The following is a 102,834-nucleotide window of genomic DNA, read 5'->3' on the forward strand; positions in this document are numbered from 1 at the left end:
TCACCTCCGGGCAGTCAGCCTGCGGCCGGCTCGACTCGGCATCCATGCCTCGGTTCGCCTTATTCCGCCGTCCGGGCGGAATAACCTTGTCTTCCTTTCTCCGGTTCACCGGTCTTACGCGACACAACACTCGCTGCGAGTAGCTGTTTTTTTGTGTTGTGCTGAGTGGCTGTAAGTTCTGTGTCTGGTCTGTCTTTTTGATGTTTTTTGCTGCGATATTACAGGCGGGTGTGGGGTGTGGCCTCTAAATCGTTGAGGCGTGCCTGGCGGCAACTGCAAGTCTGCCAGTACAGTATTGCCATTAGTCAGTTGCGCTCTTCATCCCCTTTACATCCCCCTGCTTCCTGCCCCACAATGGTTAGATTGCTAACTGATTCTTGTTTGCGTTCTGTCTCTCTGGCCTTGCCGGCCATATACCTGATTCTGTTTTGTGAGGCGAGTTATGAAGCTTTTTATTTACCAACATTGTCCGTTTTGTTTGCGTGCGCAGATGATTGTCGGGCTGAAAAGTTTGCCCGTCGATATCGATATCATTATGGAAGGCGATGCTGAAACCCCAACCCGCATGGTGGGGCGCAAAGTGGTGCCTATTTTGCAAAAAGAAGATGGCAGTTATATGCCAGAAAGTATGGATATTGTGCACTATCTTGACAGCAAGCAGGCACCTCAGGTGGCAACGGGAACGGTAGATGCGGCGATAGAAGCCTGGTGCAAGCAGGTATCAAAAAGCGCGTTTAACCTTGCTGTGCCGCGTTTTACTAAGGGTGATTTTGCCGAGCTGGCAACCCCGGCCGCTCGTGAGGCTTACCGCCTGCGTGAAGAAAAAGCATTTGGCGACCTGGAGCAACTGATTGCTGATACACCCGCGTTACTGGCAGATGTGGAGCCTCAACTGGCTGCACTTGAACCACTGGTTGCCGAACGCGACACCATTGATGTTACTGATTTTATTCTGTTCCCGGTATTGCGCAGCCTGACCATTGTGAAAAATATCCACTTTGGCGACCAGGTGCAGGCCTACCTGGCTCGTGTTGCGGGGGCAACAGGCGTCAGCCTGCTGACTGAGCAGGCCATATAACGCCCAACGCAACCAGGCCGCAACACTGTGCGGCCTGGTTGTTATCCCTGAACACTCAGGGCAAATAAAACACCGGTTTGAGCGTATCGCTTAACGGGCTGTTATCTGAGTGAGTTGGCATTACATCCCGCATATGCTTCCACCACCGCTGGCAAACCTCAGTTTGTGCAACGGCGTCCCAACGTTCTTCTGATTCAATCTCTACCGTGGCAAACAGGAGATGGCGCTCAGCATCGAGATAAATAGCATAGTGATGAGCACCGTGCTGTTTAAGAACCGTTTCCAGCTCAGGCCAAATCGGCGAATGGCGTTGTTGATACTCTTCATGTGCATCGGGGTTCACCTGCATAACAAATGCTTTACGGATCATAATGCCTCCAGATAAAGCGCCCGCACTTCTTCTCGTGTCGCGGTGCGTGGGTTACACGGCGCACAAGGGTCTGCCAGAGCTTTATCCAGCCAGCCTTCTATATCTTCCTGGGTAACACCCAGTTTGCTGAACCCGGTGGGAATGCCAACGCGGGCAGACAATTCGCGAATCGCTTCTATCGCTTTCTCACTGGCTAACTCTTCACTCATTCCCTGAGTGTTTACACCCATGGCTTCGGCAACGCGCACAAAACGGGCTGCGGCCGCCGGGCGGTTAAAGTTTTCAATGACAGGCAGAAGAATCGCATTGCACACACCATGTGGCAGGTCGTGAGTTGCGCCTGGCTGGTGCGCCAGTGCATGTACCAGCCCCAGACCGGCGCTGTTAAATGCCATGCCCGCCAGGTACTGGCCATAGGCCATCATTTCCCGGGCTTCCAGGTCTTTGCCGTTATCAACTGCTTTTGGCAACCAGGTGCTGATCAGGCGAATCGCTTCCAGCGCATTGGCGTCTGTCAGTGGGTGTGCGCCAATCGACACATAGGCTTCAATGGCGTGGGTCAGCGCATCCATCCCGGTAGCGGCGGTAACCGATGCCGGAATGTTGAGCATCACGCTGGCATCATCCACAGCGATATCCGGAATGATATTCGGGTCGATAATCACTTCTTTGACTTTGCGTTCACTGTTGATAATCACCGCGTTGCTGGTCATTTCAGCGGCAGTACCTGCGGTGGTGTTGATTGCCACCAGGTGAACGCCCGGGTTTTTCACTTTGCCTACCCCGGAGTAATTGGTCGAAGGTGCCGGGTTGGCAGTCAAAATTTTAATGGCTTTGGCGGTATCAATTGGGCTACCGCCGCCAAAGGCGATAATAAAATTACATTTTGCGTCCCGGAACGCTTTGAAGCCTTGTTGTACCAGTGCTTCTGTTGGGTTAGGGAATACCGCATCGAATAAATGGTATTCCATATTGTGGTGTTTCATGGCGGCGAACAGGGAATCGAGCAGGCCCAGTTTCACCAGTTGCCCGTCAGTGACTATCAGCGCTTTACCCCACTGTTTTCCTGACACCATATTGACCATGTCCCCAATCGCGCCTGCACCATGCAGACTGATTTTGGGTAATGCCAGCATAAAACTCATGATTGTGCTCCTTACGCATTAAGGGCTTCGGCCATTGGCGTGACGCCAAAGCGTTTGCCAAGGGCTATCAGTTGTTCTGTGGTGATGGTTTGTTGCATTCCGCCCATCGACAATACTTTCACCAGAATTTGCGAAGATTTCTCTGCGGTATCTATCAAACCGAATGCTTCGTCTAAATCAGACCCGGTACCGAAGACGCCGTGGTGCGGCCACAGCACCAGGCTGTGAGATTTCATTTGTTCTGCAGTAGCACTGCCAATGCCATCTGTGCCAGGCACCATCCATGGCACAATGCCGATGCCATCCGGGAACACCACCAGGCATTCTGTGCTGCCTTCCCACAATTTGCGGGTAAAGCTGGCAGCATTGAGCGGCAGAACATAAGTCAGGGCAATCAGATTAGTGGCGTGGCAATGCATGATTACCCGGTCACGGCCACCTGAAAGCTGTTTACGCACGGCATGAGATTGCAGGTGCGCGGCCAGTTCAGAGGTGGGCAGCCCGCCTTCACTCAGGCCCCAGTGAATGTGGTAAGCCATGCCGTCATCGGTAATGCGCAGCAGCACCAGGTTCGCTGCCGGGTCAACCTGTACATTACGGAAGAATTTGCCGGAGCCAGTGACCAGGAACCAGCATCCTGCCAGTTCTTTCGCCGGCTGAGTCAGCTCTTCGCAGCGTGGTTCTGCATAGAAATCACTGCGGTAAGCTTCTGCATCCTTAGCGTCCACACGCAGGCTGATATTGCCGCCATTACGCTCATCCCAGCCTTTGAGCCACATATCACTGGTGGCTTTAACCATTCCGGTAACAAACCAGGAAGAAAGAATAGATTGCATGTGAACTCCTTAGCGTTGACGTAAAACGTCGTTTTCATAATGGCGAACGGTGGTGAGCCAGGAGGCATCAGCCGGGGTATCGTGTTGCTGGCAATAACGTTCCCAGACTGCCTGCCATGGCAGCGATTTTTGCTCTTCGAGCAGAGCCAGGCGCGCTGTATAGTCGCCTTCCAGCTCTAACTGGCGCAGTTTGGCTGTAGGTTCCAGTAAGGCGCGCAACAGGGCTTTTTTCATATTGCGGGTGCCAATCACCCAGGCGGCGATACGGTTAATCGAGGCATCAAAGAAATCGAGGCCAATGTGTACGCGGTCGAACAAGTCGTTGCGTACAATTTCACTGGCGATGGCCTGGGTTTCATCATCGAGCAGCACCACGTGGTCGCTGTCCCAGCGTACCGGACGGCTGACGTGCAGTAACAGGCGCGGCACATACAACATGGCGGCGGAGATTTTGTCGGAGATAACTTCGGTTGGGTGGAAGTGGCCGGCATCCAGGCACAGTGCGGTCTGGCGGCTGGTGGCGTAACCCATGTAGAACTCGCTGGAGCCCACGGTGTAGCTTTCTGCGCCAATACCGAACAGTTTGCTTTCCACTGCGTCGATATGGTGAGCCGGGTTGAGTTTTTCGCTGATGATTTCATCCAGCGCGGCCAGTAAACGCTGGCGCGGGGCGAGGCGGTCTACCGTGATGTCTTTCATGCCATCCGGGATCCAGATATTCATCACAGATGGTGTGCCCAACTGTTCGCCAAAATAGGCGGAAATACGGCGGCTGGCTTTGCAGTGATCAATCCAGAACTGGCGGATTTTGTCGTCCGGGTGTGACAGCGTAAAGCCATCTGCACTCAGCGGGTGCGAGAAGCAGGTGGGGTTAAAATCCAGCCCCAGTTTTTTCGCTTTCGCCCAGTTCACCCAGTTGGCGAAATGTTCTGGTTTTATCTCATCGCGTTCAACAGGTGTTGCCGATTCCAGATAAATAGCGTGCAAATTCAGGCGTTTCGGCCCGGGGATCAGGCTCATCGCTTGCTCTAAATCAGCACGTAATTCTTCGGCGGTGCGTGCTTTTCCGGGGTAATTACCGGTGGCCTGAATGCCGCCAGTCAGCGCGCCTTCAGGGTTTTCAAAACCCACGACATCATCGCCCTGCCAGCAGTGCATGGAAACAGGCAGGCGGTCCAGTTGCTGCAGGGCTTTTTCAGCATCCACACCCGCTGCAGCAAAGCGTTGTTTTGCCAGTTCCCAGGCTTGATCAAGTTGAGTGCTCATGCGCAAAGCTCCTTATTCGGTTGAAGTTGTTGTGGAAACTGCGCGACATAGCGGGCAATTTCACTGTCTGAATCGGGTTGAAAATGGATAAGTGGTTGGCTGCTGAACACCACATAGCGGAAGTCATCGACATCGTGGATGTCATCCAGCGCCATGAGCTGGCAGCCGATATTGCCCAGAGTCGAGGCTTCTGTTGGGCCAGCGATAACAGGTATGCCGCAGGCGTCAGCACAAAGCTGGTTAAGGAAATGGTTCTGGCTGCCACCGCCAACAATATGCAGTGCATCGAACGGGCGGTTGCGCAGGTGAGCCAGTTCACGCAGGGTATCTGCGTAGAGCAACGCCAGGCTGTCGAAAATGCAGCGCGCCAGTTGGGCATCATCTTCCGGAATCGCCTGGTGGGTTTCCCGGCAGGCGGCCTGAATTTCCCGCCCCATATTGTCCGGGTTGATAAAACGGTCATCGTTAGGGTTAATTAGCGAGCGGCAGGCGGGGAGCGCTTTTGCCCGCTCAATCAGGCCTGGTAAATCAGTAACCTGGTATTCACGGCAGATTCGTTGCAGTAACCACAGGCCCATAATGTTTTTCAGCACCCTGTAGCGCCCTTCAGCACCGCCTTCATTGGTGATGTTTGCGGCCAGTGCTGCCGGGTTGGTCCAGGGGCGACGGCTTTCAAAGCCCATCAGAGACCAGGTGCCAGACGAAATCCATGCGGCGTTTTTGCTTTGCAGCGGCACAGCAAGCACTGCGCTGGCTGTATCATGAGTGGCGACAGAAACCAGCGGAATACGTTTCCCTTCGCGGCACACCCAGTAGCCAATCAGGTTGCCGGGGTGTGTGGGTGCGCCAAACCAGTGGGCTGGCACACCTGCCCAGTCCAGTAGTTCCTGGTCCCAGTTATCGGTGTTGATGTTCACCAGCTGTGTGGTTGTGGCGTTGGTGTATTCCCAGTTGAGGTTGCCGGTCAGGCGAAACGCCAGGTAATCGGGGATCAGTAAGGCATGGGCTACCTTGTCCTGCAGTTCCGGTTGTTGTTCAGCCAGTGCTCTTAGTTGGTACAGCGTATTGAATGGCAGAAACTGGATGCCGGTTTTGCGGTAGATAGCTTCTTTACCCAGAGTATGGAATGCTCCGGCCATCACGCCATCTGTGCGGCTGTCACGGTAGGAAACCGGCAGGCCAACCCGCTGGCCGTTGGCGTCAATCAGGACAAAATCCACGCCCCAGGTATCAATGCCAATGCTGTCTACGGTAATGCCGCGGTCGCAGACTTGTTGCAGGCCTGTGCGAATTTCCTGTTCCAGCTTATCCACATCCCAGGTGTCAAAGCCATCAACCGCTTTCAGGCAATTAGTAAAGCGGTGAATTTCTGTTAACGCCACCTGGCGCTGAATGTTGTCGTAAGTTGCCAGCATTACCCGGCCACTTGAGGCGCCCAGGTCAACCGCGACGCAATGGCGAATCGTCATGATGGGTATCCTTTCTGAAGTTGATACCCGCCAGTCTACGGAGTGGCTACCTTTGCCACCTTTTTACCAATGACAACGGAAAATTGGGGCTGGCAAACAGGTAAAGTTGAACGTGAGGCACTTCACAGTTTGCTGTTTATCCGTGAAAAGTCTGGGGTGTGATGCTTTCCACAGTTTCGAAGAATACCGGCTGTTTCTTGAAAAAACGGCGCAGAACCGCGTTTTTCACGTCAAAAACTTAAGGTGACAATAACGGCGCTTATCTACTATCAGTCCACCTTAACTGAGTGTGGGAGGTAATGATGACGGTATTACATAGCGTTGATTTTTTCCCATCGAAGGGGGCTTCAGTTGCCATTGAACCCCGGCTTCCACAGGTGGCGTTTCCGGAACATCACCATGATTTCTGTGAAATTGTGATTGTTGAGCACGGAACTGGCACCCATATCTTTAATGGCCAGCCTTATACCCTGAGTGGTGGTTCGGTGTGTTTTGTGCGTGAGCATGACCGGCATTTATATGAACATACTGAAAACCTGTTTCTGACCAATGTGTTGTACCGTTCTGCTGGCGGGTTCAGCTTTATTTCCGGGCTGGAAAAGCTGTTGCCGCAGGAACAGGATGGTTTTTATCCTTCACACTGGCGCGTCAGCCAGAACGTATTGCAGCAAATAAAACCCTTATTGAGCCAACTGGAACTTGCGGGCGATAACGCGGAAATTAATGCGGTGGCCTGTAGAGAAATGGCGTTTATGCAACTGCTGGTTTTGTTACGCCAGGGCAGCCTTGCTCAGAACCATCCCAGCCCGGACGGCCGGGTGGACCAGCTTCTGAGCTGGCTGGAGCAGCACTTTGCAGAAGATGTTTGTTGGGATGAACTCGCAGAGCAGCATGCGCTTTCATTGCGCACACTGCACCGCCAGCTTAAACAGCGCACCGGGTTAACTCCCCAGCGCTATTTGAACCGCTTGCGGTTGATCAAGGCGCGCCATTTATTGCGCCATTCTGAAGACAGCATTACTAATATTGCCTACCTGTGCGGGTTTGGTGACAGTAACCATTTTTCGACACTGTTTAAACGTGAGTTCACCTGGTCGCCACGGGATATTCGTCTGGGGCGCGACACACAACTTCAGTAACGCGAAGGTTATCACCGATTTTTTAGTGGGAAGCATCAATAATGCCCGTTGCGTGATAACCGGAGCGGTACTGTGTCCTGCCATTTGATCCTGAAAAAAAATGATTTTTTCACTTCCGCTACTCAGCCTGTAGTAGTGGCGGACCGCTATCCGCAAAATGTCTTTGCCGAACATACCCATGAATTTTGCGAACTGGTGCTGGTGTGGCGCGGCAATGGCCTGCATGTGCTTAACGATCGGCCTTATCGCATCACGTGTGGTGATCTGTTTTATGTCCGGGCGCAGGACCGGCACAGCTATGAAGTGGTAAATGACCTGGTGTTACACAATGTGATTTATTGCCCGGAACGGCTCACGCTGAATGTGAACTGGGGGGAATTACTTCCAGGCGAGAGCGCCACCTGTTCTGATCCTCGCTGGCGGCTGGACAGCCAGGGAATGGCACTGGCAAAGCCACTGATTGACCACCTGGAAAATGAAACCTTGCGCCAGGAAGACAACCTTTCTGGCTATGCTGTAGAGAGTTTGTTTTTGCAATTACTGGTAACGCTGAAACGCCACCGTTACCAGCCAGCCCAGACCCCAAACTCAGGGGAAAACCTCGATTTCCTGATGGCTGCACTGGGTCAGAGCCTGGATTCACCCTTTGATTTAGGTGAGTTTTGTAACCGCCACCAGTTATCTGAACGGGCCTTGCGCCAGTTATTTCGCCAGCGCACCGGCATGAGCATCAGCCAGTACTTGCGCCAGCAGCGCTTGTGCCACGCACAATATTTATTACGGAATACGGAGTTGTTAATCAGTGATATTGCCACGCGTTGTGGCTTTGAAGACAGCAACTACTTTTCAGTGGTTTTCACGCGTGAAACAGGCATGACGCCACGGTTGTGGCGCCAGCGTTAAGTTTGCGGCAGGGCCGGATATTCGCTTTATTGCGCCATACCCAGGCCCACAATATTGGCGGCGATGATAATTACCACACAACCCACACTCAGTACACCCACCGGGCGGCGGCCCGCATTGTTCCACTCTTTGAGCACCAGCCCAACCAGCCCACCGCACAGCACATAGAAGCTCATATGCAACATCCAGCTCATGTAGTCGTACTGTGCCGGGATTTTGGCGTGACCCCAGGCATAGAAGAAGAACTGCAGGTACCACATTAATCCGCCCAACATGGAAAGTAACACGTTGGTGATAATCAGTGGTTTTGCCAGTGAGAAATCGGCTTTCACAGAAAGGTCTTTCACTTTTGCCAGGCGAACAAAGCAGAAGCCAAGGTTCACTACTGCACCACCGCCCATGATGATGACATAGCTCGGCAGGGCAACATATAACGGGTCAACACCCAGTGCCGCTGCGGCTTCATGCATCGGTTTGGCGGCATCCATAGCGAATGACATCCCGGCAGAGAATATCCCGCACATTACGGCGAGGATCAGACCTTTTTTCAGGTTAAAGTCTTCTGCCTTGATGCCCATTTTGCGTTCTTTTAACTGGCCTGCACGGGTAACAATGGCAACGCCAATAACAGCGACCAGAACACCTGCCAGAGTCATTCGGCCGCCTTCAGTCCCAATCAGCACATCAAATTTGCCATTGAGAATAGGCGTCATTAGTGTACCGACAATCAGAGTAATACCGATGGCGATTCCTATCCCCATCGACATGCCCAGGTAGCGCATCGTCAGGCCATAGTTAATGTTCCCGATGCCCCACATTGCGCCGAACAGGAATACTGGCAGCAGTGTCGACAGGCTGAATGAACTGTAATAAGCCCAGAAGTGAGGTAACAAAATAGCGCTGACCAGCCAGGGCAGCACAATCCATGAAACTATCCCGCCGACCGACCACATGGTTTCCCATGACCAGTTTTTTACTTTCTTAAAAGGGGCGTAAAAGCAGGCAGCGCTGGCTGCGCCAACCAGATGCCATAAAATCCCCATGGTAATGGCGTCATTCATCCTCAAACCCTCGTTGTTATTGAATGCCGGGCGCGTAAATGCACCTGATACTGGCGAGTGTATGGGGCGGCGTCATTATGAACCTTCAGGCAAATGACGCGGGGTGATGAAAGCTGGCAAAAATCAGTGGGTGGGCGCGATGAAGATCACAATTCAGTATTTTGGTGAATAATTTGCGGTAAATTCGATGCTTTTCCCAGGCAAAACACGCTCCCCGTTGCCAAAGGGCCCGCCAGTAATATGAGCTGGCGGGCAGCATTCATTACATCACACCCAGTAAGCGGGGCAGGAATAGTGTGACTTCAGGTACAAAGGTAATCAGCAGCAGCACACCGATGATTGCGGCGTAGAAGGGCATTAACGGGCGGATGACGTCTTCCACTTTTACCCGGCCAACACTGGCACCGACGTACAACCCACTGCCAACGGGGGGCGTGATCGTCCCGATCGCCAGGTTGTAGATCATAATGATCCCAAAATGCACCGGATCGACACCCAGTTTCACCATAATCGGCAACAGGATCGGTGTGAAAATCAGAATGGCCGGGCCGATATCCATAAAAGCGCCAATCACCAGTAAAAATGCAGTAATCACCAGAAGAATAACGATTTTGTTCTCGGATATGCCCAGTAATAATTTGCTGAGCGCCGCCGGAATACTGGTTATCGACATGGAAAACGACATGGCGGAAGAGGTGGCAAGCAGGAACATAATAATGCCGGTCATAACCACGGTTTGCACAAAGACGCCGGGTAAATCTTTCAGTGCCAGGGTTTTGTACAACACCAGGGTCAGAAACAAGGTGTACACCACAGCAATGGCGGAGGCCTCAATGGCGGTAAAAATCCCCATCACAATGCCGCCTACGATAATCACAATCAGCAACAGGCTGGGTACGGCCTCCAGCGTTACTTTCCAGGCGACCCCTTTTTGCAGGGCGAAAAAGACACGGTAGTTGTTACGCTTAGCCACCACAAGTGTTACCAGCATGCAGCCCACACCCCACAGGCAACCTGCCACCATACCGCCAGCAAACAAGGCGGCAATAGATGTTCCGCCGCTTGCCAGTGCATAGAGAATGAATGCGGTAGTCGGCGGGATTAGCATCCCCGTGGGCGCGGAAGCAATATTAACGGCTGAAGCAAAGCCCCGGTTATAGCCTTCTTTCGCGCTCATTGGCACCATCACACCGCCAATAGAAGTAGAAGCGGCGATGGCTGAGCCGGAAATTGCGCCAAACATCATATTGCCAACGATGTTGGTATACGAGAGGGAGCCTGGCAGCCTGCCAGTGAACAGTTTGGCAAAATTTACCAGCCGGGTGGCGATGCCGCCGCTGTTCATGATGACCCCGGAGAGAATAAAGAAAGGGACAGCCAGCAAAGAGAAGCTGTCCAGGCTGGAAAACATTTTCTGTGCGGTGGCAAACATGGCGATATCAAAGGGCAGCACCAGCAGCATGGTGCTGCAGGAGGCCACCACAATACAGATACCAATGGGCGCACCTAACCCCAGCAGTACCACAAACACAGCGATTAACAGCCCGGAGGCCAGCACGGGATCAATCATGGTTTTCCTCCAGAGACGGGGCTGCACTGTGTGGCACGCCACGTAAATTTTTAACGGTCGCAGTAATGTTCAGGATGCTGTAAATGATGATAAGCAGGCCCGAAACCGGCAGGGCGTAGTAGACCTGGCCCATGGGAATTTGCAGTACAGGTGATACCTGGAGCATGGAAATACCGGCGATTTTTAACCCGCCAATAATCAGGATATAGAGTGAGAAGAGCGCAAAAGTCAGTTGCAGCACCAGCATCCACCAGGCACGCAGGTGATCTGGCGCTTTATTAAGCAGCAGTGTCAGGCTGATATGCTCCTGTTTCCCGCACACGTAGGCCATGCCCAGCATAGAGAGCCATACCAAAGAAAAGCGCAGCAGTTCCTCAGTCCAGATACTGGGCGCGCCCATTACATAGCGGCTGATGACCTGCCAGCAAACGACTACCACCATCATGGCGAGCAGTGTGCCACCAACAATTTCCAGACCACGGTCCAGCATGCGTCGGATGTTATTCATAACCCCTTCCTCTTGTGTTATTCCATTGCGCGGATTTGTTGATACAGGTCATTCAACGCAGGCTTGCTCTCCAGGTTTTGGTAAATGGGCTGGACAGCTTGCTGGAATGGCGCGAGGTCAATATCGTTGAACACCACACCAAACTGGCTGACGGCGAGCTGTTTGGTTTCTTCAATGGCTTTATCCCACGCCGCTTTTTCGAACTCGATTGCGTCTTTCACGGCCTGTTGCACAATCGCCAGTTGTTCCGGGGTCAGCTTTTCTTTGGTGAGGTTGCTCATCAGCAGGATATCGGGAATGCGGGTGTGCATATCGTAGGTGTAATAGCGTGCCACTTCGCCGTGGCGGGCGATAGTCAGCGCGAATTCGTTATTCTCGGCACCATCCAGAATGCCTTGCTGGAGCGAGGTGTAAACTTCAGCCTGGCCCATGGCGATGGGTGATGCACCCAGTAGCCGCAACGTGGTGATGGCGGTTTCACTCTGCATTACGCGGATTTTTTTCCCTTTCAGGTCGTTAATGCTGCGAATGGGGCCTTTGCTCATATAAAAATTGCGTGCGCCGGAATCGAACCAGCCAATACCGGTGAACCCTTGTGGCGCGGTGGACTCATACACCGGCCGCATGATGTCCGGGTTGTCCATCACGGCATAGAAATGCGCTTTGCTGTTAAACAGATACGGCAGAGAAAACACGCCGTAGTAAGGCGAAAAGCTTTCCAGTAAACCCGAAGAGACTTTGGTGATGTCCACAACGCCTACCTGTGCCAGCTCCACCAGTTCACGCTCGCCCCCCAGTTGCCCGTCCGGGAACCAGAGCACTTTAATATCTCCATGGGTGCGTTGTTCAATCTGCTCGCCCAGGTAGTGCAGGGCGTCTTTAACTGGCTGGCTGTTTTCTGCATAAGCAATGCGTAACACAGTTTCTGCGTGGCCGGGCAGGGAGAGAAACAGGGCGAACAGGCAAGGTAAGATGTTTCTGATATTTGGTTTCATATAAATCAGTCCGTTATTTTATTTTCGCCATTGAGGTGAAATGTACGTTGAAACCGGGGGGAATAACCTTTGTAGTTTTGCCAGCAACAGGTAAAAACTGGCGAGAAAAACAGGGTACTGGCGGGGGTTGTCACACTTTTACTTTTCACTATACATGGTGTTTTTTTCATCATGGTGATGAAAAACCACACACTCTATACGGCATTGATAATCATTTTCAATATCATTTAAATAACTATAATGACCAAACTGATTACGCGGCGCTAACAGCCGCCCGACAATAATGGAGATGAGAACGATGAGTTATACACTGCCATCCCTGCCTTATGCTTATGACGCGCTGGAACCGCACTTCGACAAAATGACGATGGAAATCCATCACACTAAGCACCATCAGACCTACGTGAATAACGCGAATGCTGCGCTGGAAAGCCTGCCAGAGTTCGCTTCACTGTCTGCTGAAGAGCTGATCACCAAACTGGCTGAATTACCGGCAGACAAGCAAACCTTTCTGCGTAACAACGCGGGTGGCCATGCTAACCACAGCCTGTTCTGGAAAGGCCTGAAAACCGGTACCACTCTGCAGGGCGACCTGAAAGCGGCCATCGAACGTGATTTTGGTAGCGTTGAAAGCTTCCAGGAAACATTTGAAAAAGCCGCTGCAACCCGTTTTGGTTCTGGTTGGGCCTGGCTGGTGGTAAAAGATGGCAAACTGGCCGTGGTTTCTACCGCTAACCAGGACAGCCCGCTGATGGGTGAAGCTATTTCTGGCGCTTCCGGCTTCCCGATTGTTGGCCTGGATGTGTGGGAACACGCTTACTACCTGAAATTCCAGAACCGCCGCCCGGATTACATTAAAGCATTCTGGAACGTAGTTAACTGGGACGAAGCTGCTGCCCGTTTCGCGTCAGTGAAATAATCGCGGCTCAGTGAGACCAGAGCGGTACAGGAACCGGCGTTCGGCACAGTGACAGCACCACAGGGAGTGTGGTGAACAGGCAATGGTATGCCAGCCAGCTCCGGGGATTGTCCCAACGTAAAAGAAGAAGGCCCGCATTTGCAGGCCTTCTTCTTTTTATCGAGCGGGATTAAATATCATTAAACTCACGTACCAGACGGCCTGCCAGTTTTTTGCGAAGCAGTGTGGCAGATGAGTGTTTCCTGCTTTCTGAAAACAGGGCCTTATCCACATTCAGCAGCCCGGATGTATTGGAATAATGTGTTATCAGTTCTGCTGCCAGCTGTGCCTGTAACTGTTTTTTATCGTTGTTCAACAAAGCGGAAAGTGTGGCATGTTGAATATTATAAGATGACATAACAGGCTCTCCCTTTGGTGACAGTTTTATATGCACGTAGATCTTCAGGTATCAGCCGCCGCGGAATTTTCTTCGGCAACCCAGTTTTTGAATTATAGCGTGGTTCATTTTTTAACCCAGGAAGGTAATCATAGATCTCCTCAAGTGAGGAACGACGACCAGAGTCAACAATACTGCCGGACGCTGCCTGAAAAACAAAACCACCCGGCACGAACCCCACAGCCACACCATACAACACAAAAAACCCGCCACTCACAGCGAGGCCTGCTCGCGTAAGACCGGTGAACCGGAGAAAGGAAGACAAGGTTATTCCGCCCGGACGGCGGAATAAGGCGAACCGAGGCAGGGATGCCGAGTCGAGCCGGCCGCAGGCTGACTGCCCGGAGCTGAACGCAGTGCGCAGCACCGGTCGCCCGCGAAAAACCGGATTGTTAAGGGGCGAGCCCCTTAACACGTTCACAGGCCGTGAAGCCACATTAACCACATCACTTCAGGTGAACGGAAACCGCCACACTGACACAGTAAAAAGTGAACACAACAGTCACCGCAGTAACAGTAATCTGCCAGCGCAGAGCCAGTTGCGCGCCGTGTCAGCAACACTGCTTTTACTCACCCCCTGCGCCCGGCGCCCGCAGGGGGCACTGGCCCGCCAGGCACGCCTCAACGATTTAGAGGCCACACCCCACACCCGTTTGTATGCTCACAGCAAAAAACATCAAAAAGACAGACCAGACACAGAACTTACAGCCACTCAGCACAATACAAACAACCCACCACTTGCAGCGAGGGTTGTGTCGCGTAAGACCGGTGAACCGGAGAAAGGAAGACAAGGTTATTCCGCCTGGACGGCGGAATAAGGCGAACCGAGGCATGGATGCCGAGTCGAGCCGGCCGCAGGCTGACTGCCCGGAGGTGAACGCAGTGCGCAGCACCGGTTGCCCGCGAAAAACCGGATTGTTAAGGGGCGGGCCCCTTAACACGTTCACCGGCTGTGAAGCGACATTAGCTTCATCACTTCAAGTGAACGGAATTTTCACCAAACCAGCATCAGCGCAAAGTGAACGACACTCTCACCACCACACCCCCACCTTAAATCCCTGCTAACAAATTCATGCTAACTAAATTCCTGTTGCAATCCATCACCTGACAAGCGAGCCTTTGTGAAGACCGCCCGTGCTTGCAAGGAGAGTAGTATGCGTTACCCCGTTCAGGTTTATACCGGCACCATCAAGGATTACCCCGGCAGCCGCCCCAGTGCGATTGCCAAATACCAGCGTGAAGGTGAACTATTACTGACTCCTTTGGGCCTGGAAGGCGACAGTCAGGCAGAGGTTGGTATTCACGGCGGGCCAGACCGGGCGTTGTGCCACTACCCCCGGGAGCATTATGAAGCCTGGGCTCAGTCTTTCCCTGAACAGGCCGGTGTGTTCGCGCCACCGGCTCTGGGCGAAAACCTTTCCACCACCGGGCTGACCGAGCGCAATGTGCACATTGGCGATATTTTTTGCTGGGGTGATACGCTGATCCAGGTCACTCAGCCCCGTTCGCCATGTTTTAAACTGAACTTTCACTTCGGCATTAGCGACTTTTCCCGGCAAATACAGGAAACCGGGCGCTGTGGCTGGTTGTATCGTGTGGTCAGCCCCGGAAAAGTGTATACGGATAAGCCGCTGGAACTGGTCTCTCGCGTGAGTGATATCTCGGTCTACCAGGCCGCAGCCATTGCCTGGCATATGCCGTTCGATGATGAACAGTACCACCTGTTGCTAAGTGCTGCCGGGTTGTCTGCTTCCTGGACGAACACCCTGCAAAAACGCCGCCTGACAGGAAAGATTGAAGACTTCTCGCGCCGTTTGTGGGGTAAGAAAAGCTGAAATCAGTGGGGTGTGTTGCCATTGAAAAGCGCCCGGTGCGGACATGAGGTTTGTCATCAGACTCAAGCGCCCGATACGGGCGCTTTGGAAAAGGTGAGTATCAGGCGGCATCCGGGTGGTGGGGTACACTACTGAGCGTATGGCGGATTTCCGCACCAGCCTGCACCAGTGAATCTCGGCTGATATCCTTGATGGTGTTGGCACCAGTCAGAGTCATGGCAACCCGCATCTCTTTTTCAATTAACTGCAACAGGTTTGCCACACCCGCTTCGCCGTGGGTTGCCAGCGCATAGAGATAAGCGCGCCCCAGCAAGGTACTGTCGGCCCCCAGAGCAATCATGCGCACTACATCCAGCCCACTGCGAATGCCGCTGTCGGCCAGAATAGTGATATCCCCTTTTACCGCATCGGCAATGGCGGGCAGGGCGCGGGCGGAAGAGAGCACGCCATCCAGTTGGCGTCCGCCATGGTTAGAAACCACAATGCCATCGGCACCAAAACGCACTGCGTCACGGGCATCGTCCGGGTCGAGGATCCCTTTGATAACCATTGGGCCATCCCAGAACTCACGGATCCACTCCAGGTCTTTCCAGCAAATTGACGGGTCGAAATTCTTTGCCAGCCAGCCGATATAATCTTCGAGACCCGTGGGTTTGCCCAGATAAGCCGAAATATTCCCTAAATCATGAGGGCGGCCAAACAAGCCGACATCCCATGACCAGGACGGGTGTGTTACCGCCTGCCAGTAGCGGCGCAATGCAGCATGGGGGCCGCTCATACCTGAGTGGGCATCACGGTAGCGCGCACCAGGTGTTGGCATATCTACGGTGAACACCAGCGTTGTGCAGCCTGCAGCTTTGGCACGCTCCAGAGCATTACGCATAAAGCCACGGTCTTTTAACACATATAACTGGAACCACATTGGCCGGTTAATCGCCGGGGTGACTTCTTCAATAGGGCACACTGAAACGGTGGAAAGCGTAAACGGAATGCCGTGAGCCGCTGCCGCGCGCGCTGCCTGAACTTCGCCACGCCGGGCATACATGCCACACAAGCCCACCGGACCAAGGGCGACTGGCATGCTGAGGGTTTCGTTGAACAGTTTCGTTTCAAGGCTCAGTTCAGCCATATTGTTCAGTACCCGCTGGCGCAGGGCGACGTCCGATAAGTCTGTGACATTGCGTTTGAGTGTGTGCTCTGCGTAGGCCCCACCATCAATATAGTGAAACAGAAATGGGGGTAGTTTGCGTTGCGCGGCGGCGCGATAGTCGCTGGCGGCAGAAATAATCATGCTTCATTCTCCCTGGGATAATCAGTGTCGGTATCAGGCAGGCGGGTAACCCGTGCCTGGCGGGCTTCGTCTTCATCCAGCTGTTTGATGGTGGTATGCACGAAGCCTAAATGGTGAGTGGCGGCTTTGCGCGCAGCTTCCGCGTCACCCTGCAGAATGGCGCCCAGCATCATCTGATGCTGCTCTGTTAACTGGGCGAAAATCGGCGGGTGGGTGTACATCCGCTGGCGGCTTTGCATGACCGAAGATTGCAGTAAATCGAAAAAACCTCGCATGGTTTGCAGCAACACAACGTTGTGCGACGCTTCTGCCACGGCAAGGTGAAAGCGCAGGTCTGCCTGGGCTGCAAGATTTGGGGCATCGCTCTCTTTAAATTGTAGCGTGGCGTCAAAACAGTATTGCAGGCGTTCTTTATCGGCAGGTGTTGCCCGCATTGCTGCGTGCCAGGCGGTACTGGCTTCAATAGCGTAACGGGCCTCCAGAATATCGTAACGGTAGTCCGGGTCATCGGCCATCAGGTGGCGAATGGGTTGCACAATACGTTGCTCAGACCAGGGCTCAAGTTGATAGCGAATAAAGGTACCGCCCCCGCGCCTGCTTAACAGCAGGCCTTCACTAATCAGCATTTGTAGTGCTTCGCGCAGGGAATTGCGCGAAACACCCAGTTCAACCGCCAGCTGGCGTTCCGCGGGCAAACGCATGCCCGCTTCCAGTTGGTGTTCACGAATATAACCGCGCAGGCGTTCAACCAGTTGCCCGGCGCGGCGGGGTAAAACTAACGTCATGGAATCATCCAGGTTAAGACATAAGCCTGCAGTGTGGTAATCACGCCCACCATGCAGGTGAAAATCAGGCTGTGTTTCACCGTGAAGCGGAACAGGTCAGCTTCTTTACCCACCAGGCCCACTGCCGCACAGGCAATGGCGATGGATTGCGGCGAGATCATCTTGCCCGTAACACCGCCAGTAGTATTGGCTGTCACCATTAACAAGTCAGAGACGCCAATTTGCTGGGCCGCCGTTGCCTGTAATGCGGCAAACAGGGCATTGGATGAGGTGTCTGAGCCTGTCAGGAACACACCAAGCCAGCCCAAAAAGGGTGAAAAGAAGGTGAAGGCAGGCCCGGTGTGGGCGAGCGCCAGTGCCAGAGTGGACGACAAGCCCGAGTAATTCGAGATAAATGCGAAAGCCAGCACCATCCCAATGGAGTAAATCGGGAGCAACAGGTCGCGCACCGTTTCGTTGAAGGTTGCCAGTGCTGCGCGTGGCTTCATTTTCAGCCAGATAATAGAGAGCAACGCGGCGAACAAAATGGCAGTGCCGGTGGCAGACAGGTAATCAAATTTAAACACCGCCGGGTAAGGAGTGCTGCTGGCCACAACGGGTGGCATACGTGCCACCAGGTTATCCAGAAACGGGACAGAAATTTTGACCATCCAGTGTGCCAGTGCGCCATCGGCTGCAAACAGGGCTTTAAAGGGCGGAATGCTCCACAGTGTTACGGTCGCGGTTAAAAACAGAAACGGGGTCCAGGCACGAATCACCTGGCCACGGGTATAATTCTTGCGAGCCAGTGTCTGGTCTACAACAGCGGCAGACACATCGCCGAAGCGGAAAATGCGGGCAGGTTTCCAGCGGCGCAAAAACAGCGTCAGGCACACCAGCGATACCAGTGAAGAGATGATATCCGGCAATTCCGGGCCCAGCAGGTTAGAGCTCAGGAACTGGGCAACAGCAAATGACCCACCGGCTACCACAACTGCAGGCCAGGTCTCTTTAATACCGCGCCAGCCATCCATAATCGCCATAATCCAGAACAGCACAATAATGGTCAGGAAAGGTAACTGGCGGCCCACCATCTGTCCGATATGGAAACTGTCCAGCCCGGTTACCTGGCCGGCAACCAGAATTGGAATGCCCATCGCGCCAAATGCTACCGGGGCGGTGTTAACAATCAGGCACAGGCCTGCCGCATACAGCGGGTTAAACCCCAGCCCAACCAGCAATGCTGCGGTAATGGCGACAGGTGCGCCAAACCCGGCAGCCCCTTCCAGAAACGCACCGAAGGAGAAACCAACAATCAGCATTTGCAGGCGCTGGTCTGGTGTGATGGAGAGAATCGAGGCCCGGATAATATCGAACTGGCCGGTTTTTTCAGAAATACGGTACACAAATACTGCGGCGATAATTATCCAGGCAATTGGCCACAGGCCATAGAAGAAACCATATCCCACCGAAGCAAGCGCCCGGTCAACGGGCATCCGGTAGAAAAACAGCGCCACGACCAGGGCAATTACCACAGTGAATGTTGCCGCCTGGTAGCCTTTCATTTTGAGTTTTATCAGAGCGAAGAAGAAAAACAGAATCGGCAGCGCGGCTATCAGGCTGGACAGCCAGATATTGCCTGCGGGGTCGTAGTTCTGATGCCATAGATGCATTGCAGGTGTCTCCCGGGAACCCCTTTTTTGCCTTCAGGCTCGCGTTTTACCCAGTGATGCTGGTTACGCTTTTTGTAAAAGTGGTCCCACCAATGTAGGGTTGTAGGTTAAATGCCAATAAATAGTTAACCTTGTGCTAACGGAAAGCAACGCTATTGCGACAGTTTTTTGGCTTATGTGAAGAGGAGAGAATATTCAGGGAAGATTGGTAGGACCAAAGCGCCCACTCCATGCCGGACAGAGTGGGCAGATAACTTAGAATTCAGTGCGGGAGAAACCGGTCATCGCTTTCAGGCCCATTTCACGGCCAAGTGCCGTCATTGGGTGCACAACCACCAGGCCCCGGGCGCTTTTTTTGAGTTTGCCCATATCTGCCTGTTCTTTTTTGGTGATTTCACGGCGAAACGGCATAGCCAGTAGTTTCTGGGCTTCTTTGCTCAGCTTTTGGTTAACCACCTGGTGTAACCGGGCTATTTCAGTTTCCAGTGTCTCTTTTTCTGCCGCCAGTTCACTGTATTTCTCAGCATCGTTGACCAGAGAAAGACTGGCCTGCTGGTGGTTAATGGCGTCGAGGCGGTCGCTCAGGCGCTTGATTTCGTTTTTTTCTACATCTTTCATGTTGCTTACTCAGGGCTGTCTGGTTTGTGGCAAGAATACACTATTTCCGCACAAGCTGCCTGTTATGGCGCAAGGGAGCGGGAGAACGGTGAAGTGGCGCAGGTGTTGCGGCGCAGTTGAGCCGCAAAGATATTACTTTTTTTGAAAGGCTTTTTTCAGGCTAATGGTGGAAATAAGCTCAGTTAACGAAAGCACCATGGTGGACCGCACCATTTGCTGGTAACGCTGGCGTTGCATGGTCAGCAGGCTGGCATCGGCACCTTCCAGTAACACTGGCGCGGGAGGTAGTGCAGCAACACAGTGTAATTCACCAAACGGGCCGAGAATTTCGTCATCAGTAAAACTGTACTCATTGCCATCGTGGTTCAGCTCTTCACGCAGGGCAATAAGCAGTTCGCAGTCTTCATACTCCAGGCGGTTCAGTACACCCAGACCATAAATCAGCTTTAACCGTACCGCGAGATCGCCCAGCGGACCATCGCCATGCAGCAAGGGTTCCACCGCGTATTTCACAGCATAATCGTCTTTGCGAAAGACCTGGAGCACCAGAATATTGACGGCTTCCGTTAATAACTCAACGGCCGCTATCAAGAAACTTCTTACGGTTTTGCCAGCATTCAGACGCTCAAGCACACGGTTTTCAAATGCCTGTGGTTCTTCCATCTTTGCCTGCATACCTGACAATCTTCCAGGGCGCGTGACCGCGCCCGTTATTTCATCTTCAGGCGTTAAATGCGGCGACGATATCATTGGCGACATCGCTGTTCGCATCGAGCCCGGAAACGTCTGCCAGGGCAGCGCGAGGGCCTTTTTCCGCCAGTAATTTTGCCAACTCCTGGGCTTGCGGGTCCTGTTCACTGTGGTAGTGCATTGCGGCTGCAATACCTTTCACCAGGTTCGGGTGGGGCAGACCATATTCCAGCGTCCCCAGCAGCGGTTTGATCAGGCGGTCACCCGCACTTAATTTACGCAATGGCTGGCGGCCAACACGTTCCACATCATCTTTCAGATACGGGTTCTCAAAACGACCAAGGATTTTCTGGATATAGGCTGCGTGTTTCTCTGCATCAAAGCCGTAACGCTTGATGAGCACCGCGCCGCTCTCTTCCATTGCGCCTTTCACAACAGCGCGGATTGCCGGGTCAAGAATGGCATCACGAATCGTCTGGTGACCCGCCATTTGACCAAGGTAGGCGGTTATAGCATGCCCGGTGTTCAGCGTGAAGAGCTTACGTTCAACAAATGCCATCAGGTTATCAGTTAATTCCATTCCTTTGATGGCAGGCAGCTCGCCAACGAACTGGGTTTTGTCCACAATCCATTCGCTGAAGGTTTCAACAGTGACTTCCAGTGGGTCATTGGTGGCTTCGGAAGGGGGAACAATACGGTCCACGGCAGAGTCAACAAAGCCGATGTGGCTTTCTACCCAGGCTTTGTCCTCGCCACCCAGTGCATTGAACACATGGCCTTTCAGCTGCGTGGTGCCGCGCACCATGTTTTCACAGGCAATAATGTTGAGTGGGGTATCGTTACCCTGGGTTTTACGTAACACCAGGCCTTTAGCAATAGCTGGTGCGATACGCTCCAAAATTTGTGGGCCTACCGCGGTAGTTACCAGGTCCACACTGGCAATCAGTTTCACTACATCGTCACCGATGCTACTGACGGCATCCACACCGGTAACGGTATCGATTTGCTTTTGTTCGCCAACAACATGCACCTGGTAGCTGTGGCGTGCGTTTAATGCATCCAGTACTACCTGGTTAACATCTGCGAATGTCAGGCTGATACCGGCATCTGCCAGAAGTTTGCCGATAAAGCCACGACCGATATTACCTGCGCCGAAATGTAATGCTTTCATGTGTAAACCTTCTCTAAATTATGGCTCCCGAAGAGGGCTAAGGTGAGTTACGTGAGTCAGGCATCGCCTCACCGTAACCCTCTCCTGTAAAGGAGAGGGGAGATACGTTTTTTATTGCCACCGTAGCGTAACGCCACTTCAGGCTATTATGTTGCTTTGTGCTGGCGAAGGGGTGTGCCATAGCCAGCGGTGCATCTGTTGCGCGTTTACCTGGTGTTGGCTGTTGCGCGATGCGTACTGTATGCGGCGGCGAACCACCGCATACGAGTATTACGCAGCCTGTTTGCCAGACAGCAGGTCCAGTACTTCCTGAACACTGGTGGTGGCAGCAAGGCGCTCAATCACACTCTCATCATCCAGTGCGTTGGTAAGGCTGGTGATAACCTGAATGTGCTCGTTATTGCGGGCAGCAATACCGATAACCAGACGGGCGATATCATCTTCTTCTTCACCAAAACGCACGCCTTCCGGATACTGGCAGAACACCACGCCGGTTTTCAAAACGCGGTCTTTGGCTTCTACTGTACCGTGCGGTACTGCAATAGACTCACCCAGATAAGTCGGGGTCAGTTTTTCACGCTCCAGCATGGCTTCAACGTACTCTGGCTGGACATAGCCCCCTTTCACCAGTTGTTCACCGGCAAAGCGAATGGCTTCTTCTTTGGTGGCAGCTTTGCGGCCAAGGAACACGTTGTCTGCACCCAGGCGGAACAGACCTTCTTCACTGGAGGTGAAGCTGTCTTCCAGGCTGTGCATCACTTTGGTTTCTTTCTCACTCAGGTGCTGGGATTCCAGCAAACGGTCAGTGAGGTTGGCATACAGGCTGCTGTCCAGGAAGTTGGTCAGTGAAATATGCTGTGCCTGAGGAGCCTGGCGCATAGCGCGCTCTGTCAGGTCGCGGTGCGTAATCACAATATCCACATCGTCTGGCAGGCTGTTGATTGCGCAGTTGGTTACAGAAATATGGTTCAGACCGGCATTCTGCACTTTCTTACGCAACACGCCCGCGCCCATTGCGCTGGAACCCATACCGGCGTCACAGGCAACAATGATTTTGCGCACATGGCTCAGGTCGTTGCTCAGGCCTGCACCTACAGCCAGCGGCGCGCCAGCACCTTTGGACTGTGCTTTCATATCCTGCATACGTGCAGTTGCTGCTTCCAGGTCGTCTTCTTCTTTCACTTTGCTGGTTTTCAGCAGAATAGAAGCAATCACGAAGGAAACTGCCATGGCGGCGAAAATCGCAGCAATGTTAGCGAAGTATGTGCCTTTCGGCGTCATTGCCAGTACAGCCAGAATGGAACCCGGAGATGCCGGAGAAACCAGGCCGCCGTGCAGCACGGTCAGTGTGAACACGCCAGTCATACCACCGAGGATAACAGCCAGCAGCAGACGCGGGTTCATCAGAACATACGGGAAATAAATTTCGTGGATACCACCCAGGAAGTGGATGATAGCAGCACCGCCAGCAGACTGTTTGGCACTACCACGGCCGAAGAACATGTACGCCAGCAGGATACCCATACCCGGGCCCGGGTTGGCTTCAATCAGGAAGAAGATAGATTTCCCGATTTCATGAGATTGCTGGATACCCAACGGTGAGAAGATACCGTGGTTGATGGCGTTGTTGAGGAACAGGATTTTTGCCGGTTCAACAAAGATGGACGCCAGCGGCAGCATGTCGTGCACGACCATGAAGTTAACGCCAGCAGCCAGCACTTTAGACAGCACTTCAACCGCCGGGCCAATGCCGAGGAACGCCAGCATTGCCAGTAACATACCAATGATACCGGCAGAGAAGTTGTTCACCAGCATTTCGAAGCCGGAACGAATCTTACCGTCTACGAAACCATCGAATTTTTTAATGCAGTAACCGCCCAACGGGCCGGCAATCATTGCACCAAGGAACATCGGAATATCGGCGCCAACAATCACGCCCATGGTGGTAATTGCACCCACCACACCACCACGCTCATTGCCCACCAAACGGCCACCGGTGTAACCAATCAACAATGGCAGCAGGTAGGAGATCATCGGCCCTACCAGTTTTGCCATAGTTTCGTTAGGCAGCCAGCCTGTCGGAATGAACAACGCAGTGATAATACCCCAGGCGATAAATGCGCCAATGTTCGGCATTACCATATTGCTGAGAAAACGACCAAAGCTTTGCACCTTGATCTTGATATCGGATGACATAGAACACCCCTTCTTCTGTTTACGCGCTGGGATTCAACCCGGGTTTTATTGTTAACTGTGTCGGCAGAGGTAAGCGCCGAATTGATTCAGTGACGCGAATCTGGCACTTAACCGCGAATCTGTCCAGTCACCGGATATTTGTGTGATCAATATCACTATTTTCACTGGTGTGCATGGGGGTGTTAAGTGATCTTGATCACAAAAAATCAGTGTAAAAAAAACACAATGCGGTAAAAATACGCAAAGCCGGCATGTAAATGTGATGTTAATCACGTTTTAACACGCGTTGTTTGTTTGTATTTTGTGATATTGATCACAATCTATTTTTTGCGGTTTTTCCTGATTGTGATCAATAGCAACCTCGTGGTATGGCCTCGCGGAACTGGGTGAAAGTAAATTACATGTTAAATTTTTTCTGCAGGGCATGCCGTGCTGCAGGGGAATAGCGTATGATTTGAGATAACGCTCACTTTTCATGATGTACTGGCATTTCACAATGCTCATTCACTGATGAGGGTTCTGCGCATGAAACTGGTCGGGAGTTACACAAGCCCTTTTGTTCGTAAAATATCGGTGCTGTTGCTGGAAAAAGGCATTGCCTTCGACTTTGTTAATGACTCGCCGTGGAATGAAAATAACCATGTTGCGCAGTCTAACCCATTGGGGAAAGTACCGGTTCTGATTGCCGATGATGGTGCCTGCTGGTTTGACTCACCGGTTATTGCCTCTTTTTTGGAGCTGACTCAAGGCGTGCCAGCCTGCATTCCATCAGACCCGTATGCGGCTTTGCAGGTGCGCCAGCTCGAAGCACTGGCCGATGGCGTCATGGATGCCGCTATTCTCTCTTTTCGTGAACAGCAGCGCCCGGCAGCACACCAACTGGAAAGCGAACTGGTGCGACAGCGGGAAAAAATACTGCGTGGGTTAGATGCACTGGATGAAGCCGCCAAAAACGGGGCATTCAATACGCAACAACTGGATGTTGCCACTATTGCTGTGGGTTGTGCGATGGGCTACCTGAATTTTCGCCGTATCGCCCCCGGCTGGTGTGTGGACCGCCCGCATCTGGTTAAATTGGTAGAGCAACTCTTTCAGCGTGACAGTTTTGCCCGCACAGAACCGCGCGTCGCTTGATCTCCACTCAGGAAACCGGGGAAATCCCCCGGTACACTTTACTTTTGTCTTTTCAATGGCACTGAACACACTATGACTCAGGATCTCCGTCAGTTATTCAGCCAGATTCCGGCTATTGACCGCTTACTGCATGACCCGCAGATTATTCCGTTGGTGGAGCGGTTTGGGCACACGCAAGTGGTGAATGCACTGCGTGAACGGGTACAGCAGGCCCGGCAATTCATTCTTCAGGAGCAGGTGTTACCTGCCTGGGCACAAAATTGGTCCACTGCCGTAGCGCAATACCTTGAGCAGGCAGGCCAGCCTGCTATTCGCCGCGTATTTAACCTGACAGGCACTGTGCTGCACACCAACCTGGGGCGCGCATTACAGGCCGAAGCGGCAGTACATGCCGTGTGTGATGCCATGCGCTACCCGGTGACGCTGGAGTACAGCCTGGATGGCGCGGGCCGCGGGCACCGGGACCAGGCGGTGGCCGGTTTGCTCTGCCAGCTCACTGGCGCGGAAGATGCCTGTGTGGTCAATAACAATGCCGCTGCGGTGCTACTTATGCTGGCGGCGACCGCCGCAGGGAAAGAAGTGGTGGTGTCTCGTGGGGAGTTGGTCGAAATCGGCGGGGCTTTCCGTATCCCCGACGTTATGCGCCAGGCTGGATGCCAGTTGGTGGAAGTGGGGACAACCAACCGTACCCACAGCAAGGATTACCGCCAGGCTGTGACAGAAAACACCGCATTATTAATGAAAGTGCACACCAGTAACTACCAGGTGATGGGCTTTACTGCCAGTGTCAGCGAAGCGCAACTGGTGGCGGAAGCTCAAGCGTACGGCATTCCGGTGGTCACTGATCTTGGCAGTGGTTCGCTGGTGGATATGCGTACCTGTGGTTTACCGCCAGAGCCGATGCCGCAGCAACTGATTGCCGATGGGGTTAGCCTGGTGAGCTTCTCAGGCGATAAACTGCTCGGCGGACCACAGGCCGGGATTATTGTCGGCAAGAAAGAACTGATTACAAAAATCCAGCAACACCCGCTTAAACGCGCCTTGCGTGCCGATAAAATGACGCTTGCCGCTCTGGAAGCCACCCTGCGTTTGTATCTGCAACCCGAAACGTTGTTCGAGAATTTACCTACCCTGCGTTTGCTGCACCGTGACGCGGCGGCGATTCATGAGCAAGCGCAGCGCCTGCTGCCTGCACTGGCGGCTCATTACAGCCCTGAGTTTACTGTGGCGGTACAGCCTTGCCTGTCTCAGCCCGGGAGTGGTGCTTTGCCAGTAGATTCCCTGCCCAGTGCCGCACTGACTTTCACCCCGGTTTCCGGGCAGGGTAGTGAGCTGGAAGCACTGGCTGCGCGTTGGCGTGGGTTACCGGTGCCGGTAATTGGGCGCATTGCTGGTGGCGGGCTGTGGCTGGATTTACGTTGCCTGGAAGATGAAGCAGGATTACTGGAGATGTTACTGCAATGATTATTGCCACTGCGGGCCATGTCGACCATGGGAAAACCTCGCTGATTCAGGCGTTGACCGGGGTGAATGCAGACCGTCTGCCTGAAGAAAAACAGCGCGGCATGACAATCGACCTGGGTTTTGCCTACTGGCCGCAACCCGATGGCCGCGTGATTGGGTTTATTGATGTGCCGGGGCACGAAAAGTTCCTGGCGAATATGCTGGCAGGTGTGGGCGGTATCGACCATGCCTTGCTGGTGGTCGCCTGCGATGATGGCGTTATGGCGCAAACCCGGGAGCACCTGGCGATTTTACAACTGACCGGGCAGCCCGGTTTAACTGTAGTGCTGACGAAATCAGACCGGGTAAGTGCTGAGCGTATTGAAGATGTGCGTGAAAGTGTGCACCACTTGTTGCTGGCTTACGGCTGGCATGAAGCACAATTTTTTGTCACTTCAGTATCTGATGGCACTGGTATTGATGCATTACGCGAGCATTTACTGGCTTGTGAAGAACAGTCTCACCGCACGGCCTGGCGCTTTCGCCTGGCCATCGACCGGGCGTTTACCGTTAAAGGTGCTGGCCTGGTGGTAACGGGCACTGCGCTGTCGGGCACGGTACAGGTTGGTGATACGTTGTGGCTGGCAGGTGCAGATAAACCCATGCGTGTACGTGGGCTGCATGCGCAAAACCAGCCAGTACAACAGGCTACTGCCGGGCAGCGTATTGCGCTGAACCTGAGTGGCGACGCGCAGAAAGCAGATATCAGCCGTGGCGACTGGTTACTGGAGCACAGCCCGCCGGGCCCGGGCGCTGAGCGTGTTATTGTTACGCTGAGGTGCCACAGCCCGCTCCAGCAGTGGCAACCGCTGCATATTTACCACGGTGCCAGTCATATCACCGGGCGGGTTTCGGTACTGGAAGACGGCCTGGCCGAATTGGTGCTGGACACACCGCTGTTGCTGGCAGACAACGATGACCTGGTGTTGCGGGATATCAGCGCCCGGCAAACCCTGGCCGGGGCACGCGTCTTGCTGCTTAACTCACCCAAACGTGGTAAGCGCCAGCCTGAGTTTCTTGCCTGGCTGAAGCAACTGGCCCGCTGCGAGGACGATGAATCCGTACTAAGGTGCCACCTGCAACGCCATGCTGTCTCACTGGCTGATTTCGCCTGGGCGCGGCAATTGCGCGAGCCTGAAATTACCCAACTGGCACAAGGTACGGCTTTGTGTGTGGAAGGCCAGGTGGTGGGTAGCGGGCTTGCCCGCCGCTGGCAGGAAAAACTGCTGGCAACGCTTGCCGAATACCACCAAAACCATGACGACCAGCCCGGCCCCGGGCGTGAGCGTTTGCGCCGTATGGCCCTGCCTGCAGAGCATGAAGGCCTGGTGCTGGGGCTGATTGAACAACTACGCCAGCAAGGTGAGGTTGTCAGCCGCCAGGGCTGGCTGCATTTACCGGGGCATGAACCTGGGTTTTCTCCGGCCGCCGAAGCTATTTGGCACAAGGTGGAAGGGTTGTTTGCTGACGACCCCTGGTGGGTGCGCGACCTGGCAAAAAAAGCGGGCGAGGATGAACAAACCATGCGCCAGGTATTACGCCAGGCGGCACAATTCGGGCTGATCACGGCGATTGTGAAAGATCGTTACTATCGGCAGGAGCGCATTCAGCAGTTTGCTGATCTGATCCGCGCGCTTGATCCCGAAAACGGCTCCACCAGTGCGGCGGATTTCCGCGATCAACTGGGTATTGGCCGCAAACTGGCGGTGCAAATCCTGGAATATTTCGACCGCACCGGCTTCACCCGCCGCCGGGGCAACGACCATTTGCTGCGTGACCGGAATTTGTTTCAGGCTACCGAATAATCATAATTTCCAGGCCAAACAAAACCCCGCCAGCCAGCGCCTGCGGGGTTTTTTATTGCGGCAATACTGCGGCAGTCATGCACAAGAATCACGCTGGGCCGGGAGCCTCATTTACCCAGACACGCATTTCCCCTTCGCCACGGTTAGCCCAGGCGAACCAGGGGATGAAGGTCAGTGTTTGGGGAACAGGTGTGGCCGGGTGTGCATCATAGCGCCACAGGGCCTGTTTTTCGGGTTGATTTGCCTGGTAGCGCAGCCCTTCAGCTTGCAAAAGCACTTTATGCGCCAGGCTCGCAGTGCCATCCAGCAGGCGCGGTACGGCGTTTTCTGGTAACCACAGGTTATGCAGTTGTGCGCCGTTATCCGCTTCCTCCAGGCAATACACCACCGGCCCGCGTTGCAGGGCGACTTTCCCGGCCTGGTGGCGCACCAGAGGGTTGCCGTACACACGCCGTACTGGCATGGGCAGTGTAAGGCACAGCGTGTCGCCTTCCCGCCAGGTGCGTTGCAGGTGCAGGTAGCCGCGCACGACATCGCCCTGAACCGGCTGGCCGTTAAGTGTTACTGAAGGTGACGGGCACCAGTCTGGCAGGCGTAAAGCAAGGGTGTGTGTGACGGGCTCTGGTGAAAGTACAGACAGTGTTACCTGTTCATCCCAGGGGTAGTTGCCGCTCATCCGCAAGCGCAGCCCGGCGGTACCGGCAACCAGCTCTGCTTCGTTGCCGACGTATAAATTCACATACAGCGCATCGCTGCGAGGTGTGTAGATATAGTGGCCAAGAGAGGTTAACAGGCGGGCGATATTTGGCGGGCAACAGGCGCACCCGAACCAGCGTTGGCGCACTGGTTTAATATGGTCGTAAACATGGTTAAACGGCACCGCTTTGGGTTGCACTTCCAGCGGGTTTACATAGAAAAAGTGTTTGCCATCCAGCGCCATACCGCCCAGCACCGTGTTATACAGCGCCCGCTCCATGGCATCGCCGTACTGGCTGTCGGCTTCCATTTCCACCATACGGCGGGCAAACATCATCAGGCCGATAGACGCACAGCTTTCGGCATAGACCGTGTCGTTGGGTAAGTCGTAATCGCTGCTGAATGCTTCACCGCTGGACTGGGAACCAATACCGCCCGTGATATACATCTGGCGCTGTGCCATATCCTGCCACAGGCGCAGGCAGGACTGGCGCAGGGTTTCATCTTCGCTCAGGCGCGCCAGGTGAGCAACGCCGGTCATCAGGTAGACAAAGCGCACAGCGTGGCCGGTTGCCTGGTTTTGTTCCACCAGGGGAAGGTGTGCCTGGCTGTAGGCTTTATCTTTTACCATCCACGCCGGGCCATAGGTATTCCAGTACGATGTTTTACCGCGCTTTTCATACTCTTCATCGTAATAGTGCGGTGACTGGCCGCGCTGGGTGACAAAGAAATGAGTCAGCTCGCGGTAGCGGGGCTCCTGGGTGACATCGAACAGGCGCATTAACGCCAGTTCAATTTCCGGGTGCCCGGGGTAGCCCTGCAACTGGTTCTCTCCCGGGCCAAACACATGGTCGATATGGTCAGCAAGGCGGCAGACCACGTCCAGCAAGCGGCGCTTGCCAGTGGCCAGAAAGAAAGCCACGCCAGCTTCAATCATATGCCCGGCACAATATAACTCATGGCATTCCGCCAGGTTCGACCAGCGCTGTTCCGGTGCTTTGACGGTGAACCAGGTATTCAGGTAGCCGTCTTCGCACTGGGCGGCGGCGACCAGCTCAATTACGCCATCGGCAATGTGTTCCAGTTCAGCATCGGGTTTCTGGCACAAAGACCAGGCAACGGCCTCCAGCCACTTGGCGACATCGCTGTCCTGGAACACCATGCCGTAAAATTCACCAGTTTGCTGGCCTGCCGCGATGCGAAAGTTTTCAATAGCATGGCTGGGCTCGGTATCCGGAATGCGGTCGTTCAGGGCATCCCACTGGTAAGGGATAACCACGTCACGTACCAGGCGCTGGTACTGGCCCAAAAATGTGTCCGTAATCTTCAGGCGGTGTAAATCGACATCAAAAACAACATGCTGAGTCATAACAACCTCTTCAGGATGTGTGTACATGGCGTTGGCGTAAATCGGTTGCGATAGTCGCCATCATGGGGTTATTGAGGCGGCACTTGCGCAGGGCGAGAGCCAGTAACAGGTGAAAAACGGCAGGTAACAGGCTTTCAAGGGCGGTAATACCCTGCAGTGAGGCGGCGGTCTGGTTTTCCATGCCGGGTTTGTAAGCCACAAAGATAAACACCAGGCTGATGATACCGGCACTGGCAGCCCAGGCCAGTTTGATGAAAAACAGGTTGAAAGCGAAGTTCATACCTGAAGAACGCACACCGGTTTTCCATTCACCGTAGTCGTCGGCGAATGCCATGATGGAAAAGTGCAAAGGAAGCGTGAAACCAAGAATAATGCCGTTACTGAGAATAATACCGAGCCACAACGTCTGCCATTGTGGGCCGGTGGGCAGAAACCACATGCCCGCGGCACAGGCGGCCAGCACCAGGTTGGTGTAGTAGTAGAGTTTTACTGTATCAATACGGCGGGCAAGTGGGTTCACCAGAATGGCACCGAGAATAGACGCCAGGGTCACCATAGTGAAAAACAGCGAAGCAAAAGCGGCGCTACCGTGCAGGACATAGGTAATAAAATACATATAGCCGCCGCCGCGCAGGTTAAATACGTTGATAAGCAGGAATGACATCACCAGCATCAGTAATAACTGGTCGTTTTTACGCAACCCTGCCAGGTGTTCCCGCAGGCTGAATTTGCCCATCAACGCCAGTGGTACACGCTCACGCACCCAGAAAAAGCAGCACAGGAACATTACCACCGCGATACCACACAGCAGGCCAACCCCAAGCTGGTAACCTTTGGCAGCATTGCCCGCGCCCAGTTCGGCAACCAGCCACGGCAGCCCGACAGACACCAGAAAACCTGCCACGCCGCACAGAATAAAGCGCCAGGACTGGCAGGAAATCACTTCATCATGGCGGGTGGTCATGGTGTTGATAAGCGCGCAGTACGGCACGTTAATGGCGGTGTAACCAACAGACAGCATAAGATAAGTGCCGAACGCCCAGGCGATTTTCATGGTCATGCTGACATCCGGTACGGTGAACGTCAGCACCCCAATAATGCCGATGGGCAGGGCAACCCACAGTTGCCACGGGCGGAACCGGCCCCAGCGGCTTTGCGTGCGGTCAGCCAGAATGCCCATGATGGGGTCGGACGCCGCATCAAAAATCCGCAGGCCAATAAATAGCGTACCGACAATTGCCGGGGTCAGGCCGAAGACATCGGTATAGAAAAAGGTCAGAAAGTTCATGATAAGGCAGGTAATAACTGTCCCGCCGGCATCGCCCAGGCCATAACCGATTTTCTCCCGCAGGGATAATTTCGTGTCAGTGCGCTGAGTGACAATGTCTGTTTGTGATATAGGGGTAGAGGTCATGGTTAACGCCTCGCAGTTTTGCGTTGTCTGTACCCGAAACGAAACCGCTAATAAGCCGGGCTTTGGTTGTTGTTTGCGCAAACACTATTTATTTTGCACAAGGTTGCATGACCAACAAGACAAGAGAAAAGTATAAAAAGATGACGATTCCGACCTGGTGAAAATTTTGTGAAGAGGATCGATTCTTGAGAAAAATAAATACTGCTGACAGCAACACTCTGCATAATCAGATGTGGTGAAGTGGGTGGGTTTTTATTTATATGATTGATTTTAATCTTTCTTTTCCCTTGTCTGTACAAAATGGTGGTGTGTTTATTTCCCGTGGAGTGGGCATTCACCCGGAAAGAACACTCACTTCATGGGAAGTGATTTTTGTGGAAAAAGGGACACTTACGATCCAGGAAGACCATAAAGTTTTTGAGGTTAGCGAAGGTGAAAGCCTGGTGTTGTACCCACACCGCAGGCATCGGGGTGTAGGGGTGTTCCCGCCAGATTTAAAATTCTATTGGGTGCATTTTGATGTCCATGATGTGCCTGCTTCTGTTGGGTTGCCACAGGCGAAAATTTCACTCCCCCAACACAGCAAGGTTCCCGACCCTGAACAAGTGATAACCTTGTTTCGCCAGTTTCTTGCTGAGCAGGAAAACATCACCCGCAGTTGTGCGCTTGAGCTGCTATTGCTGCTGATTTTGCAAAAGATCTCCCTGACTGCACCAGCCCGGGATGCACAGACCCGCAGTGGTATTGCTCTGGCCTGGCGGGCACAACAATGCATCCGTACCCAGTATCACCAGGCTATTTCCACTTCATCACTGGCGCAAAACCTGCACTGTAGCGCGGATTATCTGGGAAGGGTTTACCGGCGCGTGTTCCACCTGACAATTACAGACGCCATCCACCGCCAGCGGGTGGTCGCTGCGCAAAAACTCCTGCTCAGTGATTCACTGGCGCTGGTGGAAGTGGCAACACGGTGTGGGTTTCAGGATGTGGGGTACTTCCGGCAAATTTTTCGCAAACAAACGGGCCTGACCCCTGCCGCCTGGCAGCGCCGTTACTGCAAAGAACATATCAATTCCGACTGATTTCCCGGCATTCAGGCAATTGCCTGAATTTCACGGCCATTCTCAGGAAATCATGCCTTTACCTTGTGGGATCAAAGCTGTTGGCTGCCGGTTCGCTTAGGCTGTTACTTCTGCGCCTGGCGGGGTAACGCATTGTTAAGGGAAATCTCATGCACCGTTTTATTCTGGCCGATGCCACCAAATGTATTGGTTGCCGTACCTGTGAAGTGGCCTGTGCCGTTTCTCACCAGGCGCAGGCAGATTGCGCAGCGCTGTCGCCCGCAACCTTTCAGGCGCGGTTGCAGGTGGAGAAAACCGCCAGTGTGTCTGTACCCGTGATGTGCCGGCAGTGTGAAGATGCACCCTGTGCCCGTGTTTGCCCGACCGGAGCGCTGGTGCGTGGTACGGATTATGTTGCGGTTACCCAGGCGGCGTGTATTGGCTGCAAAACCTGTATGGTGGTGTGCCCTTACGGTGCGATACGTATTGCTGCGGGCGAAGAGAGCCGGGCGCACCCACAAGTGTTGAAATGCGATTTATGCCAGGGGCGTGATGCCGGGCCTGCCTGTGTGGAGGCCTGCCCAACAGGGGCGTTACGGTGTGTGAGTGGTGAAGCGCTGGAAGCGTTAACCCGCCAGCGCCGTTTGCAGGCGGCCGCCAGCCCTCTGCACTTGTAAGTGTGGCTCTGGCGGTTACACCGGGCAACGCTTTACTGCACTTCGTGCCAGGCGCGTTCCACTTCTTCCGCCAGGATTTTCACCCCGGCTTCAATTTTTTCCGGTTCCGGCACATAGTTCATCCGCATGCACTGCTGGGTATGCGGCCAGGGTTTATCCAGCCCCGGGAAGAAAAAGTGCCCGGGCACCATCAGAACCCCGCGTTTTTTCAGGCGCTGGTACAGTACTTCAGTGCTGATAGGCAGGTCTTTAAACCACAACCACAGGAAAATCGCCCCTTCCGGTTTATGGATAAGGCAGCGTTCTTCTGGCAAATAGCGGCGAATTGTTGCGATAGTTTCGGTAACGCGTTGCAAATAGAATGGGCGAATAACGGTTTCAGACAGGCGCAGCAAGTCGTTGCGCTTAATCATTTCACTCGCGATAGCCGGGCCGGTACCACCTGGTGCCAGGCTGATAATGCCGTTCATATTGCTGATAGCAGAGATTATTTTTTCGTTGGCAATGATGATGCCGCAACGGCTGCCCGGCAGGCCCAGTTTAGACAGGCTCATGCACAGCACAATATTGGGGTTCCATAGCGGGCGGGCTTCACTGAAGATAATGCCCGGGAAAGGAACGCCGTAAGCGTTATCAATCACCAGTGGAATACCGTGCTGGTTTGCCAGCATGTCGAGCTTCATCAGCTCGTCATCTGTAATGACATTCCCGGTGGGGTTAGTGGGGCGCGACACGCAAATCATGCCGGTATCTTCGCCAATATGCAGGTGTTCGAAGTCTACATGGTATTTAAACTGCCCTTCCGGGAGCAGTTCTATATTTGGGCGGGCGGAAACAAACAGCGATTCTTCCAGCCCTGCGTCGGCGTAGCCCAGGTATTCTGGCGCCAGCGGGAAAAGCACCTTTTTGGTGCGGCCGTCAGCACGACGCCCTGCGAATAAGTTGAATAAGTAGAAAAATGCACTCTGGCTGCCATTTGTTAGTGCAATATTCTGCGGATCGATATCCCAGCCGAATTCATCGTGCAGCATGCCTGCAAGCGCATCAAGTAGCTCGCTTTTGCCCTGTGGGCCATCATAATTACAAAGCGCATCAGTGAGTTTGCCACTTTTCAGCATATCCGCGAGGAGTTGTTGAAAGTAATCCTGCATGGCGGGGATTTGTGCCGGGTTCCCGCCCCCTAACATAATGGCTCCGGGCGTTCTCAGGCCGTCGTTAAGGTCTTCCATCAGGCGTGTAATGCCGGAATGGCGGGTAAATTTGTCGCCGAAAAGTGAAAACGTCATAGCAGTAAAAGTGTTGTAGGTCTGTTAAAGATGCTAACCATAGCGCCACAGATATCGATGTGCAAACCAGATAACTCTGTTGTCTGGTGAAATAAATGCCGAGGGAATGGGTAAAACCAGCAGAATATATCGTGGAGTATTTTGCTTAACAAACTTGCTATATCTTCCCCTGCGCTTTTTTTGCCGGTGCGTGATTAGCAGTAAATACCCGCGCCGGCACTTGCCAGCCCGGGTATCGCCTTGTACCCGGTTATTGATTACCGGCCCAGACCACCATCACTTTGTCATCGCCCAGCACACGGTTAAAACTGTAGCCCCGCGCCTGGTGAAGCGTGGTTTGTACCCCGGCACCAATTGCCGGGTGGCGGGCGCGAAATTGCCCCAGCTTTTGCCAGTGTGCCAGGGTCAGCGCCTCTTTGCCATTAATATCCTGCCAGTTCATTTGTGAACGCGTGCCCTGCAGTGGGTCTGAACCGGTTGGGCCGAAGGGGCGCTCGGTTTCATCGCCATAGAAGATTTGTACGGCACCCGGGGCCAGCAGCAACAGCTCTGCATTGCGCTGGCCTGCTTCACGGAACAGGCGGGTATCGTGAGAAGACAGATAGCTGAGCACATTGAAGCCCTGCAGTTTTTCGGCCATGTGCTGCCAGGTCATGTCCATAAATGCCAGGCAGTCTTTGGCACCGGATGCCTGGTCCTGGTAGTCGAAGTTGATCATGGCATCAAAGCCGTTGCGGTAATAATCACTTTGCATAACGCCGTGCCCCCAGGCTTCACCGGTCATCCAGAAAGGGGCATCATCCAGTTTTTTGTTGGGATTGGCCTGTTTCCAGGCTTTGAGCGCATCGGTTGCCTGGTTTTTTAGTTGTTGCCAGGACGCCATTTCTACATGTTTTGCGGTATCGACCCGAAAGCCATCAATGCCGTAATCTCGCACCCACTGGCTGAGCCAGTGAGTCAGGTAATCACGTGGTGTGTAACCGGCAATGGCTGTGGCGTGGGTATCCGGCTTATGTGCATAGAAGACCGGTAACCCGGAAGGTGTGGTGGATTCAGTTTTGATATCGGGCAGAAAAGCCAGTGACATGGTCAGGTCGTCATAGCCCGGGCTGTCGTAATCGCCGATATCCGTGCGCACCCAGGCTTTCCCCCACCACTTTTGCCAGGCGTTTTTGTCACTGAAGTTGATGTAGTCATTAAAGCTGTGCCAGGTCTGGCCTGGGCCGGGTGTCCAGTCGGTCCAGTTTTTGCCGAGGATTTTGTCCCGCTCAGCACCTTTGAGATACAGTGCGCCGAACTGGTATTGCTGCATATCCGCAAGTGTTGCGTAGCCTGTGTGGTTCATTACCACATCAAACAGTACCCGAATACCACGTTGGTGGGCACCCTCTACCAGGTGGCGTAAGTCCTCTTCTGTGCCCATGTTGGCATCCAGCCGGGTCCAGTCCATGGTGTAGTAACCGTGGTACGCATAATGCGGGAAATCACCTTTGGTACCGCCCCCAACCCAGCCGTGGATTTGCTCCAGTGGTGAGCTTATCCACAGGGCATTCACCCCCAGCTGTTGTAAATAGTCGAGCTTGCTGGCCAGCCCTTTCAGGTCGCCGCCGTGGAAGGTGCCAATTTCCTGCATGCCATCGGATTTGCGCCCATAGCTGTGGTCGTTACTGGGGTCGCCATTAACAAAGCGGTCTGTCAGCACAAAGTAGACGGTTGCGTTATGCCAGGAGAACGGCGCTGTCTGTTGGGTTTCTGCGCTTTCCAGCAGCAACAGGCCGTTGCTATTGGCGGCAGGCATTAGCGTGACATGGCCCTGGTGGACGGTTGCGGTAGCGCCACTGTAGAAATCACGCACCGTTGAGCCTTCCGGGAAGGTGCTGCTGACATCAACGGTAAGCGGTTTACCATCCCAGCGCGGGCATTGCCGGGTGACATTCTGTGGCGCTGCGGTGGTGCTGTCGATACTGAGCAACAGGGTGGGCGTGCCGGAGCGGGTATCTACCTGCACATGATAGGTGCCATCGCGGAACAGGCGCCATTGTGGCGGTGTGCCTGTGCAGGGTTCCAGCGACAACATCTGGTTTAGCTTGATACTTTCAGCGGGTTGCCAGCACTGGTCACCCTGGTGCAGGGCAAGCGGCAGCGCACCTTTTTTCAGCGCGCCCTGGCTTTGAAACTGGCCTGGGTGTGTTTCCCTGAATTCAGGTAATCCGGGGGCGTTCCAGCCTGCCAGTGCACTGGTGGCCGGGAAAAGCAGTAGGGCAAGGTATTTTATTTTCATCGGAATATCCTGGTTTTTTCTGCTCAGTCTGGCATGGCGAAAAAAACAACGGTTCATCCTGAAGTAAACGTGAAGGGGGATGAGACGCAGGGGGGAGAACTTCAGACACAATTTTTCGCTATTTATGCGAACTGCCGCCATTTTTTCCCTATTTTTTTCTGCGATAAGATTATTCCTCATAACAACCTTTCGGATTTGTACTATTCCCCGAAGGTGCAAAAATGCGCTACTTTTGCTATAATTTGCTGCTGATTGTTTATTTATTTTAAAAAATAAGGTGTTGGAAAAATGATATCCGACCTGGAGACCTGATGATGTCGACACGTATACGACGATACGGGGCGACGATTCTGATGTGTTTCACCCTGGGATTTTCCGGCGGGGTTCTGGCAAAGAAACATGAAACAACAACGAATCATAAGCCTCATGTAACAAAGGTTCATGGCAGTAAGCAGGCGGTTAGTAGTAAACAAGAGTATTCTCGCAATAGTGCAAGCAGTTCACTTCCTGATTTGCGAAAATACCCTTCCGGAGCAGCAAGAAAGAAAGCATTTCTCCGGACTGTAATGCCGTATATCAACCGCCAGAATGATGTAATTCTTGCTGACCGTGAATGGTTGCAGCAAAAACGCTATGCCGGGCACTGGACGGCTGCCGAGCGCACTCGCCTGAAAGGGCTGGCTCGCCAGTATAATGTGTCCTGGCGGGGTGATACGCGCCGTGTGCCGTGGAATACTTTACTGGATCGCATCGATATTATCCCGACCAATATGGTGGCAACCATGGCTGCGGCAGAAAGCGGCTGGGGGACATCAAAGCTGGCGCGTGTGAATAATAATCTGTTTGGCATGAAATGTGGGCGTAGTTGCTCAGGTGCTAAGGGTACAGTGAAAGGGTATTCACAGTTTTCATCTGTAGATGAATCCGTGCAGGCGTATGTGCGCAACCTGAATACACACCCGGCTTACTCCTCATTCCGTAAGTCACGTTCGCAGTTACGCCGGGCAGACCAGGAGTTAACTGCCGCGAACATGATTCACAAACTGGAAGGTTACTCCACCAAGGGCAGCAGTTATAACAACTACCTGTTTGCTATGTTCCAGAGTAACAAGCAGTTGCTGAATACTTACTGATAACCAGCAACAACAACGCTGATATCTGACAATGCCAGCCTCACAGTAATGTGGGCTGGCATTTTCTTTATGTTCACCAGCATAAGCCCGGTTCAGCACATTTCGCTGTGTACATCCCGGTACTCTTTGGGTGTGGTGTCGTAACCCTTTTTAAATACAGAGTAGAAATACTGTAATGACGGGTAACCACATACCTGGGAAATTTCGTTAATCGACAGGCTGGTCGAGATCAGCAGTGTGCGGGCTTTTTCCAGCTTTTCACTGTGAATCACCGAATGGATGGTTTCCCCCACTTCTTCTTTAAAGCGTTTTTCCAGGTTTGAACGGGAAATGCCGACTGCATCCAGCACCTGTTCAACTTTAATTCCCTTGCAGGCATGGTTGCGAATGTAATGCATAGCCTGAATGACTGCCGGGTCATGCAGTGAACGGAAGTCAGTTGAACGCCGGGCAACCACCCGCACTGGTGGCACCAGGATTCGTTGCAGGGGCGGTGTTTCGTGGTCGAGCAGGCGGTGTAGTACCCGGGCCGCCTGGTAGCCCATTTGCCGGGTTCCCTGGGCAACGGATGACAACCCCACGCGCGACAAATAACGTGTCAGTTCTTCGTTATCTATACCAATCACACACAATTTTTCAGGCACAGGAATGTGCAGGTGTTCACAGGCCTGGAGCAGGTGGCGCGCCCGTGCGTCTGTGACGGCGATAATCCCGGTTTGCGGTGGCAGGGTTTGTAACCAGTCTGCCAGCCTGTTTTGTGCGTGTTGCCAGTTTTCTGGCGCAGTTTCCAGACCCTGGTAAATGACGCCACGATATTGCTCTTTTTGCACTAACTGGCGAAAGGCATATTCCCGTTCACTGGCCCAGCGTTTACCGCTGGATGCAGGCAAACCATAAAAAGCAAAACGGTTCACTCCGCGCTCTTTAAGGTGCAGAAAGGCCTGTTCCACTAAAGCGTAGTTATCCGTGGCAATATAGTGCACCGGAGGGTACTGCGCCGGGTCATGGTAAGAGCCACCCACGCCGACAATGGGCACCGTGGTGCCTGCCAGTAATGTTTCAATCTCCGGGTCGTCGAAGTCCGCGATGACGCCATCGCCCAGCCAGTCTTTAATATTATCGATACGGGTACGGAAATCTTCTTCGATAAAAATATCCCATTCAGATTGAGAGGCCTGCAGATATTCACCCACGCCTTCGACGACCTGGCGGTCATAGGCTTTATTGGCATTGAATAACAGCGTAATGCGATGACGTTTCTCAAACATTTTCGTTATTCCTGGTGATAAGTCCTTCCCTGAATACCACAAGACACACAAAGCCGGGGTGAATGCCCAGGCTTTGTGTGATCTTTTGCAGATTAATAAATTTATGCGCGGCGTTTTGTTGCCGAGTCCATCCATACCGCCAGCAGCAAAATGGCACCTTTAACGATGTACTGCCAGAATGTCGGGACATCCATCATGCTCATGCCGTTATCCAGTGCAGACATAATAAATGCCCCCATCACTGCGCCTGCCACACTGCCAATCCCGCCAGCCAGGCTGGTGCCGCCAATCACGCAGGCCGCAATGGCATCAAGCTCGGCAATATTCCCGGCGGAAGGTGAGCCAGCCCCGAGCCTTGAGCTCAGGATAAGACCGGCCACCGCAACCATCAGACCATTAATGGCAAATACAGCCATTTTGGTGCGCTCAACATTGATACCGGACAGGCGTGCGGCTTCCAGGTTGCCACCAATTGCATAAATCCGGCGACCAAACGCCGTGCGGGTAGCCATAAACATGCCGGCCAGCAGTAGCAGGGTAAGCAACAGCACGGGCGTTGGCACGCCGCGGTAATCATTGAGCAGCCAAATGGCTCCCAGCACAATTACGGCAGTGAGCGACTGGCGGCCCACCGCAGATGCTGATGCCGGTACACCCAGGCCCATAGACTGGCGGCGCATACGCCCGCGCCATTGCCAGGCGATAAACGCCATCAGACCCAGGGCTCCGCAGGTAAAGCCAATACCGTCGGGCAAATAGCTCTGGCCAATTTGCGACATGGCATGGCTGGTGGGGGCAACGGTGGTCCCGTTGGTAATACCAATCAGGATCCCGCGAAAAGCCAGCATACCCGCCAGGGTAACAATAAATGACGGCACTTTGCGGTAGGCTACCCACCACCCGTTCCAGGCCCCCAGCAGCAGGCCCAGCACCAGTGTGGTGATAATTGTCAGTGGCAGAGGCCAGCCCAGCCAGACATCACAAATAGCTGCCACACCACCCAGCAGGCCCATCATGGAGCCGACAGATAAATCAATTTCCGCCGAGATAATCACAAACACCATCCCGACCGCCAGAATACCGGTAATGGCGGTCTGGCGTAACAGGTTGGAGATATTACGGGCACTCAAATATGCGCCATCAGTCATGGCTGTAAAGAACAGCATGATGACGATAATGGCGGCAATCATGACAAAGACTTGCAGGTTCAGTGATTTCAGCCCGGAGAAGGGGGATGAGCCCGGCGCCGTGAGTTTCATTTCAGACGAGTTGCTTTTCGACATGGTGGTCGCTCCTCAGTGCGGCTTCCATCACCTGTTCTTGTGTCAGGTTATGGTTAACCAGGTTTGCTTTGAGTTGCCCTTCATGCATGACCAGCACCCGGTCACTCAGACCGAGCACTTCAGGCAGTTCAGATGAGATAACAATGACGGCGATACCCTGTTGCACCAGGTGGTTAATCAGTTTGTAGATTTCATATTTGGCACCGATATCAATGCCGCGGGTGGGTTCATCCAGTATCAGAATTCGTGGGTTGAGCAACAGGCAGCGGGCAATAATCGCCTTTTGTTGGTTACCGCCACTTAACCGGCCAATAGCGAGTTCTGCAGACGAGGTTTTCACTTTCAGGCGCTGGATTGATTGCTCTATACAGTGTTGTTCTGCAGCATCATTCAGGGTGGAGAGCGTGCCTGAGAACTGGCTCAGGGCCGCCAGGGTAATGTTTTGCCCTACCGCCATGACTGGCACGATGCCATCTTTTTTCCGGTCTTCCGGCACCATTGCGATACCGTGGGCAATGGCCTGTTCACAGCGGCGAATCGCTACTTTGTTCCCTTCAATAAAAATATCGCCCTGCCAGCGCCCGGGCCAGACGCCAAACAGGCACTGTACGGCTTCGGTGCGCCCGGCTCCAACCAGCCCGGCGATGCCCAGTATTTCGCCTTTGTGCAGGCTGAAGGAAATATCATTCACCCGCTTAATATGGCGGTTAACCGGGTGCCAGGCGGTGAGGTGTTCAATCCGTAAGACTTCTTTGCCGGTCTGGTGAGGTTCACTGGGGTAAAGCGCAGTGAGTTCCCGGCCAACCATCATGGCGATAATGTCGTTTTCTTCTACCTGGTCGGCATCGCGGGTGGCAATATGTTGCCCGTCACGAATCACACAGATGGTGTCAGATATCGCTTTGACTTCATTAAGTTTGTGGGAAATATAAATACAGGCAATACCGTGGTTTTGCAGGTCGCGAATTATCCCCAGCAAAATGGCGGTTTCCTGCTCGGTCAGTGACGCTGTGGGTTCGTCCAGAATTAGCAGGCGCACTTGTTTATTCAGGGCTTTGGCAATTTCGACCAGTTGCTGCTGGCCTAACCCCAAATCCCCTACCCGGGTGTCAGGCGAAATAGCCAGGCTCACCTGGTTGAGTAATTTTTCACACTTGACCGTCATTGTGTCGTAATCCATTACGCCATGCTGTGTAATTTCATTACCCAAAAAGATGTTTTCCAGTACGGTCAGGTGTTTTACCAGCGCCAGTTCCTGGTGAATGATGGCAATCCCTTTCTGTTCGGTGTCGCGAATATGGGCGGGTTTGAGTTGCTCGCCAGCAAACCAGATTTCACCCTGCCAGGTGGGGTAAGGGTAAATGCCGCACAACACTTTCATTAATGTGGATTTTCCGGAGCCGTTTTCCCCGCACAACGACATAATTTCACCTGCGTTAAGTGCCAGGCTGACGTTATCCACAGCCTTTACCGTACCGAACGCTTTGGTAATATTTTTCATTTCCAGCAAATAAGGCATAACGCTGTTCCTCGATATGCTTGCCTCAGGCAAAAGCGGTTACCCGCGCATGCGCGGGCCCGGCGTTCAGAGATCGCTTTGTTTGTGGAAACCGTCTTTTATGACTGTGTCTTCAATATTGCTTTTATTCACTGGAATTGGTGTTAATAAACGGGAAGGGACATCTTTCATACCGTTGTTTAATGTAGCGTTTGATTGTGGCTGTTTACCATTACCCAGTTCAACGGCAATTTCCGCAGCGGTATTTGCCAGTTGGGTGATAGGTTTGTAAACCGTCATGGTTTGTGTGCCAGCTACGATACGTTTAACTGCCGCCAGGTCTGCGTCCTGCCCGGAAATGGCGACCTTGCCAGCCAGGCCTTGTGCGGCCAGCGCCTGAATGGCTCCGCCTGCCGTGGCATCGTTAGAGGCAACAACTGCGTTAATGTTATTTTTGTTGGCTGTCAGCGCATTTTCCATAATTTTCAGCGCATTTTCAGGTAGCCATCCATCCACCCACTGGTCGCCAACAATATGAATTTTTCCACTATCAATAAAGGGTTTTAATACCTTCATCTGCCCGGCACGGAACAATTTGGCATTATTGTCTACCGGGGATCCCCCCATCAGAAAATAATTGCCTTGAGGCACTTTATCAACCAGGCTTTGTGCCTGCAGTTCTCCTACTTTTTCATTATCAAAAGAGATGTAAAAATCAATATCGGCATTATTAATCATGCGGTCATAGGCCAAAACTTTAATGCCTTCTTGTTTGGCTTCGGCAACTACGTTGCTTAAGACTTGTCCGTTGTAAGGAATAATGACCAGGACATCCACACCGCGATTTATCATATTTTCAATTTGTGACATCTGTGTTTCTTCATTCCCATTGGCGGATTGAACAAATACAGATGCACCTAGGGATTCTGCTTTTTTAACAAAGATATCGCGGTCTTTTTGCCAGCGTTCCAGACGCAAATCGTCAATGGCCATGCCGATTTTTATCTCTTTCGCCAGGCTGTTAAGGCTGGTAGTAAGTAGTACGGAAGCACAGATTGTTAGTAAAATGTTCTTTATCTTCATGGTCTTAATGCCTGTTTGTTTATGTAGGATTGAGGGATTTAAAGAATAATTAACATCTGCAGACGAGGGGAATTGTTATCGTGGAGGCGTAAGCTTGCAATTACCTATTTTTATCTTGCTATTATGTTTTTTGGTTTAATTGTTGGTTTTATGATGGAGATCCTGTTTCATATATTCGCCATAATTATGTTTTCATCTGAAAATAGAAACCGGCTCTCAGGTATTAATAAAGTGTTATTTTGAGAGCTGGCGCACAGTTGGGTATTCTCTTAATCGCAGTGTGAAATAACGTAATTGAGGAAGCTGCCTGGAGTAACCAGGATGAATGCATGGTTGTTAATACCTCCTTTACTTGATTACGGAGTCCACTATGCAAGCTTATTTCGACCAACTTGAACGGGTGCGTTACGAAGGCCCTAAAACCACTAACCCTCTGGCATTTCGCCACTATAACCCTGATGAGCTTGTATTAGGTAAGCGCATGGAAGATCACCTGCGTTTTGCTGCCTGCTACTGGCACACCTTCTGCTGGAATGGCGCAGATATGTTCGGTGTGGGCGCGTTTGACCGCCCGTGGCAGCATCCCGGTGATGCGGTGGCTGTTGCGCGCCAGAAAGCCGATGTCGCCTTCGAGTTTTTCCAAAAGCTGGGTGTGCCTTACTACTGCTTCCATGATGTGGATGTGGTTGCGGAAGGCGATTCGCTTAAGACCTACCAGAGTAATTTCCAGCAAATGGTTGACGTGCTGGCGGAAAAACAGCAACAGAGCGGCGTGAAACTGCTGTGGGGCACCGCCAACTGCTTTACTAACCCGCGCTACGGTGCCGGTGCTGCCACCAACCCGGACCCGGAAGTCTTCGCCTGGGCAGCCACACAGGTTGTTAATGCCATGAACGCCACACATAAGCTGGGTGGCGAAAACTATGTGTTATGGGGTGGGCGTGAAGGTTACGAAACCCTGCTCAACACAGATTTACGCCAGGAGCGTGAACAGATTGGGCGTTTCATGCAAATGGTGGTGGAACATAAACATAAAATTGGTTTCCAGGGAACACTGCTGATTGAACCTAAACCACAGGAACCTACCAAGCACCAGTACGATTACGACGTGGCAACGGTGTATGGCTTCCTCAAACAGTTTGGTCTGGAAAAAGAGATCAAAGTTAACATTGAAGCAAACCATGCCACGCTGGCTGGTCACAGCTTCCACCATGAAATCGCATCGGCTATTGCTCTGGGTATCTTTGGTTCGGTGGATGCTAACCGTGGCGATGCGCAACTGGGCTGGGATACCGATCAGTTCCCGAACAGCGTGGAAGAGAATGCGCTGGTGATGTATGAAATTATCAAAGCGGGTGGCTTTACCACGGGCGGCCTGAACTTTGATGCCAAAGTACGCCGCCAGAGTACCGATAAATATGATTTGTTCTATGGCCATATTGGTGCCATGGATACCATGGCGCTGGCGCTGAAAGTAGCGGCGCGCATGGTGGAAGATGGTGAGCTGGATAAACGCGTTGCGAAACGTTACGCAGGCTGGAATAGCGAGTTTGGTCAGCAAGTGCTGAAGGGCCAGCTCAGCCTGGAGCAAATTGCGCAATATGCAGCACAGCATAACCTGGCACCGCAACACCAAAGCGGCCACCAGGAGCTGCTGGAAAACCTGGTGAATACCTGGTTGTTTGACCGTTAAGGGCCAGGGCTGCCAGAAAGCGCCCTGATAAAATCAGGCGGGAGGATACGCGGTGTGTGCTGGCGTATCCTCTGTGCTATCTGCCTGTCGGGGCTATGCACGCTGTTTATTGCCGGGAGGGTGTGGCGCAAATGTATATTGGTATTGATTTAGGTACATCTGGCGTTAAAGCCATTTTATTAAGTGAAGAAGGAGCCCTGTTAGCAACCCAAACCGAGTCGCTGGCAGTGTCGCGGCCACACCCGTTGTGGTCGGAACAGGATCCCCTGCAATGGTGGGCGGCAACCGACCGGGCGATGAAAGCATTAGGCCGCCAGCACGCTTTGCAGGGTGTAAAGGCAATCGGCCTGACCGGGCAAATGCACGGCGCAACGTTGCTGGATAATCAACAAAACATCCTGCGCCCGGCGATTTTGTGGAACGATGGGCGTTGTGCTGCTGAGTGTGTGCAACTGGAGCAGGCGGTGCCGTCTTCCCGCAGAATTACTGGCAACCTGATGATGCCCGGGTTTACTGCGCCCAAGCTGTTGTGGGTGAAAAATCATGAGCCGGAAATTTTTCGCCAGATAGATAAAGTACTGTTACCCAAAGACTATTTGCGTCTGTGTATGACAGGTGATTATGCCAGCGATATGTCCGACGCAGCAGGGACCATGTGGCTGGATGTCGCACGGCGTGACTGGAGCGATGAACTGCTGGCGGCCTGCGGCCTGACGCGCGATAACATGCCTGCACTGTATGAAGGTAATGAGATTACAGGTGAACTGCATGCTGGCCTCGCCGACGCCTGGCACATGCCGGTGGTGCCGGTTATTGCTGGTGGCGGTGACAACGCTTGCGGGGCTGTTGGGGTTGGTATGGTGGATGCCGGGCAGGCGATGTTGTCATTAGGCACGTCCGGGGTTTACTTTGCTGTCAGTGAAGGTTTTCTGAGTAAGCCTGAAAGCGCAGTGCACAGCTTTTGCCATGCTTTACCGGAACGCTGGCACCTAATGTCAGTTATGCTGAGTGCCGCTTCCTGCCTGGACTGGGCCGCAAAATTAACCGGGCAGCCTTCAGTTCCTGCTTTGCTGGCAGCGGCAGAACAGGCCAGTGACACAGCAGGCGCGCTGTGGTTTTTACCTTATCTTTCCGGCGAACGTACTCCGCATAATAATCCTGCTGCCAAAGGTGTCTTTTTTGGCCTGACACACCAGCATGGCCCGGCGGAACTGGCACGGGCGGTGCTGGAAGGTGTGGGGTATGCCCTGGCAGATGGTATGGACGTGGTGCACAGTTGCGGGCTGAGCCCTGAAAGCATCACTCTGATTGGCGGTGGTGCCCGCAGCCCTTACTGGCGGCAGATGCTGGCAGATATCAGTGGCCAGGTACTGGATTATCGCACCGGGGGCGATGTTGGCCCGGCGCTGGGGGCGGCAAGGCTGGCACAGGTGGCACTAAACCCAGGTGCACCGTTAACGGCATTATTGCCGCAGTTGCCGCTGGAGCAGCGCCACCACCCGGATGTACCGCGTAACCAACAGTATGCGGCGCGCAGAGAAACTTTCCGCCAGATCTACCGGCAGCTTGCGCCACTGATGGTGTGACTATGCAAGCCTTCTGAGCATAACCGGCGGTGCCGGGCGAATTCAGCCCTGCGCCGCCGTTTTTTTATGCTGACCCCGTTCCTGTTTCCCGCTTGTCCGCCCGTACCCCTGTTCTGTCCGTTTTTGGTATTCGCCAGGTAATTTTTTCTTGCCAGAATAGCTTCAGGTTTCCAAATGAGGCGAATGACCATGGCACGTAGCGCATTACTGAATATCGATACTCAATGTTCCTTTTTCCAGCGTGATTTCTGGGAAGACAGTAATTTTGCTGATTTTTCCCGGAACATGAATACGCTGATAGCGGGTTGTTCTGAGCACCGGATCCCGGTGGTGGATATTTTCCATGTCGATGACAGCGGGCCGTTCTCAATTGAGTCCGGTTTTGTCATGCCGATGCCGTTTTTAACCCATAAACCCGCCACGACTTTTCATAAACACGTGCATAATGCTTTTACCGATACCGGGCTGGATAACTGGCTGCGTCGCCAGAATATCGGCCATGTGATTATCTGTGGTATGCGCACTGAACAGTGCTGTGAAACCACGGCACGGGTGGCGTCCGACCTGGGGTACAAAGTGACATTTGTTAGTGAAGCCACACTGACATTTGCCATGACATGGCAAGGGGTTACGCTGGGCAGCGATGCATTGCACCACCGTACTGAAACGGTGTTGACCGGGCGTTTTGCCACAATCAGTACGGTGGAAGAGTGTCTGGCGGGTTTAACCATGCAGGAGTAATAACGATGGCGGTGGATGTTTGGTTTGTGGTGTTGCCCGGGGTGCTGGCTTTAGATTTAACTGGCCCGGCAGAAACCTTTGGGCTGGCGGGGGGAGCATTTCGCCTGCATTACATTGGGCCGCAACCTGAAGTGGTCAGTTCGATTGGGCTGACACTGGGCGGTATTGCGCCATTGCCAGATACCCTGCCGCCTGGTAGCTTACTGGTCATTCCCGGCGTGACGGATTCCTCACGGCATTTCTCAACCCCGGAGGCTGAGCTGGTCCGGCGCTGGCTGACTCGCCTGCAACCCGCCATTCATCACCAGCAATTAGCGCTGTTATGTATTTGTTCCGGGGCATTAATGGCAGCCCGGGCCGGGCTATTGCACCAGCGCCAGTGCACCACTCACCATGATGTTATTGCGCGCCTGAAGCAGGCAGCACCGGACGCCCAGGTCAAAACCAACCGGATTTTTGTTGCTGACCGGGGGATCTGGACCAGTGCTGGCATTACTTCGGGTATTGATGTCAGCCTGCATTTAATCAGCCACCTGTGTGGCCCGCATCAGGCGCTGGAAGTTGCCCGGGAAATGGTGGTGTGGTTCCGGCGCGCGGGAGATGACCCGCAACTCTCGCCCTGGCTGCGTTACCGCAACCACCTTCACCCGGCGCTGCACCAGGCACAGGATTTGTTGTCTTCTGCGCCACAACAGGCGTGGTCGGTTCCGGCTCTTGCGCAACAGGTACATGTCAGCGCCCGCCACCTGGCTCGCCTGTTTCAACTGCATCTTGGTGTAACGGTACGGGATTACATCGAACAGTTGCGCCTGGCGCTGGCAGAGCAATACCTGCGCCAGGGGTTGCATGGTGAGCAGGTGGCGCTCAAGGCGGGGTTTTCGTCCCGCCGCCAGTGGCAGCGGGCATTGCTCCGTGTACCGGCTAACTCACCCAGCGCTTACGATCCACCCACTGGGTAACCGTTGCCAGAGCCAGGCTACCAGCAAGTGTCGCGCTGAATACCCATAGCATGTCCAGCAGCGGATAACGGGTAATCTCGATATCCCGGGTGCGCAGGAAATGGATGAAAAAAGCATGGAAGCCATAAATACCCAGTGAATAGCGCGCAATGGTGGCAAGGCCGGGCACCGGGCCGCCACTCAGGGTATTTTTTACCAGAATAAACAGGCTGATTGCCGCAAGCAGCACCAGCGGGCTGGCATAACGATACCAGGTGTCTGCAAAATCGCCATGGGTATGTAAGGCATGTTGTGTTCCTTTAATAATCCCCACCACACAGGCGATAAAACCTGCCAGTGCCAGCAAAGTAACCCAGCCCCGTTCAGTTTGTAGTTGCCCCAGCGAATAACCCAGCACACCGTACAAAATGTAGTAGAACACATCGCCCTGAATATATAAGTCGGCAGGTAACAGGCGGGTATGCCAGCCATAAACGGACTGCATATTCGGGTTGGCGATGACACCTAACACTGCAACCAGCAGAATAAGCACTGGCGCGCTGACTTTTCGGGCGTTGATTAATGGAGACATCAGGTAAAGCACAAATAGCGCGTAGAAAAACCATAAGTGATAGAACACGGGCTTTTGCAGAATATGCAGCCATGCCTGCCAGGCGTTGATTTGCGTGAGTGTGCTCATATAAAGAAGCGCAATGGCACTGTAAAACACCAGGCACAAAAACAGCCGGGCAATGTGCCTCGGTTGGGCACTTCGTTCACCAAAGAACAGGTAGCCAGAAATCATAAAAAATAACGGTACACACACCCTTGATGCAGAGTTCAGGACATTCGCAACATCCCAGGTCATCAGGCTGACTTTATCGACATTGGTGAGATACCAGGTTGTGGTATGAATAACAATAACCATCAGGCAGGCAATACCGCGCAAGTTGTCAATCCAGGCGACTTTTTGATTCATCCGGTCCTCGGTTTCCGTGAATGTAGAGCCAGTGTGTTGGTTGAAACCCGCTTTGCCTCCAGGAAAAAACCGAGTTTCTTGTGGGTGGCTTGCATCAGCCTGGTTCGCCCTGCACACTGGTAAATTATTACTAATATATTGATGCGGCTGGGCAGAAAACCCGGCCCGTGGTTACCTGCACCCCATGCCTTTTCGCGACTGGCCGTGGGGAGTTTGTTGGCACGAGGCGCGTCGCACAGCACAACCTTTTTGATACAGAACTTATGATGACTGCGCTTTTTCGATGGCCGTTGGCAGGCCTGTTATTGCCCGTCGGCCTGCTCCTGGCAGGATGCCAGAGTGCCTCCCGGCCTGACCACACAACTTCTCGCCACTTTACACCCGCCCCGGTTGAAATGATGGCGGCACAATGCCGGGACCAGGTCTCCAGGCGCTATAACACAAAGCCCGACACGGTTGTATTCGATGCCCCGGAAGCGTTTCAGCGCAGCTATGAGATGCGTGGCGCCACGCAACACCATGAGCGTTTTACCTGCACTTTTGACGATTCCGGAAAGTTTATGTCGTTATCTATGCGTTGATTGCTCAGTTAAGCAGGAAAAATGCGCATAAATGGTGTTATTTGTATGGTACAGATGATGTGTAAGGTTTTGTCGGAGGATTTGGGCTGTATATCTTGCGCCCAACGGGTATACTGACCGCTTCTTTATAAACCCACTCGTATCGCGTGCGAAATCAACATGCAAAAGTTTGATACCAGGACCTTTCAGGGCCTCATCCTTACATTACAGGATTACTGGGCTCGCCAGGGCTGTACCATTGTTCAACCGTTGGACATGGAAGTTGGTGCAGGCACTTCTCACCCAATGACTTGCCTGCGGGCACTGGGGCCAGAGCCCATTGCCGCCGCTTACGTACAGCCGTCTCGTCGCCCTACAGATGGGCGTTATGGCGAAAACCCGAACCGCTTACAGCACTATTATCAGTTCCAGGTGATCATCAAACCTTCACCGGACAACATTCAGGAACTCTACCTTGGCTCACTGAAAGAGTTGGGTATGGATCCCACGATTCACGATATCCGCTTTGTTGAAGACAACTGGGAAAACCCGACACTGGGTGCCTGGGGGCTGGGCTGGGAAGTTTGGCTCAATGGGATGGAAGTGACTCAGTTCACTTACTTCCAGCAAGTTGGCGGCCTTGAGTGTAAACCGGTTACCGGCGAAATCACTTACGGCCTGGAACGCCTGGCGATGTATATCCAGGGCGTTGACAGTGTATATGACCTGGTGTGGAGCGATGGCCCACTGGGGAAAACCACCTACGGCGATGTATTCCATCAGAACGAAGTAGAGCAATCTACCTACAACTTTGAATACGCTGATGTGGATTTCCTGTTTACCTGTTTCGAGCAGTATGAAAAAGAAGCGCAGCAGTTGCTGGCGCTGGAAAAACCGCTGCCATTGCCCGCCTATGAACGTATTCTCAAAGCGGCTCACAGTTTTAACCTGCTGGATGCCCGTAAGGCTATCTCGGTAACGGAGCGCCAGCGCTATATTCTGCGTATTCGTACTCTGACTAAAGCTGTGGCTGAAGCCTACTACGCTTCCCGTGAAGCGCTGGGTTTCCCTATGTGTAACAAGGACAAGTAAGAGGCTGCCATGTCTGAAAAAACCTTTCTGGTGGAACTCGGCACTGAAGAGTTGCCACCAAAAGCCCTGCGCAGCCTGGCCGAGTCTTTTGCTGCGAATTTTACCGCTGAACTGGATGCGGCTAATTTAGCCCATGGTGAAGTTCAGTGGTTTGCTGCACCGCGCCGCCTGGCGCTGAAAGTTATGGCTCTTGCGGCGACACAACCCGATCGCGAGCTGGAAAAACGCGGCCCGGCAATTGCTCAGGCCTTTGATGCCGAAGGTAAGCCGAGTAAAGCGGCTGAAGGTTGGGCCAGGGGCTGCGGTATTACAGTTGATCAGGCTGAACGCCTGGTGACCGATAAAGGCGAGTGGTTGTTATACCGTGCTCACGTGAAAGGCGAAACTGCAGAGAAACTGCTGCCTGCGATGGTCGGCAATGCGCTGTCTAAGCTGCCTATCCCTAAACTGATGCGCTGGGGTGCTTCTGACGTGCAGTTTGTGCGCCCGGTTCATACGCTTACGCTGCTGCTGGGCGATACCGTGGTGCCAGCCACCATTTTGGGTATCGACTCTGGCCGTGTGATTCGTGGCCACCGCTTTATGGGCGAGCCAGAATTCACCATTGATAATGCCGACCAGTACCCGCAAATTCTGCTGGAGCGTGGCAAAGTCATGGCGGATTACGCAATGCGTAAGGCCAAAATTAAGCAAGATGCCCAGGCCGCAGCCAGCCAAATTGGCGGTAACGCCGACCTGAGCGAAAGCCTGCTGGAAGAAGTGGCTTCTCTGGTGGAATGGCCGGTTGTGCTGACCGCGAAATTTGAAGAAAAATTCCTCGCGGTGCCTGCCGAAGCGCTTGTTTACACCATGAAAGGCGACCAGAAGTATTTCCCGGTGTATGACGACGACGGGAAACTGTTGCCCAATTTCATCTTCGTGGCAAATATTGAATCGAAAGACCCGCAGCAAATTATCGCCGGTAACGAGAAGGTGGTTCGTCCTCGCCTGGCGGATGCGGAGTTCTTCTTCAATACTGACCGCAAAAAACGCCTTGAAGATAACCTGCCGCGCCTTGAAACCGTGCTGTTCCAGAAACAACTGGGTACACTGCGTGACAAAACTGGCCGTATTGAAGCGTTGTCTGGCTGGATTGCCCGCCTGATTGGCGCGGATGTCACCCATGCTACGCGTGCGGGTTTGCTGTCCAAGTGCGACCTGATGACCAACATGGTGTTCGAATTCACCGATACGCAAGGCGTAATGGGGATGCACTATGCACGTCATGACGGCGAAGCGGAAGATGTGGCTGTTGCCCTGAACGAACAGTATATGCCGCGTTTTGCCGGTGATGACCTGCCATCCAGCCTGGTTGCCTGCGCTGTGGCTATCGCCGACAAAATGGACACACTGGCTGGTATCTTCGGTATTGGTCAGCACCCGAAAGGCGATAAAGACCCATTTGCTCTGCGCCGTGCTGCGCTGGGCGTACTGCGCATTATCGTTGAGAAAAACCTGCCTCTTGATCTGCAAACACTGGCTGAAGAAGCGGTGCGCTTGTATGGCGATAAACTCACCAACGCGCAAGTGGTGGATGACGTTATCGACTTTATGCTGGGCCGTTTCCGCGCCTGGTATCAGGAAGAAGGCCACGCGGTTGATACCATTCAGGCTGTTCTGGCGCGCCGCCCGACACGCCCGGCTGATTTCGATGCCCGCATGAAAGCTGTTTCTCACTTCCGTACGCTGGATGCGGCACAAAGCCTGGCTGCGGCCAACAAGCGTGTGTCTAACATTCTGGCAAAAACCGATGAACCGCTGAATGAGCGGGTGAATGCATCGGTGCTGAAAGAAGATGAAGAAATTCGCCTGGCGATGCAGGTCACTGTATTGCGCGACAAGCTGGAACCGTATTTCGCAGAAGGCCGTTACCAGGAAGCACTGGTGGAGCTGGCTGAACTGCGCGACACAGTGGATGCCTTCTTTGACAAAGTCATGGTTATGGATGAAGACCCGGCACTTCGGGTTAACCGTTTGACACTGTTAGAGAAATTACGCGAGCTTTTCCTTCAGGTTGCGGATATTTCCTTACTGCAGTAAGGTTCTGCTCTGCTAAAAACAAAAACCCGCCAAATGGCGGGTTTTTTTGTCTCAGTTCAGGGTTTACAGGGAAAGTTTAAAAAACAGGTTAAGTTTTATTGGAATAACGGTTTTTTTGCCTGAATCAGGCGCATCAGTTTTAACTCGGTTGTGGAAGGCTGTGTCCGCCGTTCTTCCCACTCCAGGACATGGGCACGGGTAACGCCCATTGCACTGGCAAATTCATCAAGTTGCAGACCTGTGCCCTGACGTAATTGTTCATACTCCGAAAAAATACTGTTCCGGTTTGCCAGGTTGGCCTGAGGCATATCTTTAAAAATCATCTGCTCAAGGCTTGTTAGTAGTTCAGCTCCAGGGTCTTTTAATTCCATTGAGAACTCCTCAAATCTCACAGCGGAAAGGGCATGCCTGCGGCACAGGGAATAAGCAAAAAAACGTGCGTTTTCCGGGGCCGTATTTTTAATAATAGACGGAAAATTGCGCGCAACAGCACAATTCATGAACGAAAAATGCGCATTGGTTTTTCGGCTTTCTGCTGGCTGGTTTTGCGAATAAATTCGTCGGATTCATAAGGAAAGGCTATTCAGTGCGCGCTGTCTGGACTATCCTTGTGTGCGTTGAATTTACGGTCGCGCTTGCGCGTTTTAAGGGTGTAAGGAGTAGAAAATGGCGACAGGAAAGTCCTGCTCTCGCTGGTTTGCGCCGTTTCTGGCGTTGTTGATGGTGGTCAGTTTGAGTGGGTGTTTTGATAAAGAAGCTGATCAGCGTAAGGCGTTCATTGATTTTCTGCAGAATACAGTGATGCGCAGTGGTGAGCACTTACCCACGTTAACCACCGATCAGAAAAAACAGTTTGGTAACTTTGTTTCTGACTATGCCATTCTGTATGGCTTTTCCCAGCAGATGAACCAGGCAATGGATTCTGGCATTAAGCCCCTGGTGGACAGCATTAATGGGATTCGTGCGCCGCAGGATTATATGGCGAACCGCGACACATTACGCCAGATTAATGGCTCCCTTGGCGTATTGAGCCAGCAAATTCAGAATGCAAAAATGCAGGCTGATTCAGCGCGTTCCGGGCTGCAACTGGCAGATGACCTGAAGCCGGTATTTGACCAGGCTTACCAGAAGGTGGTGACTGCGCCGTCAAATGCGGTTACCCCACTGATTCCGGCAGCACAAGTATTGTCGCAGCAACTGGTTCAGGTGGGCGATTTTGTCCAGCAGCAGGGCGACAAAGTGAGCTTTGTGGCGAATGGTATACAGTTCCCAACCACAGAACAGGCTAACCAGTATAACTCGCTGATTGGGCCGCTTACCGCACAACACCAGGCATTCAGTCAGGCATACTCCAGCGCGATGAGCGCAATGCAGTAAATTGTTTTTCCGCTCTGTGCCATAAACACAGAGCGGTTATTTCTGGTTTTGCTTTCCCAGTCTTGCTTTCCTCAGGCCTGTTTTGCAACAGCCGGGTTCACGCAGTTTTTCTCAACCTTACCTTCCAGCGCATTAAGCAGGTTCTCCACTGCTGTGGCCGCCATGTTGTAACGTGTTTCATGGGTGGCCGAACCAATATGTGGCAGGGCGACAACATTGGGCAGACTCAGAAGTGGGGAATCCACCGGCAGAGGTTCTTGTTCGAACACATCCAACCCGGCTGCGTGAATTTTGCCGCTTTTCAGGGCATCAACCAGCGCAGGTTCATCAATGACCGGGCCACGACCCGCGTTAATCAAAATGGCAGAAGGCTTCATCAGCGCCAGTTTTTCTGCATTCAGCACATGGTAAGTTTCATCGGTTAGCGGCAGGATACTGCACACAAAATCCGCTTCACTCAGCAGTGTATCAAGGTCACAATAGCGGGCGCCAAAGCGCGATTCTGCTTCGGTGTGATGACGGCGTGCGTTATACAACACCGGCATACCAAACCCAAAGTGCGCACGTTGTGCCAGCGCCATACCAATGCGACCCATGCCAATAATACCGATAGTTTTATGGTGCACGTCCACGCCGTACCAGTCTGGCCCAATACTGCTGGTCCATTCACCTTTTTTTACCCGTTCGGCCACTTCCAGTACCCGACGGGCCGTTGCCAGAATCAGTGTCATCAGCGTATCTGCCACCGTTTCTGTCAGTTCGGTAGGTGTGTGCATCAACAGGACATTGCGCTGAGTGAGGGCATCGACATCAAAGTTGTCGTAACCTACAGAAACGGTTGAAGCGGCGCGTAAAGCAGGCATGGCAGTTAACAGCGCCCCGTCCACTTTTCCCCCCGCACCTAACAAACCTGCAGCGCTGGCAAAAGCGTCAGCATTGGCCTGAACAGTTTCCGGGCTCAGGTTATTCACCTGGATAACATCCACTTTTTCTTTCAGGCGGACAACCAGGTTTTCGGGCAGTGTTTTATAGAGAATAATGGACGGCTTCATACAGGTCTCCGTAAATTCAACTGAATATTAACGGGCGGCAAATGCCGGCCACACGTTGTGATTTTGCCTGGAAAGGCTGATATGACGTTACGATTCTACTATTAGAGTACAGTGTTTGCGGAGCGGAAAAGTGCGAAAAAAGACAGATAATCACACTGTTTTTTGTGCAGATGCCCATTTTTGATGCGTTTATTCTTGGTGGGTATTTTTGTTTACTGGCAGCAGTAAAGGCAAAAACCGCATGCCGTACATATCTGGCATGAATATATATCGCCCGGCCTGAGTCTGTGCAACACAGAATGACCTTCTGGCTAAGGGGGATCTTATTTCTGATTCACTGCGCAACGGGTGGAAATACCAGAAAAAGACATGGGTAGAAAGTGTTATAAGTCAGAGTATTACCCGGGCTAATCTATAACCCGGGCTAATCTATAACCCGGGCGTATGTGTTACTGCAACGGCGACAAGGTAATTTCTACCCGGCGGTTTTGGGCTTTACCTTCTTCGGTTGTGTTACTGGCGACCGGGTTGGCCGGGCCCATACCAGAAGTGTGCACCCGGTTACCGGCAACACCTTGAGTAATCAGCGCACTGCCAACGCTGTCTGCGCGCTGTTGCGAAAGGCGCATGTTCAGGTCGTGCCCGCCAGTGCTGTCTGTATAACCCACCACGTTAACGGCGGTTTTTGGGTACTCCTTCAGCACCATAGCGACACCCGTTAGCGTATTGGCGCCAGCAGGTTTCAGCACAGCACTGCTGCTGTCAAAGGTGACGTTATTGGGCATGTTCAGCACAATGTTATCGCCATGGCGCGTAACGCTCACCCCGGTCCCTTGCATTTTTTCCCGTAGCTTCGCTTCCTGGGCATCCATATAGTAGCCAATACCACCGCCCAGTGCGGCACCGGCTGCCGCGCCAATCAGCGCACCTTTACCCCGGTCGCTTTTTGACGAAGATAGTACACCCACACCGGCACCGACCAGCGAGCCAATACCTGCACCAATGCCGGATTTCGCGGCCTGGCTTTCACCGGTATAAGGGTTTGTTGTACAACCAGAAATGACGAGTGTGGCGCAGACTAAACTGGCTAGCATAACCTTATGTTTTTTCATGTTATATCCTTATGCCGAAATTGAATTGTCGTAATGCGGATGGCGGTAGATTATGACGGCTTTACCGAAAGAAAATTTCGTTGAATAGTCTGATTTTGTAAAATGCGCCCACAGAGCGCGGCAAAACAACAACACTTAACACCTGCAAAGATCCCGGAGCCCATTGTGGATAAAAAACGATACCAGGTACTGACAGCAGCCCACTGGGGGCCTGTGTTGGTAGAAACTGATGGCGAAACGGTATTTTCGTCTCGTGGTGCCCTCAATACCTCGCATGAAAATACGCTCCAGACCGTTGTGGCAGACCAGGTTCACAGCCCAACCCGGGTGCGTTACCCCATGGTGCGTAAGGGCTACCTGGCATCACCGGACAATCCCCAGGGTGTGCGTGGTCAGGATGAGTTTGTTCGGGTCTCCTGGGAAGATGCGCTGGCACTGGTTGACCGCCAGCACCGCCGTATCCGCCAAACCTGGGGAGCGTCGTCAATTTTTGCCGGTTCATATGGCTGGCGTTCCAATGGTGTGATGCACAAAGCCGCCACACTGTTACAGCGCTACATGAGTCTGGCTGGCGGGTATACCGGGCATTTGGGAGATTACTCGACCGGAGCGGCCCAGGTGATAATGCCGTATGTCGTGGGGGGTAACGAAGTTTACCAGCAGCAAACCAGCTGGCCTCTGGTGCTGGAGCACAGCGATGTGGTGGTTATGTGGAGCGCCAACCCACTCAATACCCTGAAAATTGCCTGGAACGCCAGCGACGAGCAAGGTATGAAGTATTACGAGGCGCTGAAAAAAAGTGGCAAACGCCTGATTTGTATTGATCCGATGCGTTCAGAAACACACGATTTCTTTGGCGAGCAGATGACCTGGCTGGCTCCGCATATGGGGACAGATGTCGCAATGATGCTGGGCATTGCCACAACATTGCTGGAAAATCAGTGGCATGACAGTGCTTTTCTGGACAAATACACCAGCGGGTTTGCCACCTTTCAGGGTTACCTGTTGGGTGAGCCGGATGGCATCAAAAAAGACGCCGACTGGGCTGCGGCGATTTGTGGCATACCAGCACAAACCCTGCGCGAGCTGGCACAGTTGTTCAGCCATAACCGCACTATGCTGATGGCCGGGTGGGGCATGCAACGCCAGCAATATGGTGAGCAGAAGCACTGGATGCTGGTGACGCTGGCCGCAATGTTGGGGCAAATTGGCTTGCCCGGCGGTGGTTTTGGGTTGTCTTATCATTTTGCTAATGGTGGTAACCCGACCAGGCGTGCAGCGGTGCTGGCGTCCATGCAGGGGAGTGTGGCGGGCGGAACTGATGCGGTAGATAAAGTGCCGGTCGCCCGGATTGTCGAGGCGCTGGAAAACCCGGGTGGTGCTTACCAGCACAATGGTGAAAACCGCATATTCCCGGATGTGAAAATGATTTGGTGGGCAGGTGGTGCTAATTTTACTCACCACCAGGATACCAACCGCCTGATTCGGGCGTGGCAAAAACCTGAGCTTATTGTTATCTCGGAATGTTTCTGGACGGGGGCGGCGAAGCATGCCGATATCGTTTTGCCGGTGACAACGAGTTATGAACGCAATGATATGACCATGACCGGGGATTACAGCCAGCAGCACCTGGTCCCCATGAAGCAGGTTGTGGCACCTCAATATGAAGCCCGCGATGATTTCACTATTTTTGCCGACCTGAGTGAATACTGGGAGAAAGGCGGAAAACAGCGTTTTACGGAAGGCAAAGGTGAAATGGCCTGGCTGGAGACATTTTATCAAATGGCTGCCACACGGGGGGCTGCCAACCAGGTATCGCTAATACCTTTTGCCACTTTCTGGGAACAGAACCAGCTCATCGAAATGCCAGAAAACCCGGCGAACAGCCAGTTTGTGCGGTTTGGTGATTTCCGGGCAGACCCACAGGCACATCCACTGAAAACCGAAACCGGTAAAATTGTGATTCATTCAGCGCGAATTGCCAGTTACGGCTACCAGGATTGCCCGGGGCACCCCACCTGGCTGGCGCCTGATGAGTGGCACGGTAATGCGCAACCAGAACAATTGCAGTTGTTGTCTGCCCACCCGGCTCACCGGTTGCACAGCCAGTTAAATTACAGCCGGTTGCGTGAACGCTATCAAATTGCCGGAAGGGAACCTGTGACACTCAATGCCACTGATGCGAAAGCCCGTGGTATTCGCCATGGTGATGTTGTTCGGGTATGGAATGGCCGTGGGCAAGTACTTGCCGGGGCGCATGTGACTGATGGCATTAAACCTGGCGTGATTTGTATTCACCAGGGTGCATGGCCGGATTTACAGGATGGCGAAGGTAGCCTGTGTAAACACGGCGCAGTGAATGTGCTGACCAAAGATATACCTTCGTCGCGCCTGGGGAATGGTTGTGCTGCGAATACTTCGTTGGTGTGGATGGAGAAGTTCACCGGAGAGTTACCAACGGTGACGGCTTTCACCCCGCCTGCCAGCTCATGATCCAGGTGGGCTCCTGGGTGTCGTCCTGCCAGGCGCTTTCAATAATACGAAAGCCCTGGGCATGGTAAAAACTCACTGCCCGGCTGTTTTTCTGGTATACCTCCAGGCTTAACAGCGGGTAGCGATTTTTAACGTGGCTGAGTAATTCTCGCCCAATCCCATGGCCTACTGAATGGGGCGCGATAAAAAGCGCCCCAATAAAGCGCGATTCCAGTACGCTGACAAAGCCCTGTAACTCTCCCTGCTCATGGTAAACCCAGGTGGTGGCATGGGGCAGGTAAATATCCCGGACAACAGGCACACTTGCCTGCCAGTAACTGACCGGAATAAATTCGTGGGCTGCCGTTGTGCTGGCAAGCCAGAGTGACAGAAGTTCCGGCATGTCTCGTGCGCGGCTGCGACGAATCATCTGCCTGCCTCCGGGTGGCAGGCGCAACTGACTACATGGTCATTCACCAGCCCGCAAGCCTGCATGAACGCATAGCAAATGGTCGAACCAACAAATTTGAAACCCCGCTTTTTCAACGCCTTAGACATCGCTTCTGATACTGGCGTACTGGCCGGGACCGCAGACAATGTCTCCGGGCTGTTAATCACCGGCTGGTGGTCGACAAAACCCCAGATAAAATCTGAAAATGACTCGCCATTTTGTTCCATCGCCACCCATGCCCGGGCGTTCGTTATGATGGCTTCAATCTTACCCCGGTGGCGAATGATACCGGCATTTTGCAGCAGTTTTTCTACGTCATCCGCCTGCATTTCTGCGACTTTTTGCGGGTTGAACTGGTGGAATGCTGCACGGTAATTTTCCCGTTTTTTCAACACAGTAATCCACGACAAACCAGCCTGTTGGCCTTCAAGGCATAACATTTCGAATAATTTTTTGCCTGACTTTTGCGGTATGCCCCATTCATTGTCATGATAATCAATATAAAGTGAATCCTGGGTAACCCAACCGCAACGTTGCATGGTGCCAGTCCTTAATTGTGATGTGGTAAATCGTTATTATCGGCTATACGCTTAAAATATATACCCTGCGTTTTTGACATTGTTCAGGTAACTCGCAGGTAAGAGGTAAAACTGGACGGACATCACACCATCCCGTGAGGCCCGTGGCAATCTCAGCAGGTAAATAAATCCTGTCGCAGTTGTGTTGTATATAAAAAAAATACCGATAAAGAAAAAATAAAACCGAATATTTGCAGGCGTCCACCATGAACAGCATCTCCTTTTGCAGTGGCAAAGCAGTCAGTTATGCAGCCTGTTGTGGGTTGTGCGTGTTTTATTCGGCGGTGGCACTGGCGCTGGATACGCGCAGCGATAATGTCAGCACTGTTCCGGTTGCCCCACAGGAGAGCGTTGCCCGGGTGGATTACAACACTATTCTGGCACAGCACATCAAAGCGTCTCATGCACCAATGGGCAATATGGTTATGTGGCGTGACTCTTCATTACCCGGTGAACAGTCCGTGAGTACGCACTGGCAATTCCCGTTAAACAATAACTTTGCCACAGGCCCCGTTGCCGGGTGGGATCAATACCGTGCACCCTGGTCTGGGTCGTCTGCTGAGGCGTCGAATGTGAGCCGTATTGGCTGGCGGCTGGACTACGCCTGGGGGGTGATCCAGCCCTGGGCACAGGTTGATCTTATTTCAGGTTCATCTTCGTGGTCTGAACCCTATACTGCCCAGAGTGGCCAGCAGGATGAGAAAATTGGCTTCTCAATGGGAGCAAATCTTCCATTAAATCAAAATATTGCTGCTTATGCGCGTTTGTCTCAGGGCAACACACAGCCAGGCAATGACCTGGCCACATGGCAACTGGGGCTGGACGTCGCGTTTTAAGCCAGGCCCGGAAATGGTGCAGCCTTATTTTGCCTCTGAACCTTGCGCACTAAAAAAGTGCATTTCTTGCTTGCCGCGTTTCAGCATCTTGCCTGTTCCCGATTAACTCAGTGACTTTATGGGTATTTAAGACCTGGTACACACTTTGCAACACCTTCGCCAGTTGCGTTTATTTTTGATTAATTTTATGGCGAGGTCGTTATGTCTGAACAACCGACAACATTAAAACGCTCACTGGGGAGCTTCCGGTTATGGGGCATCGCTGTTGGGCTGGTGATATCAGGTGAATATTTTGGCTGGAGTTATGGCTGGTCTGCGGCAGGAACCCTGGGGTTCCTGATAGTCGCTGTGTTGATTGCGGCCATGTACTGCGCGTTTATTTTTAGTTTTACTGAACTGACAACCGCTATTCCGCACGCCGGTGGGCCGTTTGCTTACGCTTTTCGCGCCTTCGGGCCAACCGGTGGTTTTATTGCCGGGTTTGCAACCCTGGTCGAGTTTGTCTTTGCTCCACCGGCCATTGCGATGGCGATTGGTGCCTACCTGAATGTGCAATTCCCTTCACTGGATCCCAAATGGGTAGCCTGTGGCGCCTACCTGGTATTTATGGCGCTGAATATTTTGGGCGTTGGCATTGCGGCAACCTTTGAATTGTTCGTCACATTGCTGGCAATCTTTGAGTTGCTGGTCTTTATGGGGGTGGTGGCTCCAGGGTTCCAGTGGAGCAATTTTGCCAGCCACGGCTGGGCAGGCAGTGACACGTTCTCTTCCGTAGCGCTTTCAGGCATGTTTGCTGCCATTCCTTTTGCGATTTGGTTCTTCCTGGCTATTGAAGGCGCATCTATGGCGGCTGAGGAAGCAAAAAACCCGCGTCATACCATTCCTCGCGCGCTGGGCGGCGGAATAATTACTCTGACGGTGCTGGCCGTAGGCGTGATGATCTTTGCTGGTGGTGTGGGTGACTGGCGTGCATTATCCAACATTAATGACCCATTACCTCAGGCAATGAAACTGCAGGTAGGTGGCAGCAGCGGCTGGTTACATATGCTGGTCTGGCTGGGGCTGTTCGGCCTGGTCGCCTCGTTCCATGGCATCATCATGGGGTACTCCCGCCAGATTTTCTCCCTGGCACGGGCCGGGTACCTGCCGGCTTCTTTGGCGCGTGTTAACCGCCGTACACAAACACCTGTTCTGGCAATCCTTGCTGGTGGTGTGATTGGTATCGCCGCTATATTTTCCGACTCCCTGATTACGATTAATGGCATGCCGCTGACTGCCAGCATCGTTACCATGTCTGTATTCGGTGCGATTGTTATGTACATCACGTCGATGGCGGCACTGTTCAGGCTGCGTCGCACGGAACCTGAGCTGGAACGCCCCTTCAAAGCGCCGGGATTCCCGGTAGTTCCGGCATTTGCACTGGCTGTATCGGTACTCTGCCTGGTGGCGATGGTGTACTACAATTTTGAACTGGCGGTGATTTTCGCCGTAATGATGCTGGCCGGTTATGTATGGTTCCGAATGACAGCCACTGCTCGTGCCCGTGCTGCGCTGGATCCGCAACTGACAGTGATGTAATAAAGGTTATCCCATGTATAAAACCACTCTGGCGCACAACACATGGACATTCGCCAGTCTGAAAGAGGTTATGGCTAAGGCTTCCCCGGCGCGTTCCGGGGACCAACTGGCCGGCGTTGCCGCGGCAAGTGCGGAAGAGCGCATGGCTGCGAAATTCGTGCTGGCGGATTTACCGTTAACTACGTTTCTGAACCAGGCGCTGGTGCCTTATGAAGAAGATGAAGTCACCCGGCTTATCGTGGATACCCATGACCGGGAGGCGTTCGCTCCCATCAGCCATCTGACGGTGGGGGAATTTCGTGACTGGTTACTGGAAGATGGAACGGATCATACGCTGTTAACCCGGGTTGCTCCGGGTATTACGCCTGAAATGGCTGCGGCAGTCAGTAAACTGATGCGCAACCAGGATTTGATCCTGGCGGCCAGCAAGTGCCAGGTCATCACTCAGTTTCGCAACACCATTGGCTTGCCAGGCCACTTAAGTGTGCGCCTGCAACCGAATCACCCCACCGATGACCTGCAAGGTATTGCCGCCAGCATGCTGGATGGCCTGCTGTACGGTAGTGGCGATGCGGTGGTGGGGATCAACCCGGCAAGCGACAGCCTGCCAGTGCTTGAGCGGCTGAATTATATGCTGGACGATGTTATCAGCCGTTTCGAGATCCCCACACAGTCTTGTGTGCTGACCCATGTGACCAACACTCTGCAGTTAATGGAGCGCGGTGCGCCGGTTGACCTGGTGTTCCAGTCGGTTGCAGGTACGCAGGCGGCGAATACCGGTTTTGGTATTGACCTGGCGATGCTGGCTGAGGCGCGTGATGCCGCGCTGTCACTCAAGCGCGGTACGCTGGGCGATAATGTGATGTACTTCGAAACCGGCCAGGGAAGTTGCCTGTCGGCAGATGCCCATCATGGGGTGGATCAGCAAACCTGTGAAGCCCGTGCTTACGCGGTTGCCCGCCACTTTAAACCCCTGCTGGTTAATACGGTGGTTGGGTTTATCGGCCCGGAATATTTGTACGATGGTAAGCAAATTATTCGTGCCGGCCTGGAAGACCATTTTTGCGGTAAATTACTTGGCCTGCCACTGGGGTGTGATGTCTGCTACACCAACCATGCTGAAGCCGACCAGGATGACATGGATACCCTGCTGACATTACTGGCCGCTGCCGGGCTGACCTTCCTGATAGGGGTGCCGGGAGCCGATGACATTATGCTTAATTACCAGAGCACCTCATTCCATGATGCGCTCTATATTCGGCGCTTACTGGGGCTCAAACATGCACCAGAGTTTGCCGCCTGGTTAGAGCGGATGCAGATTATTGACCGCACAGGGCAATTACGCCTGACTGGTGCGAGCCACCCGCTGCTGAGTGCGTTACCTAAAGGAGAAGTGGCATGACATTACCGGATGCCTGGCGCTCCCTCACGCAGTTTACCGATGCCCGTATTGCGCTGGGGCGCAGTGGGGCAAGTTTACCTACCCGCGAAGTGCTGAAATTTGGCCTGGCGCATGCGCAGGCCCGGGATGCGATTCACCAGCCGTTTGACAGCGACAAAGTGGCTCAAAGTCTTGAATGTTTAGGGTTGAGAACTCTGACGGTACAAAGTGCCGCGCCTGACAGGCACAGTTTTCTCCAGCGCCCGGATTTGGGCCGCCAGCTTAGCCTTGAAAGCCGAAACCAGCTCACCCAACTGCGTAATGATTCACCGGATCTGGTGCTGGTGGTGGGAGACGGTCTGTCATCCTGGGCGGTACATCGCCAGGCCTGTGAACTGGTTCGCGCATTACTGCCTTATCTTTCTGAACTGGGTATTTCACTGGGGCCAGTGGTTTTGGCTCATCAGGCGCGTGTTGCTCTGGCGGATGATGTTGGTGAGTGCTTACATGCAAAAGCAGTCGCCATGTTGATTGGCGAGCGTCCGGGCCTGTCTTCGCCAGACAGCCTTGGGGTGTATATGACCTGGTCGCCCAGCCGGGGGCGGCGCGATGCTGAACGAAACTGTATTTCTAATGTGCGCCCGGAAGGGCTTAACTGGGATGCCGCTGCCTTTAAACTGGCGTGGTTACTGGAGCAGGCATTTATTCGCCGCCTGTCAGGGGTTAAGCTGAAAGATGAAAGTGATAACCCGGCTTTGTACGGGCGTGTTAAACCTCATTTGACACAGGTTAACGCTTTACGCGAGAAGTGAAAATCGTGATCTGCATCAAAGACAATTTTCACAATTAATATACAGGAATGGCGCGCAATACAGAGATAGTAAACACTCACATCGGTGGTTTGTGTTACGTGTCGTTCATGCATTTCAAGGCTGTTTATACCGCCTGAGATGCATTTCATTCCGCACTCAGTGCATTTCATGCCGTTTTTACCCAGTAAATTCCTCCCAGAGCGTAAGGTTACAGGCAGATAAATACCTTTCCTTATTCAGTAATGCAGGACATCTGCCATGAAAACATCAATTTCAAACCAAACGCGCTGGTTGACACTTGTGGGTACCATCGTGACTCAGTTCGCACTGGGTTCGGTTTATACCTGGAGCCTGTTTAATGGTCCGCTTTCTGAAAAACTTAATGAACCTGTCAGCCAGGTGGCATTCTCTTTCGGCCTGTTAAGTCTGGGCCTGGCGCTGGCTTCTTCTGTTGCCGGTAAGCTCCAGGAACGTTTTGGTGTCCGCCGTGTCACTATCGCTTCCGGGGTGTTATTAGGGCTGGGGTTGTTCCTGACCGCACACTCCAATAACCTGCTGATGCTCTGGCTGAGTGCTGGTGTGCTGGTTGGCCTTGCGGACGGGGCGGGTTACTTGCTGACGTTATCGAACTGTGTGAAATGGTTCCCGGAACGTAAGGGCCTGATTTCTGCCTTCTCTATTGGTGCTTATGGGTTGGGTAGCCTGGGGTTCAAATTTATCGACTCTCAGTTACTGGCTTCCTTTGGCCTGGATAAGACTTTCATGATTTGGGGCGGTATTGCACTGGTCATGATTGTGTTTGGTGCCTTATTAATGAAAGACGCACCGGTGCAGGCGGTGAACCGTATCAATGGTGTTAGTAACAGTGATTTCACTCTGGCTGAATCCATGCGCAAACCACAGTACTGGATGCTGGCACTGATGTTCCTGACTGCCTGTATGAGTGGTTTGTATGTTATTGGTGTGGCGAAAGATATTGCTCAGAGCCTGGCGCATCTGGATGTCATGACGGCAGCCAACGCGGTTACGGTGATTGCGGTTGCTAACCTGAGTGGCCGCCTGGTTATGGGGATCCTGTCCGATAAAGTGACCCGTATCCGTGTGATTACTTTCGGCCAGATTATTGCGCTGGTGGGTATGGCGGCATTGCTGTTCGCGCCTCTGAATGCGGTGACTTTCTTTGTGGCCATTGCCTGTGTCGCCTTTAACTTTGGTGGCACCATCACCGTTTATCCTTCACTGGTGAGTGATTTCTTTGGCCTGAACAACCTGGCGAAAAACTATGGTGTGATTTACCTTGGCTTCGGGATTGGCAGTATCTGTGGTTCCATCATTGCATCGCTGTTTGGTGGCTTCCATGTGACTTTCCTGGTCATTTTCGCACTGTTGATTGTTTCTCTGGCGCTCTCTTCAACCATTCGCCAGCCTAAAGCGGATGTTTATGAAGGCGATGCAGCACATTCCCACGCCTGATGCGATAAGCTGAATTCAGCCAGATACAATTGATTGCATCTGTAAACAACGACAACCGCGGTTCTTCCCCCGGTTGTCGTTTGTTTTATCCGGACGAGCAAGTTTACCCGCTTTCAGGTATTCCAGACTGCCTGCCAGGCAACCCTCAATTATTCCTCTGACGCCCCGCCGGCTGGCGGAACAATCCGATATTGTGGTGCAGGTTCTGTTTCCGTGCCGGTTTTTATTAATTTGTGCTGAACTTCGTCCCCCTGTCACCTGTCAGACTGCTGATTATGGCCAGTCTGGATTATTGAATGAAGATTTCTCGTCGTATTACACAGGTACAGCTCAGTTGCTTTCTTGCGCTGTATATTGGGTTGTTTCTTAACTGCTCGGTATTCTGGCGGCGTCTGCATGAGTCGATGGATATCACTCCGTTCTTCAAAGCCTTTGCGCTGACAACCGAGGTGTTTGCTACTGTTCTGGCGAGTTTCTTTGTGTTGCGTCTTTTTTCCCTTGGCGGGCGGCGAGCCTGGCAGGTATTAAGCTCATTTTTGGTGCTCTGCTCTGTTGCGGCCAGTTATTACATGGCGGTAATGAATATCACCATTGGCTACGGCATTATTGCGTCTGTGATGACGACCGATATCGATCTGACCAAAGAAGTGGTGGGCTGGCGTTTCTATTTATGGGTGCTGTTAATCGGCATTCCCCCGTTGTGGTTTATTTGGCGTAACCAGGGGCAGGATTCATTAATAAGGCAGCTTTCTCAACGTCAGACAGCTCTGCGTAACCTCGGTGTATTGCTTCTGGTCGCTTTAGTGGTATGGGCACCCGTTCGTTTGCTGGGAAATATTCAGAAGCATCACGAAAAAGGTTCCAGGGAGGACTTACCCAGCTACGGCGGTGTGGTAACCAGTGCTTATTTACCCGCGAACTGGCTGTCTTCTCTGGGGTTGTATGCCTGGGCCAAAGTAGATGAAACCCTGGATCACCGTTCTCTCATTAACCCGGCAACCCGCAACCACTGGAACGTACCAGCGAACCTGAACGACGTGCAGGTGGTGTTTATCATTGGTGAGACAACGCGCTGGGACCATATGGGCCTGTTTGGTTACTCAAGGGATACCACGCCCAAACTGGCACAGGAGAAAAACCTGGCGGCATTCCGCGGCGAGTCCTGTGATACCGCGACCAAACTCTCATTACGTTGCATGTTTGTGGGCAAGGGTGGTGTCATGGATAACCCACAGCGAACCTTACTGGAGCAAAACGTCTTTGCCGTGTTGAAACAACTGGGGTTCTCCAGTGATTTGTATGCGATGCAAAGCGAAATGTGGTTCTACAGTAATACGATGGCCGATACCATTGCCTGGCGGGAACAGATTGGTGCGGAAGGCCATAATCAGGGCAAAACCGTGGATGACATGTTGCTGGTGGATGAAATGGTCCGGTCGCAGTTGCAACACGCGCAGGGTAAACACCTGGTTATCCTGCATACCAAAGGGTCGCATTATTCGTATGTTCAGCGTTATCCCCGTGAGTTTGCCATCTGGCAACCAGAATGTATGGGGGTTAACAAGCACTGTTCGGCGCAAACACTGATCAACGCATATGATAATTCAGTACGCTATGTGGACAGTTTTATCAGTTCGGTTATCGACCAGGTGCGTGATAAGAACGTGATAGTGTTCTACGCTGCTGACCATGGGGAATCGATTAGCGACAGCCTGCATTTACACGGCACACCGCGCAACATTGCACCGCCAGAACAATTCCGGGTACCGTTACTGGTCTGGGCTTCTGATAAGTTCCTGCAGACGCCAGAAAATGCGCAGCGTTTTGGGCAATTGCAGCAACAGGCCAAAGAAGGTGTGGTGCATAAACATACCGAATTATTTGACTCGGTGTTGGGGTGCCTGGGGATAACATCCCCGGATGGGGGAATTGACGCTTCACGCAACTGGTGCGCACTGCAAAATACCAAAGGGAAAAGCGACTCCACTTTGTGATGCTGGCTTTCCAGGCGATCAGAAGTCTTTTTTAAATAAGGGATTGACGCGATGCAGTACCGGCAGTAATATGCGCCCCGCATTCGGCGAGTAGCGCAGCCTGGTAGCGCAACACGTTCGGGACGTGTGGGTCGGAGGTTCAAATCCTCTCTCGCCGACCAAATTCAGACCCGCAGTGATATCACTGCGGGTTTTTTGTATCTGGAACATTTAACAACTTTTAGAAAAGTTCTTAAATAACGACTTTGCCCGAGTGCGACGCTCAAGCGCCTTATTTTCCCCAGTTTCCTATCACGTTTTGTTATCTTTACCGCGTGGTTATTTTTATTGTCTTATGGATAACAACAGCATTTTTTACTGAAATGCCTGTCGTTGGCACTATTTTTTGTTCATATATTCACCATTCAGCCAAAAAGTTGTCATAAATCACATTGGGTTATTGCACTGCTTGTGATTCATTTGTTGGTTTTTTGTTTTGGTTTTATTGTCATAGCATAAATTTATGTGCTGTAAATAACACAAACTCCTTTTTTTCATCTTTGTTTTCACTTTCTCACATTCCGTGTAAATACCCGTTACGTATATTGACGTTTGGCTCATCAGTTGACAGATTGTAGGGCGTGAGAGGCCATTTACGGACAGTCTGTCCTGCGAGACAGTGGCCCTTGTGGAAGGATTCCCCATCCTCATCAAGCTTTACGGGCTTGCCCGAGCGAACCGGGTAAAAAATAAGAAAGGTTCGCCGGTTTAACACAACACATATCACATTGGAGCAGAAGAATGAGTATTTCCTTGAAGAAGTCAGGGATGCTGAAGCTTGGTCTGAGCCTGGTGGCTTTGACAGTTGCAGCAAGTGTTCAGGCAAAAACCCTGGTTTACTGTTCAGAAGGCTCGCCAGAAGGCTTTAACCCACAGCTGTTCACTTCCGGTACTACCTATGATGCCAGCTCAGTGCCCATCTACAACCGCCTGGTTGAATTTAAGATTGGCACCACCGAAGTGATCCCGGGCCTCGCTGAAAAGTGGGATGTAAGCGCTGACGGGAAAGTGTATACCTTCCATTTGCGTAAAGGCGTTAAATGGCAGAGCAATAAAGAATTCAAACCGACTCGTGACCTGAATGCCGACGACGTTGTCTTCTCCTTCGACCGCCAGAAAAACCCTAAAAACCCTTACCACAATGTCTCTGGCGGCAGCTATGAGTACTTTGAAGGTATGGGTCTGCCTGACCTGATCACTGACATCAAGAAAGTTGATGATTACACCGTTCAGTTCGTACTGGCTCGCCCTGAAGCACCGTTCCTTGCTGATATGGCAATGGACTTCGCCTCTATTATGTCTAAAGAATATGCTGATGACATGATGAAAGCAGGTACACCGGAAAAAGTGGACCTGGACCCAATCGGTACCGGCCCGTTCCAACTGGTTCAGTACCAGAAAGACTCCCGTATTCTGTATAAAGCGTTCCCGGGCTACTGGGGCACCAAACCGCAGATTGATCGCCTGGTCTTCTCTATTACGCCGGATGCCTCTGTTCGTTACGCAAAACTGCAGAAAGATGAATGCCAGGTTATGCCGTACCCGAACCCGGCTGATCTGGAGCGCATGAAGAAAGACCCCAAAATCAACCTGATGGAACAGCCTGGCCTGAACGTTGGCTATCTGTCCTTCAACGTTGAGAAAAAACCGCTGGATAACGTGAAAGTACGCCAGGCGCTGACCATGGCTGTTAACAAAGACGCGATTATCAAAGCTGTTTACCAGGGGGCTGGTCAGGCTGCTAAAAACCTGATCCCGCCAACCATGTGGGGCTACAACGATGCGGTTAAAGATTATCCGTATGATCCGGCTAAAGCTAAAGAGTTGCTGAAAGAAGCAGGTCTGCCAGATGGCTTCAGCATCGATCTGTGGGCAATGCCGGTTCAGCGCCCGTATAACCCGAATGCCCGCCGTATGGCAGAAATGATCCAGGCTGACTGGGCAAAAATTGGCGTGAAAGCCAAAATCGTTACCTACGAATGGGGTGAGTACCTCAAACGCGCCAAAGCCGGTGAACACCAGACCGTTATGATGGGCTGGACCGGGGATAACGGGGATCCGGATAACTTCTTCGCCACACTGTTCAGCTGTGATGCGGCGAAAGACGGTTCTAACTACTCTCGTTGGTGCTACAAGCCGTTCGAAGACTTGATCCAGCCAGCACGTGCTACAGAAGACCACAACAAACGTGTGGAACTCTACAAGCAGGCTCAGGTTGTGATGCATGATCAGGCTCCTGCTCTGATTATTGCTCACTCCACGGTTTTCGAGCCGGTGCGCAAAGAAGTTAAAGGCTATGTGGTGGATCCGTTGGGCAAACACCACTTCGAGAACGTATCCTTAGAGTGATACACCCGCGTGCCTTTCTGCGGTAATGGGTGCCAATGGCTTGTTCACCCGTTTCCGGAAAGGCCCGGATGTATTCCTGATATTTCAGCCGGCCAAACACGCGTGTGTGCCAGCCAACTGAAATATAAAGGGTATAAGACCGGACTTGTTCTGCCAGCACCCCTCTCCCGGCGGGAGGGGGTCAGGGTGAGGGAACATATATTATGTACCTCACCCTTGCTGTCTGTAATGTGGGCTGATTTCCCCATTGCGGCGGAACCGATGTACGTTGTGAGCAATACATTTCGCTGCCCCCGGTAGCGGAAGATGATAGAGAATCCGGCTAATGTTGCAGTTCATTCTCCGACGTCTGGGATTGGTTATCCCAACGTTTATAGGTATAACCCTTGTTACTTTCGCTTTCGTCCACATGATTCCGGGTGACCCGGTGATGATCATGGCGGGTGAACGCGGGATCTCCCCCGAACGCCACGCTCAACTGCTGGCTCAATTAGGGTTAAACAAACCACTCTGGCAGCAATATGTCACCTATATTTGGAACGTATTGCACGGGGATTTAGGTATCTCCCTGAAAAGCCGCCTGCCTGTCTGGCAAGAATTCGTTCCTCGTTTCCAGGCCACTCTGGAACTGGGTGTGTGTGCCATGATTTTTGCTATTGCTGTGGGTATTCCTGTTGGGGTACTGGCAGCGGTAAAACGTGGCTCCATTTTTGACCACACCGCCATTGGCCTGGCGCTGACAGGTTATTCCATGCCGATTTTCTGGTGGGGGATGATGCTGATTATGCTGGTGTCGGTGCACTGGAACCTGACGCCGGTTTCCGGGCGTATAGGCGACACGGTCTTCCTTGATGACTCGTTACCCCTGACCGGATTTATGTTGATAGATACCGCGATTTGGGGCGAACCGGGCGATTTCCTGGACGCACTTGCGCATATCGTTCTGCCTGCCATTGTGTTGGGTACCATCCCACTGGCGGTTATTGTGCGTATGACCCGCTCGGCCATGCTGGAAGTGCTGGGTGAAGACTATATCCGTACCGCCCGCGCTAAAGGCCTGAGCCGCCTGCGTGTGATTGTGGTCCATGCTTTGCGTAATGCCATGTTGCCAGTAGTCACTGTTATTGGTCTGCAGGTTGGTACTTTGCTGGCAGGGGCGATCCTGACTGAAACGATTTTCTCCTGGCCTGGACTTGGTCGCTGGTTGATTGAAGCACTGCAACGACGGGATTACCCGGTAGTGCAGGGTGGTGTGCTGTTGGTCGCGACACTCATCATTCTGGTTAACCTGGTTGTCGACCTGTTGTACGGCGTGGTGAACCCGCGTATCCGGCATAAGAAGTAAGGGGTTATCATGACGCAAGTAACTGAAAACAACGTGGTGACAGCCCCGGTGCCGATGACACCGTTTCAGGAGTTCTGGCACTACTTTAAACGTAACAAAGGTGCAGTAATTGGGCTGATTTACGTCACCCTGATGCTGCTGATAGCGCTGTTCGCCAATTTTGTCGCCCCCCATGACCCGGCTATGCAGTTCCGTGATGCGCTGCTGCACCCGCCTGTCTGGGCAGATGGTGGTAGCTGGAAGTTTATTTTGGGCACCGATGATGTGGGCCGCGATATTCTTTCCCGCCTGATGTATGGCGCACGCTTATCCTTGCTGGTGGGCTGCATGGTAGTGGTACTGTCTCTGATTATGGGGATTGTACTGGGCCTGGTAGCTGGCTATTTCGGCGGCACGGTGGATACCATCATCATGCGTGTGGTGGATATTATGCTGGCCCTGCCGAGCCTGCTGTTGGCACTGGTGCTGGTGGCGATTTTCGGCCCCTCGATAGTCAATGCTTCCATGGCACTGGCCTTCGTCGCGTTACCGCACTATGTGCGTTTAACCCGTGCTGCGGTGCTGGTTGAAGTGAACCGCGACTATGTAACCGCGTCGCGGGTTGCTGGTGCCGGCGCGGTACGCCAAATGTTCGTCAATATTTTCCCTAACTGCCTGGCTCCGCTGATTGTGCAGGCATCTATGGGCTTCTCTAACGCCATTCTGGATATGGCTGCGTTGGGCTTCCTGGGTATGGGTGCACAACCGCCAACACCAGAATGGGGCACCATGCTTGCTGACGTTTTGCAATTTGCACAAAGCGCCTGGTGGGTGGTGACCTTCCCGGGGCTGGCGATTTTGCTGGCCGTGCTGGCTTTCAACCTGATGGGTGATGGCCTGCGTGATGCACTTGACCCCAAACTCAAGCAGTAAGAGGCACCCGATGGCGTTATTGAATGTAGACAGTTTATCGGTGCACTTCGGAGAAGAAGATGCGCCATTCCGTGCCGTTGACCGCATTAGTTATAGCGTGGACCAGGGGCAAGTTGTGGGGATTGTCGGTGAGTCCGGTTCGGGCAAATCCGTCAGTTCTCTGGCAATTATGGGCCTGATTGATTTCCCTGGCCGGGTAATGGCAGACAGCCTGGAGTTTAATGGCCGCGACTTACGGAAAATTTCCGAGCGCGAGCGCCGCCAGTTAGTGGGCTCTGAAGTGGCGATGATCTTCCAGGATCCGATGACCAGCCTGAACCCTTGTTACACCGTCGGCTACCAGATAATGGAAGCCATTAAAGTGCACCAGGGTGGCAATAAAAAGACCCGCCGCCAGCGAGCAATTGACCTGCTGGATCAGGTGGGGATCCCCGACCCGGCATCACGTCTGGATGTGTATCCGCACCAGCTTTCCGGGGGGATGAGCCAGCGTGTAATGATAGCCATGGCAATAGCCTGCCGGCCAAAACTGCTGATTGCGGATGAACCAACAACCGCACTGGATGTGACCATTCAGGCCCAGATTATTGAACTGCTTCTGGAATTGCAGCAGCAGGAAAACATGGCGCTGGTGCTTATCACCCATGACCTGGCGTTGGTTGCTGAAGCGGCGCATAAAATCATCGTGATGTATGCCGGCCAGGTGGTGGAAGCGGCCAGTGCGCAGGATATTTTCCGTGCGCCCCGTCACCCATACACCCAGGCGTTATTACGCGCCTTACCTGAATTTGCTCAGGATAAAGCGCGCCTTGAGTCGCTCCCGGGTGTGGTTCCCGGCAAATATGACCGCCCGCAAGGCTGCCTGCTTAACCCGCGCTGCCCGTATGCCACGGATAAATGCCGGGCTGAAGAGCCTGCGCTACATGCGCTGGAGCACGGGCGTCAGTCTAAATGCCACTATCCCCTTGATGATGCCGGGAGGCCGACAGTATGAGTACCCATGAGGCCGACACGCAACAGCACTTGTTGCAGGCTATCGATTTAAAAAAACACTACCCGGTGAAGAAGGGGATGTTTGCCCAGGAGCAGCTGGTTAAAGCGCTTGACGGCGTCTCCTTCACACTGGAACGTGGCAAGACCCTGGCCATTGTTGGCGAATCAGGTTGTGGGAAATCCACGCTTGGCCGCCTGCTGACGATGATAGAAACGCCTTCTGGCGGGCAGTTGTTCTATAAAGGGCAGGACTTACTTAAGCCAGACCCTCATGCGCAGAAGTTACGTCGCCAGAAAATTCAGATTGTGTTCCAGAACCCTTACGCATCATTAAACCCGCGTAAGAAAGTGGGGCAGATCCTGGAAGAGCCTTTGCTTATCAATACTGATTTGTCAAAGCAGGAACGGCGCGAAAAAGCCCTGTCGATGATGGCGAAAGTTGGCCTGAAAACCGAACATTATGACCGTTACCCGCATATGTTTTCCGGTGGGCAGCGCCAGCGTATTGCCATTGCCCGTGGCCTGATGCTGGACCCGGATGTCGTGATTGCCGATGAACCAGTGTCTGCACTGGATGTTTCTGTGCGTGCACAGGTACTGAACCTGATGATGGATTTGCAGCAGGAAATGGGGCTGTCTTATGTCTTTATTTCACACGATTTATCCGTGGTTGAGCACATTGCTGATGAAGTGATGGTGATGTACCTCGGCCGTTGTGTGGAAAAAGGCAGCAAAGACGCCATTTTTGACAACCCGCTGCACCCTTACACCCAGGCATTGCTGTCTGCCACACCGCGCCTTAACCCGGAATCCCGGCGAGAGCGTATTAAATTGACGGGTGAACTACCCAGCCCGCTCAGCCCACCTCCGGGTTGTGCGTTTAATGCGCGTTGTACCCGCCGTTTTGGGCAGTGCACACAGTTACAGCCACATCTGAAAGATTACCGTGGCCAGCTGGTTGCCTGCTTTGCGGTTGACCAGGATGAAAATGCGCACACAGTTTAAGTAGTGTGTTACCTGCAGGCTCGCCATCCTGGTGGGCCTGCTTATCTTTGAAGTACCTTTTCCCCTGCGGTTTCTCTTTCCTTGCTTCACTTTCTGATGTGCGCCCGGCGTGCTACTTCACATGTACGAAAAAAGTTGCCATTCCCCTGGCATTTTGTTCTGCCGTTATCTATAGCTATCAGTAGGTTGTTAGTATTGCCATGGTGGTGATGGCAAGTTGTGTGCTTTTAATGGCAATTTCATTGGAGATAAACCTCTTTGAGGTTTATCTGAATTGCGGCCTACGAAAACTGGTAGGTCAGAGGGGGGAGTGGTAATTAGACTGTTCTTGAATCATCCCGGAGGTGTTTTATTGATAGATAAAATATATTTCTAGATATTTCTCTGGGTAAAAATTTATGTATACAGCATGAAATGCTAACAGATTAATATTTTGTATAAAAAATAATTAATAGTTTTATTGGCTGGTTTTTTAGTGAATTATCAATGATAAATTCATTAATGTTTGAGTTTTGTAGTTATAAAAAATTTGTATATTTTGTGCTAAAAAAAAGATGGCGTGATGACAGTGAGAGTCGATATATTAACGCTAAATATCGGCGCAAATTTTGAACAGCGCGTTCTTGCTCAAAATGACGCAGGTTATTACGCATATTTCCTCTCTGCGCTTTACTCATAATCATAATATGTATGTCAGGTTTCGTTGTTATCCTGACATGAATACACTTGCAACTTAGAGTACTCCTATGAACAGCTATGATGATCTGCAGCGGTTTAAAGATAAAACCCACACCGGTTCTATCGATTTTAAAGATATGTCAGCTGAGAAACAGGGACTCGGTGCGGGAAACAGCGCAATCTTTAGCCAGTTAACACAAGGGAACAGTGATGATGCGCAGGGCTCGCCATTTCGTGGTGCAGGCCATACATCAGTTACTGCACCGGATGCAGTTAAACCGGGTACGTTTGATGTACCTGCTGGCTCCAGTGCTGCAGTAACACCGTCAAATTCATTACCACCGGTGACCTGGACTACTGAGGTGATTAATACTGCACCCCGTCCGGTGGATGAATCCGCACCTTCTTTGCTGAAAGAAATGGCGATGATGCCCAAAGTCGCGCCAGTAAAAGTCCCGGCCGGTTCAACATCTCCGGTGGAATCCGGCAGACCGGCTGAATCGCTACAACAGGGCCATGCGCCCCTGCCAAATAGCACTCAAGCGGTGAAACCGCTGGAAACTGACGCCCCCATTATGGCGGCTCTTGCTGCCACACCACCAGGCGATGTGCCGGTTACTACACCTGAAGCCATGCCTGAACCTCTGGTGACGCGGCCATCTGCCCGCCACCCTGAACCTGTTTCTGTCCCACCTTCCTCTGACGGGAAGATTAACTTTGCTCAGCTGTTTGCTCCGTCTTCTGCGGGTAACGCACCACGCTCAGCGGTTAAAGAAATGCCATTAAAACCTTTGCTGGAAAGGATCGCCTCATGCCGTTAATTTGCGTCTGCTCACCTAAAGGCGGTGTCGGTAAGACCACCGTAGCAGCGAATTTGTCTTATGCCCTGGCACGTTCAGGCATCAAAGTTCTGGCTATTGATTTTGACGTACAAAATGCTCTGCGCCTGCATTTTGGTGTGCCGTTGTCTGACGGGCGTGGTTATGTTGCCAAATCAATGGAAAACCCCGACTGGAGTCAGTATGTGCTCACAACTGGCGGGAATATTTTCGTGCTGCCTTATGGCGACAGTACAGAAGAGCAACGCGTCGCATTTGAAGACCGTCTGGCGAATGACGAACACTTTTTAGCGCGTGGCCTTAGCACCCTGCTGAATTACCCCGGGCTGGTGGTTGTTGCCGATTTTCCTCCAGGCCCCGGGCCTGCGCTGAAAGCGATTGCCTCTATCGCTGACCTCAATTTAGTCACCATGCTGGCAGATACCGCCTCGTTGTCGTTGCTTCCTCAGGTTGAGAATCAGCGCATGATTGGCGGGCCTCTTAATCACCGTGCCGGCCACTATTTTTTAATTAACCAGGTGGATACTCGCCGCAATATTAGCCGCGATGTTACTGCGTTTATGGAAGAGCGGTTGGGCGAGCGTTTGCTGGGTGTGGTCCACCGTGATGAAAGTGTTGTGGAAGCTCATGCAGCGCAAAAATCGATTTTTGATTTCAGCCCGGCATCGGCAGCGGCGTTTGACATCGAAATCATTAGTAAAAAAGTCGCCAGTATTTTGGGTGTCAAAGTCGGGGATGGTGAGGTACACGCCAGCCCCAAACTATCGGGCTATTAATTACCCTCGGAATTTGCCATGAAAAAGCTCCAGTTTTATCTGCTGCTACTTGTGCTGGCACCAGTAGCGGTACTGATCATTATTACGCCTATGGATAGCCAGAAGCAGTATATCTTTGGCCTGATCAGTATGGCGTGCCTGTTTGTTTTAGGATGGTTTAGTAAGAAGCGCGGTATTTCAATTGTACTGGTGCTGGCATCGATTTTGATGTCTACCCGTTATATCTATTTCCGTGCGACGCAAACATTGCATTTTAATTCTGAAATTGAAGCCATCTTAGGGATTGGCCTGTTCCTGGCTGAGCTTTATACCTGGGTGATGCTGCTGCTCAGCTATTTGCAAACTATGTTCCCCCTTGAGCGCAAAATTGTGCCGTTGCCAGAAGATGAATCGCTGTGGCCGACGGTTGATGTTTATGTGCCTACGTACAATGAAAGCCTGGAAGTCGTGCGTGATACCGTTCTTGCTGCACAATGCCTTGATTATCCTAAAGATAAAATCAAAATCTATTTACTGGATGATGGGAAGCGTAGTGAGTTTGCGGTGTTTGCGGCAGATGTCGGTGTGGGCTATATCACTCGTACCAATAACGCGCATGCAAAAGCGGGTAACCTGAACCATGCAATGAAACTGACCAATGGTGAGTTGATTTGCGTATTTGACTGCGACCACGTCGCCACCCGTGTATTTTTGCAGGCAACAGTGGGTTCATTCCTGCAGGACCCGAAACTGGCGCTGTTACAGACGCCACACTATTTTTACTCCCCGGATCCCTTTGAACGTAACCTGTCACGCGGCCTGAATATCCCCAACGAGGGGTCGTTATTTTATGGCCCAATTCAGAAAGGTAACGATAACTGGAATGCGACATTCTTCTGTGGCTCTTGTGCGGTTATCCGCCGCAGCGCGTTAGAAGAAATTGGTGGGTTCGCCGTTGAGACCGTAACGGAAGATGCTCACACTGCGCTGAAAATGCAGCGCCTGGGCTGGAAATCGGCGTTTCTGGGAATTCCTCTGGCCGCCGGGCTGGCAACTGAACGCCTGGTTCTGCATGTGATTCAGCGTACTCGCTGGGCGCGTGGTATGACGCAGATTTTTCGGGTAGATAACCCGTTGTGGGGCCGCGGGCTGCAGTGGCAACAACGGCTGTGCTATTTGAGTGCGATGCTCTACTTCCAGTTCGCGCTGCCACGTATTGCGTTTATCACCGCACCACTGGCTTACTTACTGTTTAACCTGAATATTATTCACTCTTCAGCCAGCCTGATTTTTGCCTATGCGCTGCCGCATTTGCTGATTTCTATTTTTGTCAGTTCGCGTCTGAATGGCCGCTTCCGTTACAGCTTCTGGGGTGAAATATACGACCTGGTGCTGGCGTTCCATATTGCCTTGCCCACGATGATTACCATGATTTTCCCCAAACGAGGCAAATTCAACGTAACGGACAAAGGCGGGTTGTTGAACGTCGGTTATTTCGATTTCAGCATTGTTCGCCCTCACGTAATTGTGGCGATTTTGCTGGCGATTGCCGTCGTAGCAGGCATTGTTCGTGCTGTGGCATTTAACTACTTTGCCGTGGACCCGAATGTTATCGCTCTGAACGTCGGGTGGGGGTTATACAGCCTGTTCTTCCTGATGGGGGCAATAGCTGTTGCGCGTGAAACACGCCAAACCCGTAAAACGATTCGCCTGGATGTGGCTATTCCCGCGGTTATTCACTATGCCAGTGGTGTTTCTTCCCGCACTGAAACCCAGGACCTTTCTATGGGCGGTTGCCGCCTTGTGGCGCCGGATGCCCGCCATCTGAATGACGAAATAGAAGAAGTGGAACTGCAGTTGAACTCCGGTGCAATAAGTATTCCGGTGCATATGATTTCGTCTGAAGGCCACCAGGATAACGATATTCGCCTTATGTTTGATGAGATTCCTTTATCGCGCCGCCGTGAGCTGGTTCGGGTTGTGCTTTCCCGTGCTGATGCCTGGGTGCAGCCGCCGAAACCACAGGATAACCCTTTCCGTTCACTGGCGACCATTGCCCGTTGTGTCTTTGATTTGTTCTGGTTCACATGGAAAGACCGCCAAAAAATACGCCGGGAAAAGAAACTGGCGAGAATGGCGGATCATGAGGAGGAGAGCGCAGTATGAAATGGATGCGATGGTATGCGCTTTCACTGTGTGTGGCGCTGTCGGGTTCGTTGCGTGCGGCTGAACAGCCAGCTGCCTCCTCTGAACCCACGCAAACAGAGAGCGCTTCAGCACCGGTTGACCCAGGAACCACAGATGCACCGGCTTCTGATGCGGGTACTCTGCCACTGGATTTGCCTGCACCAACACCGGCAGACACACCGGATATGGCTGCGAGCAGCATAACTCAGGCGACTGTCAGCAATATTACGCTGGCACAAATGGGGCAGCCTTTGGGGCTGGCTTTGAGTGGCGGGCAGTTGCAGGCCGGGATTAACTTTACGCTTCCCAGCGACGAAGTGGTTACCACGGCACAATTGGTTCTCAACCTGAAAGTTTCGCCTGCACTGGCTGCACGCAACACGACGCTGCAACTGATGATGAACGGGCAGCCACTGGGTACGGTGCCGTTGGGCTCAGCGCAATCAGATGATACGACTTACCAGATGGACGTTCCGGCTGCTCTGGTGGTATCCAGTAATAACCTTAGCTTTAAAATCAATGATGGCGATGCATTGTTATGCCAGCGTGAACTGACGGACAAATATCAGGTGACGATATTGCCGACCACACGCCTGGAGCTGGAAGGGCAACAACTGAATATTGGCTCTGATTTAAGCCATTTCCCGCGTCCCTTCTTCGATACAATGCAGATGACACCTGCTTCTATCTCCATTGCTTTTCCGGAGAAATTTACCCCGGATGAAGTGAGTGCGGCGGCATTGATTGCCTCCTGGATGGGTATTCAGGCAGATTATCGTGGGGTTTCTTTTGATGTGCAGACCAATTCACTGCCAGAGAAAAATGGCATTCTGATTGGCGCGCCGGGAGACATTATCGCTGGTGTGCAACTGCCACAAAGCAACGGCCCTCTGCTGCAAATTATCGATAACCCGGGCAACCCGGTTTACAAACTGTTATTGGTGGTGGGAAAAGATGATAACCAGTTGCGGGCTGCCGCCTGGCGCCTGACTCGCGGGCAATTTAAACCGCAAACGGCATCTCTGGCAGTCAACCCCCAGGCTATTCCGGTCAGCAAGCCTTATGATGCGCCACGCTGGATAACCACCGACCGCCCTGTACGCCTGAGTGAGCTGATTCGTAAAGATCAGAGCATGACCGTTACCGGCATTTGGCATGATGTGTTGCGGGTGGCTTTCCGTGCGGCACCGGATCTATTCCTGTGGGATGGCGATACCATTCCGATGCGTATTAGCTACCGTTTCCCGTCAGAAAACTGGATTGATGAAGACAAGTCTTATCTGAACCTGACGTTCAACAACACGTTCCTGCATAACCTGCCAGTTAACAAGCAGGGGATCCTGGAAAGCTTGTGGCACAAACTGGGTGGTGACGCACGCCAGGAGCGGGCTGATATTCCGCTGGAACCTTATATGATTTATGGGGATAACCAGTTATCGCTCTATTTTAATATCACCCCGAAAGCCAGTGCGCCTTGTGGTGTGTTGTTAAACAACAATATCAAGAGCCGTATCGACGAAGATTCATGGATTGATTTGAGCCATACGCGCCACTTCGCGCAGTTGCCCAATCTCTCTTATTTTGTTGGTGCATCCTTCCCGTTCACTCGCCTGGCGGATTATTCACAAACGGCGTTATTGCTTCCGGCTCACCCGGGTGACGCGCAAATTGCAACACTGCTGGATCTCGCTGCCCGTTCAGGTAACGCGACAGGAACAGCGCTGAACAATAACCGGGTGCTGTTTGGCCTGCCGGAAGGTGGGGCCAATAAAGCCTGGCTCGATTCCCGGGATATTCTGGCCGTTTCCACTCTGGGTGAGGAAGCTTTTAACCGCGCAGTTTTGGCCGATTCGCCCTTTGTCACCAGTGACCACACGCTTGGTGTGCGTGAACCTTCTCGCTGGCAAAAAATTAAGCGCTGGGTGGAAGGCAACTGGAATCTGAATGGCCTGGAAGCTGACCGCTATTTTTCATCAAACGAAGCCTGGCGTGGGTTTGTCAGTTATCGCTCCCCGTGGAATGACCAGCGGGTTGTCGTGATGGCGATTGGCAGCAACGATGACCAGCTTTCCCGCCTGCATACTGATTTGATGTCGGCAAAAATCAACGCCGCCATTCGTGGGGATGCGGCAGTGATTACCGATGAAAACGGTGTGCGCAGTTTCCGTGTCGGGCCTCAGTTCCCAAGCGGCCAGTTACCCTGGTATATGAGGATTATCTGGTACGCCAACCAGCACAGCGCCATGCTGGCTATTTTGGGGGTGATTCTGAGTATGTTGGTGGGACTTGCGCTGTACAGCGCACTGAAACGCCGTGCTCGTAACCGTCTTAATCCGGAGTCTGATTCGTGAAAACAGTGGGTAAAAAAATGAATCATAAAACAGCCCAGGTGCTATCGACTGTCTGCCTGTCCGGGGTATTAAGCCTTGGTATGGCGGTGGGGCAGGCGCAGGCGGATGCCGACAGCCCGGCGCTAAAGGCCTTGTTTGACCAGGCCAATTACTGGCATGAAAAATCCCATGATGAGCTGGCAATGCAGTCGCTGCGTAAAGTGTTGATGGTGGATGCCAACAACACTCAGGCACTGTACCTGATGGCATTATGGTCCCAACAAAACGGTAACCTGAAAGAATCTGCGCAATGGCGTGCCCGGTTGGCGAAAGCCGACCCGGCGGCACCACAGCTCCAGTCTCTGGATAATGCCCGCCAGTTGCAGCAAGTCCCTCAGGGGCAACTGGCATTAGCTCGCCAGCAAGCGCGCAGCGGCAATATTTCTGCGGCGTTATCTACCTGGCGCGGCTTATTTAATGGCAATGAGCCGCCCGCGAGCCTTGCTCCAGAGTATTACCTGACGATGGCCGGGGATAAATCCCTGTATCCGCAGGCGCTCTCCGGGTTGCGCCAGTTAACGGCCGAACACCCGCAGGATAACGCTGCTCGTGTTGCACTGGGTAAGGTGCTGACCTACCGTGATGACACACGCCGTGACGGGATTGATTTGCTGGAAGAAATGGCCAGTGGCAACAAAGATGCCGACAGCAGCCTGCGCCAGGCGCTGTTGTGGCTGGGGCCAAAGTCCGGCGACGAGCATTATTATCAAACCTGGATGCAGCGCCACCCGAAAGACGCCGATGTGCTGGCCTATTACCGCAAAAATGTGGGCGGTGCGGCAAAAGGTGTGGGCTTTACTGATTTGAACAGCGGCAACCTGGCCTCTGCGCAAAGCCAGTTCGAAAAAGTGCTGCAGGCCAACCCGACGGATGCAGATGCACTGGCAGGTATGGGTTATGTTGCCCAGCGCAAAGGGGATTACCAGGCTGCATCGCAATACCTGAAACGGGCCGCTGAACAAGGCGGAGATGCTTCTGCTGAGCGCCAGAAGCAAGGGGAAGATGCCGCGTTTTATGGGCAACTTGCCGAAGCGCAGCAGGCGTTCAAACAGGGTAATACCGCTCAGGCGCTGTCTCTGAGTGCGCCTCTGGCGCAACAGAGCGGAGACAAAGGTCTGGCAGCGAAGCTGTTCCGTGCCGATGTTTTACGCCGTACCAAAGATTATGCGCAGGCTGAGCAAACGCTGCGGGATATTCTGACCAGCGACCCGGGCAATGCATCTGCCAGAGAAAATCTCTATTACGTTCTGCGTGATCAGAATAAAACCGATGAAGCGCAGGCCATGCTGCAAAGCCTGCCTGCATCACTCCAGGCGAAACTGCAGCCAAAAGGCGGATACGGTTCGCCTGCGGACCCGATTCGCCGCCAGGCTCAGCAGGCACTGGCCCGGGGTGATACCACACAAGCCATTTCTGTTTTGCGCCAGGGTATCAACCGCCTGCCGTCTAACCCCTGGTTGCGGCTTGACCTCGCCCGGATTCTGGACAAGCAAGGGAATAATGCCGCCGCCAGCGACGTGATGGCGCCGTTATACCGGGCAGGCTCAGGTACCGAATCTCTGTATGCTGCCGCGCTATTTGCCAGTGATCAGGGAGCCTGGCAACAGGTGCAAACGTTAATCGGGCGTGTTCCGGCTTCTGCGCGTAACCGTGAGATGCGGGATTTGTCGCAAAGGGCGAATTTTAACCTGCAAATGGCGACCGCAGAAAGTTACCTGGCTTCCGGTAACCAGGTGGCCGCTGCCAACACACTGAAAGCGCTGTCGGGCCAGGTACCGGACAGCCCGGCAGATGCCGGGAAACTGGCGCGCCTGATGGCACAAAGTGGGGACATGACCTCGGCAGTCGCGGTTGTGCGCAGCAACATAGCCCAGGGTGTTAAAGGCAATGCCGGCGACTATGCAGACCAGGTGGCGGTGTTAAACCAGGCGGGTTTGCGTAGTGAAGCGCAAACACTGTTATCCAACCCTGAACTGCAGGCGAACAGTACACCAACGCAACTGGCCGGGATCCGTAATGGCTACGTTATCAATGAAGCCGATAAGCTGCGTGAGCAGGGCAATTACGCGGCAGCATATGACAAGCTGATCCGTGCCATGCAGCAGGATCCTCAAAATACCGATCTGATGTTTGCCATGGCGCGGTTATACCAGTCGGGCAAAATGAACAAAGAAGCGGGTGTGGTCTATGACTACCTGATGACCAGAGATACCCCGCAGCAGGATGCGCGTGTTGGCGCCATCGATGTAGCGCTGAGCAGTGGCGATGTTAAAAAGGCTCGTTCCCTGGCAAGTGGGTTACGCGATACGCAAACACCTGACAGATTGTTGTTAATGGCCCGGTTGTCTGAAGCCGAAGGTAACCACCAACAAGCACTGGCCTACCTGCGCAATGCCCGTGGGCAATTGGTGGGCCTGCAGCCAGGTACTACATCAACATCGCCAATGATTGGCGGGCTGGTGCTGGCGGATAATCCGTTTAACGGGTCATCACCAACCTCTTATGCCAACACCTCGGCCTCACAGTCTGGTTCAGCCATGCCATGGCAGGTTGCCCAGATGGGACGCAATCCGCAGACTGCGCCTGTGAACACTGTGCGCCCTGATTTGCCAGTGGAATCAGCGCAAAGCAGTACGCTGCGGCAAGTCGATGAAATGATGCAACAGCTTGATGATAAAACGTCAACCTGGGTGCAGGGTGACCTTGCCGTTCGTGGTCGTGATGGTGAAAGTGGCCTGAGCAAACTGACGGAAGTGAAAGCACCGCTTCAGTGGTCTACGGTGCCTTTTGGCGATGCACGCCTTGATTTGAACGTGACTCCGGTCTCGCTGGATGCGGGTAGCTCATCTGTTGATGCCAGCCGCCGCTTTGGTACTGGCGCGTTAATTCAGGGCCAGGTTGCCAAAGCGAATGGGACATCGTCCCTTGCCGGAGATACCTTGCCAGATGTGGCCTCTCAGGGCTCGCAGAGTGATTCCGGTGTTGAAGTTGGGATGGCGCTGAGTGGCGATAGCTACAAGCTGGATGTGGGAACCACACCGCTGGGCCCGGACCTGAACACTGTAGTCGGTGGTATTCAGTGGTCGCCACAACTGACTGATTACCTGAAAGTTATCTTTAAAGGTGAACGCCGTGCCATGACAGACAGCCTGCTGTCTTATGTTGGGGCGCAGGATAAATATTCGGGTAAGCGCTGGGGGCAGGTCACTAAAAATGGTGGCACGGTACAACTGAGCTACGATGACGGCGATGTAGGCTTCTATTTCGGCGGCGGTGGCTGGAGCTATATTGGTACCAATGTAGCCAGTAACACCAGTGTTGAAGGTTCTGCCGGTTTCTACTTGCGGCCATTGCGGGCAGACGATCGTGAACTGAAAACTGGGATCAGTATCGGGTACATGGATTTCTCCAAAAACCTGAGTTACTACACCTATGGCCAGGGTGGGTATTTCAGCCCACAAAACTATATAAGTGTTTCTTTCCCTGTGGATTATACCCAGCGGTTCAGCAACTGGAAAATGTCTGTTGGGGCCGCATTGGGCTACCAGTCCTACAGCCAGGATGATAGCGCATACTTCCCGAATGACCCGGACTTGCAGTCCCAACTGGAAAGTTACGTGGCCGCAGGGCAGGCGAAGGAAGCGTACTACGGCGGTAAGAGCCAAAATGGTATGGGCTACAACCTGCACGCTGGTGTCGACTACAACATCAACAAAGATATGACTGTCGGTGGGCGTGTGGGTTACGACACCTTTGGCGATTACAACGAAAGCACCGCACAGGTGTGGTTCCGCTATATGTTGGGAGACCGTTAACAATGGCGTTAAATGAGCAGAATCCTGCTGTGCTGGGGTATTTCCAGCAACAACAGACTCCGGCCGGGTGGTTCGACATGCTGACCATTATGGTCGATGGCATGGTGCGTAATGTCGGCGAGAAAGACAGCCATCCTTTCCTGACACAGATGGGTATCTCTTTTGGGCAGGCATTCCCCCTGCCTGAAGCAGAGACCATTGGTGAGCTGGAAGCGCATATCAACAATAGGCTGGCGCAGTTTAACTGGGGTATTGTGGATATCGATGTGGAGGATAACGCGATGGTTATCCGCCACCAGGCATTGCCGGTTGCACGTAATGGCCGTGAACAGAACAGATGGTGTAACGCATTTTGCGCTATGATGGAAGGCGTATATGCGAGCTGGATGCGCCAGCAGGGTGGCAAAGACAGTGTAGCCCTGTGGCGTGACCAGTCCTGGTCATTGACCGATGTTCAGTTCCGTTATCAGGGACGCTTTTAAGGAAAACTATGTTACAACGGGGTTTGGCACTGGTGGCGCTGATGGCGTCACTGGTGATGTCTTCTTTCGCACACGCCGATGTGGACTGGGGGCATTTTAAAGCGCGTTTTTTAATGGCAGATGGTCGAATCATTGATACCGGAAATAATAATGTGAGCCATACCGAAGGCCAGGGGTTCGGTATGCTGTTTGCGTTGGCAGGAAATGACCGGGAAAGTTTCGATAAAATGTGGACCTGGACCAACACACACCTGAAGAACCCGAAGAACGGGTTGTTTTACTGGCGTTATAATCCGGTGGCTCCCGACCCGGTTGAAGATAAGAACGACGCTTCTGATGGTGATGTATTGATTGCCTGGGCCTTGCTTAAGGCCGGAGAAAAATGGGGCGACCCTGCCTATTTCAAGGCGTCAGATGCCATTACCAACGCAGTGATAAAGCACACCGTTATTGATTTTGCCGGCAAGAAAATCATGCTGCCCGGTGCCAGCGGCTTTAACCTCAATAGTTATGTCAACCTGAACCCGTCTTACTTCGTGTTCCCGGCCTGGCGCGCATTTGCTAAACGCAGCCATCTGGCGGTGTGGACACAGCTTATTAATGATGGGCAAAGTCTGCTGAAAAAAATGGGTTGGGGTGAAGCTAACCTGCCAACGGACTGGGTTTCACTGTATGCCGATGGGCGAATGGAGCCTGCCAAGCAGTGGCCTGCACGTATGAGCTACGATGCTATCCGTATCCCAATGTATACTGGCTGGGACCAGCCCAACAGCGCGTTACTGGTGCCCTGGCGTACCTGGTTTGGCCGCTACGACCGTTTGCATACCCCGGCCTGGGTGAATGTAAATGACAACCAGGAAGCCACCTACAACATGCAGGGCGGATTACTGGCAATACGTGACCTGACAATGGGAACTCTTACCAGTATGGAAACGGAAGTCACCAGCCAGGATGATTATTACTCTGCCAGCCTGAAATTGCTGGCTGCAATGGCCGCGCAAGGGATGTAGCCACCACAGCAAGTTTACGTGCCCGCACTGCCGGGCACGCCTCAATGATTCAGATGCCACACCCCACACCCGCCTGTAGGCTCACAGCAAAAAACATCAAAAAGACATACCAGGCACAGGATTTACAGCCACTCAGCACAACACAAAAAACCCCGCTACTTGCAGCGAGGCCTGTTCGCGTAAGACCGGTGAACCGCAGAAAGGAAGACAAGGTTATTCCGCCCGGACGGCGGAATAAGGCGAACCGAGGCAGGGATGCCGAGTCGAGCCGGCCGCAGGCTGACTGCCAGGAGGTGAACGCAGTGCGCAGCACCGGTCGCCCGCGAAAACGGGGATTGCAAAGGGGGCGAGCCCCCTTAGCCCGTTCACTGGCTGTGAAGCCACATTGAGCGCATCACTTCAGGTGAACGGAAGCAACCACACTGCAAGTGAACGGAATTTTCACCACACTGACACAGTAAAAAGTGAACACAACTGTCACCGCAGTAACAGTAATCTGCCAGCGCAGAGCCAGTTGCGCGCCGTGTCAGCAACACTGCTTTTACTCACCCCCTGCGCCCGGCGCCCGCAGGGGGCACTGGCCCCCTGCACCCCCTTTCGTGGCCGGCAAAATCGCCGCTTCGCGGACATTCGGCTTACCCCGGCGGCCTGTTCGGGTACCGCTCCGAGTCGGCTTCCTGCCTCCCGTCGCTCTGCCTGCGTCCTGCAGGCAGCCCCGGCCCGCCAGGCACGCCTCAACGATTTAGAGGCCACACCCCACACCCGTTTGTATGCTCACAGCAAAAAACACACAAAGACATACCAGGCACAAATCCCCCAGCCACACCACACAATACAAAAAACCCCGCTACCTGCAGCGAGGCCTGTTCGCGTAAGACCGGTGAACCGCAGAAAGGAAGACAAGGTTATTCCGCCCGGACGGCGGAATAAGGCGAAGCGAGGCATGGATGCCGAGTCGAGCCGGCCGCAGGCTGACTGCCCGGAGGTGAACGCAGTGCGCAGCACCGGTCGCCAGCGAAAACGGGGATTGCAAAGGGGGCAAGCCCCCTTAGCCCGTTCACAGGCTGTGAAGCCACATTAGCCCCATCACTTCAAGTGAACGGAAACAACTACACATGACGCTATGCAAAGTGAACAGAAATAACCACACCCGGTGAGCGTACTACACTGCACCGGTCGCCCGCGAAAACGGGGATTGCAAAGGGGGCGAGCCCCCTTTCGCCCGTTCACTGGCTGTGAAGCCACATTGAGCGCATCACTTCAGGTGAACGGAAACAACCACACTGCAAGTGAACGGAACCTTCATCACTTACTGCGGATAAGGCACCCAATCCCCACTATTCAACCTGACCCATGGCTTATTCTGGTACTCAACCACAACCGCATTCGCGTTTTCAGATACCGGCGCAGTTTGTGGCAAACCACTGGTCAGTGCATTCCAGTCCACATGGTCGGCAACAAAGTTTTTGCCACCTAACGAGCGCACGACCAGTTCGGATATAGCCAGATAGCTACTGGGGCTGTTGATTTCAATTGGCGCACCCTGATGTGGGTCCTTCATACCAATAAATTTCACGCCTACCGGAACATGAGTGATAGACGGGCTGGGAATATCACGCAGGCCGGACACCTGCATTTTATCGCCTTTAAGCGCTGCGCCATGCTCAGGCACAACAACAACCATTACCCGGCGGTTTGATTTCTCCAGCTGGGTGAGAAACGCATCCAGTTCATCAAACAGTTTCTGGGCACGGAGCTTATAGTCTGCGGTTTTGCTGTTGCCAGGGTAATGGTTTCCGTCATGCAATGGCAGCAGGTTAAAGAAGGTCGCGTTGCGCTCATTGCCTGGAACGGTATTCATCCAGCGTTCCAGCACGGCCGTGTCATCGTAAATGGGCGAATTATCAAAAGAAAGCAGGTTGACCGGCAGTTTGCTTTGGTCCATCAATGGAACAGAAACCCCGCCATTTTCCTGAACTTCTTTCAGGAAATCGCCAAATTGACCATTGTGGTCAAGCATCAGGTGCATCGGGAAACCCAGTTTCGCCAGGTTATCAAACAGGTAGCATTGTTCACCTGCCGGTTGGTACAGATTCTTGTGGGAACTCTGCCCGCAACTGGCCCGCAACAGGCGAATCGCTGCCGGACCACTGTATGAAGTAGCTGAATTAAAGTTCTTAAACAGAATATCGAAATGCGACCACAGCGGATGAGAAGCAAGCCCTGTCTCTTCAATATCGGTCCACGCCAGTGAACAAATATTGATAACCAACACCTGGAAAGGCTCCGAACCTTCAGGCAAAGACTCCGGGAAAGGCGTTTTACGTTTTGCTTCACTGCTATAAAACGTGTTGAGCCAGTCGTTAATATTGGCAGAGTTTGCAGGGGCTGTTTGTACCGGAATATCGCCACTTAACACAGGCGCTCCCGAAGCTGGCGCGCTGGCTGAACCAGCAGCAGGTGCTGTGGCGGTATTCGCGGCGGTTGCCGGTAACAGAGAAATAGCCGGGCCGGCAATGTTCAGAACATTCAGCCACACCATTGCCAGCACCACAAACACGGTGACACGAATCCACTGCGAGAGGAAAAGCCAGCCTACAAAGAGCACGAAAACTGCACCAACCATATCCCAGTTAATAAAGCGCGTTACCAGGTCCAGAATGTAATCAGCGCTGAACCCCGCGACTTGTGAACCCTGGCTAAGGATGCTTTCCGGGCCAGGTAGCCAGGTGTCGTGCCAGAACAAACCAAACCCAATGGGAATGGCTACCCACTGGCGGATGCGGTGCAGGCGGTCAGATGTTATGGGCAGCAATAAAAAAACAAGAAATGCCAGGTTTTTTAGCTCATGGAAATTCAGGTAACCCGCCCACAGCAGGCCAAATTTAACTAAAAAATAGAAGTTCCATACTCCCGGCCCGCGCCAGGCTTTCCAGTAAGATGAAAAAGAGGACGATGGTGTTTTATTTGTCATGTTTGTCTGCCCTGACAGGTGCATTACGGCGTAAAACCCCAACAGGTTTTACGTAACGCGGTTTGCCTAAAATTTGGCGCACGCGTAAATGAAGAACAGGTAACCAGCGCCTGGCACTGTAGCCCAGCGGCAGAAAAATGATGGCGCACAGCACAATTAATTGAAAAATATCGGCAAGACTCATCATGGGTTCTGGCCCTCCGCGCCGGGCTGTAACAGGGCGAGTGGCACAGGGACCCGCCGCCACACGCGGCCAGAGTGCTCGGCGTTGACTGGCGAAGGTGTATTGTCCTGAGGTGAAATCGGTGACTGCCAGTCGGTTTCCGGGATAGTGCGCATTTGTGTCAGTTCTGCGGCAATGTCGTTATCTTCGAACCAAACCACACGGTTGGAGATAATATCGCCCACGGGTAACGGGAAAATATGGCGCAGGGCAATTTCCAGATCATTGATACGGCAATACGATAAAAACAGCATCAGCCGGTTGTTGCCCAGTGTCACAAAATCGCCCATACGGTTTGTCTTGCACAGTGTCAGTAGTTGCTCAACCCGCAACCCCGGCACCGGGCGCAGGGCGACCAGTACACCTTTACTGTCTTTGGGTGCCATGGGGTTATTCAATGCTGATTTTACGGCGTCGCAGAATTTATCCCATGGCTGGAAACCACGCAGGTTGAGTGGGCGCAGGCTCGCAGTCAGTAATGAAATATCGTCGGGCACGTCACGGGTAAAAAACTGCCCCTGAACACTTTCTATCATGTTCAGACAGCGCGACAGAGGCGCGTTATAAGGCACAATAATATTTGCGCCACAGGCCATTAACAGGCGCTCATCGGTGGCACGCAAACCCGGGCGGGTTTCCCGGACAATGAGCTTTATCACACTTCCGCGTTGTTTGCGCAGCGTATGAATACAGCTTGCCAGGTGGTCAATTTGCTGGTTGTTTTCCAGAGCAAAGATAGCCGTGGCGGCGTGGTGCTGGCGGGCCTCAGTGAATACAGCTTCGTTGTCAGCAAACAGTGACCAGTATTCAGATAATATAGGGGCACCTTCCAGAACTGCACTATGGCTCAGAATTTGCCGTTCATCGCTACGTAGTTGAGGCTCATGTTTCTCGGTAATTTTTACTGACCAGGCCTTTTCACCTTTATTCAACGCAATACGTTGCCGGGCGCTGACACCCATCTTGTTTAGCCAGAAAGTGACATCAAGAATATATTCTCCTTGTTCCTGGCGAACTGACGCAATTCCGGAAAGGCTTTGATGTTGATTAGAGAGTAACGAGGTGGCTTTATCTGAATTATTGTCCGGATTAATGATAAGCAGTGCACAGTTATTCGTTTTGACCCAACGCTTCATATTGGCCAGCCATTGTTTAATGGCATCGCCAGAAATACTCCGCCAGAACCCTTCCTTTGCAAGGAAAATGAATAAGTAATTATCAGGAATGACTGAGCAAAGCAGGTCGGAAGACAAAGAGTATAGACTATTCTTATTTACCGGCATGCTGAATAACTGGATTTTTTCAGGACCGTGAAGTTGATCTAATTCAATACCCGACGATGCGTTTTCACCCATAGTGATAACCGCCGCAAGAGCTTGATTACTCTGTGCTGCAAGGGTGCTGTTGGCAAGAAGTTGCGCATCTTCAGCCTGGTCAGTATTTACCCACCAGATTCCACCCGTGGTCATTTGTTGCAACTCATCCCAAAGTGCATGTATGCCAAATGAAAATAGTGATTCCATGGCGTCTCTCTTGAATCGAAGTGGCTACTTTCAGTAGTGTACTAGCGCAGGCCTGAAAATAAACCTAACATTGAAAATAAACGGCATCAGATTTAGCATTGTAATTCAATGTGTCTCTGTGGTCATTATCTTACGCGTTTTCCAGAGAATTCAGTCGGGGAATACAAAAAATGTGTCCAGACGAACAAAGTCGTGAGGCAAAAGAAAAGTACCAGGTTAATGCGTTTCAAAATGATATTCAGTCATTATGTAAGACTTTTTCATTACCTGAATTCGATTATGCCGATATTTCCCAAATGGAACGTTTAGCGGCAGCAATCAAACGCTGGCCTTTGCTTGCGGAATTAGCGAAACAAACCGGGAGTGTTTGATGGCCATTATTGGCTTACAAGGATTGCGTGGCGGCGTGGGGACAACTTCTGTGACAACAGGGCTTGCCTGGGCGCTACAACAACTTGAAGAATCTGTTCTGGTGATTGATTGTTCACCAGACAATATGCTGCGCCTGTTTTTCAATGTTGAATTCACCCGCCCGGGTGGTTGGGCTCGCGCGTTACTGGATAAAAGCGAATGGGCAGAAACCGCCTGGCGTTACACTTCGCATCTGGATATATTGCCGTTCGGGCAGTTGTCTCGTGAAGAGCAACAACAACTGGCCGCACAACCCGGCTATGCACAGGCTGCCGGGCAAATGATTGACAGTCTGGTAAGCCAGAATGCATGGCGCTGGATTTTGCTGGATTTACCCGCCTCAGAGACACCTTTCACTGAAGCGCTGACTGCGCGCGTTAATCACCACCTGGTCGTTGTTAACCCGGAAATGAATTGCCATGTTCGCCTGCACCAGCAGGCGGTTCCCAGTGGCTCACATATTTTGGTGAATAACTTACTGGTTGCCAGCCAGATACAGGACGACATTTGGCAGATGTGGCTCAAAAGCCAGTTGGCGCTGGTTCCGATGGTTCTGCATCGGGATGAAGCGATGGGTGAAACCCTGGGCGCCAAGCAGCCAGTGGGCGAATACCGCCAGGAAGCACTTATTACCGAAGAGTTAAACACCCTGGCAAACTGGTGCCTGCTGAATTTTGCCGGGAGTGCCTGATGAGCCGCCTGTTACGCTGTGTCTTAACCACGCCTGTGGCAGGTGCATTGAGTGCGCAGTATCGCCATTATCGCGCACACCGCACATCCCTTTTTAGTGCGGTTATTGGGTGTATCTGGTTGTGCCTGGCCTGGTGTTTTTTACCACTGGAAAACGCCAACTGGCAAAGGGTACGCAGCAACTTTCGCCTTTGGTTCCCTCAGGTTAACCCGGATAAACCTGGCCCACTGGATGTTATTCGTATCCTGATTCAAGGCTGTTGGTTAGTGGTGTTGGTGCCCGGGCACCTTTCAGGGCTGGCTGTGCAGAAATATCTGAGCCGGGCTGCGGCCTGGCGTAAAGACTACCATGACTGGTTAACAGCATTACCTGGCAGAGTAAAAGCCCGGGCTGAAAGCCAGCAGCAGCGCCGTGAGCTATGCCATGTCTCGCCACGGATCCGCCGCCTTGTGCTGGGTGTGGTGGTGCTATTTTCTTTGACACTGTCGATTCTGTGCATTACCCAGCCCTTTACCCCACTGGCTCAGTTTGTCTTTTTATTATTGCTTTGGGGTATCGCTTTAGTGGTAAGGCGTATTCCGGGGCGCTTTCCGTCACTGATGCTGATTGTGCTGTCGTTGACAGTCTCCTGCCGTTACATTTGGTGGCGTTATACCTCAACACTGAACTGGAACGACCCATTAAGCCTGATGTTCGGCCTGATTTTGCTGTTTGCCGAAACCTATGCCTGGGTAGTTCTGGTTATGGGGTATTTCCAGATTGCCTGGCCGCTTAATCGCCACCCGGTTCCTTTACCCGAAGATCAAAGCCAGTGGCCGGTGGTGGATATTTTTGTCCCCACCTATAACGAAGACTTAAGCGTAGTCGAAGGCACTATTTACGCTGCTTTGGGCATAGACTGGCCGAAAGATAAACTCAATATTTGGATTCTGGATGACGGCGGGCGGGAATCGTTCCGGGCTTTTGCTCAGAAAGTGGGTGTGAGATACATTGCCCGTACGTCACATGAACATGCCAAAGCAGGGAACATCAACAATGCGCTGAAGTATGCCAAAGGCGACTTTGTGGCAATTTTTGACTGTGACCATGTGCCAACCCGTTCTTTCCTGCAACTGACAGTCGGCTGGTTCTTTAAAGACAAGAAACTGGCCATGATGCAGACTCCGCACCACTTCTTCTCCCCGGACCCTTTTGAACGTAACCTGGGCCGTTTCCGTAAAACGCCAAATGAAGGCACGTTGTTCTACGGGCTGGTGCAGGATGGCAATGATATGTGGGATGCAACGTTCTTCTGTGGTTCCTGTGCGGTGATTCGCCGTGGGCCACTGGATGAAATTGGGGGCATTGCTGTTGAAACGGTAACGGAAGATGCGCACACCTCACTGCGCCTGCACCGCCGGGGTTATACCTCCGCGTATATGCGTATTCCGCAGGCGGCTGGCCTGGCGACAGAAAGTTTATCCGCGCATATTGGGCAACGTATTCGCTGGGCGCGGGGGATGATCCAAATTTTCCGTATGGATAACCCGTTGTTTGGTAAAGGCCTGAAACTGGCACAACGGTTATGCTATGCCAATGCCATGTTGCACTTCTTATCGGGCATCCCGAGGTTAATCTTCCTGACAGCGCCGCTGGCCTTCCTGCTATTTCATGCCTATATCATTTTCGCGCCTGCGCTGATGATTGCGCTCTTTGTTCTGCCTCATATGGTGCATGCCAGCCTGACCAACTCCCGTATCCAGGGGAAATATCGCCACTCTTTCTGGAGCGAAATCTATGAAACCGTTCTGGCCTGGTATATTGCGCCGCCAACGGTGGTGGCACTGATTAACCCGCATAAAGGGAAGTTCAACGTTACCGCCAAAGGTGGGCTGGTGGAAGAAGAGTATGTGGACTGGGTGATTACCCGGCCTTATCTCTGGTTAGTGATGGTTAACCTGTTGGGTGTGGCTGTTGGGATCTGGCGCATGTTCTATGGCCCTGACCATGAGGTACTGACCGTGGTAGTCAGCCTCGCATGGGTATTCTACAACCTGATTATTCTGGGTGGTGCTGTTGCGGTGTCGGTGGAAAGTAAACAGGTCCGCCGGGCGCATCGTGTTGAGATTGCCATGCCGGCCGCTGTCGCCCGGGATGATGGCCACTTATTCGCCTGTACTGTACGCGACTATTCCGGTGGTGGGTTAGGTATTCACTTGCAAGGAACGGCGGCATTTTTGCAAGACCAAAAAGTGAACCTGTTACTTAACCGCGGTGACCAGGAGTTTTTCTTCCCGGCTCGAGTGGTGCGGGTGAATGGCCAGGAACTGGGGATACAACTCAGTGACCTGTCAACACAACAACATATCGATTTTATTCAATGCACATTTGCCCGTGCTGATACCTGGGCCCTCTGGCAGGACAGTTTTCCTCAAGATAAACCAATGGAAAGCCTGCTGGATATCCTCAAACTGGGGTTTCGCGGGTACAGGCATTTGGCGGAATTTACTCCGTCAGGCATGAAGGTGGTATTTCGTTCTGTAACTACGCTGGTTGACTGGATTGTGTCGTTTATTCCACGTCGCCCCGACGCGGTAAATGAGGACGCGCGTCAGGACTCTGCTGGCTCAACAATGATGACAATGCGATGAAAAGAAAACTATCGTGGCTATATGCAGTGGCCGTCGGAATAGGGATGTTACCCGGGTTCACCGCGCTGGCGGCTCCAGGTGAAGCTCAGGTTCAGGCAGGTATTGAAGATAGCGCACAAGCCGTACCGGGAAATGCCGGCCAGCCGGAAACCATGGGCGTGGTTGAGCCTGGTGTTGATCATGCCGGTGCACCAGTTGTTGCAGTTAATGCGCCAACGCGAGACGTTAAACTGGATTTTGCCCGTATTGCACCGCCTCCGGGCAGCATGGTGTTACGTGGCGTCAGCCCTGACGGGTCGGTCGAATTCGGTATGCGTAGCGACGAAGTGGTGAACAAGGCGATGTTACACCTTGAATACACCCCATCTCCGTCGCTGATCCCGGTTCAGTCTCAGGTGAAGGTGTACCTGAATGATGAACTGATGGACGTTTTGCCCATCACTAAAGAGCAGCTTGGTAAAAAGACCCAGGCTGTTGTGCCTGTCGACCCGTTGTTTATTACTGATTTTAACCGGGTACGCCTTGAATTCATTGGCCATTACCGTGATGTGTGTGAAAACCCGGCGAATACCACCTTGTGGCTGGATGTTGCCAGAAGCAGCTACCTTGATCTGACTTTCCAAAAACTGGCTGTGCAGAATGATCTGTCGCATTTCCCGGTCCCGTTCTTTGACCCACGGGACAGCCGCCCGCTGAACTTGCCAATGGTATTTTCACATGCGCCGGACATAGACCAGCAGCAGGCTGCCGGGATTATCGCCAGCTGGTTTGGTTCACGCGCTGGCTGGCGGGGAAATAACTTCCCGGTGCTGTATAACGCGTTGCCTGACAGAAATGCAATTGTGTTTGCCACCAATAAAGACCGGCCGGATTTTCTGAAAGATCACCCGCCAGTGAATGCGCCAGTAATTGAAATGGTCAACCACCCGGATAACCCTTATGTGAAACTGCTGGTGGTGTTTGGCCGTGACGATAAAGACTTGTTAATGGCGGCGAAAGCTATCGCGCAAGGTAACCTGCTGTTCCGTGGCGAACATGTGGTGGTAGACGGTGTAACGCCTTTGCTACCGCGCAAACCTTATGACGCGCCTAACTGGGTGCGCACGGACAGCCCGGTCACATTTGGTGAACTGAAAACCTACGACGAGCAACTGCAATCGACCGGGATCGAGCCTGGCCCGGTAACGGTCAATCTTAACCTGCCGCCTGATCTTTACCTGTTGCGCAGTACCGGTATCGATATGGATCTGAAATATCGTTATACCGCTCCACCCATGCAGGACAGCTCGCGGATGGATATCAGCCTGAATAACCAGTTCCTGCAGGCCTTTAACTTTGAGCCAAAAGATAAGAGCGGTAAGTTGTTGCTGCGCTTACCTGTTGTTCAGGGTTTGCTGGATCGTTCCCAGGATGTCTCTATCCCGGCTTTAAAATTGGGGGCGACCAACCAGTTACGTTTCGACTTCCAGTACATGAACCCCATTCCTGGTGGTTCAGTTGATAACTGTATTACCTTCCAGCCAGTGCGTAATAGTGTGGTGATTGATGATGATTCCACCATCGATTTCTCTCATTACTACCATTTTCTTGCGATGCCGGATTTACGGGCATTTGCTAATGCCAGCTTCCCGTTCAGCCGTATGGCGGATCTCTCGCAAACGTTGGTGTTTGTTCCGACGAAACCCACCCCGGAACAGGTCACTACGTTGCTTGATGCACTGGGAACAGTCGGTGCACAAACCGGTTTGCCTGCTGTGAATGTGAGCCTGACAGATGATGCCGGTACCCTGAGTAAGGCAGATGCCGATATTCTGCTGATTGGCCATTTGCCAGATAAATTCAATGACGATAAACAAGTCGATTTGTTGGTCAAAGCAACCCAAAGCTGGGTGAAAACACCGCGGCGTAATAGCCGGGATGGTTTTATCTACAACGCAGATGACCGTGCGGCTGATGTAAAAACAGATATCTCATCACCCGGGCCGATGGCCGCTATTATTGGGTTCCAGTCGCCGTTTAATAGCCAGCGTAGTGTGGTTGCAATGCTGGCAGACAGCTCGCGCGGTTACACGTTACTCAACAACGCTCTCAATGACAGTGGTAAACGCGCAGCAATGTTTGGCTCTGTTGCCGTGATTCGTGAATCAGGCGTAAACAGCCTGCGTGTGGGCGATGTCTATTATGTCGGGCATTTACCCTGGTTTGAGCGCATTTGGTTTGCGTTGTCGAACCACCCGATTCTGCTGGCTATCTTTGCCGCTATCAGTGTGTTGTTACTCGGTTGGGTATTGTGGCGGTTGCTGCGCATTGTGAGCCGCAAACGCCTGGAACCGGATAACGAATAATGCTCACCAGGCCATTCTTCGGGTTGTTGGTGGCCAGTGTATTGTTCATCTGCAGGCCGCTTTATGCGGCCTGCGAGTGGCCTGCCTGGACTCAATTTAAGCAAGATTATATTCGTGCCGACGGGCGTGTCGTGGACCCGAGCGATGCCCGGAAAATTACCACTTCTGAAGGGCAAAGTTATGCGCTCTTCTTCGCACTGGTTGCTGATGACCGCGACACGTTTAACCAGGTACTGGGCTGGACACAAAATAACCTTTCTGCAGGTGCTTTAACGCGCCATTTGCCAGCCTGGTTGTGGGGAAAAAAAGACGATGGCAGTTGGGGCGTTTTGGACAGCAATGCCGCATCTGATGCCGATCTCTGGATAGCCTGGGCGTTACTTGAGGCTGGCCGCCTCTGGCAACAACCCCGGTTTTCGGCAATGGGAAGAGCTTTGTTACGGCGTATTGCGGATGATGAAGTCGCCTGGCTCCCCGGTTTTGGTTTTCTGTTATTACCCGGTAACGATGGCTTTACCAGTGATAATCGCTGGCGGCTTAACCCCAGCTATCTTCCACCGCAAGTGATTCAGCGCTTCGCCCGTTATGGCGAGCCATGGCGTTCGATGAGTGCCAGCATGGTGCCTTTTTTGCAGGGGAGTTCACCAGCAGGTATCGCGCCGGACTGGGTTGACTGGGTGGTCGATAAAGGCTGGCAACCCGCAGGGGAACCAAAGGAAAACAGCGAATATAACGCCATTCGGGTTTACTTGTGGGTGGGCATGATGAGTGATGAAGACCCACGGAAAAAAAAGCTGCTGGCCCATTTTTCACCGGTCGCGGACATCATGAAGCAGCGCGCGTTACCACCAGAAAGTATTAACTCCCGTACAGGCAAGCCTTCGGGCAATGGGCCTGTCGGTTTTTCTGCAGCTCTGCTGCCATTTCTGTCCGGCCATGCTCAGGAAGCACAGCGCCAGCGGACAGCATCCGCGTTTCCAGGCGCAGATGCTTATTACAGTTATGTGCTGACGCTGTTCGGTCAGGGATGGGATCAGCACCGTTTCCGGTTTACTTCGCAAGGTGAGTTATCACCTGTTTGGGGGCGGTTATGCGCAACTTCACACTAAATTTTCTTGCGCTGTCTTTAGGGATGGCACTGACCTTTCAGGCTCAGGCTGAAGTATCTGCTCAACAGCACTTACTGGAGCAGGTACGGATTGGCGAAGCGACCAATCGCGATGAGCTGGTTCGCCAGTCACTTTATCGCCTTGAGCTTATCGCGCCGGACGACCCTCAAGTCGTTGCCGCGAAAATGCGCTATGAATTGCGCCGGGGCGACAGCGCGGCGGCAAAAAAAGATCTGGACCGGCTGGCGCAGTTGTCTCCGGGTTCAGATGTGTATTACCAGGCAGTAAACAGCATGACGCTGGCCAGCAGCGCAGGGCGCCAGCAACTTCAGGAAGCGCGGCTATTAGCTGTAGCTGGCAAAACCAGTGAAGCGATAGCGGCCTATAAAAAACTGTTTAACGGGCACCCACCACAAGGTGATATGGCTGTGGAATACTGGAGTGTGGTTTCCAGCGACCCGGCACAGCGTAATCAGGCTATCAATGCGCTCAGCGCGCTCAATCAGCAGTATCCGAGCACCCAACTGCGCAGCAAGCTGGCACAACTGTTACTCGCAAATGGCCGCCGTGAAGAAGGCTTCAAAGTACTGGAACAAATGGCCCGTTCCCGGGATGGCCGCAGTGAAGCATCTGGCCTTTGGTACGACCAAATATCGTCACTTCCTCCATCAAACAGTGCCGTTCAGGCGCTGCAACGTTACCTTGCCATTTTTACTGACGGTGACAATGCCGACAAAGCACGCAGCCAACTGGCGGATATGCAGCAAAAACTGGCTGATCCGGCATTTCGCCAGCGTGCCAATGCACTGGCTGCGGTGAACAGTGGTGATGCGGCGAAAGCATTACCCGCATTGCAGAAAGCAGCAGCTCAGCCACAATCTGATGGCGAAGTGATGGGCGCGTTGGGGGAAGCCTGGTCGCAAAAAGGTAACCGGGCAAGAGCCGTTCAGTCTTTTGAACAGGCACTGCGCCTGGAGCCAGATGGGCCAAATAGTGACCGCTGGAAAGGGTTACTTTCCATGAACCGCTACTGGTTGTTAATTCAGCAAGGGGATGATGCTCTCAAAGCACAAAACACCGACCTGGCTCAGCGTAAATACCAGCAGGCACGCAATACTGATAACACAGACAGCTATGCCGTGCTGGGCCTGGGCGATGTCGCGGTTGCCCGTAAAGATGATGCCCTGGCGGAACGCTATTATCAGCAGGCATTGCGTATGGACAGAGCCAACAGTAACGCGGTGCGTGGCCTGGCGAATATCTACCGTCGCCAGTCGCCAGAAAAAGCCAGTGCCTTCCTTAACAGCCTGTCTGCGGCACAACGCCGAAGCGTGGATGATATTGAGCGCAGCCTGCGCGATGAGCGACTGGCCGACCGTGCTCAGGCTCTGGAAGAGCAGGGGCAGTGGAACCAGGCGGCAGAACTCCATCGCCAGCGCCTGGCAATGGACCCGGAAAGTGTCTGGGTAACCTACCGCCTGGCGAAAGACTTGTATGCGGCAGGCAGGCATGACGAAGCCGATACGCTGTTTCGCAACCTGGCTCGCCGCCACCCCAGTGACCCGGAACAAGTTTATGCCATGGGGCTCTACTTGTCCGCCAATAACCAGGATAGCGCGGCACTGGCTCATCTTGATACGCTGCCCCGTAGCCAGTGGACAGACAATATCCATGAACTGGCAGGCAGGCTGAACACCAATAAAGTGATGGACGATGCCAATCGCCTGAGGGATAACGGCCAGGAAAAACAGGCGGTTGCCTTACTTGAACAGCAAACACCTTCACCGCGTATTTCGCTGACTCTGGCTGAGTGGGCCGCAGCCAGGGGAGACAAAGCAGAGGCGCAACGCCGCTACGAAGGCCTTATTCAGCAAGAGCCGGATAACCTGGATGCCCGCCTTGGCCTGGCGGAGTTGTTTATCAATGAAGGCGACAAAACAGCTGCACATCAACAAATTACCGCTGTAGAACAAGCAAAAGAAACTACACCGTTATCATTAAATACCCAACGCCGCCTGGCCGGAGCGCTGGATGCAACAGATGAAACGGCAAAAGCACGCACACTGTGGCAAAAGATTATCCCGGAGGCGAAAGCGCTGCCGCCTTCAATAGACAGTGCCCTTGCGCTGCGTGATGCCGCTCGTGCTCAGGCGAAAAATGGTGATCCCGGCCAGGCTCTTGATACCTGGCGTGATGCGATGGTGGCGGCGGATATAACGCCAACCCGGCCTGAGGATAACGACACCTTCACCCGCCTGACCCGCAACAATGCCAGTGATGACTGGCTCAAGCGTGGTGTACGCAGTGATGCGGCGGATCTTTATCGCCAGCAGGATGTGAATGTCTCGCTGGATTATGACTATTGGGGTTCCAGTGGTACGCCGGGGTACTCAGACCTGACTGCACACACCACAATGTTGCAGGTGGATGCGCCGTTATCTGACGGGCGGATGCTGTTCCGTACCGATATGGTGCATATGGATGCTGGTAGTTTCCAGACCGATGAAAATGGTAACTATGACCCGCGCTGGGGGACTTGTGATACCCGCAGTAATGACCCTAACCTGAGTTATGCAGACAGCCTTCTGCCATGTAGTGGTAGCCGTAACCAGACTGCGACCGGGGTTAGTGTAGCTGTGGGCTGGCGTAACGATACCTGGGCGATGGACCTGGGGACGACGCCAATGGGCTTCCCGGTTGTGGATGTGGTTGGGAGCCTGAGTTACAGCAACAAAGTGGGCGTTATTGGTTATACCGTGGATGCGCACCGGCGGCCTGTATCCAGCTCTTTGCTGGCGTTTGCCGGGCAAAAAGACCCACATACTGGCGTCACCTGGGGCGGTGTGCGGGCCAATGGTGGCGGCGTCAGCCTGAGCTACGACCAGGGTGAAGCGAACGGTGTCTGGTCCAGCCTGAGCGCAGACCAGCTCACGGGTAAAAATGTGGCAGATAACTGGCGGGTACGCTGGATGACGGGTTACTACTACAAGCTTATCAATGAAGATAATCGCCGGGTCACCGTGGGCCTGACCAATATGCTCTGGCATTACGATAAAGACCTCAGTGCATATACCCTGGGCCAGGGCGGCTACTACAGTCCTCAGAAATATGTGTCTTTTGCTCTGCCTGTTACCTGGCGCCAGCGTACCGAAAACTGGTCCTGGGAACTGGGTGGCTCAGTATCCTGGTCCCATTCACAGTCCAATTCGCAACGGCGCTACCCCATCAGCGGCCTGATCCCCGATAATTATGCAGATAAATATGACGATATCAGTGGCAGTAGCAGTAACGGTATCGGGTACACCGCCCGAGCCATTATAGAGCGTCGCCTGACGTCTCACTGGTCACTGGGGTTAGGTATCGACATCCAGGAAGCAAAAGATTACACCCCAAGCCACGCAATGCTCTTTGCGCGTTACTCACTGGCCGGGTGGCAAGGCGATATGAACATGCCGCCACAGCCTTTAGTGCCATATGCTGACTGGTAACCTGCGCGTCACTGCGCGTCATACTTCGCGCTGCAGCTGTGTTGGCAGCCTCAGCGCGCCCCGGTCACTTACCAGTGTAAGCTCCCGGAACTTGCCTCGTTGCCGCCTTGCTGCAACCCGAATTATTTAGCGCAGGCGGTGGGTTAATTTTACGCGGTGCTGGCTGCCTGCCAGTTATCTGTTAGTTCGGGGCAAATTGCGCGCCGTGTCAGCCACACTGATTTTACTCACCCACTGCGCCCGGCGCCCGGCGCCCGCAGGGGGCACAGGCCCCCTGCACCCCCTTTCGTGGCCGGCAAAATCGCCGCTTCGCGGACATTCGGCTTACCCCGGCGGCCTGTTCGGGTACCGCTCCGAGTCGGCATCCTGCCTCCCGTCGCTCTGCCTGCGTCCTGCAGGCAGCCCCGGCCCGCCAGGCACGCCTCAACGATTT

78 protein-coding genes and 1 tRNA gene are annotated in these 102,834 nt (G+C 52.9%); 45 read left to right on the top strand and 34 right to left on the bottom strand.

The genetic code is table 11. The annotated features are described in order from the left end of the window. Positions 1 to 442 precede the first annotated feature (442 nt). Positions 443 to 1,078 (top strand): glutaredoxin 2, encoded by a 636-nt coding sequence (gene grxB, locus DT73_RS08370; protein ID WP_036106975.1) that lies wholly within the window; start codon positions 443 to 445, stop codon positions 1,076 to 1,078. A gap of 55 nt (positions 1,079 to 1,133) precedes the next feature. Here grxB and rhaM read toward each other — a convergent pair whose 3' ends face one another. From rhaM to rhaB, 5 genes are read right to left on the bottom strand one after another with little or no spacing between them, the layout of a single operon-like run. Then, positions 1,134 to 1,448, bottom strand: coding sequence for an L-rhamnose mutarotase (rhaM, locus tag DT73_RS08375; protein ID WP_036106977.1), 315 nt, complete (start codon positions 1,446 to 1,448; stop codon positions 1,134 to 1,136). After that, the gene (fucO, locus tag DT73_RS08380; protein WP_036106980.1) at positions 1,445 to 2,593 is read right to left on the bottom strand and encodes a lactaldehyde reductase; all 1,149 of its coding nucleotides are present in this window, start codon (positions 2,591 to 2,593) and stop codon (positions 1,445 to 1,447) included. The genes rhaM and fucO overlap by 4 nt, the downstream gene beginning before the upstream one ends. An 11-nt stretch (positions 2,594 to 2,604) precedes the next feature. Beyond that, positions 2,605 to 3,429: a rhamnulose-1-phosphate aldolase gene (gene rhaD, locus DT73_RS08385; RefSeq protein ID WP_036106983.1), complete on the bottom strand. Its 825-nt coding sequence runs from the start codon at positions 3,427 to 3,429 to the stop codon at positions 2,605 to 2,607. A gap of 9 nt (positions 3,430 to 3,438) precedes the next feature. Further along, positions 3,439 to 4,695 (bottom strand): L-rhamnose isomerase, encoded by a 1,257-nt coding sequence (gene rhaA / locus DT73_RS08390; RefSeq protein ID WP_036106986.1) that lies wholly within the window; start codon positions 4,693 to 4,695, stop codon positions 3,439 to 3,441. Beyond that, positions 4,692 to 6,164, bottom strand: coding sequence for a rhamnulokinase (rhaB, locus tag DT73_RS08395; protein ID WP_036106989.1), 1,473 nt, complete (start codon positions 6,162 to 6,164; stop codon positions 4,692 to 4,694). Before rhaB ends, rhaA begins: the two co-directional genes overlap by 4 nt. A gap of 302 nt (positions 6,165 to 6,466) precedes the next feature. Between rhaB and rhaS the strand changes: the two genes are divergently transcribed. Beyond that, entirely contained in the window at positions 6,467 to 7,303 is an 837-nt protein-coding gene (gene rhaS, locus DT73_RS08400) for an HTH-type transcriptional activator RhaS (protein WP_036106993.1), read from the top strand. Between the two features lie 72 nt (positions 7,304 to 7,375). Next, positions 7,376 to 8,206, top strand: a complete 831-nt coding sequence (gene rhaR, locus DT73_RS08405; protein ID WP_036106996.1) for an HTH-type transcriptional activator RhaR — start codon at positions 7,376 to 7,378, stop codon at positions 8,204 to 8,206. Positions 8,207 to 8,232: 26 nt separating this feature from the next. Here rhaR and rhaT read toward each other — a convergent pair whose 3' ends face one another. From rhaT to DT73_RS08425, 4 genes are all read right to left on the bottom strand, one after another. After that, a complete protein-coding gene (rhaT, locus tag DT73_RS08410) occupies positions 8,233 to 9,267 on the bottom strand; it encodes an L-rhamnose/proton symporter RhaT (protein WP_036106999.1) in 1,035 nt (344 codons plus the stop codon). Between the two features lie 262 nt (positions 9,268 to 9,529). After that, positions 9,530 to 10,837, bottom strand: coding sequence for a TRAP transporter large permease (locus DT73_RS08415; RefSeq protein WP_036107002.1), 1,308 nt, complete (start codon positions 10,835 to 10,837; stop codon positions 9,530 to 9,532). Then, positions 10,830 to 11,345: a TRAP transporter small permease gene (locus DT73_RS08420; protein WP_036107006.1), complete on the bottom strand. Its 516-nt coding sequence runs from the start codon at positions 11,343 to 11,345 to the stop codon at positions 10,830 to 10,832. Before DT73_RS08420 ends, DT73_RS08415 begins: the two co-directional genes overlap by 8 nt. A 17-nt stretch (positions 11,346 to 11,362) precedes the next feature. After that, positions 11,363 to 12,340 carry a TRAP transporter substrate-binding protein gene (locus DT73_RS08425; RefSeq protein ID WP_036107009.1) on the bottom strand — a complete coding sequence of 326 codons (978 nt, stop codon included), beginning with the start codon at positions 12,338 to 12,340 and terminating at the stop codon, positions 11,363 to 11,365. 298 nt (positions 12,341 to 12,638) lie between these two features. Between DT73_RS08425 and sodA the strand changes: the two genes are divergently transcribed. Continuing rightward, positions 12,639 to 13,259 carry a superoxide dismutase [Mn] gene (gene sodA, locus DT73_RS08430; RefSeq protein ID WP_036107011.1) on the top strand — a complete coding sequence of 207 codons (621 nt, stop codon included), beginning with the start codon at positions 12,639 to 12,641 and terminating at the stop codon, positions 13,257 to 13,259. A 169-nt stretch (positions 13,260 to 13,428) separates the two neighbouring features. On the opposite strand, the gene DT73_RS08435 is transcribed toward sodA, so the two are convergent. After that, the gene (locus DT73_RS08435; RefSeq protein ID WP_036107014.1) at positions 13,429 to 13,656 is read right to left on the bottom strand and encodes a hypothetical protein; all 228 of its coding nucleotides are present in this window, start codon (positions 13,654 to 13,656) and stop codon (positions 13,429 to 13,431) included. 1,193 nt (positions 13,657 to 14,849) lie between these two features. On the opposite strand from DT73_RS08435, the gene yiiM reads away from it, so the two are divergent. Then, positions 14,850 to 15,530: a 6-hydroxyaminopurine reductase gene (gene yiiM / locus DT73_RS08450; RefSeq protein ID WP_036107020.1), complete on the top strand. Its 681-nt coding sequence runs from the start codon at positions 14,850 to 14,852 to the stop codon at positions 15,528 to 15,530. Positions 15,531 to 15,630: 100 nt separating this feature from the next. Here yiiM and lldD read toward each other — a convergent pair whose 3' ends face one another. The 7 genes from lldD to DT73_RS08485 all read right to left on the bottom strand — a co-directional run bounded on the left by lldD (position 15,631) and on the right by DT73_RS08485 (position 23,933). Beyond that, the gene (lldD, locus tag DT73_RS08455) at positions 15,631 to 16,821 is read right to left on the bottom strand and encodes an FMN-dependent L-lactate dehydrogenase LldD (RefSeq protein WP_036107023.1); all 1,191 of its coding nucleotides are present in this window, start codon (positions 16,819 to 16,821) and stop codon (positions 15,631 to 15,633) included. Then, positions 16,818 to 17,606 carry a transcriptional regulator LldR gene (lldR, locus tag DT73_RS08460; protein WP_036107026.1) on the bottom strand — a complete coding sequence of 263 codons (789 nt, stop codon included), beginning with the start codon at positions 17,604 to 17,606 and terminating at the stop codon, positions 16,818 to 16,820. Before lldR ends, lldD begins: the two co-directional genes overlap by 4 nt. Beyond that, positions 17,603 to 19,258 (bottom strand): L-lactate permease, encoded by a 1,656-nt coding sequence (lldP, locus tag DT73_RS08465; protein ID WP_036107029.1) that lies wholly within the window; start codon positions 19,256 to 19,258, stop codon positions 17,603 to 17,605. Before lldP ends, lldR begins: the two co-directional genes overlap by 4 nt. Before the next feature lie 255 nt (positions 19,259 to 19,513). Beyond that, positions 19,514 to 19,876: a YibL family ribosome-associated protein gene (locus DT73_RS08470; protein WP_036107032.1), complete on the bottom strand. Its 363-nt coding sequence runs from the start codon at positions 19,874 to 19,876 to the stop codon at positions 19,514 to 19,516. Between the two features lie 132 nt (positions 19,877 to 20,008). Next, a complete protein-coding gene (gene mtlR / locus DT73_RS08475; protein ID WP_170123787.1) occupies positions 20,009 to 20,626 on the bottom strand; it encodes a mannitol operon repressor MtlR in 618 nt (205 codons plus the stop codon). Next, entirely contained in the window at positions 20,598 to 21,737 is a 1,140-nt protein-coding gene (mtlD, locus tag DT73_RS08480) for a mannitol-1-phosphate 5-dehydrogenase (RefSeq protein ID WP_036107034.1), read from the bottom strand. The genes mtlR and mtlD overlap by 29 nt, the downstream gene beginning before the upstream one ends. A 270-nt stretch (positions 21,738 to 22,007) precedes the next feature. Beyond that, positions 22,008 to 23,933 carry a PTS mannitol transporter subunit IICBA gene (locus DT73_RS08485; RefSeq protein WP_036107037.1) on the bottom strand — a complete coding sequence of 642 codons (1,926 nt, stop codon included), beginning with the start codon at positions 23,931 to 23,933 and terminating at the stop codon, positions 22,008 to 22,010. Positions 23,934 to 24,458: 525 nt separating this feature from the next. Here DT73_RS08485 and DT73_RS08490 point away from each other — a divergent pair. The 3 genes from DT73_RS08490 to selB all read left to right on the top strand — a co-directional run bounded on the left by DT73_RS08490 (position 24,459) and on the right by selB (position 28,375). Next, entirely contained in the window at positions 24,459 to 25,067 is a 609-nt protein-coding gene (locus DT73_RS08490) for a glutathione S-transferase (protein ID WP_036107041.1), read from the top strand. A gap of 72 nt (positions 25,068 to 25,139) precedes the next feature. Continuing rightward, positions 25,140 to 26,531, top strand: a complete 1,392-nt coding sequence (gene selA / locus DT73_RS08495) for an L-seryl-tRNA(Sec) selenium transferase (RefSeq protein WP_036107043.1) — start codon at positions 25,140 to 25,142, stop codon at positions 26,529 to 26,531. Then, positions 26,528 to 28,375, top strand: coding sequence for a selenocysteine-specific translation elongation factor (selB, locus tag DT73_RS08500; RefSeq protein ID WP_036107048.1), 1,848 nt, complete (start codon positions 26,528 to 26,530; stop codon positions 28,373 to 28,375). Before selA ends, selB begins: the two co-directional genes overlap by 4 nt. 88 nt (positions 28,376 to 28,463) lie before the next feature. Here the strand turns inward: selB and DT73_RS08505 are convergent, their stop codons facing one another. Next, entirely contained in the window at positions 28,464 to 30,440 is a 1,977-nt protein-coding gene (locus DT73_RS08505) for a glycoside hydrolase family 127 protein (protein ID WP_036107165.1), read from the bottom strand. Between the two features lie 10 nt (positions 30,441 to 30,450). Further along, positions 30,451 to 31,854, bottom strand: coding sequence for an MFS transporter (locus DT73_RS08510; RefSeq protein WP_036107051.1), 1,404 nt, complete (start codon positions 31,852 to 31,854; stop codon positions 30,451 to 30,453). 260 nt (positions 31,855 to 32,114) lie between these two features. On the opposite strand from DT73_RS08510, the gene DT73_RS08515 reads away from it, so the two are divergent. Next, positions 32,115 to 32,936, top strand: coding sequence for an AraC family transcriptional regulator (locus DT73_RS08515; RefSeq protein WP_036107054.1), 822 nt, complete (start codon positions 32,115 to 32,117; stop codon positions 32,934 to 32,936). A gap of 149 nt (positions 32,937 to 33,085) precedes the next feature. Then, positions 33,086 to 33,592 (top strand): 4Fe-4S binding protein, encoded by a 507-nt coding sequence (locus tag DT73_RS08520; RefSeq protein ID WP_036107057.1) that lies wholly within the window; start codon positions 33,086 to 33,088, stop codon positions 33,590 to 33,592. 32 nt (positions 33,593 to 33,624) lie between these two features. Here the strand turns inward: DT73_RS08520 and avtA are convergent, their stop codons facing one another. Together avtA and DT73_RS08530 are read right to left on the bottom strand one after the other, a co-directional pair. Then, entirely contained in the window at positions 33,625 to 34,878 is a 1,254-nt protein-coding gene (avtA, locus tag DT73_RS08525) for a valine--pyruvate transaminase (protein WP_036107060.1), read from the bottom strand. A 250-nt stretch (positions 34,879 to 35,128) separates the two neighbouring features. After that, positions 35,129 to 37,159, bottom strand: a complete 2,031-nt coding sequence (locus DT73_RS08530; protein ID WP_036107062.1) for an alpha-amylase — start codon at positions 37,157 to 37,159, stop codon at positions 35,129 to 35,131. A 311-nt stretch (positions 37,160 to 37,470) separates the two neighbouring features. Here DT73_RS08530 and DT73_RS08535 point away from each other — a divergent pair, with 311 nt between their 5' ends. After that, positions 37,471 to 38,292, top strand: coding sequence for a protein bax (locus DT73_RS08535; RefSeq protein WP_072006921.1), 822 nt, complete (start codon positions 37,471 to 37,473; stop codon positions 38,290 to 38,292). A 92-nt stretch (positions 38,293 to 38,384) separates the two neighbouring features. On the opposite strand, the gene xylR is transcribed toward DT73_RS08535, so the two are convergent. The 4 genes from xylR to xylF all read right to left on the bottom strand — a co-directional run bounded on the left by xylR (position 38,385) and on the right by xylF (position 43,424). Then, positions 38,385 to 39,560 (bottom strand): D-xylose utilization transcriptional activator XylR, encoded by a 1,176-nt coding sequence (gene xylR, locus DT73_RS08540; protein WP_036107068.1) that lies wholly within the window; start codon positions 39,558 to 39,560, stop codon positions 38,385 to 38,387. A gap of 101 nt (positions 39,561 to 39,661) precedes the next feature. After that, positions 39,662 to 40,843 carry a xylose ABC transporter permease XylH gene (gene xylH / locus DT73_RS08545; RefSeq protein ID WP_036107071.1) on the bottom strand — a complete coding sequence of 394 codons (1,182 nt, stop codon included), beginning with the start codon at positions 40,841 to 40,843 and terminating at the stop codon, positions 39,662 to 39,664. Next, positions 40,821 to 42,362, bottom strand: a complete 1,542-nt coding sequence (locus tag DT73_RS08550) for a xylose ABC transporter ATP-binding protein (RefSeq protein WP_036107073.1) — start codon at positions 42,360 to 42,362, stop codon at positions 40,821 to 40,823. Before DT73_RS08550 ends, xylH begins: the two co-directional genes overlap by 23 nt. 66 nt (positions 42,363 to 42,428) lie before the next feature. Then, the gene (gene xylF / locus DT73_RS08555) at positions 42,429 to 43,424 is read right to left on the bottom strand and encodes a D-xylose ABC transporter substrate-binding protein (RefSeq protein ID WP_036107076.1); all 996 of its coding nucleotides are present in this window, start codon (positions 43,422 to 43,424) and stop codon (positions 42,429 to 42,431) included. Positions 43,425 to 43,794: 370 nt separating this feature from the next. On the opposite strand from xylF, the gene xylA reads away from it, so the two are divergent. The 4 genes from xylA to DT73_RS08575 all read left to right on the top strand — a co-directional run bounded on the left by xylA (position 43,795) and on the right by DT73_RS08575 (position 48,403). Continuing rightward, positions 43,795 to 45,117 carry a xylose isomerase gene (gene xylA, locus DT73_RS08560; RefSeq protein WP_036107078.1) on the top strand — a complete coding sequence of 441 codons (1,323 nt, stop codon included), beginning with the start codon at positions 43,795 to 43,797 and terminating at the stop codon, positions 45,115 to 45,117. Positions 45,118 to 45,248: 131 nt separating this feature from the next. Beyond that, positions 45,249 to 46,703, top strand: coding sequence for a xylulokinase (xylB, locus tag DT73_RS08565; protein ID WP_036107167.1), 1,455 nt, complete (start codon positions 45,249 to 45,251; stop codon positions 46,701 to 46,703). A gap of 189 nt (positions 46,704 to 46,892) precedes the next feature. Next, positions 46,893 to 47,444: a cysteine hydrolase family protein gene (locus tag DT73_RS08570; RefSeq protein ID WP_036107080.1), complete on the top strand. Its 552-nt coding sequence runs from the start codon at positions 46,893 to 46,895 to the stop codon at positions 47,442 to 47,444. 5 nt (positions 47,445 to 47,449) lie between these two features. Then, the gene (locus tag DT73_RS08575; protein WP_036107083.1) at positions 47,450 to 48,403 is read left to right on the top strand and encodes a GlxA family transcriptional regulator; all 954 of its coding nucleotides are present in this window, start codon (positions 47,450 to 47,452) and stop codon (positions 48,401 to 48,403) included. Here the strand turns inward: DT73_RS08575 and DT73_RS08580 are convergent. Further along, positions 48,366 to 49,361, bottom strand: a complete 996-nt coding sequence (locus tag DT73_RS08580; protein WP_036107085.1) for an acyltransferase — start codon at positions 49,359 to 49,361, stop codon at positions 48,366 to 48,368. The genes DT73_RS08575 and DT73_RS08580 overlap by 38 nt on opposite strands. Before the next feature lie 263 nt (positions 49,362 to 49,624). Between DT73_RS08580 and DT73_RS26555 the strand changes: the two genes are divergently transcribed. The 3 genes from DT73_RS26555 to glyS all read left to right on the top strand — a co-directional run bounded on the left by DT73_RS26555 (position 49,625) and on the right by glyS (position 53,092). Beyond that, complete coding sequence (locus DT73_RS26555; RefSeq protein WP_235234448.1) at positions 49,625 to 49,942, top strand: YsaB family lipoprotein; 318 nt, start codon at positions 49,625 to 49,627, stop codon at positions 49,940 to 49,942. 159 nt (positions 49,943 to 50,101) lie between these two features. Next, positions 50,102 to 51,013 carry a glycine--tRNA ligase subunit alpha gene (glyQ, locus tag DT73_RS08590; protein ID WP_036107088.1) on the top strand — a complete coding sequence of 304 codons (912 nt, stop codon included), beginning with the start codon at positions 50,102 to 50,104 and terminating at the stop codon, positions 51,011 to 51,013. A 9-nt stretch (positions 51,014 to 51,022) separates the two neighbouring features. Then, a complete protein-coding gene (glyS, locus tag DT73_RS08595) occupies positions 51,023 to 53,092 on the top strand; it encodes a glycine--tRNA ligase subunit beta (RefSeq protein ID WP_036107090.1) in 2,070 nt (689 codons plus the stop codon). 95 nt (positions 53,093 to 53,187) lie between these two features. On the opposite strand, the gene DT73_RS08600 is transcribed toward glyS, so the two are convergent. Beyond that, on the bottom strand, positions 53,188 to 53,463 hold the full coding sequence (locus DT73_RS08600; protein ID WP_036107179.1) for an HTH-type transcriptional regulator: 276 nt from the start codon (positions 53,461 to 53,463) through the stop codon (positions 53,188 to 53,190). Between the two features lie 295 nt (positions 53,464 to 53,758). Here DT73_RS08600 and DT73_RS08605 point away from each other — a divergent pair, with 295 nt between their 5' ends. Then, positions 53,759 to 54,469 (top strand): DUF3053 domain-containing protein, encoded by a 711-nt coding sequence (locus tag DT73_RS08605; RefSeq protein WP_036107093.1) that lies wholly within the window; start codon positions 53,759 to 53,761, stop codon positions 54,467 to 54,469. 71 nt (positions 54,470 to 54,540) lie between these two features. Here the strand turns inward: DT73_RS08605 and ghrB are convergent, their stop codons facing one another. Both ghrB and DT73_RS08615 read right to left on the bottom strand, forming a co-directional pair. Then, complete coding sequence (ghrB, locus tag DT73_RS08610; protein WP_036107096.1) at positions 54,541 to 55,521, bottom strand: glyoxylate/hydroxypyruvate reductase GhrB; 981 nt, start codon at positions 55,519 to 55,521, stop codon at positions 54,541 to 54,543. Between the two features lie 449 nt (positions 55,522 to 55,970). Beyond that, positions 55,971 to 56,633 (bottom strand): OmpA family lipoprotein, encoded by a 663-nt coding sequence (locus DT73_RS08615; protein ID WP_036107099.1) that lies wholly within the window; start codon positions 56,631 to 56,633, stop codon positions 55,971 to 55,973. A gap of 165 nt (positions 56,634 to 56,798) precedes the next feature. Here DT73_RS08615 and DT73_RS08620 point away from each other — a divergent pair, with 165 nt between their 5' ends. After that, positions 56,799 to 59,126 carry a molybdopterin guanine dinucleotide-containing S/N-oxide reductase gene (locus tag DT73_RS08620; protein WP_036107182.1) on the top strand — a complete coding sequence of 776 codons (2,328 nt, stop codon included), beginning with the start codon at positions 56,799 to 56,801 and terminating at the stop codon, positions 59,124 to 59,126. Here DT73_RS08620 and DT73_RS08625 read toward each other — a convergent pair. Both DT73_RS08625 and tag read right to left on the bottom strand, forming a co-directional pair. Further along, on the bottom strand, positions 59,104 to 59,535 hold the full coding sequence (locus DT73_RS08625; protein WP_036107101.1) for an N-acetyltransferase: 432 nt from the start codon (positions 59,533 to 59,535) through the stop codon (positions 59,104 to 59,106). The genes DT73_RS08620 and DT73_RS08625 overlap by 23 nt on opposite strands. Next, positions 59,532 to 60,095, bottom strand: coding sequence for a DNA-3-methyladenine glycosylase I (tag, locus tag DT73_RS08630; RefSeq protein WP_036107104.1), 564 nt, complete (start codon positions 60,093 to 60,095; stop codon positions 59,532 to 59,534). Before tag ends, DT73_RS08625 begins: the two co-directional genes overlap by 4 nt. A gap of 245 nt (positions 60,096 to 60,340) precedes the next feature. On the opposite strand from tag, the gene DT73_RS08635 reads away from it, so the two are divergent. The 19 genes from DT73_RS08635 (at position 60,341) to DT73_RS08725 (ending at position 87,007) form a co-directional block, all read left to right on the top strand. Continuing rightward, on the top strand, positions 60,341 to 60,970 hold the full coding sequence (locus DT73_RS08635) for a hypothetical protein (RefSeq protein ID WP_036107106.1): 630 nt from the start codon (positions 60,341 to 60,343) through the stop codon (positions 60,968 to 60,970). Between the two features lie 201 nt (positions 60,971 to 61,171). Further along, positions 61,172 to 62,548: an ethanolamine permease gene (gene eat, locus DT73_RS08640; RefSeq protein WP_036107110.1), complete on the top strand. Its 1,377-nt coding sequence runs from the start codon at positions 61,172 to 61,174 to the stop codon at positions 62,546 to 62,548. Positions 62,549 to 62,561: 13 nt separating this feature from the next. After that, positions 62,562 to 63,950: an ethanolamine ammonia-lyase subunit EutB gene (locus DT73_RS08645; RefSeq protein ID WP_036107113.1), complete on the top strand. Its 1,389-nt coding sequence runs from the start codon at positions 62,562 to 62,564 to the stop codon at positions 63,948 to 63,950. Beyond that, positions 63,947 to 64,741: an ethanolamine ammonia-lyase subunit EutC gene (gene eutC / locus DT73_RS08650; RefSeq protein ID WP_036107116.1), complete on the top strand. Its 795-nt coding sequence runs from the start codon at positions 63,947 to 63,949 to the stop codon at positions 64,739 to 64,741. The genes DT73_RS08645 and eutC overlap by 4 nt, the downstream gene beginning before the upstream one ends. A 258-nt stretch (positions 64,742 to 64,999) precedes the next feature. Beyond that, the gene (locus DT73_RS08655; RefSeq protein WP_036107119.1) at positions 65,000 to 66,214 is read left to right on the top strand and encodes an MFS transporter; all 1,215 of its coding nucleotides are present in this window, start codon (positions 65,000 to 65,002) and stop codon (positions 66,212 to 66,214) included. Between the two features lie 296 nt (positions 66,215 to 66,510). Further along, complete coding sequence (gene eptB / locus DT73_RS08660) at positions 66,511 to 68,208, top strand: kdo(2)-lipid A phosphoethanolamine 7''-transferase (protein WP_036107121.1); 1,698 nt, start codon at positions 66,511 to 66,513, stop codon at positions 68,206 to 68,208. A gap of 84 nt (positions 68,209 to 68,292) precedes the next feature. Continuing rightward, positions 68,293 to 68,369, top strand: a tRNA-Pro gene (locus DT73_RS08665). 619 nt (positions 68,370 to 68,988) lie between these two features. Continuing rightward, on the top strand, positions 68,989 to 70,596 hold the full coding sequence (gene dppA, locus DT73_RS08670) for a dipeptide ABC transporter periplasmic-binding protein DppA (RefSeq protein ID WP_036107123.1): 1,608 nt from the start codon (positions 68,989 to 68,991) through the stop codon (positions 70,594 to 70,596). A 325-nt stretch (positions 70,597 to 70,921) separates the two neighbouring features. After that, the gene (gene dppB / locus DT73_RS08675; protein WP_036107125.1) at positions 70,922 to 71,941 is read left to right on the top strand and encodes a dipeptide ABC transporter permease DppB; all 1,020 of its coding nucleotides are present in this window, start codon (positions 70,922 to 70,924) and stop codon (positions 71,939 to 71,941) included. Positions 71,942 to 71,950: 9 nt separating this feature from the next. Continuing rightward, a complete protein-coding gene (dppC, locus tag DT73_RS08680; protein ID WP_036107128.1) occupies positions 71,951 to 72,853 on the top strand; it encodes a dipeptide ABC transporter permease DppC in 903 nt (300 codons plus the stop codon). Between the two features lie 10 nt (positions 72,854 to 72,863). Beyond that, the gene (gene dppD / locus DT73_RS08685) at positions 72,864 to 73,847 is read left to right on the top strand and encodes a dipeptide ABC transporter ATP-binding protein (RefSeq protein WP_036107130.1); all 984 of its coding nucleotides are present in this window, start codon (positions 72,864 to 72,866) and stop codon (positions 73,845 to 73,847) included. Further along, on the top strand, positions 73,844 to 74,851 hold the full coding sequence (gene dppF, locus DT73_RS08690) for a dipeptide ABC transporter ATP-binding subunit DppF (RefSeq protein ID WP_036107133.1): 1,008 nt from the start codon (positions 73,844 to 73,846) through the stop codon (positions 74,849 to 74,851). The genes dppD and dppF overlap by 4 nt, the downstream gene beginning before the upstream one ends. Positions 74,852 to 75,597: 746 nt before the next feature. Further along, positions 75,598 to 76,350, top strand: coding sequence for a cellulose biosynthesis protein BcsO (gene bcsO / locus DT73_RS08695; RefSeq protein ID WP_036107136.1), 753 nt, complete (start codon positions 75,598 to 75,600; stop codon positions 76,348 to 76,350). Continuing rightward, complete coding sequence (gene bcsQ, locus DT73_RS08700; protein WP_036107139.1) at positions 76,341 to 77,144, top strand: cellulose biosynthesis protein BcsQ; 804 nt, start codon at positions 76,341 to 76,343, stop codon at positions 77,142 to 77,144. Before bcsO ends, bcsQ (DT73_RS08700) begins: the two co-directional genes overlap by 10 nt. 18 nt (positions 77,145 to 77,162) lie before the next feature. Further along, positions 77,163 to 79,289: a UDP-forming cellulose synthase catalytic subunit gene (bcsA, locus tag DT73_RS08705; protein WP_051691314.1), complete on the top strand. Its 2,127-nt coding sequence runs from the start codon at positions 77,163 to 77,165 to the stop codon at positions 79,287 to 79,289. Then, the gene (gene bcsB, locus DT73_RS08710) at positions 79,286 to 81,661 is read left to right on the top strand and encodes a cellulose biosynthesis cyclic di-GMP-binding regulatory protein BcsB (RefSeq protein ID WP_084172257.1); all 2,376 of its coding nucleotides are present in this window, start codon (positions 79,286 to 79,288) and stop codon (positions 81,659 to 81,661) included. Before bcsA (DT73_RS08705) ends, bcsB (DT73_RS08710) begins: the two co-directional genes overlap by 4 nt. 17 nt (positions 81,662 to 81,678) lie before the next feature. Then, complete coding sequence (locus DT73_RS08715) at positions 81,679 to 85,515, top strand: cellulose biosynthesis protein BcsC (protein WP_036107190.1); 3,837 nt, start codon at positions 81,679 to 81,681, stop codon at positions 85,513 to 85,515. A 2-nt stretch (positions 85,516 to 85,517) separates the two neighbouring features. Then, entirely contained in the window at positions 85,518 to 85,997 is a 480-nt protein-coding gene (gene bcsD / locus DT73_RS08720; protein ID WP_036107141.1) for a cellulose biosynthesis protein BcsD, read from the top strand. An 8-nt stretch (positions 85,998 to 86,005) separates the two neighbouring features. Beyond that, on the top strand, positions 86,006 to 87,007 hold the full coding sequence (locus DT73_RS08725; RefSeq protein ID WP_036107143.1) for a glycosyl hydrolase family 8: 1,002 nt from the start codon (positions 86,006 to 86,008) through the stop codon (positions 87,005 to 87,007). Positions 87,008 to 88,316: 1,309 nt separating this feature from the next. Here DT73_RS08725 and bcsG read toward each other — a convergent pair. From bcsG to bcsE, 3 genes are read right to left on the bottom strand one after another with little or no spacing between them, the layout of a single operon-like run. Beyond that, positions 88,317 to 89,981 (bottom strand): cellulose biosynthesis protein BcsG, encoded by a 1,665-nt coding sequence (bcsG, locus tag DT73_RS08730; RefSeq protein ID WP_036107146.1) that lies wholly within the window; start codon positions 89,979 to 89,981, stop codon positions 88,317 to 88,319. Continuing rightward, a complete protein-coding gene (gene bcsF, locus DT73_RS08735; protein ID WP_036107149.1) occupies positions 89,971 to 90,168 on the bottom strand; it encodes a cellulose biosynthesis protein BcsF in 198 nt (65 codons plus the stop codon). The genes bcsG and bcsF overlap by 11 nt, the downstream gene beginning before the upstream one ends. Then, entirely contained in the window at positions 90,165 to 91,727 is a 1,563-nt protein-coding gene (bcsE, locus tag DT73_RS08740) for a cellulose biosynthesis protein BcsE (protein ID WP_036107151.1), read from the bottom strand. The genes bcsF and bcsE overlap by 4 nt, the downstream gene beginning before the upstream one ends. A gap of 170 nt (positions 91,728 to 91,897) precedes the next feature. Between bcsE and bcsR the strand changes: the two genes are divergently transcribed. The 6 genes from bcsR to bcsC are packed head-to-tail and all read left to right on the top strand — an operon-like array spanning position 91,898 to position 102,401. Next, positions 91,898 to 92,098 (top strand): cellulose biosynthesis protein BcsR, encoded by a 201-nt coding sequence (gene bcsR / locus DT73_RS08745; protein WP_036107152.1) that lies wholly within the window; start codon positions 91,898 to 91,900, stop codon positions 92,096 to 92,098. After that, positions 92,098 to 92,829 carry a cellulose biosynthesis protein BcsQ gene (gene bcsQ / locus DT73_RS08750; RefSeq protein WP_036107155.1) on the top strand — a complete coding sequence of 244 codons (732 nt, stop codon included), beginning with the start codon at positions 92,098 to 92,100 and terminating at the stop codon, positions 92,827 to 92,829. Before bcsR ends, bcsQ (DT73_RS08750) begins: the two co-directional genes overlap by 1 nt. After that, on the top strand, positions 92,829 to 95,459 hold the full coding sequence (gene bcsA, locus DT73_RS08755) for a UDP-forming cellulose synthase catalytic subunit (RefSeq protein ID WP_036107157.1): 2,631 nt from the start codon (positions 92,829 to 92,831) through the stop codon (positions 95,457 to 95,459). Before bcsQ (DT73_RS08750) ends, bcsA (DT73_RS08755) begins: the two co-directional genes overlap by 1 nt. A 44-nt stretch (positions 95,460 to 95,503) precedes the next feature. Then, positions 95,504 to 97,804: a cellulose biosynthesis cyclic di-GMP-binding regulatory protein BcsB gene (gene bcsB, locus DT73_RS08760; RefSeq protein ID WP_369792588.1), complete on the top strand. Its 2,301-nt coding sequence runs from the start codon at positions 95,504 to 95,506 to the stop codon at positions 97,802 to 97,804. Further along, positions 97,804 to 98,913 (top strand): cellulose synthase complex periplasmic endoglucanase BcsZ, encoded by a 1,110-nt coding sequence (bcsZ, locus tag DT73_RS08765; RefSeq protein WP_051691315.1) that lies wholly within the window; start codon positions 97,804 to 97,806, stop codon positions 98,911 to 98,913. The genes bcsB (DT73_RS08760) and bcsZ overlap by 1 nt, the downstream gene beginning before the upstream one ends. Further along, complete coding sequence (bcsC, locus tag DT73_RS08770; protein WP_036107162.1) at positions 98,895 to 102,401, top strand: cellulose synthase complex outer membrane protein BcsC; 3,507 nt, start codon at positions 98,895 to 98,897, stop codon at positions 102,399 to 102,401. Before bcsZ ends, bcsC begins: the two co-directional genes overlap by 19 nt. The last annotated feature ends 433 nt before the right edge of the window (positions 102,402 to 102,834 follow it).

This window comes from Mangrovibacter sp. MFB070 (genome assembly GCF_000705335.1).
Classification (GTDB): domain Bacteria; phylum Pseudomonadota; class Gammaproteobacteria; order Enterobacterales; family Enterobacteriaceae; genus Mangrovibacter; species Mangrovibacter plantisponsor.

Excerpts from the sequence above, each read along its gene's own strand:
- DT73_RS08575 (WP_036107083.1), top strand. The coding sequence starts at position 47,450 with ATGGCGGTGGATGTTTGGTTTGTGGTGTTGCCCGGGGTGCTGGCTTTA.
- DT73_RS08625 (WP_036107101.1), bottom strand. The coding sequence starts at position 59,535 with ATGATTCGTCGCAGCCGCGCACGAGACATGCCGGAACTTCTGTCACTC.
- bcsA (WP_051691314.1), top strand. The coding sequence starts at position 77,163 with ATGAAAAAGCTCCAGTTTTATCTGCTGCTACTTGTGCTGGCACCAGTA.
- DT73_RS08605 (WP_036107093.1), top strand. The coding sequence starts at position 53,759 with ATGGCGACAGGAAAGTCCTGCTCTCGCTGGTTTGCGCCGTTTCTGGCG.
- bcsA (WP_036107157.1), top strand. The coding sequence starts at position 92,829 with ATGAGCCGCCTGTTACGCTGTGTCTTAACCACGCCTGTGGCAGGTGCA.
- tag (WP_036107104.1), bottom strand. The coding sequence starts at position 60,095 with ATGCAACGTTGCGGTTGGGTTACCCAGGATTCACTTTATATTGATTAT.
- bcsD (WP_036107141.1), top strand. The coding sequence starts at position 85,518 with ATGGCGTTAAATGAGCAGAATCCTGCTGTGCTGGGGTATTTCCAGCAA.
- bcsB (WP_369792588.1), top strand. The coding sequence starts at position 95,504 with ATGTTACCCGGGTTCACCGCGCTGGCGGCTCCAGGTGAAGCTCAGGTT.
- rhaA (WP_036106986.1), bottom strand. The coding sequence starts at position 4,695 with ATGAGCACTCAACTTGATCAAGCCTGGGAACTGGCAAAACAACGCTTT.
- dppF (WP_036107133.1), top strand. The coding sequence starts at position 73,844 with ATGAGTACCCATGAGGCCGACACGCAACAGCACTTGTTGCAGGCTATC.
- bcsC (WP_036107162.1), top strand. The coding sequence starts at position 98,895 with ATGCGCAACTTCACACTAAATTTTCTTGCGCTGTCTTTAGGGATGGCA.
- xylF (WP_036107076.1), bottom strand. The coding sequence starts at position 43,424 with ATGAAGATAAAGAACATTTTACTAACAATCTGTGCTTCCGTACTACTT.
- bcsF (WP_036107149.1), bottom strand. The coding sequence starts at position 90,168 with ATGATGAGTCTTGCCGATATTTTTCAATTAATTGTGCTGTGCGCCATC.
- DT73_RS08550 (WP_036107073.1), bottom strand. The coding sequence starts at position 42,362 with ATGCCTTATTTGCTGGAAATGAAAAATATTACCAAAGCGTTCGGTACG.
- avtA (WP_036107060.1), bottom strand. The coding sequence starts at position 34,878 with ATGACGTTTTCACTTTTCGGCGACAAATTTACCCGCCATTCCGGCATT.
- rhaB (WP_036106989.1), bottom strand. The coding sequence starts at position 6,164 with ATGACGATTCGCCATTGCGTCGCGGTTGACCTGGGCGCCTCAAGTGGC.
- DT73_RS08615 (WP_036107099.1), bottom strand. The coding sequence starts at position 56,633 with ATGAAAAAACATAAGGTTATGCTAGCCAGTTTAGTCTGCGCCACACTC.
- rhaD (WP_036106983.1), bottom strand. The coding sequence starts at position 3,429 with ATGCAATCTATTCTTTCTTCCTGGTTTGTTACCGGAATGGTTAAAGCC.
- bcsE (WP_036107151.1), bottom strand. The coding sequence starts at position 91,727 with ATGGAATCACTATTTTCATTTGGCATACATGCACTTTGGGATGAGTTG.
- DT73_RS08600 (WP_036107179.1), bottom strand. The coding sequence starts at position 53,463 with ATGGAATTAAAAGACCCTGGAGCTGAACTACTAACAAGCCTTGAGCAG.
- bcsO (WP_036107136.1), top strand. The coding sequence starts at position 75,598 with ATGAACAGCTATGATGATCTGCAGCGGTTTAAAGATAAAACCCACACC.
- DT73_RS08415 (WP_036107002.1), bottom strand. The coding sequence starts at position 10,837 with ATGATTGATCCCGTGCTGGCCTCCGGGCTGTTAATCGCTGTGTTTGTG.
- bcsQ (WP_036107155.1), top strand. The coding sequence starts at position 92,098 with ATGGCCATTATTGGCTTACAAGGATTGCGTGGCGGCGTGGGGACAACT.
- bcsZ (WP_051691315.1), top strand. The coding sequence starts at position 97,804 with ATGCTCACCAGGCCATTCTTCGGGTTGTTGGTGGCCAGTGTATTGTTC.
- rhaS (WP_036106993.1), top strand. The coding sequence starts at position 6,467 with ATGACGGTATTACATAGCGTTGATTTTTTCCCATCGAAGGGGGCTTCA.
- DT73_RS08520 (WP_036107057.1), top strand. The coding sequence starts at position 33,086 with ATGCACCGTTTTATTCTGGCCGATGCCACCAAATGTATTGGTTGCCGT.
- yiiM (WP_036107020.1), top strand. The coding sequence starts at position 14,850 with ATGCGTTACCCCGTTCAGGTTTATACCGGCACCATCAAGGATTACCCC.
- DT73_RS08530 (WP_036107062.1), bottom strand. The coding sequence starts at position 37,159 with ATGAAAATAAAATACCTTGCCCTACTGCTTTTCCCGGCCACCAGTGCA.
- selB (WP_036107048.1), top strand. The coding sequence starts at position 26,528 with ATGATTATTGCCACTGCGGGCCATGTCGACCATGGGAAAACCTCGCTG.
- DT73_RS08535 (WP_072006921.1), top strand. The coding sequence starts at position 37,471 with ATGATGTCGACACGTATACGACGATACGGGGCGACGATTCTGATGTGT.
- DT73_RS08515 (WP_036107054.1), top strand. The coding sequence starts at position 32,115 with ATGATTGATTTTAATCTTTCTTTTCCCTTGTCTGTACAAAATGGTGGT.
- fucO (WP_036106980.1), bottom strand. The coding sequence starts at position 2,593 with ATGAGTTTTATGCTGGCATTACCCAAAATCAGTCTGCATGGTGCAGGC.
- DT73_RS08580 (WP_036107085.1), bottom strand. The coding sequence starts at position 49,361 with ATGAATCAAAAAGTCGCCTGGATTGACAACTTGCGCGGTATTGCCTGC.
- DT73_RS08570 (WP_036107080.1), top strand. The coding sequence starts at position 46,893 with ATGGCACGTAGCGCATTACTGAATATCGATACTCAATGTTCCTTTTTC.
- bcsB (WP_084172257.1), top strand. The coding sequence starts at position 79,286 with ATGAAATGGATGCGATGGTATGCGCTTTCACTGTGTGTGGCGCTGTCG.
- glyS (WP_036107090.1), top strand. The coding sequence starts at position 51,023 with ATGTCTGAAAAAACCTTTCTGGTGGAACTCGGCACTGAAGAGTTGCCA.
- DT73_RS08485 (WP_036107037.1), bottom strand. The coding sequence starts at position 23,933 with ATGTCATCCGATATCAAGATCAAGGTGCAAAGCTTTGGTCGTTTTCTC.
- xylA (WP_036107078.1), top strand. The coding sequence starts at position 43,795 with ATGCAAGCTTATTTCGACCAACTTGAACGGGTGCGTTACGAAGGCCCT.
- bcsQ (WP_036107139.1), top strand. The coding sequence starts at position 76,341 with ATGCCGTTAATTTGCGTCTGCTCACCTAAAGGCGGTGTCGGTAAGACC.
- eptB (WP_036107121.1), top strand. The coding sequence starts at position 66,511 with ATGAAGATTTCTCGTCGTATTACACAGGTACAGCTCAGTTGCTTTCTT.
- DT73_RS08655 (WP_036107119.1), top strand. The coding sequence starts at position 65,000 with ATGAAAACATCAATTTCAAACCAAACGCGCTGGTTGACACTTGTGGGT.
- dppC (WP_036107128.1), top strand. The coding sequence starts at position 71,951 with ATGACGCAAGTAACTGAAAACAACGTGGTGACAGCCCCGGTGCCGATG.
- bcsR (WP_036107152.1), top strand. The coding sequence starts at position 91,898 with ATGTGTCCAGACGAACAAAGTCGTGAGGCAAAAGAAAAGTACCAGGTT.
- eat (WP_036107110.1), top strand. The coding sequence starts at position 61,172 with ATGTCTGAACAACCGACAACATTAAAACGCTCACTGGGGAGCTTCCGG.
- DT73_RS08420 (WP_036107006.1), bottom strand. The coding sequence starts at position 11,345 with ATGAATAACATCCGACGCATGCTGGACCGTGGTCTGGAAATTGTTGGT.
- grxB (WP_036106975.1), top strand. The coding sequence starts at position 443 with ATGAAGCTTTTTATTTACCAACATTGTCCGTTTTGTTTGCGTGCGCAG.
- selA (WP_036107043.1), top strand. The coding sequence starts at position 25,140 with ATGACTCAGGATCTCCGTCAGTTATTCAGCCAGATTCCGGCTATTGAC.
- DT73_RS08470 (WP_036107032.1), bottom strand. The coding sequence starts at position 19,876 with ATGAAAGATGTAGAAAAAAACGAAATCAAGCGCCTGAGCGACCGCCTC.
- DT73_RS08510 (WP_036107051.1), bottom strand. The coding sequence starts at position 31,854 with ATGACCTCTACCCCTATATCACAAACAGACATTGTCACTCAGCGCACT.
- glyQ (WP_036107088.1), top strand. The coding sequence starts at position 50,102 with ATGCAAAAGTTTGATACCAGGACCTTTCAGGGCCTCATCCTTACATTA.
- dppB (WP_036107125.1), top strand. The coding sequence starts at position 70,922 with ATGTTGCAGTTCATTCTCCGACGTCTGGGATTGGTTATCCCAACGTTT.
- lldD (WP_036107023.1), bottom strand. The coding sequence starts at position 16,821 with ATGATTATTTCTGCCGCCAGCGACTATCGCGCCGCCGCGCAACGCAAA.
- bcsG (WP_036107146.1), bottom strand. The coding sequence starts at position 89,981 with ATGACAAATAAAACACCATCGTCCTCTTTTTCATCTTACTGGAAAGCC.
- rhaT (WP_036106999.1), bottom strand. The coding sequence starts at position 9,267 with ATGAATGACGCCATTACCATGGGGATTTTATGGCATCTGGTTGGCGCA.
- DT73_RS08635 (WP_036107106.1), top strand. The coding sequence starts at position 60,341 with ATGAACAGCATCTCCTTTTGCAGTGGCAAAGCAGTCAGTTATGCAGCC.
- DT73_RS08425 (WP_036107009.1), bottom strand. The coding sequence starts at position 12,340 with ATGAAACCAAATATCAGAAACATCTTACCTTGCCTGTTCGCCCTGTTT.
- xylH (WP_036107071.1), bottom strand. The coding sequence starts at position 40,843 with ATGTCGAAAAGCAACTCGTCTGAAATGAAACTCACGGCGCCGGGCTCA.
- sodA (WP_036107011.1), top strand. The coding sequence starts at position 12,639 with ATGAGTTATACACTGCCATCCCTGCCTTATGCTTATGACGCGCTGGAA.
- eutC (WP_036107116.1), top strand. The coding sequence starts at position 63,947 with ATGACATTACCGGATGCCTGGCGCTCCCTCACGCAGTTTACCGATGCC.
- rhaM (WP_036106977.1), bottom strand. The coding sequence starts at position 1,448 with ATGATCCGTAAAGCATTTGTTATGCAGGTGAACCCCGATGCACATGAA.
- DT73_RS08435 (WP_036107014.1), bottom strand. The coding sequence starts at position 13,656 with ATGTCATCTTATAATATTCAACATGCCACACTTTCCGCTTTGTTGAAC.
- dppA (WP_036107123.1), top strand. The coding sequence starts at position 68,989 with ATGAGTATTTCCTTGAAGAAGTCAGGGATGCTGAAGCTTGGTCTGAGC.
- dppD (WP_036107130.1), top strand. The coding sequence starts at position 72,864 with ATGGCGTTATTGAATGTAGACAGTTTATCGGTGCACTTCGGAGAAGAA.
- lldR (WP_036107026.1), bottom strand. The coding sequence starts at position 17,606 with ATGACGTTAGTTTTACCCCGCCGCGCCGGGCAACTGGTTGAACGCCTG.
- xylB (WP_036107167.1), top strand. The coding sequence starts at position 45,249 with ATGTATATTGGTATTGATTTAGGTACATCTGGCGTTAAAGCCATTTTA.
- DT73_RS08645 (WP_036107113.1), top strand. The coding sequence starts at position 62,562 with ATGTATAAAACCACTCTGGCGCACAACACATGGACATTCGCCAGTCTG.
- DT73_RS08715 (WP_036107190.1), top strand. The coding sequence starts at position 81,679 with ATGAATCATAAAACAGCCCAGGTGCTATCGACTGTCTGCCTGTCCGGG.
- mtlD (WP_036107034.1), bottom strand. The coding sequence starts at position 21,737 with ATGAAAGCATTACATTTCGGCGCAGGTAATATCGGTCGTGGCTTTATC.
- xylR (WP_036107068.1), bottom strand. The coding sequence starts at position 39,560 with ATGTTTGAGAAACGTCATCGCATTACGCTGTTATTCAATGCCAATAAA.
- mtlR (WP_170123787.1), bottom strand. The coding sequence starts at position 20,626 with ATGATATCGTCGCCGCATTTAACGCCTGAAGATGAAATAACGGGCGCG.
- DT73_RS08505 (WP_036107165.1), bottom strand. The coding sequence starts at position 30,440 with ATGACTCAGCATGTTGTTTTTGATGTCGATTTACACCGCCTGAAGATT.
- DT73_RS08725 (WP_036107143.1), top strand. The coding sequence starts at position 86,006 with ATGTTACAACGGGGTTTGGCACTGGTGGCGCTGATGGCGTCACTGGTG.
- lldP (WP_036107029.1), bottom strand. The coding sequence starts at position 19,258 with ATGCATCTATGGCATCAGAACTACGACCCCGCAGGCAATATCTGGCTG.
- DT73_RS26555 (WP_235234448.1), top strand. The coding sequence starts at position 49,625 with ATGATGACTGCGCTTTTTCGATGGCCGTTGGCAGGCCTGTTATTGCCC.
- ghrB (WP_036107096.1), bottom strand. The coding sequence starts at position 55,521 with ATGAAGCCGTCCATTATTCTCTATAAAACACTGCCCGAAAACCTGGTT.
- DT73_RS08490 (WP_036107041.1), top strand. The coding sequence starts at position 24,459 with ATGAAACTGGTCGGGAGTTACACAAGCCCTTTTGTTCGTAAAATATCG.